Source organism: Streptococcus sp. P25B114 (genome assembly GCF_053010325.1).
Genome location: NZ_JBRKNW010000002.1, coordinates 57,672 through 143,525 on the forward strand (window position 1 = coordinate 57,672; position 85,854 = coordinate 143,525).

Genomic DNA, 85,854 nt, shown 5'->3' on the forward strand with positions numbered 1-85,854 from the left:
TGGCCATCGACCAAGGCACAACAAGCTCACGCGCCATCATCTTTAATAAAAAAGGTGAAAAAGTTGGTAGCTACCAAAAAGAATTCACACAAATCTTCCCTAAACCAGGTTGGGTAGAGCACAATGCCAATGAGATTTGGAATTCTGTACAGTCTGTTATTGCAGGTTCCTTTATTGAAAGTGGTGTTCGTCCAGACCAGATCGAAGGGATTGGTATCACTAACCAACGTGAAACGACAGTTGTTTGGGACAAAGAAACAGGACTTCCAATCTACAATGCCATTGTCTGGCAATCCCGTCAAACATCACACATTGCTGATCAGTTAAAGGCGGATGGACATGCTGATTTAATTCATAAAAAGACTGGTCTTGTAGTAGATGCCTATTTCTCAGCAACAAAAGTTCGTTGGATTTTGGACCAAGTTCCAGGTGCACAAGAACGTGCAGAAAAAGGTGAGATTCTCTTTGGAACTATCGATACTTGGTTGGTTTGGAAATTGACCAATGGTAAGTGCCACGTAACAGATTACTCAAACGCTGCCCGCACCATGCTTTACAATATCAAGGAACTCAAGTGGGATGATGAAATCCTTGAACTCCTCAATATTCCAAAAGCTATGTTGCCAGAAGTTCGTTCCAATTCAGAAATCTACGGAACAACAGCACCATTCCACTTCTACGGAGCAGAAGTTCCTATTTCTGGTATGGCAGGTGACCAACAAGCAGCCCTATTTGGACAATTGGCATTTGAGCCAGGTATGGTGAAAAACACCTATGGAACAGGTTCCTTCATCGTCATGAACACAGGTGAGGAAATGCAGCTATCTGAGAATAGCCTCCTGACCACTATCGGTTATGGCATTAACGGAAAAGTTTACTATGCACTAGAAGGTTCAATCTTTATCGCTGGCTCTGCAGTTCAATGGCTGCGTGATAGTATGCGAATGGTGGAAACATCGCCTGAGTCTGAAGAACTTGCTCGTAAGTCTACTAGCAACGATGAGGTCTATGTAGTACCAGCCTTTACGGGACTTGGAGCTCCATATTGGAATTCAGATGCACGTGGATCTGTCTTTGGCTTAACTCGTGGTACAAGCAAGGAAGATTTTGTGAAAGCTACTCTCCAATCTATTGCCTATCAAGTTCGTGATGTTATTGATACCATGCAATTGGATACAGGGATTGATATTTCTGTCTTGAAAGTAGACGGTGGGGCTGCTATGAATAGCCTACTCATGCAGTTCCAGGCAGATATTCTCGGTATCGAGATTGCCCGTGCTAAAAACTTGGAAACAACTGCACTTGGCGCAGCCTTCCTAGCAGGTCTTGCAGTTGGTTTCTGGAAAGATTTGGATGAATTGAAAGAATTGAACGCAGTTGGACAATCCTTCCAGCCAGCTATGAATGAAGCCCGTAAAGAACAGCTCTACAAGGGTTGGAAAAAAGCTGTTGCTGCAACGCAATTATTTGCACAATTGGACGAAGAGTAAAAAGTTAGAAAGTGTGAAAACATGGAATTTTCAAAAGAAACACGTCGCTTAGCGATTGAAAAAATGCAAGATAGACAGTTGGATCTCTTGATTATTGGTGGTGGTATTACGGGGGCGGGTGTTGCCCTCCAAGCCGCTGCTAGTGGTATGGAAACTGGCTTGATTGAAATGCAGGACTTTGCCGAAGGGACATCCAGTCGTTCAACCAAGTTGGTTCACGGTGGGCTTCGTTACCTCAAACAGTTTGATGTAGAAGTAGTATCTGATACAGTTTCAGAACGTGCAGTAGTGCAAAATATTGCACCCCACATTCCCAAACCAGACCCAATGTTGCTTCCAGTTTACGATGAAGAAGGATCTACCTTTAGCCTCTTCCGCTTGAAAGTAGCCATGGATCTCTATGATTTGTTGGCTGGCGTCAACAATACGGACCTTGCCAATAAGGTGTTGACAAGAGAAGAAGTGCTGGAACGAGCACCGCATTTGAAAAAAGAAGGCTTGCTTGGTGGTGGAGTTTATCTGGACTTCCGTAATAACGATGCCCGCTTGGTAATTGAAAATATCAAACGTGCTGCCAAAGACGGAGCCTTGATTGCCAGCCGTGTCAAAGCGGAAAAATTCATCAAGGATGAGGCTGGAAAAGTTGTCGGTATCGTCGCTCGTGATTTGCTGACAGACAGCACCTTTGAAATCCGTGCTCGTTTGGTCATCAATACAACAGGACCTTGGAGTGACGAAGTGCGTAATCTTGGTGGAGAAGGTTCAGGCGTCCTTCAAATGCGTCCAACCAAGGGTGTGCACCTAGTTGTCGATAGTTCTCGCTTGTCTGTGCCACAACCAACTTACTTTGACACTGGACACGCTGACGGCCGTATGGTCTTTGTCCTTCCGCGTGAAAACAAAACCTATTTTGGTACGACAGATACGGACTATACAGGTGATTTGGCGAATCCAACGATTACACAAGAAGATGTCGATTATCTATTGGATATTGTTAACAATCGTTTCCCAGAAGCAAACTTGACCTTGGATGATATTGAAAGTGGCTGGGCTGGTCTTCGTCCCCTCTTGTCAGGAAATGGTGCTTCTGACTACAACGGTGGTAACAATGGAAAACTCAGCGACGATAGTTTCAACAGCTTAATTGAAACAGTCAAAGCTTACTTGAACAATGAAAAGACCCGTGATGATGTGGAACACGATTTGACCCATCTGGAAGGTAGCGTTTCTGAAAAACACTTGGATCCGTCTGCAGTATCGCGTGGTTCTGCCCTTGACCGTGATGAGAATGGTTTGCTCACACTTGCCGGTGGTAAAATCACAGACTTCCGTAAGATGGCAGAAGGTGCATTGGAAAAAGTAGCAGACATCCTCAAAGAAGAACATGGGCGTAGCTTTAAACTCATCAATTCTAAGACCTATCCTGTTTCTGGTGGTGAATTGAACCCAGCTAATGTAGCAGAAGAAATCGAACACTTGGCTCAATTAGGTGTGAAAAAAGGTTTGGACTACGACGATGCCTTCTATCTTGCTAACTTGTACGGATCAAATGCTCCAAAAGTCTTTGCACTGAACCATAAAGTAGAGGCTGTGTCTGACCTTAATCAACGTGATTTGCTTTCTCTTCATTATGCCATGAAAGAAGAAATGACCTTGACAGTAGTGGATTATCTGCTTCGTAGAACAAACTATATGCTCTTCATGCGAGAACAATTGGATGCAGTAGCACCTGAAATCATCAAGGAAATGGCGGCTTATTACAATTGGTCAGAAGAAGAGGCTGCTAGTCAAGAAGCTCTGCTTATGGAAACTCTAAATAAAAACGATTTGACCTATCTGAAGAAGGTGTAATACAATTTATGAAAAGGATTACCAAGCTGAACAATAGAAAAGAACCCAAGGAGGCTTTATGAAATTTTTACGTTCTACCATCGGCTATATGATTGCCGGTATGATTGTTATGAGTGTCTGGGGGGCATTTGCGGATGCCTACGGCATTATTGGAGGCTACTTTGCTGCCTTTATTATCATCGGTCCAATGTGGTTTATGAACCATTATCTGGGGCTAATCAAACACGATGATGACTCAGCTTTTGTCGATATGGGGCTGGGAATCGGTCTGTGTGGTATTTTCCGTGATGCCTTTATTAATGGATTTGGTACTGTGGTTGAATCGCTTCCGACCATCGTCTTGGTTGTCATCGGCGCAACCATCGCTGGACTGGTTGCAGCCAAGATTGAAGAAGATATGGAAAAAGATTAAGGAGGGTATCACATGACAGTTCAACAAGCAATTGCTACTTTAGTTGGTGCGTTTCTCTTCCCCTTCATCATTCGGATGGCCTGGGGACAGATGGTTGAAAAATTTGGTCCGATTGGTGGTTGGATCGCTGCGTCAATGATTGTCGGGACGGCCTGGACCATTAACCACGGTGTGGGGCTTATCACCCAATCGGGTTCTGCCTGGGTTGATATGGGACTTGCTGCGGGTATCGGTGTATTTGTCGCATCAGTTGCGCGTGGTGGTAAGGCTGGCAAAGCCAAAACCAATCTCCTAGCAGCCCTGGTCGGAGGAATTTTAGGCGGTCTAATCCTATCATTTATCCTTTAAAAGCAAAGTTTCAAGTCGGGATGAAATGTCCCGACTTTTTATAATAGTGAATGAACCCCAGCAAGTCCTAGGCTTAACCAAGTGTAGAGTCTTTTCAAAGTGAATGATGCTTGTCGTGACAATATGATCTTTTAAGAATGTGAGCAAAATATTTTACACTATCACTAATTATTGATAAAATAATACCAAATCAGAAACGAGGTAGTTTACATGAACAATACAGGTATTCATCACATTTCGACTTTGGTGGGCAACATCCACCAGGCTTATCATTTTTATCACCATATTCTTGGCTTGAAGTTGACCCTGAAGACAGTGAATCAGGATGATTCGTCCATGTATCACCTCTTTTTCGGGGATGAAGATGGCCGGTTCGGTACAGAATTCACGATTTTTGACATGCCAAACTTCCAGATGGAACGCAAGGGAACCAATCGCCTAGAAAGAACGATTTTTCTAGTCAAGGATAAGGCAGCTCTGGAGTTCTGGGCACAACGTTTGACGGATTTTGAGGTCGAACATGGTGGAGTAGAAGTGATGGGAGACAGACATATTCTCAATTTCCAAGATGAGGATGGGCAAGATTTGGCCTTGACCTATCATGATACTATTGGTCCTATGTATCCAATGGAGACTGCCGAGATTCCTGAATCGGTTGCGATTTTAGGAATTGCTGGGATTCAGATGCGGGTGCGGGAGGAGAAAGCCCTGCTGGACATGCTGACAGAGAGATTTGGTTTTGAAGAGGAAAGCCGTTTTGATTATCAGGGACATCAGGTCATTTCGCTCAAATTCGACAATGATTTCCAGCATCGCGTGCAGGTTTTCGTCGATCAGATTTCAAAAATCTCCGTCATTGGGGTTGGTGCCATTCACCACGTAGCCTTTGGTGTCTTGGATACATTAGATTTAGAGGATATGGTTCATACACTTGACCTGCTCAACCGTCCGCACTCAGGCATTATCAATCGGGACTTTATGAACTCCCTCTATTTCCGCGCGCCGAACTACCTTATGTTTGAAGTGGCGACAATGGAAGGTCTGCACGAGGCCAAGAAAGCTGAGCAACAAGATAAACTCGATGATGTTGAACTCTTCTTGCCAAGCTTCTTTGAGGAGGACCGGGCTGAGATTGAAGAAGTTCTGAGAAATCGTTATTAGGAGACAGTCATGAACTATCATTTTGTGGAGGGAAATGCGCCCTGTCTCCTGGTCTTTTTTCACGGAACAGGTGGCGATGAGCAGTCCATGCTCTTTCTGAGGGAAAAATTGGATCCTGAAGCAGCTGTACTATCTTTTCGGGGTAATGTTGGTCAGGGGAAATCCCGTCGCTTTTTTGCTCCGCTGGTTGACGGGCAGCTGGATTTGCTTGATTTTGAGCAACGTTTGACCGATTTTATAGACCAGTGGCCACAAATTGCAGTAGCAGATTACCAGCAAATTATCTTTGTCGGCTTTTCAAATGGGGCTAATTTTATAGCAGGGCTCCTGACCAAGCGGGCTGATTTGGCTGACTGCTATCTTTTGCTCCATCCATCAGCTCTTGATTTTTCAGTGCCTTTGGAAAATAGCCGAGCGGACATTCTTGTGACAGTTGGCTTGCAGGACCAGTTGGTTGCCCCAGTCGCAGTTCAAGAACTCTACCAAAATTGGCAGGAAACTGCCTTTCCCAAACTTCAATTAGCCATTTTTGACAAGGGCCACTTTTTAACGATTGATGAAATTGACCGCATCATCAACTGGTATCAGACAAAATAAAGACCTGAACTCTTGTGTTCAAGTCTTTTTTGCTATTAGACCAATGATTCCAACTTGTCGACCAAGGAACCAACGTAAGCGATTGTTTCTTTAAGTGGTTGGTCTGTTGATACATCAACGCCTGCGTGTTTAGCCAGGTCTTGGGCAGACAGGCTAGCGCCCAGTGACAGGGTTTCCAACCATTTTTCAACGACTTCTTCTGGATTTTCTTCCAATTGCTTAGCCATAGCCGTACCGATGGTCAAGCCAGCTGAGTAGGTGTATGGATAGAGGCCAATGTAGTAGTGAGGCTGGCGCATCCAGATAAGACCAGCATCGTCGCCGATTTCAAAGTCTTCACCCCAGAATTCTTTGATGACATCCAGCTTGATTTGGCAGAGAATGTCGCCGTTGAGGTATTCGTCATTGTCCAGACGAGTGTAAACCTCACGCTGGAAGGCTGCCTCAAGCAGGTGAGTGACCATGTTGTGGAAGTAAGTACGACTGATTAACTCGCTAATCAAGTAAGCCTGGAAGCCAGGATCTTGGTTGTTTTTCAAAAGAGTGTTACAAGTCAAGACTTCATTAGCAGTAGATGGAGCTTCGATGAAGTAAAGTGAAGGTTCATAGCTGAGGACGCTTTGTTTCTTAGCCAATTGGAAATGCCCTGCATGCCCCAGTTCGTGAGCTAATACCAGGACTTCATTCATGAGACCAGTCCAAGAAAGCAGGATATAAGACGGTCCGTCATAGAGAGTCGCACAGAAACCACCAGTCGCCTTGCCCTCATTTTGCGCAAAGTCAATCCAGCGCTCATCGAAGGAACGTTCAATCATCTTGACATAATCGTCGCCAAGGATGCCCAAACAGTCAATCAAGAATTGTTTAGACTCTTCTGGCGTAATGCGTTGGTTAAATTCGGACGGTAGGCTGATTTTCAGGTCGGCGTGGGTAATTTTCTCCAAGCCATGAGCCTTGGCAACCAGCTTGACATAGCGACGCATGTGCGGTGCCAATTCTTTCATGATGACGTCAATCTGACGGTCGAAGAGGTCGCGGGAAACATTTTGGTGGTGGAGAAGATAGTCAATGGTCGTGTCAAAACCGCGGAGGCGCGCCTCAATCTGCTCATTTTTAATGTGTGATAGATAGGTTGCAGCTGTTGTGTTCTTGTATTTTTTCAAGGTATTGTAGAAACCAGCAGCGGAATTACGACGAATTTCGGTGTCGTGACTGATTTCGTAGTCATTTTCAAACAAAACATAGCTGTTTCCGTAGGTTTGGCCATTTGCTTCAAAGCTGTCAAAGGTCATATCCTCAAACTTGGTAACCCCGTAGTTGTTGTAAGGTTGGCCAAAGGTTGGTGCAAAATTGGCCAAGAGTTCTTCTTGAAGAGGGTTGAGTTGGTGAGGTTTTTGGCGAATGATTGCCTCGAAAAACGCCTTCCATTGAGGCTGTTCAGCAATCAAGTTGTTCAAGACTGCCTCGTCAAGTAAGCCCAGTTCGGTGTCCAGGAAGGACAATTTTGGAATGGCAAAGGCACGCACTAATTCGTATTCATTGGCGAGGCTAGCCAATTCTGTATTCATCTTGTCGACTTCAAGTGGCAAGAAGGCATAGTGGTCCAGCTTGCTAAGGAGGATAGACAGGTCTTCGTATTCTTTCAGTGCAGCGACAATACTTGCTTTTTCGGTCAATTGACCTTTATAGGTTTTCTCAAATTTCTCAACTTGTTCCTTGTAGCTAGCAAGGGCATCCTTGTAGGCCTGGTTGTCTGGGAAAATTAGGTTGGTATCCCAGGTGAGTTGCACGTCAATTTCATGGCGTTTTGGCATTGCTTGTGACATAGAATTCTCCTTTATTTTCAGAATTTTAAGTATATTATATCATAGAATGAAAATTATAACTTGACAAAACCATGAAAAACCTAGATAATAGAAGTATGAAAGGGTTTACTGAAAACCAGAAAGGAGCTTAATATGCAAGTCATTAAACGTAGTGGAGAGATTGTTGAATTTGACCCAGAAAAGATTTATCAAGCCATTTTAAAGGCTGCGCAGACAGTTTATGTGATTGATGATACCTGGCGGAAAAACCTTGCCCAGGTGACTAAGAAGGTCGTACTTGACTTGGAAGAGGCTCATACAGAACGCCCAACCATCAGCATGGTACAATCCCAGGTGGAGCACCGTTTGCTGGATGCCGGCTATATCTCAATCGCAGAGCATTATATTTCTTATCGCCTGCAGCGTGATTTGGAACGCAATGGCTACGCGGATAAGATTGTCGTTCATTTGCGATTTGAGCAAGTACGTTAAAAGCAGTTATAGTTTTTAACTATAAGTTCATATAGCTAAAAACTATTGGTAATTTATGACATAATAGGCTAGAATAAATGAAATCCATCCTTTTTGATAATCTGGATGTTATAACTAGTCATTCCCTAAGTTCGTGCCTTAGGGATTTTTTATTTCCTCTTATCTTTTTTGAAAATCCAGCCTAAAATTTTATTTTTAAATCGGTTTTAGCTGGACGAATTCTCCGAAATGTTTTATTATAATAACAGATAGAAAACTGAGAGGAGGTAAGGTAGAGAGGTTGGGAAGCTGACTCTATCCTATATCAAAATCGGAGGTTATCAAATGAATAGAGAATTTAAGGCTATGGTTGTTGAGCAAGCAGGCGACGAGATTGTATTTGCTCCAAAAACCATTACAGTGGATGATTTGCATGAAGGTCAAGTCCTTATCAAAGTTGCCTACAGTTCGGTCAACTACAAGGACATGCTGGCTGTGCAGAAAAATTCCGGTGTCATCCGGAATTATCCCATGATTCCAGGTATAGACTTGGCTGGTACTGTAGTTTCTTCGGAGACAGATGAATTTACTCTTGGTCAGGAAGTGCTGGTGACCGGCTATGAAATGGGCATGTCCCATACAGGCGGATTCTCTGAATATGCCCGCGTTCCAAAAGATTGGGTTGTGCCATTGCCAGAAGGGTTGACAATGAAAGATGCCATGATCCTTGGCACGGCGGGACTCACAGCTGGTTTGTCTGTCCTGGCGCTTGAGAAAGCTGGGATGACAGTGGACAAGCAACCACAGATTCTCGTGACAGGCGCTAGTGGTGGCGTAGGTTCGGTTGGGCTTGCCATTCTCAAATCTCAGGGCTATGAGCACATTAGCGCTCTAACCCGAAAGGACAATCAGGATGAGCTAGTTTGCCGGCTGGGTGCTAACAAGATTATCAAGCCAGAGCAAGTCTTTATCAAGGAGAATCCACTCCTGCTCAAAGGGATTTACAATTATGTGCTGGATACAGTAGGTGGTGATGTGGTCGCTCATCTGATTCCACAGATTGACTATGACGGTGCTGTTTCGCTTTGTGGAAATGCCGGAGGTGTCAAGATGTTGACCAATGTTCTGCCATTTATTCTCCGTGGTGTACAGGCTTTGGGAATTGATTCTGTCCAAATTAGCCATGAAAAACGGACAGCAGTCTGGGAAAAATTCGCCAAGGAATGGAAGATTGTAGACCAGCTGGCTTATGATGAAATCAGCTTGGAAGAACTGCCTGAGACCATGACTCTTTTGAAAGAAGGGCGGCATTTGGGTAGAACCATTGTCAAAATTGGATAAACTGGACTGTTGAGATTTGATGAACAATAAGATCTATCAGCGGCGGAAGTCTGTTGCACACCAAAGCACCTACAAACGATAAGATAATTTTGAATAGTATGAAACGGCTAGGGATTACTTTAGTCGTTTCTTTGGTATAATGATAAGTATGAATCTGATTGTGACAACGAGTTTGAGGATGGATAGTCAGCTAGTCTCTCTTGCAGAGTCCATTGCCAAAGAACTACCTGCTATTTATCTGCCGCGTAATAAGCAAGCCTTGAGCCGTTTTTTTACGGATGTGGACCGGGTTTTGGTAGTTTACAAAGACCGGCTGGTTTTGGAACAAGTGGGTGGGCAATCCCTCTTTTTTCACCCAGATACTGCTATGCTTCGTATCAAAGCTGGACGTGACCCTCTCCTAGAATTGATTGGCGACAAGCCAAAGACTATTTTAGATTGTACCATGGGTCTGGCTTCAGACAGTATTGTCATGGCAAGCAGAGGACACCAGGTGAGGGCATTGGAGAGTTCGCAGTTGACGCATTTTTTAGTGAGCCGTGGTCTGCAAACCTTCGACAGTGGCAAGGAAAATATCAACCAGGCCATGCGGTCCATTGAGGCCATCTGGACAGACAGTTTGCCCTATTTGAAAAATCAGGCAGATAAGTCGGTTGATGTGATTTATTTTGATCCTATGTTTTCTAAGGAGATTAAGGAATCGCAGAATTTGTCCGGATTAGCAGGGCTAGCAAATGCTGCCCCCTTGTCAGGGGAATTGTTGGCTCAGGCCAAGCGGGTGGCCAAGGAAAAGATTATCTTGAAAGCTCATTTTCGTGATGCGGTCTTTGAGCGATTTGGCTTTAAACGTCATGTAAGACCCAATCAAAAATTTCATTATGGAGAAATTCGTTTGAAGGAGTGAGAACAGAATGAAAATATTAGTAACTGGTTTTGACCCATTTGGAGGTGAGTCTATCAATCCAGCACTGGAGGTCATTAAATCATTACCAAAGCAGATTGCAGGCGCAGAGATTCTTCTTGAGGAGATTCCAACTGTTTTTTATCAAGCTGCAAGTGTTCTTGAAGAAGCCATGGCTAAGTATGCACCAGATATTGTGCTATGTATTGGACAGGCTGGTGGAAGGACGGAATTAACACCTGAGCGTGTTGCCATTAATCAAGACGATGCACGCATTCCAGATAATTTGGGACAACAACCAATTGACACTATGATTCGTGAAGATGGGCAACCTGCTTATTTTTCAACCTTACCCATCAAAGCAATGGTTGAAGCCATTCGTGCAGCAGGTTTTCCAGCCTCTGTTTCTAATACCGCAGGGACCTTTGTCTGCAACCATCTCATGTACCAAGCTCTTTACTTAGCTGATAAACAATTTCCAAAGACTAAGGCTGGTTTTCTTCATATTCCGTTTCTACCGGAACAGGTTCTTGACAAACCAGGCTTTGCCTCTATGTCTCTAGCCGATATTGTTAGAGGAGTTGAAGCAGCCATTGGAGCAATAGTTGCATATAAAGACAAAGAGGATGTGAAGAACGTTGGAGGTGCAACACATTGATGGGGGGATTGTATGGAAGCTAGGAAACGTGTCGAGGAGATGGAAAAAATATTTAATATGCATCTGGAGATGAACAAGTCCCTTGCTGATAGTGTTACCCAACTCAATCAGGCACAATCAAGTTATTTACGGTTGCTAGATTATTATCAGAGCCAGACCTATATGGAAGATCTTGATTTATCCAATAATGGTTATTTTGATGGTATTCCTTGCGGTGTATTGAGTGAAGATGGAGTCTATAATTTGCTTTTTGACCGCTCGAATTTAGCAAGTCAACTGAGAGAACTAGCAGATCTGCTTGAGCAATAAAAATGGCAATAAAATTTTTAAAAAGTGTCAAGTTTTTTTCTTGACACCTGCTTAGAATGTGTTATAATAGAACATGTGCTAAATAGCTCTGCTATTTCACCGAATAAAAAATTAAAGAAAAGAGAACATTTTAAAATGGCAGTAAAAATCCGTTTGACTCGTATGGGTTCTAAAAAGAAACCTTTCTACCGTATTAACGTTGCAGACTCACGCGCTCCACGCGATGGTCGTTTCATCGAAACAGTTGGTACTTACAACCCACTTTTGGCTGAAAACTCAGTAACTCTTAAAGAAGAGCGTGTACTTGAGTGGTTGGCAAAAGGTGCACAACCATCTGACACAGTTCGTGCCCTTCTTTCTAACGCTGGCGTTATGAAGAAATTCCACGAATCAAAATTCTCTAAATAAGAACAGTAAGCGAGACTACTTATGGACATGATTGAAAATCTCATTATTGCGATTGTGAAACCCTTGATTTCACAGCCTGACAGCTTGACGATTAAAATCGTTGATACACCTGAATTTTTGGAATATCATTTGGATTTGGATCAATCGGATATTGGCCGTGTTATCGGTAGAAAAGGACGCACGATTTCTGCAATTCGTACGATTGTCTATTCTGTCCCAACAAGTGGTAAAAAAGTTCGTTTAGTGATTGACGAGAAAGAATAAGAGGGTCACCATTTGGTGGCTTTTTACTTACTTCAAGATAAAAAACTAGAAAGGGAATTATGAAACTTATTTGGAACTATCTGAAACACTATCCAAAATGGTTGATATTAGATCTGTTTGCCGGAATTTTGTTCGTAGCGGTCAACCTTGGTTTGCCAACCTTCTTGGCTCGGATGATTGACCAGGGGCTCACGCAAAATAATCCTGACCAAGTCTATTTCTGGGCTTGGATGATGTTGATAATCGTTGTGTTGGGCATTGTCGGTCGTGTCCTTTTGGCCTATGCTGCTGGACAGTTGACGACCAATATTGTCAAGGATATCCGCAATGATTTGTATGAAAAAATCCAAGATTATTCCCATCATGAATACGAGCAGATTGGTGTTTCTTCTCTTGTAACACGGATTACCAATGATGCCTTTGTCCTCATGCAGTTTGCGGAGCAGGTTCTGCGACTGGGTGTTATCACGCCTATGATGATGATTGCCTCGGTCATCATGACCCTGGTGACCAGTCCTGGACTGGCTTGGACAGTAGCAGTGGCTATGCCTTTCTTGGTCTGGGTCGTCTATTATGTGGCCATCAAGACCCGTCCTTTGTCTGAAATGCAGCAGCAAAAGTTGGACACGATTAACCAGTACGTCCGTGAAAATCTCATGGGGTTGCGGGTCATCCGGGCTTTTGCGCGCGAAGAATTTCAAGAAGAACGATTTGAGCAGGTCAATGAGGATTACACCGGCATTTCTAAGAAACTCTTCATCTTGACAGGTTTGACGGAGCCACTTTTTGTACAAATCATTATTGCCATGATTGTGGCCATTGTCTGGTTTGCCCTTGCTCCGCTCAGAGAAGGTAGCTTGCAAATCGGTGACCTAGTTGCCTTTATTGAGTATGGTTTTCATGCCCTTTTCTCCTTCTTGCTTTTTGCCAATCTCTTTACCATGTATCCCCGGACGGCAGTTTCAGCCAAGCGGATTCAGGAAGTTCTGGACATGCCGATTTCGATTTCTAAAAATGAAGACGGGATTACAGAGACAGAAACCCGCGGTTACCTGGAATTTGACAATGTGACCTTTGCCTATCCAGGTGAGACCGAGTCGCCTGTTCTCCACAATATCTCCTTTAAGGCAGAACCTGGTCAGACCATTGCCTTTATTGGCTCAACGGGTTCTGGTAAGTCTACTTTGGTCCAGCTCATTCCACGATTTTTCGATGTGACCCTGGGCCGGATCTTGGTAGATGGTGTGGATGTCAGACGCTACAATCTGAAAGCCCTCCGCAGCAAGATTGGCTTTATTCCGCAGAAAGCTCTGCTATTTACCGGAACAATCGCCGAAAACCTCAAGTATGGAAAGCTGGATGCCAGCATGATGGAGCTGGATGCGGCGGCTGATGTGGCTCAGGCCAAGGATTTTATCGAAAGCAAGGAAGACCGGTTTGAGACCCATTTGGCAGAAGGCGGTAGCAATCTGTCTGGCGGGCAAAAACAGCGACTGTCTATCGCGCGTGCCATTGTCAAGGAACCAGAAATCTATATCTTTGATGATTCCTTCTCTGCCTTAGACTATCGGACAGATGCGATTTTACGCAAGCGCCTCAAGGAAGTGACGGAAAATGCGACTGTCCTTATCGTTGCCCAGCGTGTGGGAACCATTATGGATGCGGACCAGATTATTGTCCTCAACGAAGGGGAAATTGTCGGACGTGGTAAGCACGATGAGTTAATGGAAAGCAATGAATTCTACCGTGAAATTGCCAATTCTCAACTCAATCGTCAGTCCTTGACAGAAGAAGAATAGGAGGGTGATATGAAGAATACAAATGTTTTTAAGCGTGTTTGGACCTATTTGCGGACCTACAAAAGCTCTATCTTTATTGCCATCCTTATGAAGATTCTCAGTGCCATTATGAATACCTTAGAGCCCCTGGTGCTGGGTATGGTTATCACCGAGCTAACAGCAAACTTATTGGATATGGCCAAGGGTGTTGAAGGAGCCGGTATCAACGTGCCTTATGTCGCAACCCTCCTAGCAATTTACGCCTTCCGTGCCCTCATGTACGAAGTTGGAGCTTATTTTTCTAACTATTTCATGACCAAGGGTGTTCAACATGCTGTCCGTGATATGCGCCAGGACTTGAGCCAAAAAATCAATCGAATCCCGGTTTCCTATTTTGACAAGGAGCAGTATGGTGACCTCCTGGGCCGCTTTACCAATGACGTTGAGACGGTTTCCAATGCCCTACAGCAGAGTTTCCTGCAAATTGTCAATGCGGCCTTGATTTTGACCTTTGCGATTGGCATGACCTTCTACCTCAATGTTTCCCTGGCCTTGGTCGTTCTGCTCTTGGTACCCCTGACTTACTTTAGTTCCAGCTATATCATCAAGCGCTCCCAGCCTTATTTCAAGGAACAGGCTGCTATCCTGGGTCGCCTCAACGGCTTTATTCAGGAAAATCTGACCGGTTTCCATGTTTTGAAACTCTACGGACGGGAAGAGCAGTCTAAACTTGAATTTCGCCAAATTACAACGGACCTGCAGGAGGTTGGTTTCAAGGCTAGCTTTACCTCTGGCATGATGATGCCGGTGGTTCAGGGCTTGTCAAACCTGACCTATGTTATCATTGCCCTCTTGGCTGGTCTCCAGGTTTTGGCGGGGCGTCTGACAGTTGGTAATTTGCAGGCCTTCGTCCAATATGTCTTCCAAATTTCTCAGCCGGTGCAAACCCTTACCCAGCTAGCTCCCCAGTTGCAGTCTGCTAAATCTTCCCTGGAGCGCATTTTTTCAGTCCTAGATGAGGTGGATGAGGTCAACGCCAATGAGCAAGCCTTGACAGACAATCTGACCGGCCAAGTCAGCTTTGAAAATGTTGAATTTGGCTATTCTGAGGACAAGCCTCTCATTCGCAATTTCAATCTGGAAGTCAAGCCAGGTGAAATGGTGGCCATCGTTGGACCAACGGGTGCCGGAAAAACTACACTCATTAACCTGCTGATGCGATTTTACGATGTAACATCTGGAGCCATTAAGGTCGACGGTCACGATATTCGTCAATTATCACGCCAGTCCTACCGTAGTCAATTTGGTATGGTTCTGCAGGATGCCTGGCTTTATGAAGGAACTATCAAGGAAAACCTTCGTTTTGGTCGCCTGGATGCCACTGATGAGGAAATTGTTGAGGCAGCCAAGATTGCCAATGTGGACCACTTTATCCGTACCCTACCTGGTGGTTACAATATGGAGATGAACCAGGAATCCAGCAATATTTCGCAGGGGCAAAAACAGCTTTTGACCATTGCGCGTGCCTTGCTAGCTGATCCCTCCATTCTCATTCTTGATGAGGCGACCTCATCCGTTGATACCCGCTTGGAATTGCTGATTCAGAAGGCTATGAAACGGCTCATGCAGGGCAGAACCAGCTTTGTCATCGCCCATCGTCTGTCAACCATTCAAGAGGCGGATAAGATTCTGGTCCTCAAAGACGGCCAAATCATTGAACAGGGCAATCATGAAAGCCTGCTAGCCCAGGAAGGATTCTACTATAATCTCTATCAAAGCCAGTTTAGCAGCAGTCAGTAAGGTTTTCACAGTGATATTTTCCGAAATTGGCTAGATTTGTTATGCTAATACTTGAAATAACAGGGAGTATGAGTACATGAAAAAATCTCAACTGGTTTTAACAATCCTATCGCTCATCATCCTAGCTGTCTATCTAGGCTTTCGAAAGACAAGCATCGACCTTCCGGAGGCGGACAGAATTGTTATCTAAAACGCAGACTTTCAGCAAATTGCTGTTCTAGAAGGAAAGGACGCTGCGCGTCTTCATTCAGATGTGACATATATTCGCCCCTATTTCTTTGATAATCCTAGCAAGCAGGACGCCCCCGCAGGTAGATAAGTTCTACTTTTTAGAATTTTTGCCCAGCGGAAAGAACGCCTACCTCACAAATCCAAAGGAGCAACCTATCTGGAATTGCCCTATGAAAAAACGGTCAAAACCAAGAAAGATATCAAGGAGATTCTCCCAAGATAAGTCGGCGCTAGCCGGCTTTTTCAATCCCTTGAGAAATCTCTGCTCTCATGTTAAAATAGATGAATAGAAAAACAAACGGAGAACACATGAATTATTTTAACGTAGGAAAAATTGTCAATACCCAAGGCTTGCAAGGAGAAATGCGTGTCCTGTCTGTGACGGACTTCGCTGAGGAACGTTTTAAAAAAGGCGCAGTCTTGGCGCTTTTTGATGACAAGGATCAGTTTGTCATGGAAGTGGAAATTGCCTCCCACCGCAAGGCCAAGAACTTCGATATTATCAAGTTCAAAGGGCTCTATCATATCAACGACATTGAGAAATACAAGGGCTTTAGCCTCAAGATTGCGGAGGAAAATCTGACAGACTTGGAGGAAGGTGAGTTTTACTACCATGAAATCATCGGGCTGGATGTCTATGAAAATGACCAGTTCATCGGACAAATCAAGGAAATCCTGCAACCGGGTGCCAATGATGTTTGGGTGGTCAAACGAAAAGGCAAGAAAGATTTGCTTTTGCCCTATATTCCGCCAGTTGTTCTTAATATTGACATTGAAAACAAGCGCGTCGATGTAGAATTGCTCGAGGGGCTGGATGATGAAGATTGATATTTTGACTCTCTTTCCAGAAATGTTTGCGCCCTTGGAACATTCTATTGTCGGCAAGGCGCGGGACAAGGGGTTGCTTGAAATCAATTATCATAATTTCCGTGAAAAGGCAGAGAAGTCACGCCATGTGGATGATGAGCCCTACGGTGGTGGTCAAGGTATGCTCTTGCGGGCTCAACCGATTTTTGACACTATGGATGCCATTCACCAAACCAATCCGCGCGTGATTTTGCTGGACCCAGCCGGTCGGACTTTTAATCAAGCTTACGCTGAGGAATTGGCTCAGGAGGAGCAGTTGATTTTCATCTGTGGTCACTATGAAGGCTACGATGAGCGGATTAAGACCTTGGTGACAGACGAGATTTCTCTTGGTGATTATGTATTGACTGGTGGCGAGCTGGCTGCCATGACCATGATTGATGCGACGGTGCGCTTGATTCCAGAGGTGATTGGCAAGGAAGCTAGCCACACGGATGACAGTTTTTCATCTGGTTTGTTGGAATACCCCCAGTACACGCGCCCTTATGAATACCGTGGCATGGTCGTCCCAGATGTGCTTATGAGTGGTCACCATGAAAATATCCGGAAATGGCGCTTGGAGCAAAGCCTACGCAAGACTTATGAGCGTCGTCCTGACTTGTTAGAGAAATATGACATGACGGCAGAAGAGGAAGATATTTTCCAGAAAATCAAAGCAGAAGTATCACCAGAAGATTAGGGACAATCCTTGTTCCTTTTCTTTTTTATTAGATTGACAAAATTTTCTGAATTTTTCTTGAAATTCATCATCAAAAGTAGTAGAATAGTAAAAAATAAGGAGCTGTATCCAGTAATTTTGCTGGAACTTTGACCGTGTCTCAAGAAAACGAAGGCTGAGTGGCAGAAAACCAACCTTCGTTAGAGGCGTTGAGCTGTAAATCCAGCTTCTAACAAGGAGTGAACACTATGACTGTAAATCTTGATTGGGAAAATCTAGGCTTTTCCTATATGAAATTACCCTACCGTTTTATTGCGCATTTCAAAGATGGCCAATGGAGCAAGGGAGAGTTGACAGAAGATGCAAATTTGCACATTTCAGAAAGTTCTCCAGCCCTCCATTACGGCCAACAAGCTTTTGAAGGGCTAAAAGCTTATCGCACCAAGGAAGGAAAGCTCCAGCTCTTCCGTCCCGACCAAAATGCGGAGCGTTTGCAACGCACTGCTGACCGCCTTCTCATGGAACCCGTACCAACGGAACTCTTTGTCGAGGCTTGTAAGCAGGTCGTAAAAGCCAATGCCGACTATGTGCCACCTTACGGCACGGGAGGTACCCTCTACCTTCGACCTCTCCTTATCGGTGTGGGGGATGTCATCGGTGTTAAGTCAGCTGATGAGTATATCTTCACTGTATTTGCGATGCCAGTTGGTGCTTACTTCAAGGGTGGATTGGCGCCGACCAACTTCCTCATTCAGGACAAGTACGACCGCGCGGCACCAAATGGTACAGGTGCAGCCAAGGTTGGTGGTAACTATGCAGCTTCCCTCCTGCCTGGCCAATATGCTAAAAAGCAGGGCTTCTCAGATGTGATTTATCTGGACCCAGCTACCCACACCAAGATTGAAGAAGTCGGCTCAGCAAACTTTTTTGGGATTACAGCTGATAACGAGTTTGTTACGCCAATTTCACCGTCAATTTTGCCCTCTATTACCAAGTATTCTCTTTTGTACTTGGCAGAGCATCGTCTGGGTATGAAGGCTGTGGAGCGTGAAGTCCTTGTCGAAGAATTAGACCAGTTTGTCGAAGCAGGAGCCTGCGGAACAGCAGCCGTTATCTCTCCAATCGGCGGAGTGCAGCATGGCGATAAATTCCATGTCTTCTACAGTGAGACTGAGGTAGGACCTGTTACTCGTAAGCTCTATGAAGAATTAACAGGAATCCAATTCGGTAACGTTGAAGCACCTGCAGGCTGGATTGTTGAAGTGGAATAAAAATAATACTCTATTTTTGCATGTTCATGTGCAGAGGTAGGGTATTTTGTTTTTTTAGGCACCAAAATGCTTTTTTTTTTAAAGTGTTTATGCTTCCCAATTTGTAAAATTAAGCAAGACAGAAAAAGACATCTATGTTAGGCTCAGATAAACTATCACATTTGTCTGAAAGGAACTAACATAAATGACCTATACTCATGAACCACAAATGAACTCGTAATGATAGAGGCTTATTACAAAGGATGTCATTAAAGGAACTTATCCAGATAGGATTTCTTGTTCTATGAGAACTCACTATCGGCTAGCAGACCGTGGTGTTTTCAAGAAGGAAGACCTCTCTTGGAAAGGAAAACGAAAACCAAATGGTCATAGCGAAAAAAGAGGAAAACAAGCCTTTCGCAGAGATTTACGTGAAAGAGCTGAACTCTATCCTGATTTTCATACAGAGTTCGGACACTTAGAAGGAGATACCATTGTTGGCGAGAAACACAAAAGTGCGGTCATTACCTTAGTAGAACGCCTCTCAAAAGCTATCATTACACTGAAAACTAAGGGACGAAAAGCAAGTGATATCGAGGTTGCCATCAATCAATGGCTTTCTCAAGTTCCCAGTCATCTCTTTAAGTCAATTACTTTTGATTGTGGGAAAGAGTTTTCCAATTGGAAGTCTATTTCGAATGCACATGACATCGATATTTTCTTTGCCGATCCAGGTTGTCCTGGGCAACAAGGTCTCAATGAACACTCGAATGGTTTACTAAGACGAAACGGATTGCCTAACCAGAAGGATTTTGCCTATATTTTTTAGCAAGCTTTATCAGCTATAGCTGATAAGAGGAATAAGATTCCTATAAAGTCTTTGAATTATCAAACACCCTACCAAGTTTTTCTGAGTTTATTGAAAAAGTCTAGCTTAATTTGACAATTTAGAAAAAAAACGAAAAAGGGGAAAATAGTATGACATACCAAACGCAAACAACTTTGAAAGAAATCATGAAGAAGTTACCAGCAGATTACCAGTTTACAGATACCTATCAGCCAGCGGAAGAATGGTGGGACTATAAGGGGCATCGCCTGCATTTGGATACGTATAGAAATACAGAAGCCCCTGCTAAGATTATTGCCTTTAACGGCGTAGGTACCACTGGGAGACAGATTTCAATGATTTTGGGTGGCCCACAAGCTAAGAACGGTTACTCTTTTTATAGATGAAATATCTCAGGGCCATGCTTTTCTTGACTTTCTATCCTATTTTGAATACAATGTATTATAAAGGAGGTCGGGTGATGACTACTATGACGTTACGGATTAACGATGAGGATTCTAAACTGATTAAGAACTATATCCAGTTGCATGGGCTAACGATTTCAGAGTTTGCACGTCAGGCTATGTTGGAGAGGATAGAGGATGAATATGATTTGGCTGTTCTTCGTCAGGCTATGGCAGAGGATGACGGAGTTCGCATTTCGCATGAGGAGTTAATGGCGGAGTTTGGGCTATGACCTATAAGTTAACCTATACTTCAAGGGCCGTAAAACAACTGAAGAAATTAGATGCTTTTACTCGAAAATCAATCTTGACTTGGATTGATAATAACATTGCACATACCGACAACCCACGTCTGCATGGCAAGGGATTGACAGCTAATCGGTCAGGAGAATGGAGTTATCGTGTAGGAAATTATCGGATTTTGGCAAATATTTACGATAATGAAATTGTCATTGAAGTGTTCGCCATCGGTCACCGCAGAGATAGTTATTAGCATCCGAGTCAAAGGATATTTTTCTTGACTTCAAACCAATCAAGCCAAAACAAATTTAGGAGCAAGCATGACAGTATTTAGAGATGATTTACAAGATTTAGAACCCTATAAATTACCGGGACAGGCAGTTCACAATCTGGGCGACAATGAAAACCGCCTGATTGATTGGACTTTTTTGTTGGAGGAAAGTTTGGAGCAATTGAAAGCGGGCGAATTGACTTTTTACGGTGACAATCGCTACGCAGAATTGATTGAAATCTATGCCGATTATCTCGGTATCCAGCCTCAACAAGTGACAGCAGGAGTCGGGTCGGATTTTCTGGTGCATATGATTATTATCGGCGCCCTCAAGCACGATGAGGTCTTTTTGACCATCAATCCAGACTTTTTCATGTACGAGGTCTACAATCAGATACATGGCAGTCGGTTTGTCTCTTACGACCTGCCACAAGACAAGCAAACCTTTGTTCTCAAGGCGGATGATTTGCTGGAGTATGCCAAATCAGTCAAGGCCAAGATGATCATGTTTTCCAATCCTAACAATCCCTCTTCAGTCGCATTTGACTCAGTCCAAGTCGAGAAAATTATCGCCCAATTCGATGGTCTGGTCGTTATTGATGAGGCCTATATCGAGTTTGCGGACAGCAGTAGTTTTGTAGAGAAAATCAACCAGTATGACAATCTGATTGTCCTGCGCACCCTGTCCAAGGCCTTCGGACTAGCTGGCATCCGGCTCGGATTTGCGGTAGCTCAGGAGCAACTGATTGTTGAGCTGGACAAGATTATTCCGCCCTATAGTTTGTCCAATGTCACGGCGAAAATCGGCACACTAGCCTTAGCTCATAGGGATTTGGTTATTGAAAAAATAGCAGAGCTGAAATCTATACGCACTGCGTTTATCGAATTCTTACAGGCTATTCCTGATTGCCGTGTTTTACCTAGCCAAGCGAATTTTGTGACCTTTTCTGCGCCTTGGAGCAAGGATTTGTACGAATTCGCCCTTACCAAAGACTGGAATTTCAAATATTATTCCCAAGGCGTCCTTGCCAATCACATTCGTATGGCTATCGGACGACCAGAAGAAATGGATGCAATGAAGAAAATAATAAAAGAAGTGGCAGGAATTTAATTTCCTGCTGTTTTTTGATATTTTTTGAAAGAATTTGCTAGAAAATGATTGACAATGACAGTTTTTAGTGTATAATGGTTTTTGTAAACGATTGCAGGAGGTGTTGGACATTCTCAAATCAGAACGCAAGCAAGTCATATTAGAACGCATTCAAGCACAACAATTTGTCAGATTGGAAGAATTGATTGATATTCTAGAAACATCCGAATCTACTGTTCGTAGGGATTTGGATGAGTTAGAGAATGAAGGGAAACTTCGAAGAGTACATGGCGGTGCAGAAGCACCAGCTAAATTGCAACTGGAAGAATCCATTCTTGAAAAATCAGTCAAAAACGTTCAAGAAAAACGGATGATTGCTGAAAGAGCAGCTCAGTTGATTATGGACGGCGATGTGATTTTCCTTGATGCAGGAACAACGACTAGTTTACTGATTGATTATCTTCAACAGGAAAACCTGACAGTCGTAACCAATTCCATTAACCACGCTGTCAAGTTGGTTGAACGCAAGATAAAGACCATTATTATAGGTGGTTATGTCAAGCAATCGACAGATGCTTCAGTAGGTGCCATGGCTTTGGAACAAATTCGACAGCTCAATTTTGATAAGGCCTTTTTGGGAATGAATGGTATTGATAAAAACTATTTTACAACGCCAGATATTGAGGAAGCGACCATCAAACGCACTATCATAGACAATGCCAAAGAAAGCTATGTTCTTGTAGATGCGTCAAAAATTGGTCAATTCTCCTTTGTTAAAGTTGCGGCAATCGAAAAATCCAACATTATCTGCCAATCTTCAGAAAGCAGTTTGTTGGACATCTTAAAAGAAAAAACGAGGGTAATCGAGGTATGATTTATACAGTTACGCTCAATCCAGCGATTGACTATATCGTTCGTTTAGACCATGTCGAAACGGGCAGTGTCAATCGTATGGAGAGTGACGATAAGTATGCCGGCGGTAAGGGAATCAATGTCAGCCGTGTCTTGAAGCGATTGGGCTATCCAAACACAGCGACAGGGTTTCTAGGAGGTTTTACCGGTCAGTTCATCAAAGATGGATTGGTTGCTGAAGGCATTGATACCGATTTCGTTCAAGTTGACCAAGATACACGGATTAACGTGAAAATCAAGGCCGACCAAGAAACGGAAATCAACGGTTTAGGTCCAATTGTGACTGATACACAATTGGCAGAACTAGAAATGGTTTTAGCTGGATTGACTAAAGATGACACAGTTGTCTTTGCTGGTTCAGCACCTGCTAGCCTTGGTAATGAAGTCTATAACAGACTGATTCCAGTTGCGAAAAAAGCGGGTGCTCAGGTAGTTTGTGACTTTGAAGGGCAAACGCTTCTGGATTCACTTGCATACCAACCGCTTTTGGTTAAACCAAATAATCACGAGTTGGAAGCTATTTTCAATGTTGAACTGAAGGGGATAGCTGACATTGAAACCTATGCTAAGAAAATCTTAGACATGGGGGCTCAGAATGTTATCATTTCTATGGCAGGGAATGGGGCTTTGTTGGTTACTCCGACAGCAACCTACTTTGCCAAACCAATCAAGGGTACGGTGAAAAACTCTGTCGGAGCTGGAGATTCCATGGTGGCAGGTTTTACAGGTGAATACGTTTGCTCACAAGACCCAATCGAAGCCCTCAAATGGGGAGTTGCTTGCGGTACGGCAACAGCCTTTTCAGATGATTTGGCAAGTATCGAATTTATTAAGGAAACTTATGAAAAAGTTGAGGTAGAAACACTATGAAAATTCAAGACGTTTTGAGAAAAGATGTCATGTTGCTTGATTTGCAAGCGACAAGCAAGGAAGCTGTTATCGATGAAATGATCACTAGCTTGGTTGACAAAGGTTATGTAACGGATTTTGATGTATTCAAAACAGGTATTATGAACCGTGAAGCACAAACTACTACAGGTCTCGGTGATGGAATTGCTATGCCACATGCTAAGAATGCGGCTGTAAAAGAAGCGACTGTTCTCTTTGCAAAATCAAACAAGGGTGTTGACTATGCAAGTCTTGATGGTCAACCAACTGACTTGTTCTTCATGATTGCAGCTCCAGAAGGTGCCAACGACACGCACTTGGCTGCCCTTGCGGAATTGTCTAAATACTTGATGAAAGCTGGATTTGCTGATAGACTTCGTGCGGCAACAAATCCTGAAGAAGTGATTGCAGTCTTTGATACAGCTGAAGCCGCTGACAAGGCGATTGAAGAAGTTGCTACAGCTCCAAGTGGTGACCGTCCATTTATCGTTGCCGTTACAGCATGTACAACTGGTATTGCTCACACTTACATGGCAGAAGAAGCTCTTAAGAAGCAAGCTGCTGAGATGGGTGTTGACATCAAGGTTGAAACAAACGGTGCGTCTGGGGTTGGTAACAAACTAACTGCTGAAGACATCAAGAATGCAGCAGGTGTTATCATTGCAGCAGATAAGGCTGTTGACATGCCTCGTTTCAATGGCAAACCATTGGTATCTCGTCCAGTCGCAGCTGGTATCAAACAACCAGAAGAATTGATTAACACCATCTTGAACGGTAAAGCAGCAGCCTACACAGCGTCAGAAGGAGCAGCTACTGTGGAATCTTCAGAAAAACTTAGCCTTGGTAAAGCATTCTATAAACACTTGATGAGCGGTGTTTCTCAAATGTTGCCATTCGTTATTGGTGGCGGTATCTTGATTGCCCTTGCTTTCTTGTTTGATAACTTGCTCGGTGTACCAAGCGACAGTCTTGGTAGCCTGGGGTCATACAACGAAATCGCAGCTATGTTCATGAAGATTGGTGGAGCAGCTTTTGGCTTCATGTTGCCACTTCTTGCAGGTTACATTGCTTACTCAATCGCTGAAAAACCAGGTTTGGTTGCTGGTTTCGTAGCTGGTGCAATCGCTAGCAGCGGTCTTGCTTTCGGTAAAATCCCTTACGCAGCTGGTGGTGAAGAAACCCTTGCCCTTGCTGGTGTATCATCTGGTTTCTTGGGTGCCCTTGTTGGTGGTTTCCTTGCTGGTGGTGTAGTGCTCGTTCTTCGTAACGCTTTGCGTAACATGCCAAAATCACTCCAAGGTTTGAATGCAATCTTGCTCTTGCCACTTTTGGGTACAGCTATCACTGGTTTCTTGATGTTCTTTGTCAACATCCCAATGGCAGCTATCAACACTGGTATGAACAACTTCCTTGCAGGTCTTGAAGGTAGCTCTGCTATTCTCCTTGGGCTTGTCCTCGGTGGTATGATGGCAGTCGATATGGGTGGTCCAGTCAACAAGGCAGCTTATGTCTTCGGTACGGGTACCCTTGCAGCAACTGTTGCAGACGGTGGTTCTGTTGCCATGGCAGCGGTTATGGCAGGTGGTATGGTTCCACCGTTGGCAGTATTCGTTGCAACCCTTCTTTACAAAAATAAATTCACGCAAGAAGAGCGTAACTCAGGTTTGACAAACATTGTTATGGGTCTTTCATTCATCACTGAAGGTGCGATTCCATTTGGTGCTGCTGACCCAGCTCGTGCAATCCCAAGCTTTATCGCAGGTTCTGCCCTTGCAGGTGCCTTGGTAGGTTTGTCAGGCATTCAATTGATGGCGCCACACGGTGGTATCTTCGTTATCGCTTTGACCTCTAACCCACTACTTTACATCCTTTACGTATTGATTGGTGCGGTTGTGTCTGGTGTCCTTTACGGAGCTCTTCGCCAACCAAAATAATCAACTAAAACCTTGTCTCCTGGCAAGGTTTTTTAGCTATTTCACAAGGTTTATGGTATAATGTGAGTATTATTGTTTAAGGGGAGTCTTGAAAATGAAAATCATTCGCGATAAAGAATTTGTCAACCAGTATCACTTTGATGCTCGCAACAAAGAATGGGAAAAAGAGCATGGTGAGCCAAAAACTGGCTTGAAAGTTGATTTTCAATTGGTCAATAGGGACGAAGAAGCACAGCGGACAACCATGGTTGTTATCTTGCGCTTTATGATTGTCTTGAATCATCATGTGATTTCTGGTGCCTTTAGCCAAGGTGTCCATGTGGACGGTCGCATTATCAATGAACCAACCGAATTTACTGAAGATGAGAAAAAAGAGTTGGTATCTCCTCTCTTAGACATGCTGAAACGCATGACCTACGATGTTACTGAAATAGCCTACGATGCCCCAGGTATCAATTTGGAGTTCTAAATGAAATTAGCAGTTATTACGGATTCGTCGGCCGTCTTGCAGCCGACGACGCTTGCAAACAAAGATGTATTTGTTTTGCCTATTCCGGTCACCATTGATGAGGAATCCTTTGTCGAAGGACAAAATCTGACTGCCGAAGAATTTTATCAAAAGATGGCAGCCTCCGAGGATTTGCCAAAAACCAGCCAACCCAGTCTCTTAGAGTTGGAAGAAATTTTGACAGCCCTGCAAGCCAACGGCTACACGCATGCAGTCGGTCTCTTTCTCTCATCAGGGATTTCTGGATTTTACCAAAATATCCAATATCTGGCAGATGAATTTGAGGGGCTGACAATCGCCTTTCCAGATAGCAAAATCACGTCAGCTCCACTGGGTATGATGGTGGAAAATGTATTGAAATGGGCAGCAGCTGGTCAGTCTTTTGAGGAAATCTGTGCCAAACTGGATCAACAAATTGCCCAAACGTCCGCCTTTATCATGGTGGACGACCTGGATCATTTGGTCAAGGGTGGTCGCTTGTCCAACGCAGCAGCCATTCTCGGCAACCTTCTCAGTATCAAGCCGATTTTGTATTTTACGGATGAAGGGAAAATCGAAGTATACGAGAAAGTTCGGACGGAGAAAAAGGCTGTCAAACGTCTCTTGGAAATTCTTCAAGAAAAAACATCCGACGGCAATTACCAGCTGGCTATTATTCATGCCAACTGCCCAGAAAAGGCAGATAGTTTCAAAGAACAGTTGGAGCAGGCTGGTGTGACTAGTCAGTTGCCAATCGTGTCATTTGGTTCCGTTATCGGGACGCATTTGGGTGAAGGGGCCATTGCTTTCGGGATTTCGCCCATTATCGAATAGGAGTTTACATGACAATTAAGGTAATTATTGCAGGTTTTAAGGGAAAAATGGGCTCAACAGCGGTTGAGATGGTCAAGGGAGATGCAGACCTTAGTCTAGCTGCCTTGGTAGACCCATTTGCCACTGAGACAGAAGTGGATGGCGTGCCAGTTTTTAAGACAAAAGAAGAAGTTGCAGAGCTAGATGCTGATGTCTGGGTGGATTTCACCACGCCCAAATTTGCCTATGAAAACACACGCTTTGCTTTGGAGAATGGCTTTGCGCCAGTAGTTGGAACGACTGGATTTACACCGAAAGAAATCGACGAACTGACTGCACTTTCGGCTGAAAAAGGCTTGGGTGGCTTGATTGCGCCAAACTTTGCTATCGGAGCTATCTTGCTCATGCAATTCGCAGCACAGGCTGCCAAGTATTTCCCTAATCTGGAAATCATCGAATTGCATCATGACAAGAAAAAGGATGCTCCAAGTGGAACAGCTATTAAGACTGCTGAGTTGATTTCGCAAGTCCGTCAGGCGCAGCCACAGGGTGCAGCCGATGAAGAAGAGTTGATTGCCGGAGCTCGTGGTGCAGAATTTGATGGATTCCGTATTCATTCTGTTCGCTTGCCAGGTCTGGTGGCCCACCAAGAAGTAATTTTCGGTGCCCAGGGAGAAGGATTGACTATTCGTCATGATTCTTATGACCGTGTCTCCTTCATGAGCGGTGTCAATCTCGGTATAAAAGAGGTTGTCAAACGCCAGCAACTTGTATATGGTTTGGAACATTTACTATGAAATTAACACATCTGCCTTCTGAATTTCAGGAGGCTTTGCCGATTTTAGAGAAAATTAAGGCCGCAGGTTTTGAGGCCTATTTTGTGGGTGGATCGGTCCGCGATGCCATTTTGAGAAGAACCATTCACGATGTGGACATTGCAACATCCAGCTATCCGCAGGAGACCAAAGCAATCTTCCCACGGACCATTGATGTGGGGATTGAACATGGAACGGTCTTGGTTCTGGAAGGGCATAAGGAGTACGAAATTACGACCTTTCGGACGGAGGAGGATTACGTGGACTTCCGCCGGCCTAGCCAGGTTTCTTTTGTCCGTTCACTAGAAGAAGACCTCAGACGCCGTGATTTTACAGTCAATGCCTTTGCCTTGGATGAACATGCTCAGGTCATCGACTTGTTTTCTGGACTAGAAGATTTGGAGCAGAAGCGTTTGCGAGCAGTAGGAATCCCTGCAGAGCGATTCAATGAAGATGCCCTGCGAATCATGCGTGGCTTTCGATTTGCGGCTAGTCTGAACTTCGAGATTGAACAAGAAACATTTGAGGCCATGCAGGAAACAGCACCGCTTTTGGAAAAAATCTCTGTGGAACGCATTTTTATCGAATTTGATAAATTGCTGACGGCACCCCATTGGCGCAAGGGGCTGCAGGCTATGATTGATTCTAAAGCCTTTGATTTTTTACCAGATTTGGCTGGAAAAGGGCAGGAATTGGAGAAAATGCTATCTAGCTTGCAGGCAGATTTCATCTTTGAAACTTCTGAACAGGCCTGGGCCATGCTCTTTGTCTGTCTGAAAGTGGACAACATCAAGTCCTTCCTCAAAAAATGGAAAACCAGCAATGAATTTCAACGGACGGTCGTGCAATTGGTGGAAATTTATCAGCACCGCCAGACAGGACCAGTGACCAAGCAGATGGCTTACGAATACGGTAGGACAATGATTGAACTGGTCGAAAACCTGCGTCAGGCTCTGGGGCTCTCGGTTGATTTTGAAGAGATTGCTCAACTCGATAAGGACTTGATTATCCATGAACGACATGAGATTGTTGTGAATGGTGGCATGATTATGAAGAATCTAGCTGTCAAGCCTGGTCCTCTCTTGGGTCAGGTCCTAAATGCAGTGGAGTATGAGATTGTCGAGGGGAATTTGGCCAACTCAGAAGAGGACATCATGGCTTTTGTAAAGGAGTTTTTAAGTAATGAGTGATTTTATCGTTGAAAATTTGACCAAGTCTGTCGGCGACAAGACCGTCTTTTCAAAGATTTCCTTTATCATCCACCCAGGCGACCGCATTGGGATTATAGGGGTCAATGGCACTGGTAAAACAACGCTCTTGGATGTGATTTCAGGCAAGCTTGGTTTCGATGGAGATATTTCACCCTTTACCAGTAAGAATGATTTTCAGATGGCCTATCTGACCCAGGAGCCTGATTTTGATGAGAGCAATACCGTTCTGGACACGGTATTGTCATCCGATTTGCGAGAAATCCAGCTTATTCGCCAATACGAGCAGCTCATGGCAAATTATGACGATAAGAGTCAGGCTCAACTTGAAAAAGTCATGGCAGAGATGGATGCCCTCAATGCTTGGGAAATTGAAAGCCAAGTCAAGACGGTTCTGTCAAAATTAGGATTACAGGATGTGACCAGCAAGGTGGCGGATTTATCTGGCGGCCTGCGTCGCCGTGTACAGCTGGCTCAGGTTCTTCTGGGCAATGACGACCTCCTACTTTTGGATGAGCCGACCAACCACCTGGATATTGAGACCATTGAGTGGTTGACGACCTTTTTGAAAAACACCAAAAAGTCTGTCCTCTTTATCACCCATGACCGCTATTTCTTGGACAATATTGCCACACGCATCTTTGAATTGGACAAGGCCGGTTTGACCGAGTATCAGGGGAATTACCAGGACTATGTTCGATTAAAAGCGGAGCAGGACGAGCGGGATGCAGCTCTCCGTCACAAGAAAGAACAGCTCTACAAGCAGGAGTTGACCTGGATGCGGAGACAGCCCCAGGCTCGTGCCACCAAGCAACAAGCCCGTATCAATCGTTTCCATGACCTCAAGAACCAGGTTCATCAAACTATTGATGACTCAAGTCTTGAAATCAATTTTGAAACCAGCCGAATCGGTAAAAAGGTTATTCAGTTTGAGCAGGTCAGCTTTTCTTATCCTGGAAAGCCGATTTTACAGGATTTTAGCCTGCTAATCCAAAACAAGGACCGTATCGGCATCGTCGGTGATAATGGTAAGGGCAAATCCACCCTGCTCAATCTGATTGCAGGCGACTTGCAGGCTGATGCAGGCAAGGTAGACATCGGAGAAACGGTTCGTATCGGTTATTTTTCTCAAGATATTCGTGGATTAGACGAGAGCAAGCGGGTCATCAATTTCTTGCAGGAAGTGGCAGAAGAAGCCAAGACTACATCGGGCATGGTGTCTATTGCTGAACTTTTGGAGCAGTTCCTCTTTCCGCGTAATACCCATGGTACACTGATTGAAAAATTGTCGGGTGGGGAGAAAAAGCGGCTCTATCTGCTGAAAATCCTTCTGGAACGGCCTAATGTCTTGCTTCTGGACGAGCCGACAAACGACTTAGACATAGCGACTTTGACAGTCTTGGAGCATTTCTTGCAAGGTTTTGCTGGTCCTGTCATCACCGTCAGCCACGATCGTTATTTCTTGGACAAGGTTGCTAATAAAATCCTTGCTTTTGAAGACGGTGGTATCCAGACCTTCTTTGGAAACTACACGGACTATCTGGATGAAAAGGCCTTTTTGGCTTCCAGCTCTGCTATTTCTTTGGAAAAACCAAAGGAGAAAATCGAGAAGGTCAGAGAGAACAAGAAGCGGATGTCCTATTTTGAGAAGCAGGAGTGGGCAACCATTGAGGATGAGATTGCTGGTTTGGAGGAGCGGATCGAAGCCATTGAGGCGGAAATGTTGACCTGTGGCAGTGATTTTACCAAATTGTCGGACCTGCAGAAGGAGCTGGACCAGAAAAATGAGCAGCTCTTGGAGAAGTACGAGCGCTTTGAGTATTTGAGTGAGATGGAGGGCTAGGATGAAAACTCTTATCATAGGCTACATGGCCCTTTACCTACTGGTCACATTGGTTTCAGCCCTTTATAGCTTTCTGAAAACCAAAAAGATGAACCTGCTGCGGCTGAGTTTGACATTTTTGGCAATGCTTGTGCTGGCAGTAACCCTTTATTATTACAGTCAAAGCTACCATGCCTTCCAGATGATTGGTTTTGCCCTTGGTTTTACCTTTATTTCTACGCTTTTTCTCTTCAATGGGACCAAGGAAGGAACTAATTTTATAGCTGCTATGTTGCTGAGTGTTGGGCGCTTTGTTCTCCATATTCAATTTCTAGTTCTGATTTATCTTTTTAGATAAATTGTCCGTACAAGTTGTTTGAAAGGGCTTTACGAAAAGGTTTGCATTGTGGTATAATAGAGAAAATGAAGTGAGGTAATGATTATGTCAAAGAAAATTATCGGTATTGACCTTGGCGGTACATCTGTCAAATTGGCTATTTTAACGACTGCTGGCGAAATCCAGGAAAAATGGTCCATCAAGACCAACATTTTGGATGAGGGCAGCCATATCATTCCGGATATTATCGAGAGTATCAAAGATCATTTTGAGAGCCACAATCTGACCAAGGATGATTTCTTGGGAATTGGTATGGGTTCTCCTGGCGTGGTCGATAGCAAAGCTGGTACTGTGATTGGTGCCTATAACCTCAACTGGAAGACCTTGCAGCTGGTCCGTGAACAGTTTGAGACCGCACTTGGTTTGCCTTTCTTTATTGACAATGATGCCAACGTAGCAGCTCTGGGTGAGCAGTGGGTCGGTGCCGGCGAGAATAATCCTGACGTGGTCTTCATGACGCTGGGAACTGGTGTCGGTGGTGGTGTTGTTGCTGCTGGAAATCTGATTCGCGGATCACGCGGTGCAGGTGGCGAACTTGGCCATTTGACGGTTGATTTTGAAGACCCTATCATGTGTACATGTGGTAAGCCAGGTTGCCTGGAGACGGTTGCCTCAGCGACAGGTATTGTCAATTTGACTCGCCGTTATGCAGCCCAGTATGCTGGTGATTCTGAGTTGAAGAAACTCATTGATGATGGTCAAGATGTGACAGCTAAGGATGTCTTTGACTTAGCAAAAACAGGTGATGACCTAGCTCAGATTGTCTACCGCAACTTTGCTCGCTATCTAGGAACAGCTTGCTCCAACATTGCAGCGACGCTAAATCCAGCCTACATTGTCATCGGTGGTGGTGTATCAGCTGCAGGCGACTTCCTCTTGGACGGTGTTCGCCAGGTCTTTGAAGAGACAGTCTTCCCACCGATTAAGGAATCAACTAAGTTGGCTCTTGCAACACTTGGCAATGATGCCGGGGTTATTGGTGCAGCGTCATTGGTTTTGAAATAAGTAAATCAGGCAGAGGAAACTCTGTCTTTTTTAGAAGAAAGGTTCTAATATGGATTTTAAAGAAACAAGCTCAACAGCTAAAAAAAGATTTGCCAGCCCTATTTTTATCAATCAGGGACAGGGAGACCCCTCTTGTCGCTAAATTTTTTGCAGGCTTAACCTTAATCTACGCCTTGTCGCCCATTGATTTAGTGCCAGATTTTATCCCAGTTTTGGGCTGTTTGGATGACATTATTCTATTGCCCTTATTGGTGGCCTTGACCATTCGATTTATACCCAAGGAAATACTTGACAATCACCGATTGGCCGCTGAGGACCTTTGGAAAGATGGCAAACCCAAGAAGTGGTACTATGGTCTTCCAATCATTTTTCTATGGGCCTTGATTATCTACGTCCTAGTAAAAGTTTTTAAGTAGCCTATCCGCTGTCACAGTTTTTAATTGTTTTGTCTTTCAAAACAAATCAGAATCATATATAATGAAAATGTAGAAATATTGATATTGCAAATTATCGGAGAAGGCGTTCTTTATTCGTGGCTATAGATGGCTGAAAGGTTCGAGGAGGTCTATCATGTCAAAAGATCATATCGTCCGCTATCAAGGCTATGTGCTGGTTTTGGGATTTTTACTCTATGCGACAATCTTCTTTCCTGCCCTAAATTTTCAATGGTTTAATACATTTGGTGTGTTTTTTGTTGGAGCAGTAGTATTGCCTTGGGCCATCTACACCAAGCAGATTCCCCACATGCTTATCTGTCTCTTTCTGATCATTAGCCCATTTTTAACATTTTACATTGGATTGTTATCGATGCTCTTTGGTCCTTAAAAATTGGAGGTAAATCATGAAAAAATGGAATCTACACCAAGTTTCCCACTATCTACTTATAGCGGGGACCCTCTTTTGGTTATCAGGATTCTTTCTAGATAACTGGATTCGTCATTGGTTCTTCCCTTCTAGCTGGGGTTCTGTAGTTGTTTTTTACATCCTGCCACCGATTGGACTTGTAACGCTGATTTTGTCCTTCTTCACAAAGAAGGTGTGGCAGGCAGCTCTCTCCATTGCCTTTATCCTATCCTTTTTCATCACCATGTTCGTTGGTTACTTCTTGTTTGGTCCCTAAGAAAGGAGTAGCAGTATGCTAAAGAAAAGTTTGGATTTGTTTAGCTGTTTCATTATCGGCCTGGGATGTCTGATTTGGCTCAGTATATGGTTACCCATGGAAAATTGGTTTCATCTGGAAAAGTGGGCCTATACCGCATGTTTTAAAATTGTCCCCTTGCTGGGAATGGCTCTGCTACCAGTAGCTATCTATCATAAAAAGCCTAGACATACCATTATTGCCCTACTCTTCATCGTTTGCTATTTTCTGACCGCAACATTGGCCATGTATATGGGTAACACTTACCTCTTCACTCCATAGAACTCTAGCTTGCTTCTGGAATTTTTGGGTCAAAAAAAGTATAATAGTTGCATGACAAAAGCAGATATTATTTTTAAAGAAAACATTCGTAAGATTATGGAAGAGGGCGTTTTTTCGGAGAATGCTCGCCCTCGTTACAAGGATGGAAATGTAGCGAATTCCAAGTACATTACAGGTGCCTTTGCAGAGTATGACTTAGCCAAGGGCGAGTTCCCTATTACTACATTAAGACCTATCCCAATCAAGTCAGCCATTAAAGAAATTCTCTGGATTTACCAAGATCAGACTAATGACTTGTCTGTTTTACAAGAAAAGTATGGCGTCCAGTATTGGAATGACTGGGAAGTTGAGGGAACAGGGACCATCGGAGAACGTTATGGTGCTATTGTGAAAAAACACGACATCATTTCAAAAATTCTCAAGCAATTGGAAGAAAATCCATGGAATCGCCGCAATGTGATTTCCTTATGGGATTATGAAGCCTTTGACCAATCCGCTGGTCTCTTGCCATGTGCCTTTCAGACCATGTTTGATGTTCGTAGAGTGGATGGGGAGATTTATCTGGATGCAACTCTAACTCAACGGTCAAATGATATGTTGGTAGCCCACCATATCAATGCTATGCAGTATGTAGCCCTTCAGATGATGATTGCTAAACATTTTGGCTGGAAGGTTGGGAAGTTTTTCTATTTCATCAACAATCTTCACATCTATGACAATCAGTTTGAACAGGCTGAGGAATTGCTCCGTCGAACCCCGTCGGAAGTAGAACCACATTTAGTTCTCAATGTCCCAGACGGCACCAATTTCTTTGATATTAAGGCAGAAGATTTTGACTTGGTGGACTACAATCCAGTTAAACCGCAGTTAAAATTCGATTTAGCAATTTAACTGGATTAGCAGTGAAGAACTTCGTTCTTTTACCTCGCTTCTTTATTTTTAGGCTCGGGCTGAAACAGTTCCCCGAACTGTTTCACTTCCAACCTTCAACAGTCTATACTCAGACTTTCGAAGCCAGTTAAAACGCAACTCAAATTTGACTTAGCGATTTAAGATGAGGGGGGCTTTCCAGTACCAGCGAGATTCACATTCTACGAATCTCGGTATCTTCCCTATCTCTGAGGAAGGAGTCGGTGATAGTTTCAACATGATAAAAATTTGCGCTTGGCCTACTTGGTAAGTGCATTTTTCATGTTTTTTTGATAGAATGATAGGACGGAAAGTGAGAGAAAATGACAAAGAAGATAGTTGCAATTTGGGCACAAGATGAAAATGGATTGATTGGAAAAGGGGATAGACTTCCATGGTATTTACCTGCAGACTGGGCTCATTTTAAAGAAACGACCACTGGTCATACTATGGTAATGGGACGTATAACCTTCGACGGCATGGGTAAACGTGCTCTTCCCAATCGTCACACCATCGTTTTGACTACAGATAAAACCTATCAACTAGAGAATGAACATGTTACCATTTTACACAGTGTGGAAGATGTCCTAGATTGGTATAACAAACAGGAGCATACTCTATTTGTGCTTGGTGGGGGACAAATTTTTACTGCTTTTGCACCTTACATTGAAGCTTTAATAGTGACAGATATTCACGGTCAATTTAATGGCGATGTGTATTTTCCGAAAGCATTTCCTATGGAGAAATTTCAGCTACAAAGCGCCAATTTACGTCCAAAAGACGAGAAAAACCCGTATGATTTTACAATAAAAACCTATGAAAGAAGAGATGGTTAGGCATGGAGAGAAGTTTATTCGGTTTATTTACAGCATTTCTCTGTGGGATTTGTGTTCTTTGTGCGATTCAAGCCTTTCGGAAGAAACGTTTTGGTTTAGCAATTTTATTTTTACTGAATGCTTTTACCAATCTGGTCAATAGTATTCACGCCATTTATGGATTTTTATTTAGATAAGAGATATGAAAGAGGAAACACATGGCTGTTAAGCATACACATGAGCTAATCTATTGCTCATTTTGCGGAAAAAATCAAGAAGAAGTTAAAAAAATTATCGCAGGGAACAATGTCTTCATTTGTAATGAGTGCGTGGAACTAGCACAGGAAATCATTCGTGAGGAACTGGCAGAAGAAGTTTTGACAGACTTGGCCGATACGCCAAAGCCACAAGAATTACTCAATATCCTGAACAACTACGTCATCGGACAGGATCGTGCAAAACGTGCTTTAGCAGTAGCCGTTTACAACCACTACAAACGTATCAATTTCCAAGATAGCCGTGATGAGAACGATGTTGATTTGCAAAAATCAAATATCCTCATGATTGGCCCGACTGGTTCAGGAAAAACCTTCCTAGCTCAGACCTTGGCTAAAAGTTTGAATGTCCCGTTTGCTATTGCCGATGCGACCGCTCTTACTGAGGCGGGTTATGTTGGTGAAGACGTAGAAAATATCCTCCTCAAACTCTTGCAGGCGGCGGATTTCAATATTGACCGTGCAGAAAGAGGGATTATCTATGTGGATGAAATTGATAAAATTGCCAAAAAAGGTGAAAATGTGTCCATCACCCGCGATGTATCCGGCGAAGGGGTCCAGCAAGCTCTCCTGAAAATTATCGAGGGAACGGTTGCCAGCGTGCCACCTCAGGGCGGACGCAAACATCCAAACCAAGAGATGATTCACGTCGATACCAAGAACATTCTCTTTATCGTTGGCGGTGCCTTTGACGGTATTGAAGAAATTGTTAAACAGCGTCTGGGTGAGAAAATCATTGGTTTCGGTCAAAACAACCGTGCTATTGAAGAAAAAGATTCTTATATGCAGCACATTATCGCGGATGATATTCAGAAATTCGGTATCATTCCAGAATTGATTGGTCGCTTGCCTGTCTTTGCAGCTCTGGACCAATTGACTGAGGATGACCTAGTACGTATCCTGACAGAGCCTCGAAATGCTCTTGTTAAGCAGTACCAGACCTTGCTTTCTTATGATGATGTCGAGTTGGAATTTGAAGAAGATGCTTTGCAGGAAATTGCCAAAAAGGCCATCGAGCGTAAAACTGGTGCACGTGGACTTCGTTCTATCATCGAAGAGACCATGTTGGATGTGATGTTTGAAGTGCCGAGTCAAGACGATGTCAAGAAGGTTCGTGTGACAAAAGCAGCAGTAGACGGTGAAGGAAAACCTGAGCTAGAAACTGCCTAAAATTCATCAGGAGGTGTCAATTGACCGCCTCCTTTTTCAGAGAAAGGGGAAAATATGGAAATCAATACCCATAATGCAGAGATTTTACTGAGTGCAGTTTCAAAGACCCAGTACCCAGATGATGATATTCCAGAGATTGCCCTGGCTGGACGGTCCAATGTTGGAAAATCGTCCTTTATCAATACCTTGCTGGGGCGTAAAAACCTGGCTCGGACGTCAGGCAAACCTGGAAAAACCCAGCAACTGAATTTTTATAATATCGATGATAAAATCCGTTTTGTTGATGTGCCGGGCTACGGTTATGCCAAGGTTTCCAAGACTGAGCGCGAAAAGTGGGGCAAGATGATTGAGGAATATCTGACCAGTCGAGATAATCTCCGCGTGGTGGTTAGTCTGGTAGATATGCGTCATGAGCCATCTGCCGATGATGTTCAGATGTACGAATTTCTAAAATATTATGAAATCCCAGTCATTGTCGTTGCTACCAAAGCCGACAAAATTCCACGTGGCAAGTGGAACAAGCATGAATCCATTATCAAAAAGAAATTGGATTTTGATAAGAATGACCAGTTTGTCGTCTTTTCATCTGAAACTCGACATGGCTATGACCAGGCCTGGGATGCTATTCTGAGTGAAATCTAACAAAAATAAAAAAATAGAGATATTTTTCTTGCATTCTAAACTAGACTATGTTATCATAATTGAGGTTTGAAAAAACTGACCTAAGACAGTAGGGGAGCTAGACTCATAAACATCCTACCGAGGCACAAAACGATTATGGATATAAACGTGTTTGTACTTTCGTGTCTAGGTTTAGGTGCGATTTTTTTGTGCCTAGCCCAAAATAAAAACGGAGGTAAACGAAATGTCAGAAGCTATTATCGCTAAAAAAGCGGAATTAGTGAATGCCGTTGCTGAGCAAATGAAAGCTGCAACATCTATCGTTGTGGTTGATGCGCGTGGTTTGACAGTAGAACAAGATACAGTTCTCCGTCGTAACTTGCGTGGTGCAGAAGTTGAGTACAAAGTTATCAAAAACTCAATCTTGCGTCGTGCTGCTGAGCAAGCTGGTCTTGAAGGTCTTGCAGAATTGTTTGTAGGTCCATCTGCGGTTGCATTCTCAAATGATGCAGTTGCTCCAGCAAAAACAATTTACGATTTCGCGAAAACTGCTGATGCTCTTGAAATCAAAGGTGGAGCTGTAGAAGGTAAAGTTTCTTCTAAAGAAGAAATCGAAGCACTTGCTACATTGCCAAACCGCGAAGGCATGCTTTCTATGTTGCTTTCTGTACTTCAAGCGCCAGTTCGCAACGTTGCATACGCTGTCAAAGCTGTTGCAGAAAAAGAAGACGCAGCTTAATCAAATCGCGTCAGAGCGTAGCTGCTTAGTGCTACAAACTATTTAAAAACCTAAATTGGAGGAAAATCACAATGGCATTGAACATTGAAAACATTATTGCTGAAATTAAAGAAGCTACTATCCTTGAGCTTAACGATCTTGTAAAAGCTATCGAAGAAGAATTTGGTGTAACTGCGGCTGCTCCTGTAGCTGTTGCTGCAGCTGGTGGTGCTGCTGAAGAAGCTAAAGATTCATTCGACGTAGAATTGACATCTGCTGGCGACAAAAAAGTTGGCGTTATCAAAGTTGTACGTGAAATCACTGGTCTTGGTCTTAAAGAAGCTAAAGAGCTTGTTGACGGTGCACCAGCTATGGTTAAAGAAGGCGTTGCAACTGCAGAAGCTGAAGAAATCAAAGCTAAATTGGAAGAAGCTGGCGCTTCAGTTACTCTTAAATAATAGAGTATCGCAATTTGATTGCGGAAGCCTAGTAATTCAAGGTTTTAGAATTGCTTAGAGCGATAAAAAATTGGGAGAATGTTATTCCCCACCAAAACCCCACCAAGATTAAATCTTGGTGGGGTTTTATTTATGGTATAATATGTATATATATCGCTAAGGGTACCCTTAGTCTATTGCTTACACAATAGACTAATACTATCAGCTCTTAGATAAATCAGTTTAGGAGTCTATTTCATGGCAATAAAGGGAATTACATTAAAAGAGAGTATGAATCGCTCTGTTCAAGCAATTATGCCACTTGATGAAGAAAAAGAGGTATTTAATCAAAAATTGGTTAGTTATTTGACTCATTTAAAAGACAAAGAGGATGAGTCAGAGGAATACCAGAAAAATCTTCTCAAGGGATTTTTAGAAAGTGTATTGCCTTATAATTTTATTAATACTTCTAGTCGAATAGACCTTGCTATCTATAATGGTAAAGACGCCAATTCGTCACTAGGTATTCTTTTTGAATGCAAGAGTTTGACTAACAAGTCTGAAATGATGTCAACGGAAAAAATCAATTCCAAAGCACTTCAAGAAGTTGTTTATTATTACCTACAAGAACGCCTATTTAATAAAAATTTAGAAATCAAAAAGTGTATTATCACAAATGGCCTATCTTGGTTTGTGATAGAGGCTAAAGAATTTGAAAAATATTTTTTCAAAAATAAAAAGCTAGTTGACCTCGTGACAAAGTTCAGAAATAATCAACTTTCTAGCAATAAAACAGATTTCCTTTATAGTGAGGTTATTGCACCAGAAATTGACAAAGCAATTGAAAAGGGAATCGTTATTGCTCACTTTGATCTTAGTCAAGCTCTAGTTAAGACCAGTAAGTATATTGAAATCAAGAAAAATAATCTGACTCAGCTTTATCGATTCTTCACAGCAGAGAATCTTCTCAATAAAGAGATTTTTACTGATTCAAATAAACTCAATAAGAATTTCTATGATGAATTGCTTTATTTGATGGGGCTAGAAGAAACGAAGTCAGGGACTTCAAAAATTATTTCACGTTTGAAACCTGCTAAACGCCAACGGTATTCTTTTGTTGAGAATATCATTGATAAATTGGAGATGAAAGATGTTCCAAAAGAAATGCAGGAAGACATTGCTATTCAACTAACAGTTGTCTGGACAAATAGGATTCTATTTTTGAAACTGTTAGAATCTCAGCTGGTGTTGTTCAACAAAGATGAATCTTATAGGTTCTTGACCTATGAAAAACTGCCTAACTTTGAGGAGATTTATAGCTTATTCTTTGCTGTACTTGCTAAGAAAGTATCGGAAAGAAATGATCGAATGCAAGAAAAGTTCGGTTATGTCCCTTATCTGAACTCATCACTGTTTGAAGAAACAGAATTAGAAATTTCTAGAGATGGGATTGGTATTGATAGATTACCAGAGGGAGATATTGAAATTTTCTCCAAAACAGCTCTTAAAGGTGTAGATAAAAAACGTAAAAAAGGGAACATCAATTTTATTGATTATCTCTTTGAGTTTTTGGATTCTTATGACTTCTCGACCTCCATCAGCCACCATGAGAAATCTAAGAATGACCTTATCAATGCGTCAGTTCTGGGATTAATTTTTGAGAAAATCAACGGCTACCGTGAAGGCTCTTTTTATACGCCAGGCAATATTACCATGTATATGTCACGTAAAGCGATTCGTACAGCAGCAGTGGACAAAGTCAATGAGGCACTCGACTGGCAGTGTGAAACAATCGAAGATATAAAGTTTAACATATGTAATGCTCAGATTGCTAAAAAGGTATCAGATGCGATTGACAGTTTGAAGGTTTGTGACCCAGCGGTTGGATCCGGTCACTTCCTCGTATCAGTCCTGAATGAAATTATTGCTCTTAAAAGTGATTTAAATGTTTTGTTTGACGCTGATGGCAACTATATTGGAAACCTGATTCAATGTTATGTTATTAATGATGAGCTAGTCATTCAAGATATGTCTGGAAATAATTTTTTGTATCAGACAGGTAATCAGCAGTCAGAACAAATTCAAAAGGCAATTTTCAACCAGAAGAGGCATATTCTGGAAAATTCGCTCTTTGCAGTGGATATTAACCCAAGTTCGGTCAATATTTGCCGTTTGCGTCTCTGGATTGAACTCTTGAAGTCTTCTTATTACTATCAGGATACTGATACTAACCAACCTGTTTTGACGACTTTGCCAAATATCGATATCAATATTAAAGTAGGCGATAGTCTCTTACATAAGTTTGATTTTGACTATGAATTTGATATGAGAAAAACAGATTTCAAGGACTATCTATCTCTAGTTAAAGACTATAAGGAGACGAATAATAAACGAGTAAAAGCAGAAATCTGGGAGAAAATTGAAAGGCTCAAACATTCCTTTGATGATACGGCTTCAAGTCCTGAATTAAAGAAATTATCTCGGCTCATATCCGAACGAAATAAGGCTGGTGCCATTAGCTTATTTGAGGAAGAGAATAAAAACTCTAAAGAAGTAGCGGAATTAAATAAGCGACTAGCAAAAGCTGAAAAGGAATTGGAATACAGACTGAAAAATCCATTATTCGCTAAAGGTATGGAATGGCGAATGGAATTTCCTGAGATTTTGGGAGAAGCTGGCGAATTTATCGGCTTTGACCTTGTCATTGGGAATCCGCCTTATATCTTTGCTCGTAATCAGTCCTTTACTGATGAGATGAAAGCCTACTACTCAAGGACTTATCAAGTAAGTGAATACCAAGCCAATACCTATACTATATTTATGGAATTGGCTTATCAGCTCTTGCGTAAAGGTGGGACATTCTCCTATATCATTCCAAATAACTTTTTGACCATTCAGACCAATTCAAGGGTTCGTCAGTTTATCACGGAGCAGACAAGTGATGTTGTCTTGATAAATTCTCTGGACAAAATTTTTGCGGATGCTAGCGTGGATAACTGTATCATTTTCTTCAAGAAGAATGCGCCAAACTGGATTGAAGTAGCAGAATTGTATCACGGCGAGTTCAACACTGTCGGACGAGTTGCGTCAGATTTCTTTGGAGAAATTCCAACATTTTCAATCTCGATGGTCAAGTATAAGTCAGCAATTTCGGCATATGAACGAATTGATAAAATTAGGGGAATAAATGATTCTAAGTTAGCAAACATAGGAGTTGGCATAGAAGCATATAGAAAAGGGAGAGGTAATCCGAAGCAAACAGAAGAAGATGTAAAAGCTCGGATTTATCATTCATCTAAAAAAATTGATGATTCCTATGTAAAATATCTCGAGGGAAAAAATGTTTCTAGATATAAATTATCTTGGAACGGCGAGTATATTAAATACGGTGTACATCTTTCAGAACCAAGACCTTCAGTAAATTTTCAAAATCCTAGGTTAATTGTTAGGCAAATACCTTCCTACAAATCTTATTCAATTGAAGCAGCGTATACCGATGAACATTTAATCAACGATAGAAATTCCAATATCATTGGAGATATAGAAGTAAATCCTCTTTATTTGTTAGGTGTAATCAATTCAAAAGCAATTTCATTATGGTTTATGATGAAGTTTGACAAATTCCAACGAAGAGTATTCCCTCAATTTAAGGCAAATGAATTAGGTCAATTCCCAATTCCAGCTGCCACTGATTCCCAGCAAGAAGAATTAGCACAGCTTGTTGAACAACTGATGGAAGAAATGAAAAAAGATTCTCCTGAAACTGAAAAAGTCAATCAGCTTAATCAGGAAATTGATGAACTTGTCATGGATTTGTTTGAACTAACTGAAGAAGAGAAACAGACCGTTAGAGAATTTGAAGTATAGAAAGTAGGTATAAATGGCAAAAAGTTTGCAAAGTCAATTCAGAGATATTGAGAGAAATTTAGTCAGAGAAACGAATAAAATGGTGAAGAGAGCTAATAAGAAGATAAAGCCTGTTATCCTTCCAACACAACTAGATTCCTCTAAAACAGCACTAAACTTTAACGAATATCATCAAGATAATAGTACTCATGTTTCTGTTAATGGAGATTTGATAAACTCACAGATTGGTGGACAAAATAATGCGTTAAACATTACCTGTACTGATATGGAAATTGAGAGTGTATTTGAGAATATCAGAGAGTACTCTAGGACATTAGATGAAGAAGAACAGACAGAATTAGTGACAATTTTAAATGAGGTACAAGAAGTCGGAAAAGTTAATAACCATCAAACTTTCTTTGAAAAGCACCCGATACTTGCAATGGCTCTTAGTGCTAGTGTAAGCTGGGGAGTTGAGAATGGAATTGATAGATTAGTTAGTGTCATTTCAAATACATTTAAGTGAAAGTGAGATTTACTTGACTTAGAAAGAATCTTGAAAAAGATAATCACTTGTTCTTTAATACAACTTTCACTCGAAACATTTTTATAAGCTGATCAACCTTTTAAAATGTTAGATTTATTATTAGTAGATTCGTTATATAAAATATTTTTTATAATTCATTAAATGATGACGAAGTTCTTATTGCAAACGATTTCAGTTTTCGGTATAATAGTATATAATGATTGTTGGAGAAAGTTTCATGAAAAGATACAAGAATTATATTTTTGACTTTTATGGTACCTTGGTAGATATTATAACGGATGAAAACAAGTTAGAACTATGGGAAAAGTTAGCTGAAATTTACCATTCTTTTGGTTGTACTTATGGTGCACGTCAGTTAAGGAGTTCCTTTCAAGAAAAAGCCAGTGAGGCCGAGCTAGATTTGATTCGGATTAGTCCTTACGAAAACGTTGAAATTGACCTTGAGAAAGTCTTTATTCAATTACTAAAGGATGAAAAATACCGCCGGCCAACTAAGAATGAACCAGCAGATTTAAAAACCTTTGGTCAAATGGTAGCTTCCATATTTAGAATCCTGTCACGTGAGAAATTGACGACTTATGCCAATACCTTGTCAACACTTGCTTATCTAAAGGATAAGGGTAATCGTCTCTATATACTTTCCAATGCTCAACGTGTTTTTACGCAGGCTGAAATTGAAATGACTGGTTGTGCTGAATATATTGAAGGCATATACATTTCCTCTGATTATCGAATCAAAAAACCTGAACCAGAATTTTTACAAGGCGTCTTGAATGAGAACCAGCTGGATCCTACTGAAACGGTTCTAGTTGGAAATGATTTGACTACAGATATTGCAATCGCGCAAGAGCTAGGTATAGATGCTATACTTTTGAACACTTTCCCCTATTCTCCAGAGGAGATTCAAGCTTATCGAGATTTAGGATGGAAGTTTGAAGTAATTGAGGATATTTCAGAGCTAGTCTCACTTCAAGGATAAGCGTTATAGTTACTTCTATCAACTAATATTTATGTACATTTTATTATGTAAATACTATCAAACTACTTTCCTAGGATGAGAGTAGTTTTTGTCTTTTCCAGTCATTTTCTGATATACTGGTTAGGTATAAAAATTAGAAAGGTTCTGTTTTGGGTCATTCCCAAACAGTAGTCAGCTAGTCTGGCTAGAGGTATTAGTTTCATGTCTCAAACCCACATTAACGTTATCGGAGCTGGTTTGGCCGGCTCAGAAGCAGCTTATCAAATTGCCAAGCGTGGCATTCCCGTCAAACTCTACGAGATGCGTGGTGTCAAGCCGACGCCCCAGCACAAGACCGACAAGTTTGCGGAGTTGGTTTGTTCTAACTCTTTCCGTGGTGATAGTTTGACCAACGCTGTCGGTCTTCTCAAGGAAGAAATGCGTCGCTTGGATTCCATTATCATGCGGGCTGGTGAAGCTCACCGTGTGCCTGCTGGCGGTGCCATGGCCATGGACCGTGAGAATTTCTCCCAAGCGGTCACAGATGAGATTCACAATCACCCACTGATTGAGGTCATTCGTGGCGAGATTACGGACATTCCTGACGATGCTATTACAGTTATTGCGACGGGGCCTTTGACATCTGACGCCTTGGCGGAGAAGATTCACGCGCTTAATGGTGGCGACGGTTTTTACTTCTACGATGCGGCAGCACCGATTGTGGACAGCTCGACCATTAACATGGATTTAGTCTATCTCAAGTCTCGTTATGACAAGGGAGAGGCTGCCTATCTCAATGCTCCGATGAACAAGGAGCAGTTCACCGCTTTTTACGAAGCTTTGATTTCAGCTGAGGAAGCACCGCTTAATTCCTTTGAAAAAGAAAAATACTTTGAGGGCTGTATGCCTATTGAGGTCATGGCCAAACGTGGTATCAAAACCATGTTGTATGGTCCAATGAAGCCAGTTGGTCTGGAATATCCAGAAGACTACAAGGGGCCGCGTGATGGCGAATACAAGACACCTTACGCAGTTGTCCAACTCCGTCAGGACAACGCAGCTGGCAGCCTCTACAACATCGTAGGCTTCCAAACCCATCTCAAGTGGGGTGAGCAGAAGCGAGTCTTCCAGATGATTCCAGGACTTGAAAATGCGGAATTTGTCCGCTATGGTGTTATGCACCGCAATTCCTACATGGATTCGCCAAACTTATTGGAACAGACCTTTGCCACCAAGAAAAATCCCAATCTTTTCTTTGCAGGTCAAATGACAGGAGTAGAAGGCTATGTTGAGTCTGCCGCTTCTGGTTTAGTGGCCGGTATCAACGCTGTTCGCCGTTTCCGTGGCGAAGACCCAGTCATCTTCCCACAGACCACAGCCATCGGTGCTTTGCCATTCTACATCACCCACACCGAAAGCAAGCACTTCCAGCCTATGAATGTCAACTTTGGCATCATTAAGGAGCTGGACGGACCGCGGATCCGCGATAAGAAGGAGCGTTATGAGGCAATAGCAGAGCGTTCTCTCAAGGACTTGGAAGAGTTTTTGACTTACTAAGATAATCAGTTATCTCCAGACACCTCCGGGTGTCTTTTGTGTTATACTGGGGTTAGAAAACCGAAGGAGAAACACGATGAATCACGATACTTGGAAGGGGATTATCTTGCAGAAGCAGGGCTTATTGACACCCCAGTCTGCCCAGAGAATCTGCCAAAATCTCAATGGTTTACAGGCTCAGTTTCAACCCTATGTTCATGTCGGATTTCGTAACCGAATGACAGCGGAGGATTTTCACGAGGGTAGCTGGCAGGAGGAGCTGACTCGTCAGTGGTCCATTCGGCGAACGGTTCATGCCTATCTCAAGTCAGAAATTCCTCTCTATATCCACGAGGGGCGGATGGCTAGTACCGACTATCTTCAAACCGTCGGTCGCGATGATTTTTCACCTCAAACCAAGCAGAAGTATCATCGGATCATCCTAGAAGCCTTGGAACAAGCCCCTATGACCCGCGAGGAGCTGAAAATCCTCTGTCGTGCGGAAAAAATGACGCAGGTAGAGGAGAAGCAAGTTTTCAACGCTTGGGGCGGGCTTTTTCGCTACATGGTCGAGCGTGGGGAAGTCTATCAGGAGTACGGTGCCAAACGTTTTCATCGCCTGACAGACTTTCAGCCACTTTCACGGGAAAAAGCAGAGTTGGAAATCGCACGGCGGTATTTTTCAGGTTTTGGTCCTGTCAGCTTAGCGGATGCCCGTTACTACTTCAAGGAAAATAAATCTACGGTCCTAAATTGGATGAAACAATTGGATTTGAAAACTATAGAAGTAGCAGGGGAAGAACGCTTCTATCTAGGAAAATTAGAAGAAGCAGAAGTACCAGACTGCCTCTTCATTGCAGGTTTTGACCAACTTTTGCTAGGTTACGAAAAGAAAGCCAATCCCTTCTTTGATCCCAAGCATATTCGGCAGATTTATACGCTGACAGGCATTGTCAAACCAGTTGTTTTCTACAAAGGACGACTGGTTGCGACCTGGCGACGTGATAAGGACAGGATTGAATTGGCTATATTTGAAAATCTGACCAATCGTGAACTAAAAGACCTGGAACGTTACCGTCGAGTCTACGAGGAACGCTTGAAAACTGAGCAAAAATTGTTCGGATAATCCGAAAAATGACGTAATATAACTAAATTTTCTGAATATTTCAGAAAATCTGTGGTATAATACTAAAAACACTGTTTAGAAAGAGATAGCAATGAATAAGTCCTACTTTTATTTGGATATGAAAACGCATGAATTGGAAGTGCCATTTACTACTAGAAAACGCCGAGTCCGTGTCTTATTGCCAAAAGGATATGAGGAAGATGTGGATAAAACCTACCCAGTTGTCTATTTTCATGACGGACAAAATGTCTTGTATAGTAAAGAAGCCTTTTCAGGATATTCCTGGAAGGTGATTCCAACTATCAAACGAAATCCTGATATTGAAAAAATGATTATTGTGGCCATAGACAATGATGGTTTGGAGCGCATGCATGAATATGCTGCTTGGAAGTATAGCGAGATGGGCATTCCTGGTATTCAGTTTGGTGGGAAAGGGACCCTGTATGCTGAATTTGTCATGGATGTGGTCAAGCCCTTCATTGACCAAACCTATCGCACCAAGCCTGACAAGCCTCACACCGCCATGATTGGCTCATCACTTGGCGGTAATATCACTCAGTTTATGGGATTGGCCTATCAGGACCAAATTGGCTGTCTGGGAGTATTTTCATCAGCTAACTGGCTCCATCAAGAAGCCTTTGACCGCTATATTGAGCGACAAGCACTGGATAAAAATCAACGAGTTTATATCTACGTCGGAACAGAAGAAGCGGATGATACCGACAAGACCCTCATGGCAGGTAATATCAAACAGGCCTATATCAATTCCTCGCTGACCTACTATCGTCAATTGATAGCGGGAGGCGTTGATTTGGACAATATCGCCTTGGAAGTTGTTTCTGGTGCCGTCCATAATGAGGAAGCCTGGGCAGCTTATTTGCCAGATTGCTTGCGCTTTTTAAGCGAAAAGTGGTAATGTAAAGAATTAGTTAGGAGAATGAATATGCATGTAGAATTTTTAAGTCACTGGTCTGGCCATCTTGGTCGAGAAATGAATGTGAACAGATATGGTCACGCGGGTATTCCAGTAGTTGTTTTTGCCTCATCAGGCGGTTCGTACAATGAATTCGCAGATTTTGGAATGATTGAAGCTTGTCGTGGCTCTATCGAGGCTGGTCATGTTCAATTTTTCACCCTAACCAGTCACGATAAGGAAAGTTGGTTGGCAGACTGGAAGTCTATTCATGATAAAGCTGAAGCTCACCGTGCCTATGAGCGTTATGTGATTGAAGAAGCGATTCCATTTATTAAACATAAAACTGGCTGGTTTGATGGTATGATGACAACTGGTTGCTCAATGGGGGCCTACCACGCGCTGAATTTCTTCCTCCAGCATCCAGATGTATTTACAAAAGTCATCGCGCTTTCAGGTATCTATGATGCTCGTTTCTTTAACAACAATCAAGACTATGGCTATGATGGTGCTGTTTATCAAAATTCACCAGCAGACTACATCTGGAACCAAAACGATGGCTGGTTTATTGATAAATACCGCCAAGCAGATATCATTGTCTGCACAGGTTTGGGCGATTGGGAGCAAGATGGATTGGATTCATTCTACAAGCTCAAGCGTGCCTTTGAAGAGAAAAATATCCCAGCTTGGTTCGATACCTGGGGTACGGATGTGGCGCATGATTGGGTTTGGTGGAGAAAACAAATGCCATTCTTCCTCCATTCTATCGGACTTTAAGCTAGAAAGGACTACCTATGAATTATCTCGTTATTTCACCTTTTTATCCAGAAAATTTTCAACCGTTCACCATTGAATTGGCTAAAAAAGAAGGCGTTACGGTTCTAGGTATCGGGCAAGAACCCTACGACCAACTGCCTGAGGAGCTCCGCCATGCCCTTACAGAATACTTCCGTGTGGAAGATTTGGAAAATATTGATGAAGTCAAGCGTGCAGCTGCCTTCTTGATATACAAGCACGGCCCTATTGACCGTGTGGAATCCCACAATGAGCATTGGCTTGAAAATGATGCGGCTCTCCGTGAACAATTTAATATCTTTGGAGCTAAGCCAAAACACCTGAAAAAGACTAAATTTAAGTCTGAGATGAAAAAATATTTCAAAAAAGCAGGTGTTCCAGTCGTTCCTGGTGTTGTTGTCAAAACAGAACGTGATTTTGGTAGAGCCTTGAAGAATGTTGGTTTCCCCATGATTGCTAAGCCAGATAATGGTGTTGGTGCATCTGGTACCTTCAAAATCGAGAATAAAGAAGATTTTGATCGATTTATTGAAAACTGGGATAGAACCACTGTCTATTTCTTTGAAAAATTCGTCAATTCAAGTATTATCACTACTTATGATGGTTTGTTAGACCATGACGGCAATGTTATTTTTGAAACAGGCTTAACCTATGTTCATACTCCATTTGAATTGATGCAAACCAAGAAGGACAATGCCTACTTTATCGAAAAAGAACTAGATCCTAAGTTGGTGGAATATGGCAGAGCTATTATCAAGGCTTTTGGTATGAGAGAGCGTTTTTTCCATATTGAATTTTTCAAGGAAGGTGACGATTATATCGCCATTGAATACAATAACCGTATGGCAGGTGGTTTCACAGTTGAAGCCTATAACTACGCCCATTCCATTGATCTTTTCCGTGATTATGCCAATGTTGCAACAGGTGGTACAGTTGAGGAACGTAGATTTGAACCACAATACTGCTTGGTAGCAACTCGTCGTGATACAACTGACTATGTTCACTCTGCAGATGACATTCATCAGAAATTCGCTGGTAAGATTAAAACCGTCAAACGCATGCCAGATGCCTTTGCAGAATTGCAAGGAAATGATGCCTACCTCCTTGTGACAGAGAGCAAGGAAGAGTTGGATGAAATGATTGCCTACATTGGTTTAACAAAATAGAATGAATTGAAAGATGCCAGAAATGGTGTCTTTTTTCTTTTCTTACAATCTTGTAAGTTTTTGCGTCAGAACTGTAAGGGAACAAGGCAGAACTATTTTCTATAATAGACTCATAAGAAACAGAGAGAAGGAAAGTTTATGTCATTCAAATTTTTACAAGCAAAACACATTTTTGGTAAAACACAAGAAAGTAAACGACAAGAAAAACAGGAAAAACAAGCTGAATTACTATTCGAATTAGAACACGAACTCTTTCAACGTAACTGGATGTACTAGGAGGTTTAAGTGGTGAAATCGTACAATGCATATCAACTGAAACTCGCTATGGCTGGCTTGATGGTTCTGGATCATCTGGATATCATTCCAGGTTTTATCCCAAATCAACTTGGCATGGTCTTTCACATGATGACTCGCTGTGTCGCAGTTTTCTTTGCCTACATGTTGGTTGAAGGCTATCTTCATACGAGAAATGTCAAAAACTATCTTTTGCGACTATATGGTGCAGCAGGGCTGATGGCCACTGGAAATGTTTTGATAAACAGTCTTTACCAATCAAAAGATATTTACATCGGTAACAATATCTTTTTGACATTAGCTGTTGGTCTAACCATGTTGGTTTGTCTTAGAAATTTTGCTGAACACACTAGAAAGCAACAAATCCTTCAAGTCCTATCGGTTGGACTATTGACCATCTTAGGTGCCTTTTTAACAGAAGGTGGCTATGTGGTCTTGCCCTTCATCCTCATCACCTATTTAGGTCGTAAGTCACTATTCAAACGCAACTTGTTCTACGGGTTATTTGCCCTATTCTTGCTATTTTTGTCCTATCAGCCTTATGAAAGTATTGAAATGACTGTCCAGATGATGCTCTACAATGCTGACTGGTTATTTATCTTGGTCTTGCCAATTCTAAGTCATTATAATGGACAAGCAGGGCCCCGGACAGCATTTTCACGCTATTTCTTTTACATTTTCTATCCGCTACACTTGTGGCTACTGGCAACCATTGCCTATTTTATCTAACCTTACAAAGCTGTAAGTTTTCAGGTCAGAATTGTAAGAGAAGGTAATTAGAATATTTTCTAAAATAGACTCATAAGAAACAGAAAGAAGGAAATCTCATGTCATTCAAATTTTTACAAGCAAAGAGAATGGAAGAAAAGGCATTCTCAGAAAAAGAGAAAGCCGAACTCATGGAACAAACCTTATTCTTAGAAGAGCTCGCCCATGATTTGCAAAGTATGCGATTTATGGCATACTAGAGGGAGGAAACGATGAAAAAGAAAGTATTTAGCTTGCTGGCTTTGGGCAGTATAATGTTAGCTGCTTGTTCTTCCTCTTCAGCAGGCCTTAGCTTTGATGAGGGCTATCAAACTTTCCATTACAAAGGAAAAGACTATGCCGTTAGCAAACAGGAAGTTGCCGAAGATAGTATTCAAGGAACAGAAGTTCCGTTTATGGATTGGCCTGTTGTCAAAGAAGAAGGGGCAGTGAAAAAGACAGTATCCTTGAATAATCTCTATATAACCACTAACAAAGAATGGGCCATCGGTGTCCAGGATGGTTATTATAAGGTGGATTTAGAAGATAATATTGCTGAATCAGACCGAATCGACTATCAAGCATTACTTGATACAGTTGATTTATCCAAAGAAAACAATTAGGAGTTTGTATGTTATTAGAAATCAATCATTTAGAAAAAGTTTACCGCACACGTTTTTCAAAAGAGGAAACGCGTGCCCTTCAAGATGTGGACTTCAAAGTCGATAAGGGTGAATTCATTGCAATTATGGGCGAAAGTGGTTCTGGTAAAACGACCTTACTCAATATTCTAGCAACCTTGGACAAGCCGACGAGGGGATCTGTTCTCTTGAACAATCAAGACATCACCAGTATCAAGGAAAGCAAGCTGGCAGATTTCCGTTTGCGTAATCTAGGTTTTGTTTTCCAAGATTTTAATCTCTTGGATACCCTGTCCATCCAAGACAATATCTTTTTACCTCTGGTATTGGCACGTACTGGCTATGAGGAAATGGAAAAACGTTTGAAAGTTTTGGCGCCAAAACTGCGGATTCAAGATTTGCTGAAAAAACGTCCTTTTGAACTTTCTGGTGGACAAAAGCAGCGCGTGGCCATTGCTCGTAGTTTGATTACCCAGCCACAGATTGTCCTAGCGGACGAACCGACAGCTGCCCTAGATTACCGCAATTCGGAAGACTTGCTGAATTTGTTTGAAGACATCAACTTAGACGGACAAACTATTCTCATGGTGACTCACTCAGCCAACGCAGCCAGTCATGCCAAACGGGTTCTCTTTATCAAGGACGGTCGCATTTTCCATCAACTATACAAGGCAGGCAAGAGCAATCAAGACTTTGCCAAGGAAATTTCGCTCAATATGTCTGCACTTTTAGGGGGTGAGTAGATGTTTTACCTCAAACTTGCTGGGCAAAATATCCGAAAATCCATGGGTGTGTTTGCTCCCTTCGTTTTAGCCAGTCTTGTGCTATTTACTCTGATTTGTTCCATGTTCTTACTCATGCTGAGTCCAGTTATGAAGACCATGGGCTCTGGTGCCGTTTCTATCGGTCTTGGTGTTGTTGTTCTGACCATTTTCTCGGTCATTATGGAGATTTATAGTTTTAATTTCCTGATGAAACAACGGGCGAGGGAATTTGGTCTCTATAACATGCTGGGGATGAACAAGAAAAAAGTAGCCTTGATAGCCAGCCTAGAATTGATGATGATTTTCTTGCTAGTTGTGGTTCTTGGTTCTGTCTTAGCAGGTGTGTTTTCAAATGTTCTCTACTTGATTTTTGTCAATATAACGCATTATAGTGATTTGCATTTTGGAATAGACCCTCTGGCCTTTGTCATGACCGCCTTTCTCTTTGCTGGTATCTTCTTTCTCTTGGAATTGCTGGCCATTCGGACCATTGGCAAGACCAGTCCACTGATTTTGTTCCGTGCCAGCGAGAAGGGGGAGAAGGAGCCAAAAGGCAATGTCCTTCTGGCTGCCCTTGGTGTAGTGGGACTGGGTGTTGGATACTACCTATCACTTTCATCGAAAGCAGCAGGGTTAGTTGTCATCTATCGTTTCTTCATCGCAGTGCTCTTTGTCATTGCGGGTACCTATCTGTTCTACATCAGTTTTATGACTTGGTATTTGAAGGCTCGTCGGAAAAACAAACGGTATTTCTATACGCCAGAGCATTTCATTACGACTTCGCAGATGATTTTCCGGATGAAGCAGCACGCAACGGGTTTGGCCAATATTACGCTACTTGCGGTCATGGCCTTTGTGACCATTGCGACCACAACCTCCCTTTATACAGGTATGAGCAGTATGACAGGTGCACTATATCCCAAGGAAACATCTATTACCTATAAAGTTTCGGATAGAAGTCAAGGTGAAGCTGCCTATCAGCAATCGGTGCTCAGCCATTTTCCAGAAAAAGCTAATGACAGTCTTTCCTACCTGACCTATCAAGCTGGTCTAGTCTATGATGGTGGCGAAGAGATTGTCATTAGCCCAGAAACCATTGCCAATCCAGACTTTAGCAAAATGGCCTTTACCTACTTCATCACCCAAGTTGATTTCAGGAAATTGGGGAATGACCTGCCAGAGCTTGTTGCCAATCAAGTGGTCTTTATGCGTCCGAGTGAAAAGCCATCGCTTAAGAAGCTTGTTTTGGGCGAGCAAACCTTTGAGAATGTAGCCAATCTTGACCAGGCTATTTTCCCAGACAACTACAATACGCTAAATGCCGCCGTTATGGTAGTCAGTGATGACACTGTGTTGGATGCTGTTCGTGAGTATTACGAGTCCAATAATCCGCAAGGGTATACAGTCAGTCTGGACTACCGTGTCTTTACCGACTTGACTGATGAAGAGGTTGCTTCGATTGGTGAGCAAGCTGGGGACTCTTATAATATCAACGATGCAAACGGAGAATTCCTAGGATATGCTATGCAAAAATCAGATTTCAACAATTTACAGATGGGCTTTACAGGCGGTTTCCTCTTCACTGGTTTCTTGCTGGGAATTAGTTTCCTACTGGGTGCAGCCCTGATTATCTACTACAAGCAGTATTCGGAAGGGCATGAGGACAAGAAATCCTACAAGATTTTACAAGAAGTGGGCATGAGTGCAACAGCGGTCAAAAAGACCATTAACTCCCAAATACTTATTGTCTTCTTTATGCCTTTGGTCATGGCGACCTTGCATTTCGTGATTTCTCTTGTTATGCTTAAGCAAATGCTATTGACCTTTGGTGTCACCTCTTCGCTTATGATTTATACCGTCAGCGGAATTACCCTACTGGCAGTCGCTCTGATTTACTTTGTCATTTACAAGTGGACCAGCCGAACCTATTATCGTATTATTGAACGGTAGCAGAAGTCTCGCCTTGTGCGAGATTTCTTGCTTTTTCAGGGAAATGGTGTTACAATGGTAATACCAAAGGAATACTAAAAGAGGTAAGAAAAATGGCGGCTATCACATTGAAAGTTTCTGAGCAGGACAAACTCTTTATGCAAGCTATGGCAAAGTTTGAAGGTGTGAGTTTGTCAGAACTCATTCGGACTAAAACCCTTGAAGCCCTTGAAGACGAGTACGATGCGCGTGTGGCAGATATTGCTTGGGCAGAATACCAAGCAGACTTAGCAAAAGGAATTGAGCCAATAACACTAGAACAAATGGCTGAGGAGTTGGGCATTGAGTTATAAGGTTATTTTGTCCGCTAAGGCTCAAAAGCAAATTCGAAAGTTGGATAAAACTGCTGCAAGTTTGATTTTACGGTATCTTTATAAGCATATTGATGGGTGTGACAACCCCAGACAATACGGAAAAGCCTTGACTGCCAATCGTTCTGGCCAATGGCGGTACCGTATCGGTAATTACAGGGTCATTGTCAGCATTGAGGATGATAAATTGATCGTAACAGCCCTTGAAGTCGGGCATCGAAAAGAAGTATATAAATAAAAAGCCAAGACTTGTGTCCTGGCTTTTGCAGAATGAAGAAGATGAAAAAAGAGAAGATTTATATTGTTGAAGATGATGAGATGATTGTCCAACTCTTGAAGCAGCATTTGGGAAAATCTTATCAGGTAGAAAGCGTGCAGAATTTCCGAGCTGTCAGTCAGGAAGTGGCGGAAATCAAACCAGACTTGGTGCTGATGGACATTAGCCTACCCTATTACAACGGTTTTTACTGGACGACTGAAATTCGTAAAACCATGACCATGCCGATTATCTTTATCTCCTCTAGCGATGATGAGATGAATGCGGTCATGGCTATGAACATGGGTGGCGATGATTTTGTGTCTAAGCCGTTTTCTCTGGGGATTTTGGATGCCAAAATCGGTGCCTTTCTGCGTCGGGTCAATCAATTCAGCAAATCAACCGATTTGTCAATTGACCAGTTTCAACTTAGTTTAGATGGGCGATTTTCAAACAAATCGGACCAGGTTCAACTTTCACCTACGGAAACCAAGATTTTGTCTGCCTTGCTAGAAAGACAAGGGCAGATTGTTAGCAAGGAAATCTTGTTGGAAAGCTTGTGGGAGAACGAAGAATTTATCGACCAAAATACACTCAATGTCAATATGACCCGACTACGCAAGAAAACAGGTGAACTGGGTTTTGACCGCATTCATACGGTGCGGGGAGTGGGGTACTTGGTCAAATGATAGCAAAATTTATCCGTGAATTCCGTAGTTTTTACTTCTCCTACATTGTTCTATCTACTAGTTTTATCTTGCTCTTCTTTCTCTATCAACTGCCCACCGAATTCCTGCAAAACGCTCTGCTATTGTCCCTAACCCTCTTAATCCTACTGACTGTAGGCCTGTTCTGGAAGTTTCGCAACCGCATGAGAGCCTTGGAAGACTATGTTCATGAGGAAGCCTTGCCCCTGCTTAATAAGCCTGTTGACCTTGCCTATCTCAACTTGATTGAGGCAGAGAAGGAGGCGACACGTGAACAGCTTTTGGTCTATAAGTCACGAGAAGAAGACCTGCAAGCTATGGTCAAACTCTGGTCTCACCAAATGAAAGTGCCTCTGGCTGCCCTGTCCCTCATGAGCCAGACGGACAATTTACATCAGGCAGATGTTGACCAACAATTGCTGCGCTTGGACAATTACATGGCTAATTTACTCAATTATCTCAAGTTGTCCAATCAAGCTTCGGATTTTCGCTTTGAAATGGTCCAAGTGAGAGAAGTAGTGGTGGATTTGGTCAAGAAATACCGGCAACAATTTCTGCAACGCGAGATAAGTGTCGCTATAGATGGAGATTGGCAGCTGAAAACAGACCGCAAGTGGCTGAGTTTTGCCCTATCGCAAGTCTTAGACAATGCCCTGAAATATAACAAAATGGGTGGTTCAGTGACCATTGCCTTGGACAAGGGAATCACGATTTCTGATACAGGATTAGGCATTTTGCCCGAGGATATTCCGCGCCTTTTTGACGAAGGTTTTACGGGCTATAATGGACGTGAACACCAGAAAGCCACTGGTTTTGGGCTCTATCTCACCAAGCGCGTCTTGCACCAGCTAGAATTAGATATTGATGTGGACAGTCAGGTTGAAGTTGGGACAAATGTGCGGATATTTAAATCAGATTAAGAGTTTGCAACCGCCTCCAAAAGTGCTATACTAAGGATAGTATTTCATTGGAGGTTTTTTATGTCTCATCATGTTTTGCAAAATGGATCCGACATTCGCGGGATTGCCATTGCTACTGACGAATATGCTGTTAAATTGACGCCCCAAGCAACCAAGGAAATTGTTAGAGGGTTGATTCATTGGCTGACCCAAAATCAGGAATTGTCCACGCTCTATAAAGAAGGAAAATTGACCATTGGTATCGGTCGTGATAGCCGTCTGAGCGGTCCAGATTTGGCAGATGCTTTTATCGAAGAAGCTGTTGGTCTGGGGGTTCAGGTGATTGACTTTGGTATGGCCACAACGCCAGCTCTCTTCATGAGCACCCAGTATCCGCAGTTTGCCTGCCACGCAGGGGTGATGATTACTGCCAGCCATCTGCCTTATTATTTTAATGGTCTCAAGATTTTTTCGCAAAATGGCGGAGCGGAACACGAGGATATTGACTATATCTTGTCGCATACGGAGGCATTCCCAGCCTTAAGTCTGGGAAGTCTGACCCATGCGGATCTGATTACGCCTTATGCCCAAGATTTGGTTGATAAGATTCGTACAGCCTGCGATGGTCAAGACAAGCCGTTGACCGGACTCAATATCATCGTCGATGCTGGAAATGGTGCAGGCGGTTTCTTTGCGGAAAAAGTTTTGGCCGAGCTGGGAGCTGATACAACGGGTTCACAGTTTTTAGAACCGAACGGCACCTTCCCTAATCATGTCCCAAATCCCGACAACAAAGAGGCCATGGAAAGTATTCGTCAAGCAGTACTTAAACAAGGTGCCGACTTAGGCATTATATTTGATACAGATGTGGACCGCGCTGCCTTGGTTACCAAGTCAGGACAAATTCTCAACCGTAACAATCTAATTGCTGTCTTGGCTCAAATTACCTTGTCCGAGCATCCGGGTACGAGTATTGTGACCAATTCCCCAACCTCAGAACACCTAAAAGATTTTATCGAAAGTCTGGGTGGCAAGCAAATTCGCTATATTTCAGGTTATCGTAATGTGATCAATCGCGCCATTGCTGCCAACCAAGCTGGTGTAGATTGTCAATTGGCTATCGAGACGTCAGGTCATGCAGCCTTTAAGGAAAATTATTTCTTGGATGACGGTACCTATGTGGCTGCCAAAATTCTCATGCTTCTGCCTCAGTTGCAAAAGGATGGCAAGTCCCTGGATGATTTGATTGCACAGCTGAAACAACCTTTAGAAACGCAGGAAGTGCGCTTTAAGTTGGAAGTTGAGGATTATCGCGCTCTAGGTGAGCAAGTCATTGCCGACTTGCAAGCGACATCCATTGCCGGTTTTATTTTCAATCCAGAGAATGAAGAAGGAGTGCGATTTGATGTAACAGACCCTTATGGAGACGGCTGGTTCCTTCTCCGCATGAGTCTCCACGAACCGCTCCTGGTCCTTCAAATTGAAAACGACCAATCAGGTTATATGCCGAGCATTTTGAAACGTTTGTCTGAATTCTTGGACGGCTATCCAGCTGTTAATCAGACCAAATTAAAAGAATTAGCATAATTAGATGAAAGTCAGCCACTTGGTTGGCTTTTTGGTGTTTTTCTGGCTAGTTTTAAGCAGTTTTAGAAACATTTACAAGATTTTTTCTTAAATTTTTACACAAAATTCTTGACTTATCAATAATTAGTGATAAAATAGGATTACAGAAAGAAAGTGAGGTACTTAACATGACACTCGTTTCAAATCCTACTCAATTAATTAACGCTTTGGACAATAATGAAAAAGAAATTGTTATCACACGTACCATGACTTTTGCAAGTTCCATCTATCTTCCAGCTGGTATCGACATCAAAGGTCAAGCACAAGAAAATGGCGTTCTGCCAACTGTATTCTTTTCACATTCTGATGGTTTTATCTTGAAAGGCGATGCTAAGATTTCTGATTTAACAATCTCAGCTCTTCAAGATAAGAAAGCTATTTCACTTGTGCCACAACAAGTTCGTGACAACTTTGGTCAGATTTCACTTATAAACTTGATCGTGGACGGTCAAATTTCAATGATTTTCCGTGCACCAACCATGACTGCACATGTCGACACACACAACGTCTTGGTTCGCAAAGCAGATACGCGCACCTACCTTGAGCAACCACAAAAATATGGCGTAAACGTCCTGCAAGGTGCTTATACCCTTTACAATTTTAACCCCGATGCTAACAGTAAGATTACAGCAGCTATCAGTGAATTGAACGTCGGTCAAGACGGTCAACCTGTCATCGGATCTGGTGTCTTTGTTTCAGGTTTCAATGATGCTGGTGGTCAAGTTGTGATGGATAAAATGGTCTTGGGTTCAGTTTATTCTACTGGTCTCCTTCCTCAAGGTGCGGCAGATTTCATCACCGGTGGTGTCTTTGTTGTCTATGGTGCCCATGTTCACGAATTGTATCAGCTCGGTAAAACCGTTACTTACGGCGTCAATGACATGGTCTTGGATGCTTGGGGAACTGTTGACAAATGGGTCGTAGAAGATGAAGTTATTTCCTACGGTCAATCTGGTGTTGGTTTCGTAAACTTCGGTACTGTCAATGATTTCCAAGCAAAAAAAGCCATTTCTACCTACGGTGTCGGAGCTCGCGCCTACAATCAATACGATGGTACCTTGAAAGTCGGTCATTTTGCTGAAATCAATACCTACAATGACGGTGCTGTTGGTATTCAAATTTCCAAAGAAGTCGGTGAACTGTATATTGAAGGCGATATTACAACCCACGGTGGTGTTGGCCAATCTCTTGTAAAAGGTGTCAACGTGGATCTTCCAGCCTATGCCTTTTCTATCAAAGATGGCGGTTACCTTCATGAACTTCATGTCAAAGGCTCTATCCTTAGCCACGGTGATAATGTTACAACTGTCACTATGGAAGATGGCGGTCGTTTAGACCAAGTCGCAGTGGATGGTAAAGTCGCTGCACTGGGCAACAATAGCAAAACCTTCAGCGATGAAACTGTTGAAAAACGATTTTAAGAATGAAGCTAAACGATCCTAGGATTTCCTGGTCTTGTTTTTAGTAGTAAATTCCGATTAGAAAATTGGCATAGAAAAATGAGATTGGTAGTCCAACCTCATTTTTTTCTTCTGAAAGCAAGTTGTTGCAAGAGCGAGATAATTGGTCCAGTGAAGAGCATGGCAATAATTGTTCCTTCGCGAATTCCTAAAAATGGATTACCAAAGAGGAAAGAGAGAAGAAGCGCTGTTACAACCATTCCAATATCACAGGCCAATTTGACGCTAGAAAATGGTTTATTGGTCACTTGGGCAATTGTTTTGGGCAACCCTTCGCCCGGCATGACAATCGTATCCGCATTGACCTCAACAATGACACCGATTGCCAAGATAAAGACAGAGATAATCAAGACAATCAACTGGACTGGATAAGATTTACTGGACAAGATTGGAGCGAGCAGACCGTAGAAAAAGTTAATAAACAAGCCAAACAAGGTTCCGGGTATTAACTGAATGAGGTAAGGAATTGCCTCGCTCATCTTCTTTGGACTAGCCAAGACGAGCTGAATAACAACTAGCAGGGCTAAGAAGAGCGCCGTGTTCAGACCGATGGATGAACCCATAGATTCTGAGACGACGTTGGGCACAGCAGCAATCGGCGATGTGCCGAGCAGGGATATTTTTGACATGGCAACAGCAATGGCCATGATTGTGATTCCAATAACAAATTTTACGATTTTCATAATTATATTTTAATACAATATCGACAAAAATCAAGCATTAACTCACTAATTAGTAGATTTGTTATTTATGTTTGCATAAAATAAATTATGTAAATCACAGTTTATCCAATGCATTTTTTTGCTCATCATTGACAATATGGGTATACAAATCAGTAACTTGCGTATTGGCATGCCCCAGTTGATGGCTGACCAAGACCTGCGACTTGGTTGCATCATAGAGTCTGGTCGCAAGTGTGTGGCGGAGTTTGTGGGGCGTTACACGAATTTTGAAATCAGCCGAATACTTGGCAACCATTTTTTCAATAGAAGAGGCATCCATGCGATTGGGTATCCCACGATATTCGGAAAGAAAGAATGCGACGTCAGTCTTTTCTGCCTTGTAGCGTTGCTGCCGGATGGTCATATAGGCTTCCAGATAGGGCTTGGCAAAGCCAGCAATATTAACAGAATCCCGTTTACCACCTTTTCGAGTGACTTCGATAATCATCAATTTCAGATTAACATCCTTGAGGTCCAAATTGACGGCCTCAGACAGACGGACGCCAGAGGCCAAGAGCAGGGCAAGAATGGCTAAATCACGCTCCTTATTTTTTCGGAAAGAAGATTTTGCACGGTTGGAGAGTTTATTTTCGTATTCTGTGTCCACGTATTCCAGAAATTCCATGGTCTCGTCGCCCAAAAAGAGTTTCTGCTTGATATTTTCCGCCCGGGCAGCCAAGGTTTCTTTTTTCTTCTTGGTCGACACCTTTTTCATGACATTACGGTAGAAGTAGGGCTCACCCTGATCATTTTCCACTTCTTCGGTTAAATACTTGAAGAGACTAGAAAGTGCCGATAGAGTGCGGTTTATGGTGGTCTGCGACACACCATTCTGCGTGGTATTGGCGTTCAGTAAGGGACGCTCCCGCAGATAAAGAATGAAGGCTTCCATATCTTTTTTGGTCAAATGTTCCAGAATATCCAACGGAATATCAGCAATCCGTTCCACAGATACCAAATCTGAATCCTGTAACCACTCAAAAAAACGACGATATTCTTTGAGGTATTCATAAAGGGTTGTAAAACTATAGGGAACCGCCAACTTGGATTGGTAATAATCCAAGACATACCAAGGCATGATTTCTTTCAATTCCTCAATTTTTTCCAATAATAATTCACGACGCATGATGATTTCTCCGAGATATTTTATTTAAAATTAAGTATTGTATTTTGGAAGAATTTTCAGCCTTCACATTTATTTCGAAATTATAAAATACATTTTTTCGGCAAAAATTTTTTCTAGTTATCATACCAGTAGTATACCATAGTTTTATATAAGTTTCAAGAAAATTATAGTTTTTCGGAAAGATGTTATATAGATTTTCAACCAAATAACAAAAAAATTTTTTAGTGTACATTTTACCTCAAAAACCTGTATTTTACACGGTAAACTGACAATCGCCCATTTGTACATTTTTGCTCCTTTTCCTTGCATTTTACGTCTAAACTGGAAATTTTTCAAATGTACATTTTTCCCAATTTTTAAATCATAAAAACACGGCTCACCTTGATGCCGTGTATAACTTTATATAAACTTACTAAAAGGTACAAAATGCTCTCGTTTTCTTCGAAGGCCTTTGCAGATTATGCAAGGCTGTTTTGATCTTGTTTTGCATTTGATTCTATCTTGGATTGACATTTTATACCTGTGTTTATTATTTTCCTGACAAATCCACCAAACTCTAATTTTGCTATCAACTGTTAGGCTTTTGGGGTTTGGCATGAGGATATTGTTTAAGGCATCCCATTCGTTTTCTAGCTCAGGATGGTCTTTCAGAAAACTGTTAATTTTGCTGAATTCTTGAATTTCAGTGCAATTTGGACAGATATTTTCTAAATTTGGCTTCACCGAGCTCAGATAACGTTTTAAAACAACGTTTAATCGCTCTTCAAAATCATACTGGCAGGTATTACAATGCCATTGCATCATTCGTTTTTCTGTAACACTTGGGATGATTTGATTGGTCTTAAATTTGTTGTTTGAGTCCCACACTTTAGCCAATTCTGGATAAACATCCATTAAGGTATTATAGCCTTCTAACGGCTGTTCGTTGCTACAATATGGGCAACATAACTCTGTCTCTTTTCTAATTGGAATAGAGCATTGGTATTCACCTTGGCATTTTTTACATCTCCACCAATATTTCTGGGTTTCGATAAATGTCGTGGCTAACTGTACAGGTATTTGATTTCGGTCACTCCATTCTTCTAATAATGTCGGATAGTCTGAAAGAAAGTCGTTATTGAAAATTTCCTTTATCCAGTCACAGTTATTAGGGCAGGTTTGAAAGTTTTGATTTTCAATTGTCGTTCTAGAAACCATTTCTGAAGCACTACATTGAAAATCTATTTGGCAACAAGGACATCTCCAATTTAATAATCTTTTGTCATACTGCCAGTAGTCTTGTAATTCACCAGGATTATTTGAACTCCAAAAGTTAGCTAGATAAGGGTGTGTGACATTTAAGGAGTTAAAATCTTTTAGTAATTTGTAATCATTACAATATGGGCAAGAATGCTTATCTCTTTCATAGACACGGCAATAATAAACGCCCTTACAGGTTGAACAAGACCATTCAATTTCAAGGTCGGATAGTTTATCAACTTGGTAAACAGATATTGAGTTTTTATTTGACCATTCTTCTGCTAATTCAGGAGTAAGAAAAGTCAATGGTGCTACTTCTGTCTGTTTGTTAACCACATCTTTAAAAGTAGCATGACATGAATGACAATAAGAGCCAGAACGCATAATTCTTTTTAGCATTCCCTCTATAGGTAAATTATATTGATTGTTACACTTGTCACAACACCAATTTAATGGCACGGTGATATTATGGTTTAGTTTTAACTCCTCAAACGGAATTTCGTTTGTCTCATTGCAATATATTTTTGATAAGTTAGGATAAACCTCCTTGTAATAATAGCTACTTGAGAACTCATTACAATTCTTGTGATAGAGTTTTTTATCTTGATTTTGGAACAATCGAGAACTCATAGCATAATCACGCCAACTCCAGCGGCAGGTTGGACATGTGTAATTTAGTATCAATTTAGAAGCAAAAATTTCGCCTTGCAAACTTTCAAGTAATAGCTCTTTGTTTGCTCTAGAAAAATTTAGATAATTAACTATTTCAGGGAATACAGTTAAGATGCTGTTTTTATCTTTAACCAGAATTTTCCCCAATTGGCAGCACGGGCAAAAGTCTTTAGTTTTTTGACTTTGCAAATATGTCTGATACACACTTGCTTCCCAATTATGTTGACAATTAGGGCAAAGCCACCTAACTTGTTGCCGACTAGTTACTCTAGTTGTGGAGATATTCAAATAATTGTTGTAATCATAATCCCAAAAAACTAATAAGCTAGGCACATTTTTTATTACTTCAATCATATTATACTCCTAGTAATTTGTTCTATCATCTAGTAAACTTTTTATGCTGACTACTTTTTTGGCCATAGCAGGATTTTCTTCTTTACTTTTTACTTCCCCGCTAGAAAAGTCAATTATGCTGTCAGCAGTTAGAATATTTTCTTCAAGATAATCGGAAAAAATGATTCCTCCATCGTATTGCAGAAGCCCTTCTGCCTTTAATAATTCATTAGCTATTGCAGGGTAAACACTGGCTTGGATGAGGTCTCGAAGCGATTTATTTTCTTTTTGAAGCTCTTTTATATCACTTTTGATCTTCTCAATGGAGATTTTTTCTGAGTTTGAATTTTGAAACAATTTCCTTAACTCTTTAATCTGAGTTTTTAAACTTTCAACCTGATCTCTGTATGATAGGGCAGCTTCTGCAATCCTTTTGTAGTGTTGATTTAGCTCTATCAGAGCGGCTTTTATAGAGCTTGGAGTCCGATTAGTGCGCATGAAACTCTCGACATCTAAAGTCTTGTAGGTAATAACGGCTTGGTATTGTTCATCTACCTGCTCTTTTTTTCTAATATCTAAAGCTTTTCTAAATACTTTATTCCTTCTAATCGTTGTATCGGCAACTTGCGGAAAACCATTTTCTCTGATATAGTCTCCAAAATTTGGGATTTTAAAAAGTTTGATGTCATATAGACAGTGTTCAGCCAAGTATTGTTCGAAATACTCCACTAATTCCTCATCCATGATTGCCTTTAGTCGAGCCATAGATTACTCCTCGCTTTCCATCTGGTGTTTGTACATTAAATACTCTTGGTATGAGTAACTTACGTTTTTCAGGCGTAAAAGCGCCTCTCCCAAATCTTCAAAATGCCCCTTACCTTCTCTCACACGTTTAATAGCTTGGTCAACAATTAGAGCTTCTTGATCTACACTTTTCTTATGAGTTTTATCCATGGTGAAGTAGTCTTTTCCTGCTTTACGATAGAATGGACAGCTCGTGCAAGCTCCAAGTTCTGCATGACTACTTATGACTTTCAAACAGTCAGAATAGTCTCCTGAAGCAAATTTCGGGGAGTAACATCTTCCTTTATTATCTAACTGTACAAAGGTCTTACCCACGGTGTATTTATACTGTGTCTTGCTGATTTCGTAACAAGTTTGTGAGCTTGTCAATTTTCTGTATGCTTGATAGCTGCGGCACTCAATAAATTGACTGAGATTGGAAAAATAGTGAGAGGATGTTGCGACGTTATCATGGCCTGCAAGCATCATGGCCGTAACTGGGCTTGCACCTTCTGCAATGAGATTGATCATTGAGATATGTCTAGTATCTCCGATATGAATGAAGCCTATCTCTTTATCCTTTAACCTAGTCGGCGGGCTGATATGGTAGACTTGATACCCATATCTATCTGATATGACATCGTTAAAGAAATATCTTAGTATGGTGTTCAAATTTGTGTAGGTGAGAAAACGATTCCTAACTCCAGTTTTCTTATCCCATTTTTTGTAGTGTGGATCAGTTACAAAAAGTGTATCCAGTTTTGTTGAGGATGAATCCTTAGTGAGGTCAAGATAAGTTTGTATCTGTTGAGCGAGTCTGTCAGGTATTTCATAAGTTGTTAGGTAATAATCCTCAGAGATTTTGTGTGATACACTTTTTTCTTTCCCTTTGAGATTATTCCGTCTTAATGTTAGGAAATACTTACCGTTTTCTTCTGACAAGCAATTTCTTTGAGTCAATAGAAACTCTCTTGGCCTCAATGGCAATACCGCTGTAATCTGCCACCAGAGATACAATGGATAGTAAAATAGTCTGTCTTTATCAGAGATCCCGTCAGTCCAATACTGTTCAAGAATGTCGTTAAATATAAAATATGACTGAAATTGAGCAAGTTTTCTTTGTTGCTTGGGATTCGTTTGATAACTCACTGCCAAAACATTGTCTAACTGTTCAAGCAATAAACTAATGTTACTATCTTCCTCACAAGGCAAGCTAGAGAAGAAATCTATACAAAGTGATGGAGAGTGCAGTTTTATATCAAGCACATCAATTGTCACATCTTGTTTGGTTTCCTTGATAATTCGTTTAATATCACGTAAGAACTGCTGTAAAGTAGCTAGCACATGCTGTTCCATCGAAAGCACTATAAAGCATTTTAAATAATTTGTGAAATCGACTGAATCAATACCTAAAAGTGGTTCAAAGTAACGTCTGTACTGAAACGTATTAACGTTAAAAAAGAAACCAACATTGTCATACTCATTGGTTGTTTGCCATTTTAGTTCATAAAAATTCTCTGTCAGGATGATTCCTTGCTGAACATAGTCTTCAAAATATTCAATTGCTTGGTCTAATTTAATTTCGTCAAATGTAGTAAAATGGGTAACTGCCCGAAATAATTTAGCTTGATTGTTCATGCGATCAGCTCCTTAATAATTTCTTCGTAGTCATTCAATACATCCTCACCGTACTGTTCAGATATAGCCTGTAACATCTCGGTTAAACATGGTTTTAATTGTGACTCTAAAATAGCTTTGATTTTTCCTTTTTCTAAATCATTCTGCACCTCCAAATATTGCTTATTAAGTCGGTTAAATTCACCAATCAGTAATAGTAAGGTGGACTTGGTTTGGAGTTCAAAATCACATCCTACACAGTGTTGTCGCTCATCAAATGGGCAAATTCTACCAATAGCAGATAATAGACATAGACTCTCAGTCTGCTTAGAAAAGGCCTCATCGTTCCCAATACGATGGCAAACGGTAAGTAGTTGGTTCGCATTCAGATTATCTTTGACAACCGTTTGTAATGCTTTCTGGGCCTTGCTATCGGCACGGATACTTAGTTCTAGTGTTTTCTCTACTTCAGCAGGGGTTAAATCAAGCCCCTTAATCATCTGTGTCTGTTGACTGGGACTAAGTTCTTTGTACTTTCCTCTAGTTACAATGGTTAATAACATTGATGGTATCATAGATAGAACTCCTCTTTCAAAGAGTTCTTTAGCTACCATTTCTGGTTTCATCTGCCCTAGTTGGGCATCCTTCAAATAGCTAGAGGTGGTTTGAGCAAACTCGTCAAATGAACCTTTATGGCTTCTTGCTAATGCTGCCAATAAATATCCCTTGATGTTTAATTCACTTTTTTCTTTTAGTACATCATCTGCTAACATAGCCACTGCTTGTAAATAGGACTTGTTTGCAGATCTACTACTGAAATCTCTTTCTAAAAATAGATTGCCAATCTCTACTCCCATGTATCTAGTTATTTGCTCATAAGTATTGATTTTTCGAATCAAAGGGAGATTTTTCCCCTCTTTTTTAGAAAGTTGATAGTGGGCTTCGCAAATGGCAAGAAGGGTTCCAATAAGTACCTCGCAACTTTCAGGAACAATAAATTTAATTTGGCTAACATTTGACCTATTTTTCGTTTTATTGGGCGTAATATTGAGATAGGCTAGTCTTGTTGTGATGCTTAGAAGAGTTTTTCTGGCTTCGACACTACTCCATTTTCCTCTCTTTATTGCCTCAAGTACCTCTGCTGATGGTCTTGTAAGCTGAGGGTGGCCGAGCTGTTCCAAATCTGTTTGCCTTAATGCACAAATGTAGTGGAGAGCGAGGTAAAGCCAAGTGTCAGCAAAGTCTTTTGAGTGAGCAGCTTGTTGCCACATTTTATTTTCTTGAATGTACGTTTCGTTAAAGAGATAATACATCAGTTGTAAATAGTCATCGAGCTCATAGGCGCCGTTTTTATCATCCAGTGTGTAACGAGAAACCATCTCATACGATTTACGATATTTTGTTATTCGTTTTGAAAGTAACCAATTTGTGAAACGAATGATTTCATCGCCATGAGTTTTGATAAGTGCTTCAGTTGCTTTTTCTAACAGAGTTTCAAGTTGGCTATCACTGTATAGAAACAAGTCCCTCTTTAGATAATAGGCAAGAAAATCTTGAAGATAAAATAGGCTTGATTTATCAAGTTTATTCTCCTCTGAATATTTTATGAAGTATTCATGTGTAGTTGGAAATCGTTGCTCCAAGATGCTTGAGACCGCTCTAACGCCTGCTGGTTTTAGCAAATAATTCCGAACTCTCAATGTGATAAACTCTGCATCATTATCGGAGACCGAAAGATTACCCAAATCAACAGAAATGCCAAACCAATCATTATCAAGTAGGAATTGACTTACCTTTTCTCTAGCTTTATCATTATTACAGTTTAGTTCTGTAAGTAACTGTTCCAAATGTCTTCTGATATTTACCGCCACTACTCTCCTCCTCTTCCGAATAAATCATCGGCCCGCCAATTGAGATAGTCAAAGACGCCATTATTAACCTGGCCATACTGTTTGGCAATCTCACCCTTGTTTTGGAGATAAACCCAGGCACTTTCAGGGGACTTATCGCCCCTGGCTGACATGAGTTCACTAATCTCATTGACTCCAGACAAGACTAACTGCGTAGTGTACCAGTGTCTGAAAATATGAGGGGAAATATTGTGCTCCTGTAAGAGATGGCCAAAGAACACCACTTCTTCATCATCCGCATTCAAGAAAATTGGTATCATCTCTTCTCGAATAATCTTTCGGAAACGCTGATAATAGACATCATAAGTCAAAGCCTTCCCTTGCTTGTTCAAATTCAGTGGTCCGTAGTCCTTCTCATACTTCTGACCTTCTAGATACGCCATATAATCATTGTAGGTGTCCACAAATACTTCTAGAAAGATATATGGGACTGCTTGCATCCGCTCCTTCTTGATGCGTCCTGTGGGTTTTAAATCACTTCTAAGAGGGATTTCTTTTCTTAAGTCTATTTCTATTTTGAAAGTTTCGCCGTAGCTTTGGTGGAAGAGAATACCTGGTCCTAACGGACTATCTTCTCTTCTCACATTACAAGCCTCCGATGGTCGTAAACCAACAAACGCCCCTAGTGCAACTACCATGAGTATGTCTTTGTGATTTTTGGCGATATGAGCAAAGAGCATTTCAAAGGCAGCATTTGGCATGTCACGAAAGATCACTTGTTCAGTGTTGCTATCGTCATAAAACACCTCAAAACTCGGCTCCTTACGCTTGATTAACCTTCCTCGCTTATTTGTAAAGGATGTAGTCGTATAGAGCTCCTTAGATGTCAGCATAGCCTTCCCTTTTCGTTCATTAAGATAGAGTGTTAAAAAATCAAGTACGGTGTTTACACAAATCTCCACTGTACTTTTCTTTCTGTGCTTGCTATCGCCAGGCAAGGTTCCTAAGCCATAGTGCATCAGAAATTCCTGGACCATCTCTAGGGTTAATTGGTCTAAGTTACGAATACCACATACAGGAAAAACGTAATTGAGGAACTTGATGACATAGGTAAAGCGTTTGTTTCCATCGTCAGAGATTGATTTAATCTTGGCTGAGGATTTGACATATCGGTGGAAATTAGTAAACTGTAAGCTGCCATCATCTTGCTTTAGAGCAATAAACTGCTTTGTCACAATACGGTTATCGCCTAAGATAAGAGAGTGCGTATAACAGACAAATTTCATACGGTCTCCTTTCAAACTTTCCTAGACAATATACTAAAGAACTAGATTTAGTACTTTTATTTCTGCATCAACTTTCATCAATAAGAGCCTATCTATTGCCTGCATCACTTCTTTGTGTTTCTGATATGGGTGGATTCTCAACAACATTGTGACAATCCCTTGATTGTAGGCGATAATCTTAGCCCGATTCTCCTTGATAACGGTTATATCAAAGTGATAATTCGCTTTGGCGTGATAAATGACTTCTTCGAAATATTCTTTGGCGTGTTCTAAGACAATCTCACAAAACGTATCCACACTGAGTATTCCCGCCTGTGGCGTTACCTCCGAATGGGATTTATCATCCCTGGCATATTCGAGGCTCATCATTATATTGACAAAGTTATCTCGAAATTCTCGAATTCCTGAACTTGAAAATTCATATAATTCAGGGACTGAGAATTGGCTTAGCTCCCTCATAATCTCTCGAACCAGCTTCTTAGCTCTTAATTGGTCTTCCATGCTTGATTCGTAGTTGTGTAAGTCGTTCATATTTTCCATTGCATTCACTTCCCTTTCGTAGTATCTGCTTGGTATTTGTCACTCTTGTTATTTCCTACTGTATTTCAATGACATAAACACAAAAAAACGACCAGATGAACATGTCTTTCTCAATTGCAGAGCACTGCAATTAGAAAACATAGACACGTTCATACATTGATCGTTCTTGTATTATCTTTTGATTGAATAACAAAAGTAAACCTTATTCAAAGTAAACGTGAGCTATGTGATAGCTAGTAATAAAACGGCATCATAGTTTGGTTGAAACCAACTATGAATTGGTTAACCTCCCTCATTGCTTTATATACTTAGTTCTTTTACTTAGTTTTACTTTACTTTTGTTATTTTACTTATTTTTGGTATTATATCACATTTGTGGTAAAAATGCAATTTTAAAGAGTGAGTCGTTGAGTAGCTCTTGAAAACAGGTAACTGTTATCTCTAAAGTAATACATCTATTATAAACTGGTCCCACATTCGACGCAGAACATAGCTTCTTCAGGTAGTGTTGTTCCGCAATTTGTACAGAACTTTGCACTACTTAGCTGAACATTATTATCATCAAGTTGATTTTGTGGAATACTAAAAATGACTGTTTCGGTATCTACTGGTTCAGTGATACCTTCGCTATTTTGACTTTAAGATAGCTCAAAAGTTTCATTGATATAAATTCGCAATTCATTATTCATTAAAAGAAAGTGATTCAAAAATAACGGATCATTTCTTAGTCTAATCTATGTAAAGCAACTTCTCTCGAGGTCGCTTTTTTTCTTATTTTCATCTAATTCAGCCCCAAAATTAATAATTTTTGTTTGAATATCAGATCTTAATTTTGATAATGTATGTATAGATTGTATAAATTCATCAAAATGAGCTTCTAATAACAGTTGTCGCAGAACTGTAAGGATCGATTTTTCATATACAATAATTTTATCTATTTCTGATAACAAATCTTTAGACGTAATCTCATTATTTGTTTTTACTTGATAGTAAATATCATTGTAATATATTTCGGTAGCTTCAATAAATAATTCAATTAGACACTTCTTACTATCGCTTTCCTTACAATTTGTCTGTGAACTATAATATAACTTATCCCGCTCCTTTCTGTAATCAATCATTGCGTTAAAAAAATTGAGTTGAAATGGAAACTCGGCTAAATCAACCATTTTTTCCAATTCAGCAATTTGTAACGTATTGATAGAATGTATAATTTGATAAACATTGTCTTTTATTTCCTTTTGATATTTTTTCTGTTTCATACTCTGCATATTTCTTTCCATTCTTTTCCTCATTTCTTTCCAGAACTACAAAATCCTCGAATCCGAGATTTTGCAATCGCAATAGAAGTTTCATCAATCACGATTTTTACTAAATCTCTTACTTTTAATAAATGCTCTTCAGTATTCTTGTGCAATAGTGTCGATCAAGATTGAAAGCTCTTAAATTGAATTTTCAAGTAGCCACAAACGCAAAAAAAACGATCAACTGGCTTATACAAGCGTCAACATCTCCGCTAGCAGCATACTGCCACACGACTTCATTGACGGTTTCTTCCTTTGATCGTTCTGTTAATCTATCTTTTTCTGTAAACAAAAGTCCACCTCTTTCTAGTAAATGGAGCTACTATCTAAATAGCTCAAGCAATGTCGACTACATAGTTAGGTAATAACCAACTATGCATTGGTTAACCTCCCTCGTTGCGTATTTACTTAGTTCTTTTACTTAGTTTTATTGTACTTTTGTTAATTTTACTTTTTTTGTATTATACCATAGATTTTGATTTTGTATAGTAAAAATTTCATTTTATCTTGAAAAAACACATTTTTGTGATATAATTGTTGCATAATAAAGCAACAAGGAGATAAAATCTCATGTTTTCAGGAACACGACTTAAAGAGCGAAGGATTGAAAAAGGCTATTCTCAGACAGATTTAGCCAAACTATTAAAGATTAACAGGGCATCGTATAGTAAGTGGGAGTCTGGTAAATCAGTACCAAATCAGAAACATCTCACTGCTATCGCTAATATCCTAGATGTACCTGTTACTCACTTCGAGTCGGAGTATAAAATTGTTAACACTTACTTACAGCTAAACAACAACTATCGTTTAGCCCTTGAAGACTACGCAGATGACCTACTTCAATCTCAGATTAGAGAAGAAAATAAGGTTATCCGGCTTCACGCGGTTGATGTTCTCGAAGAGATTCAGCTTTCTGCTGGTCCTGGTCAAGGCATCTACGACGAGTACGCAACCGAGACAGTCTACGCTGATAGGGAATACTCGGGCTATGACGTTGCTGCTTGGGTTAGAGGTACCTCAATGGAGCCTCAGTACTTGGATGGCGAAGTAGCGCTAATTCGCGAGACAGGGTTTGACTACGACGGTGCAGTCTACGCTCTTGTTTGGGAGGGGCAAACTTATATCAAAAAACTTTATCGTGAGGAAGAGGGACTCCGCATGGTCTCTATTAACAAGCGGGGTAACCCTGACCGCTTCATTTCCTATGAAGATGATTTTCACGTTGTAGGAAAGGTTGTCGGTCACTTCATGCCAATTGAGGGAGTGTGATATGAAACTAAAAGATATTCTAGAAATCGGAACCTACGGATTCAATCCTGAGTGTAAGGTTGAAATCTTTGACATGGATCAATTTGAAGAACGGTTGGAAAATGAAGGCTTTGACCAAATCCTCATGCCGACCAATGAAGACGCAACGATCTACCCCTATGGATTCTTGTTAGAGGATTCTATCTTGATTGCTATGACAGAGGAAAGTGAGGAAGCGGATGAAAATTAGAACACTAGACTGTGGGTGTCAAAGACAATTAGAAGATGTTGTCGTCAATGGCGAGGTGCATGAAATTCAAGTGTTTGGACACACACCTGATGACCCTCCACTCAGCCAAGAAGATAAAGAAAAGATTGCACATATCATTGAAAACTTCCTAGCGAGTAAAGAGCAAAAGGAGGAAACCTATGATTGAACAACTTCCCTATCTCGAAGATAAGCGAATTTTGATTCAATTCTATGACGGTACCACTACTGATATAACCTCGTATATTCTAGAACTGGCTGCCCAATGGTTTAGGGACAACAACTTCCATGTGAACAAGAGTCTTTTGCCTGATGAAATACAGGCGCTCACATATATTGAAGATAAAGAACCCTTGGATTTTATTGAGCGGTTTTACAAGATTCAAAATGAAGACTATACTCCTACTGCTTCTGAAAAGGAAATGAATAATGGTTTATATAAAATCAGAACCCCCCAGCAAGACTAAGGAGGTACACTATGAAGACAAATGATATGATTAGTTTCAAGGACCAGCGTATTGTCTTTACTCCAGACAAGGTAGCATACGATATCACTGACTGCATTGCTGAACTTGTCGAAGAACTAGGAAAACTCAAAGCGAGGTAATACTATGGGTTATATTGACTATTCAAAGGAACCACAGTCAGATATCGCTTTTGTTGATATGAAATCTTTTTACGCCTCGATTGAGTGTGTAGAAAGGGGGTTACACCCACTTAATACTTCTCTATGTGTGATGAGTAGGGCGGATAATTCGTCAGGCTTGATTTTGGCATCATCTCCTATGTTTAAAAAGATTTTCGGAAAAGGTAACGTGGGACGTGCCTATGAATTACCATTTGATGTCAATACACGCAAGTTCAACTACTTCCGTGCTAAGGAGGCTGGATTGCCAACACATCCTAAATTTGTCTCCTACATTGAAAATTGGGCTAAGCGCACTTTCATAGTTCCGCCACGTATGTCCCTATACATTCAGAAAAATTTCGAGATTCAAAGAGTTTTTCAGGACTATGCTGCTGTCAATGATATACACCCTTACTCCATTGATGAGGCGTTTATTGATTTGACCCAGTCACTCAATTACTTCGTGCCAAACAAAACCTTGTCTAAGAAAGATAAGCTAGATATTATCTCAGCTAAACTTCAGCAGGATATTTGGCTAAAGACAGGTGTTTACTCAACAGTTGGCATGAGTAATTCGAATCCACTATTGGCAAAACTAGCTCTCGATAACGAAGCTAAAAAGTCAATCACTATGCGGGCTAACTGGTCCTACGAAGATGTTGAAACCAAAGTGTGGAACATTCCAAAGATGACGGATTTCTGGGGAATTGGGCACCAGACCGAAGGACGGATGAATAAGCTAGGCATCTACACTATCAAAGACTTAGCTAATTTTGACCCTACGATACTCAAAAAAGAGTTTGGCGTCATAGGAGTCCAGCATTGGTTTCATGCTAATGGCATTGACGAGTCTAATGTTCACGAACCCTACAAACCTAAGAAAACGGGAATTGGTAATTCCCAGGTACTACATAAGGACTATCTAAGGCAGAGCGATATTGAGCTTGTGCTACGTGAAATGGCTGAGCAGGTAGCTATTCGCCTGCGTAGAAAGCATAAAAAAGCAACTGTGGTCCACATCACAGTTGGCTACTCAAGATTTGAAAATAAGAGACCTATCAATGTGCAGCGTAAAATCAACCCAAACAGTCGGACAATTGTCTTCCAAGACCATGTCATCTCTCTTTTCCGTGCAAAGTACACGGGAGGCGCTGTTAGGAGTATAGCCGTGAGATACGATGGTCTGGTAGATGAAAACTTTGCTGTCCTCTCACTCTTTGATGATAACGAGGTGATTGAACTTGAGGAGAAGTTAGAAACGACTATTGACCAGCTAAGAGATAAATACGGATATATTTCCGTACAGAAGGCGTCAGCTTTACTAGATAACTCACGGGCCATTGCTCGAAGTAAACTTGTCGGCGGTCACTCTGCCGGCGGATTGGAGGGATTAAAATGATTGACAGAAGTTACCTGCCATTTCAAGTTGCTAGGGAATACCAAGACCGAAAGATGGCAAAATGGATGGGATTTTTTCTGTCCGAGCACACCGCAGGACTAGACAACGAACTAAACAAGGTTGACTACTCATCAGAGTTGACGCTGGCTGATAAGCTACTTCTGTTAAACCAACTCTATAGCAATCAGCTAAGCGGTATTATCGCTATTCCTGGACAATACTACACTGGAAAAGTGGACAATCTAACATTCCAGAATGTTTCTTTCAAAACGAGAACTAGCTTCGTCAGCATCCCTATAAAGGATATTCTATCAATTGACTTGGAGGTGGAATATGAATCGGCTTGAATTTGAACGAAATGAGCTACAGATCGACTATTTCAGCGAAAGCTACCAAAATTTTGAGAGGGACTTCTACCGCTACTCTGCGATGCACATTCCTCTAACATTCTTGACTGCTGATATTTTGACCTCGATGGCGCGCTCCCAATCAGCCTACTTTAAGCTGAATAAGGAAAATGCGCTTGATAATCGTGACCACTATTTCATCTTTGACGTTGTCCAATTTGAAGAAAGTAAGCGGGTTAGGAAGTTCGTCTACAAGAAAACAACCACTTATCTAGAACAAAAAAGGAGTAAGTCGTAGTGACTCGCTCCTATTTTGTTTAATACAATCATCTTTAAATGAAACTTAAGGTAATTAATCATATAAAGTTCCTAGCTTCACTTTGAACTATGATTACAAAAAGACTCTGTAACAGTTTGCCCTTTGGATGCAAGATGATTCCCTTGAACCTGAGATACCTATGGGTGAGGTTGTTCTACTTAAATTTGCAAATGAAGTTGAAGACGGTAAACTTTATTTAGTTGTGTTTAACGGACAACCTATGTTTAGAAGAGTATATAAGCATAGCACATACTACAAGTTTGTACCTATCAATAATAAATATGACACGATATTTGCTCCATTTGAAGAGAAACTTCAAGTAATCGGTGAGATTGTTAGACATTTTAAACCGATTGAGAATTAATAAAAACACAAATACTGTAGTCCAATTAAACGGATTACAGTATTTATTTTTTTACAGAAATATATTTATTCATATTGCAATACACTCTATCGAAAATACAAAATTTTACAAACAAATAAGACGCGGTAATTGACGCGTCTTATTTGAAATGTTATAATCTTTGTTATTGAGAAATTTTTGATGATAAAATATTGGTTTTCGTATCATCTGCTAATTCTTTACGAATTACATATTGAAGGTTAGGAGAATTCTCAAGGTTATTTAAATGGGATTTGTAAGATGTAACAAAGCTCTCCCCGTCATATCTTATAACTGAATTTTCTTGATTCCATATAGTTAACAGAAGCTCCTTGAAATTAGCTGAATCTCCTTGGTCTAGCCCCTGCAGAATATTGTGAATTTGATTACCTAATTTTGCAAACCTTTTGAATACAGCTGGAAACTTTGGTGGCTCATTATCTTGCTCCAAGCCTTTTTTGCCACCACTAGAAAATTTATCTCGCATAGATGGACTATATACAAAATATTCTTCAAGTAAGAAACGTGTAACGTCTTTGTAATCACTATCCATTTCACCCGTTGATTTCGCTTTAAATATCTCTGACGGAAAAAGAATGAAACACTTAGCCAAAATTTCATTTTGAACTTCTTTTTCAAGTTTTTCAAATAACATTGGCTCGGCTTGTTCCTCACCAACTGGTACATACCATAAATTTTGTCCCGCTTTTTTCTCTTTTAGAAAATCTTGTAACAATTTTGTTTTTTCATCTTTATCTTTTTGTTTGAAAGTAGCAAAAGCATCCCAACTTTCAAAAAAGTCAGTTTCTATTTCTGGATTGACGCTGATTTCAAAACGTGGGCTGTGAGTGACTTTTATGTCCTTAACAGCTTTCCAATATTCAGTAATTCTTACCTCGAAAGAATTGACATCTTCTTTATAGCTGCCAAAAAATACAAAGATATCTTCAAAATTGGTCGTTGGAGTATTTTCATATACTGAATTTCCTGGGATTGTCCAATTTCCTTTTTCACTAGACTTTATTTCAACGCCGTAAATGCTTCCATCTTTCTCGATGCTAAAATCTGGGAATTTATGCCCTCGAATATCATTTAAGATAAACTCATTGAACTCGCCTCGTTCAAGTACTGATTGACAATATTTTTGGAAGACTTTTTCAAAGTATTCTCCATCAATTTTTTTAAAATCTATGCCAAAAGTTTCAAGTTTTTTTCCTTCAATTAATTCTTTAACCTCATTTAAGATAGTTTTTATTTGTTCTCTCATTATTATTTTCTCCTATTTAGAAAGGGTTCTACATGGTTTCTGTTTTTCATGAACATACACAATTTATTGATACCAACAAAGCAAAAGGTATCATTCAAAATATTTTAAACACTCCTCTTCGTTATAATATTCTAAGCTTATTCTCTGGTGCGGGTGGCATGGATTTTGGATTTAAAGGAGGTTTTCAACTATTCAATTACGAATACACTGAAAACCCAATTAATTTGAAATATTCCAACGATATTTTCATTCAAGCTACACAGATCTACAGAGACAATTTTACACTAGCTCATGAGATTGATACTACGAACATTACTGAAATAGATTTAGAGCAACTGGATAAAAAATATGGATTGGTTCCAAATGTTAGAAATGAAATTCAAAAAAATCCCAATGGAATTGATATTCTTTTAGGAGGATTTCCATGTCAGACATTTAGCGTTGCTGGTAAAAGAGCTGGTTTAAACGATGAGCGTGGTCAACTTTATCTTCAAATGAGTCGTTTTATTCAACATTATCAACCAAAAATATTTGTAGCTGAGAATGTTGATGGCATTCGAAACTCTCGTAATAATAACTTAGAAAATGTAGATGCTACCGCATTAGAGGTCATTATGCAACATTTTAATGACATTGGTTATAATGTCCAGTATAATGTATTGGATGCGGCAGATTACGGGGTTCCTCAATCTCGAAGACGTGTAATTATTGTTGGAGTTAGAAGTGATTTAGGGGATAATACGAATATTTATTATCCAATACCCACCCACGCAAATAAACCACGTACAGCTTTTGATGGTTTAGAAGATATTTGGTCTTTGTTTAATACCAACATTATTCCTAATCATAATTGGAATAATGTTTCTCACGCAAAATTTTATAGTGATGGAAAAAAACGACAAGGAAATAATCAAATTCTTAGGGATGCTCCAGCTCCCACAATTCGTGCTGAACATCATGGTAATATCGAAGCTCACTATAATATGGACCCAAAATACATAAATAACCCAAATGATCCTAATGACAAAAAAGGGTGGAGACGATTAAGCGTTAGGGAATGTGCCAGATTACAATCTTTCCCCGATAATTTCATCTTTAACACCAGTACGTCGTCGGCCTACAAAGCCATTGGAAATGCGGTTCCCCCAATACTAGCCTGGCATATTGCCAACGCTATAATCTATTCTCTTTATAAAATAGAAAATTTTAAAGAATAACCTAACAATAGTTTAAACTAATGCTACAAAATTATCAATACAATGCCTAAAAAGTTCTTTATCTTCAAATTAAGAAAAAGGAGTAAGTCATAGTGACTCGCTCCTTTTTTCTTAAGTCAATTTTGTTATTTACACATATAATTCATCTTTGATTGATTCAATAAATTCAGTATAGAATCTTTTAATACTAGCAGAAACATAATCTTGGCTTTCTGACTTAGTATTTTGCAGAAGGGTTGTATAACTTGTTAACTGCTCTACTTCAGACAATTCCACATCAAATTTTTTCACTTTGCAAAGATTACTCAAATCATCAACAAAAGTTGATAATGTTTCGATGTTATCTGTTCCATAGACATTTTTACTTAGACGAATTTTTAAATTGCCAAGCTCACTATCTAAATTATCAAAAATATCCTCAAAATCCATATTATCCTCCTATTTTATTCAGCTAATTCCTCTAGATTTACATCTAGATACCTTGTAATATTAACCGCAGTTTTAAACGGCATATCTACTTGTTCTGCTTCCCACCTAGCGACAGTTCTACTTGTTGCTCCAATGGCTTTTCCCAGCTCAACCTGGGACACTCCTTTTGCTTTACGCAATTCCTTTAGTTTCATTTTTATTCTCCTATTCTTTATCCTCTAACTTTATTTATTCGAAAAAGAAATGAAGAAATGTAAAATTATTAATCAATTTTTTAAAAAAGATTCGGGTATAATTCTTTAGCTTCATGTATTGCTTGGTCAAACCTAGCTTTATCAATATAGTTTGATACTTTGCCTTCTGGCTCACTAAAAGCATCATCCAAACTTTCAATCATTTCATTCCAATAGGCATTTGACGTATCAGATTGATTAGCTTGCTGTTTAATCAATTGTTCTCTTACTTCTTTTAAGGCTATATCAAGTTGATTAACTGAGTAATCGAATAAGTATGGGCGAATAAGACCTCTCAGAGCGTCTTTACAAGCCTCGACATCATTGATTGTAGCATATTGATACAGAACCTCCAAAACGCCGTCAGAGAACGATTTAGGAAGGTCTGAGTGAGTGCTACTATTTATTATTGAATTCATTCCTTAATTCCTTGCTTTATGATTATGTTGGATTGATTTCTGATGCCCAAGTTTTAAATTTCAAGCTAATATATAGCATTACATTGAACAACTTTAAGAATTCTGTTTTTGAAATTTCACCTGCCCATCTCCCGTGGCCAATCATATGTCGGTTAGGTTTGTCTAACGTAAAACGTTTTGTATCTTTGAAAAATTGATACAACCACTCAAAGAAACCTAAATCTGCAAATGACTTACTTAGTAGTGATTTGTCTAATTTAGATACTGCACCCGTTCCAACAGGCATTTTAGGTGCATCACTTAATATTTCAGAGAATCTTGTTAGTGCCCCATCAATTGCTAGTGTGGCAAGAGAATATGCAGCGTAGTAATTATTTGATTTGTAACAATCTAGCATTGAATCTAGTAAAGTAGCTGGGTAACATCCAACTTCGTAAATCCCTTGAATTTCGCTCTCTTCAGAAAGAAATTCATCTAGAGCATTGATCCAATCTTTTTCCAGTTCAGCAAATTCTCTGTTCCTTAGCCTGTCATAAATTCCAATCTCATTAAAAAAAATTACCCATCCATTTTTTGCAAGTTGACGAACATTTATAACAATCTCGTCAATCTCTTCCTGACTATACTCAGTATTAAACTTCTTGAGTATTTTTGCTACATCAGAAAATACTTTTGAATAACTTAAATCTACATTTGCCAGCAGTCCTTTAACAGATTCAGTTATCGAATTCATGGCTGCCAGATACTCTTCGTTTACGATTGGGTAAATTTTAGGTATTGAGGAAGAGATAGCATTTATAAGCTTAGAATCAATAATCGAATTAAAATTTGATGGAAGATAAGTCTTTGCTACAAGATTTGCAGCGAGAGCTGATGAAGCTAAAGAAGACGCGTTTATTCGTTCTATAGAATCTTGAAGGGAGCTCACTGCTGATACCAATGCAGTATTATTTACAAGGTTAGAAATTGCTTTTTGGTTAATTGTTGGAAGATTTATTTCATCTTTAAGCTTTTCAGGTTCAATATTTGTCATAGATTACTCCTCCTCAAAATATAAATTCATTATATCATGAAAAAGTCATCTATAATTTGTTTTTGTTGAAAATGTATCCTCTAAACATAGGGTTCAAATAGCATTTTTTAAAAAATAGAAAAATAGCAATATCCCCCAAAATCCTTTACAATATAAAGTAACTGAAAAAATGTACTTTTGAAAGTGCAGAACTTTTTCAAATTGTGGATGATAAATGTACTTTTCAAAATGGATACAATGAATAAAATAAACGAATCATTATGTACAATAAATAACCCTATTCAAAAGTACAAAATAAAAATAAAGTACATTTTTTAATCAATGTACTTTATGCTTCTATCCCAGTATTATCAAGGGTTTAGACCATCTTAGGTCAATTGTTCATAAATTTTTAGTTTTTATTTTATAACCAAAAAAAATTTTTTTAGGAAAAATCAGCTAAAAATGTACTTAATTCAAGGCTAAACTGGAATTTCTAGATACCCTTATTTTTCCATAAAAATGTACTTTATTAACTAGAAAACTGGAAATTTTTTCAAAAGTACATTTTTCTAGTTTGATAATAGATATGTATAAATTCTGAGGTGGTTAAATTTATGCTAAATTTCATACCTATCAATCCTGACAACTGGCGAATTCCGCTTTCCATTTTTCCTTCACAGACAGGCTTTGTTGCTGATAAGATGACCACGCTGGCTCAAGCTTTTGCCTACCGTGAATTTAATAGCCAGGCTTATTTGATTTATGACCATCAATTGCCTGTCGGTTTAATCATGTATCACGATTCACCTCAAGTCAAAGCCTATCACCTATCAGAATTTTTCATTGATAAACATTACCAGGTTCAGGGCTATGATCGACAAGATATGAATCAATTTTTAGACAATATTCGTAGAGAAAAACGTTTTTCAGCCGTTGAATTATGTATCCTTGAAAACAATGATTTAGCAAGAAAACTATATGGATCCCTTGGATTTGTGGAAACGGGTGATGCTGACGGAGATGAAATAGTATTTCGTTTGAATTTATAAAACCCAACATTTGCATATTAAATATTATGTAAACTATTTTTTATTTATTTGATAACTGCATCATTAACTCCATAGCCGTTTCTTGATTACGGAGATAGACCTTGATGCCTGTTGATTTGACCCGTTTTGTAAAGGCACTTTGACTGAGTTTCAGTTTCTGAGCTAGGGATTTTTGCTTAAAATGTTCAGAATAAATGCCAGTCTCTACCAATCTTAGGATGAATTGCTTTTGCGAATGACTCCACCGATCTCGCATAAAATCGCTGGTCGCTAAAAGACTGTTAATGACCTTGTCAATATGGGGATAGTCGGAAGAAAATCCGTTGGCTCTACTTCCGTAATCGTCTTGTGTCTGGATCAAAGTTAGAGCTTTCTCAGCCTCACGCTGAGCTTGAGAATTGCTTGAGAAAATGCTGGTTTTCTGCACTGCATCATCCAGCTCACCCAAACCAATTCCTATTTGCAACTGATAACCTTCGGCCAGAGACAGATGTAAATAATCAAGAATTTGCAATAAATCCGCGTTGGGTTTGACTTGAGCCTCTAGCAGTCCACCTCTATGGAGAGTAAAATCAGTCAATAATTGACTAGCATAAACCTGATTTAGACGACTAATAATCGTAAGAATGTTTATTTCTGTTTGTGATTGTCTTGATAAAGGTGTAATCTGGCCAGTAATCATCATCATTTTATTCATAATTCCATTTTAAGGGAAAAATATAAAAATGTCCATTATAATGGAATTATGATTAAAATATTTGTTATGCAACTAGGTCATTACTAAACTTCTATTAAGACTGAAAGAAACTATTCTAGCACTTACCTGACTTTTTTACCTTTTACATATTAAAACCCAGCTAAATGGAATAATCAGTCTAGCTGGGTTTAGTTAGTTTATTGTTGTAAGGATAAATATAGATGAATGGAAGATTCTAGCGATTTGCCCAGGCGATATCAAGATTTAGAGTCTCTTGAGTTGTATATTGTGCGCGATATGGATTCCAAATTAAATTAGCTACTGACGAAACATTCTCATTAGTATAATATCCATCGTATTGTGTCAATCCATGAAGTTCAATGATATCATTAAGTTTTGCAGCGTAGGCTGTATCTGTTGCGTATGTACCAGTTAAAGCATTAGTAGCATCCAAGTAGCTACTGGTGTTGGAACGCCAAACACTGTTAAAATAAGGTTGGTGAACAATGTTTACGTAATCAGCTAAAGACTCATAATAACTTGGATAAGTACGAAAATAATCAACGATATCATAGGTATTTCCATATCCATCATCTTCCCATGTTTGAAGGGATACAGATTGTCCATTGTATGCTCCCTTGATACCAAATAAGTTATTGTACGGGGAAATTGATAACCCAGATTGTCCATAATTAGATTCATGTATAGCCTGTGCAATCATGACAGATGGATACAAATCATAGGCGTTGGCTAATTGCTGCGCAGATGGTGCAATTGTATTGATAAATTGTTGTCTATAATCTGCCACTACATATTCTGTAGCTTCAGCCAGTCGAATCGTCTTATTCCCAAATACAAATAAACTAATCGTTAAAAAGACAATACCACTGCCAGTAATATTGAGAGAGGATGTTTTTTCATTGATTGAAAATATTGACCTCTTGAATACTGCATAATACCTAAATCCTTTTTCATAGTTTAATGGTAATCATTATACAATTTTCAGACATTAATACTCAAGATAGTTTACTTTATAACTTATATTACAAAAAAAGTTTACATAACATTCGTTATGCAAACTTAATTGTTAGTTATTCTTCTACCCATACGGAAACCGAGCCTGGATTGACATAGAAACGCCCCCATCCATTTTCATCTAATTGAATGGTGTCTTGTCGATGACCGGTTGCATCTACAAATACTTTTCCAGCATTTAAAGTTCCCATATCCATGTCTTTGTATCCTTCATCTGCATTGCTGATAACGCAGGCTAGACCTTTAGGATGCTCATTATCCCCTTGGCAAACCCAACCAATACAATTTGGATGATCGAGATAATCAACCTGTGGACCGTAGGTATGATGTTGACGGATAGCAAGTAATTTATCCAAGATTTCATTGAAGGCAGCTTGTCCAAATTCACCTGAAATACCGTAATAATCACCGTAGAATAAGGTTGGCAATCCTTGTTGACGTAGCAAAATTAAGGCGTAAGCAGCTGGTTTGAACCAATCTGCGACTGTTGATTCTAGCGCCTGTCCACGTTGTGTATCATGGTTTTCGACAAATGTAACGGCAAAATCAGGCTTTGTTTTCACCAAGCTACCATCAAAAATGGTCCGTAAATCGAAAGATTGCCCTTCATTACCCGCCTGAAAGAAATTCATGTGGAGCGGAACGTCCACCAAGTCAAGTTGGTAATCTGTACCGTCGATATAACTTTGACTATCTGCTTCACTGTCTTTCCAATATTCTGCGAAAGCGTACAGGTCAGGCTTAATTTCTTGTCGGACAAATTCCATAAAGGAAGCGATATAATCTTCCCCAATATGCTTGGCAGCATCAATCCGAAAGCCATCAACCTGAGTTGTTTCGATAAACCATTTTACCCAATCTTTGAGATGCTCTACTACTTCTGGGTGCTTGAAATCAATGTCATTGAACATCAGGTAATCGTAGTTACCGTGCTCTCCGTCGACCTGATCCTGATTGGCCCAGCCCTTGTTCTCTCCTACGATTTGATAAATGCCCGTTTCATTGTGGGCAGCATCAAAATCAAGCCCTGTGAAATGATACCAATGCCACTTAAAATCATTGTAGACATCGTTACGACCTTGGAAATCATAACCAGTATAACCCTTGATTTCATAGGGCTCAGAAAGACTTTCTTGCCGATTATCAGGGTTCATCCGACGAACTTGGAAGCTTTCTTGGTAGTCTCCACCAGCCTTGTGGTTGAGGACAATATCCGCAATCACTGCTATCCCTTGTTCGTTGAGAGCATGAATAGCAGCCAGATACTCATCTTTTGTTCCGTATTTGGTTGGAATGGTGCCTTTTTGGTCGAATTCTCCCAAATCAAACAGATCATAAATCCCATAGCCGACGTCATCTGGTCCTGTCGCTTTAAAGGCAGGTGGCGTCCAAACATGGCTAATTCCTAATTCTTTCAGATGCGGAGCGTCATTTTTTAGCCGATTCCAATGGTCGTGATCAGCAGGCAGATACCATTCAAAATATTGCATTAATGTAGAACGTGTCATCAAATCTTCTTTCTATTTGTGGAGAACGAATTATTTACGCTTTTTCTTAGCTTTTTTCATCTTGTTGACTTGACGTTTCATGGCCTGCTCCATGGCAAATTTTCCAATCTTGCCTTTGAGCCCACCACCAAACATGGATGACATGTCAGGCATACCAGCCCCGCCCATCAGTTGGCTCATATCGGGCATTCCGCTACCACCCATCATATCTTCTAAGGCAGACATATCCATATTGTTTGGCATATTTTTCGGAATATTATTAGGGTTAATACCCATCTGTTTCATCATTTTGCTCATGTCACCAGACATCATGCCTTGCATGAGGGATTTTGCTTGGTTGAAATCCTTGATAAATTTATTGACTTCGACAAAGCTATTCCCTGAACCTTCCGCAATCCGACGGCGACGGCTCGGAGTTAATAAATCCGGATTTTCTCGTTCTTCAGGCGTCATTGAGGACACAATGGCACGCTTACGAGCAATCTGTTTTTGATCAACCTTTAGATTTGCCAGAGCTGGATTGGTTGACATACCAGGAAGCATTTTGAGCAAGTCTTCCATCGGTCCCATGCTTTGTACTTGGTCGAGCTGGTCAATGAAATCGTTGAAATCAAAGGTGTTCTCGCGCATTTTTTCCGCCAGTTCCAATGATTTCTTCTCGTCGTACTCCTTGCTGGCCTTTTCAATCAGTGTCAACATATCCCCCATACCGAGAATACGAGATGACATACGGTCTGGATGGAAGGTTTCGATGTCCGTGATCTTCTCACCAGTACCAGTGAATTTTATAGGTTGGCCAGTAATGTGACGAACAGAAAGCGCCGCACCACCACGCGTATCACCGTCAATCTTAGTCAAAATCACACCAGTGATCGACAACTGGTCATTAAATTCCTTGGCAACATTAGCGGCCTCTTGACCAATCATAGCATCGACTACCAAGAGGATTTCATTTGGTTGGACAAAGTCTTTAATATCGCGCAATTCCGCCATCAGGGCTTGGTCAATCTGCAAACGACCGGCCGTATCGATGAGGACATAGTCATTGTGGTTGGCTTTGGCTTGTTCCAAACCTTGGCGCACAATTTCAAGGGCAGGAACTTGGTTGCCCAATTCAAAGACAGGAACATCAATCTGTTGCCCTAACGTTTTCAACTGGTCAATGGCCGCTGGACGGTAAATATCCGCCGCAATCAAGAGAGGACGCGCATTCTCCTCTTGCTTGAGTTTGTTGGCCAATTTACCGGTAAAGGTCGTTTTACCAGCACCTTGGAGACCAGCCATCATGATAACGGTTGGAATTTTCGGTGATTTGATAATCTCAGCCGTTTCCGAACCCAGAACCGCCGTCAATTCTTCGTCGACAATCTTGATGATTTGTTGAGCTGGATTGAGGGTATCGATGACTTCGTGGCCAATGGCACGCTCACGCACCTTCTTGATAAAATCTTTGACGACTGGCAAGGCTACGTCCGCCTCAAGCAAGGCCAAACGGATTTCCTTGGTCGCTTCTTGAATGTCGCTCTCGCTGATTTTTCCTTTTCCACGCAGATTTTTAAATACGTTCTGCAAACGCTGGGTTAAATTTTCAAAAGCCATGTGTTCTCCTTTTAATCTCGATTATCAATGCTGGTTAGGACAGAGATTTTTTCATGCAAAAACGCATCTTCTGGATATTTTTCCAAAATCTCATCGAAAATTTGGCTGCGCACAACATAGTCCGAGTACATGTGCAACTTCATTTCGTAGTCCTCTAGCAATTTTTCGGTTCGTTTGATGTTATCATAAACCGCCTGACGGCTCACCTGAAATTCCTCAGCTATCTCTGCTAAACTATAATCATCCGCATAATATAGCTCGATATAGTTCATTTGCTTGTCCGTCAATAAGGCAGCGTAGAATTCAAATAAGGCATTCATTCGATTGGTTTTTTCAATTTCCATAAACTTTATTATATCAAAAATTCTAGCGTTAATAAATAAGAAAATCCGTTTCTAGTGGGAAAACGGATCATTTGTTTGCATAATTTTATTTACGTCTATTTAGAGAGTTTTAAGACGAGCGAAAATACTCAAAATGTACCTTTGTCAATGATGTGAGACCAAAAAGGTGATTTTGAAGTTATCCATTTGTTAAGCTTTACTAGGAGCTAGCTTCTAGTAAAGCTTTTCTGATATCGATAGGAGATTTCCAGCCTAAAGTTT

94 protein-coding genes, 1 pseudogene and 1 other annotated feature (1 of these 96 cut by a window edge) are annotated in these 85,854 nt (G+C 40.8%); of the genes and pseudogenes, 74 read left to right on the top strand and 21 right to left on the bottom strand.

Translation table 11 applies throughout. The features are described from left to right. The 6 genes from glpK to ACVC7T_RS01515 all read left to right on the top strand — a co-directional run. Positions 1-1,490 carry the 3' portion of a glycerol kinase GlpK gene (gene glpK, locus ACVC7T_RS01490; RefSeq protein WP_105122220.1) on the top strand. The gene continues 22 nt to the left of window position 1, outside the view, so the window shows 1,490 of its 1,512 coding nt (coding positions 23-1,512); its start codon lies off the left edge, out of view; the stop codon is at positions 1,488-1,490. A 21-nt stretch (positions 1,491-1,511) separates the two neighbouring features. Then, positions 1,512-3,341, top strand: coding sequence for a type 1 glycerol-3-phosphate oxidase (gene glpO / locus ACVC7T_RS01495; protein WP_447262346.1), 1,830 nt, complete (start codon positions 1,512-1,514; stop codon positions 3,339-3,341). Between the two features lie 58 nt (positions 3,342-3,399). Then, positions 3,400-3,753, top strand: coding sequence for a Lin0368 family putative glycerol transporter subunit (locus tag ACVC7T_RS01500; RefSeq protein ID WP_105111996.1), 354 nt, complete (start codon positions 3,400-3,402; stop codon positions 3,751-3,753). Positions 3,754-3,765: 12 nt separating this feature from the next. Continuing rightward, a complete protein-coding gene (locus ACVC7T_RS01505; protein ID WP_105137810.1) occupies positions 3,766-4,101 on the top strand; it encodes a Lin0368 family putative glycerol transporter subunit in 336 nt (111 codons plus the stop codon). A 210-nt stretch (positions 4,102-4,311) separates the two neighbouring features. After that, complete coding sequence (locus ACVC7T_RS01510) at positions 4,312-5,262, top strand: VOC family protein (RefSeq protein ID WP_105160959.1); 951 nt, start codon at positions 4,312-4,314, stop codon at positions 5,260-5,262. Positions 5,263-5,271: 9 nt separating this feature from the next. Then, positions 5,272-5,859 (top strand): alpha/beta hydrolase, encoded by a 588-nt coding sequence (locus ACVC7T_RS01515; RefSeq protein ID WP_105160958.1) that lies wholly within the window; start codon positions 5,272-5,274, stop codon positions 5,857-5,859. Between the two features lie 35 nt (positions 5,860-5,894). On the opposite strand, the gene pepF is transcribed toward ACVC7T_RS01515, so the two are convergent. After that, entirely contained in the window at positions 5,895-7,685 is a 1,791-nt protein-coding gene (pepF, locus tag ACVC7T_RS01520; protein ID WP_105160957.1) for an oligoendopeptidase F, read from the bottom strand. A gap of 132 nt (positions 7,686-7,817) precedes the next feature. Here pepF and ACVC7T_RS01525 point away from each other — a divergent pair, with 132 nt between their 5' ends. From ACVC7T_RS01525 to ACVC7T_RS01805, 57 genes and pseudogenes are all read left to right on the top strand, one after another. Further along, complete coding sequence (locus ACVC7T_RS01525) at positions 7,818-8,156, top strand: ATP cone domain-containing protein (RefSeq protein WP_105111991.1); 339 nt, start codon at positions 7,818-7,820, stop codon at positions 8,154-8,156. Between the two features lie 324 nt (positions 8,157-8,480). Beyond that, on the top strand, positions 8,481-9,476 hold the full coding sequence (locus ACVC7T_RS01530) for a YhdH/YhfP family quinone oxidoreductase (protein ID WP_447262347.1): 996 nt from the start codon (positions 8,481-8,483) through the stop codon (positions 9,474-9,476). A 148-nt stretch (positions 9,477-9,624) separates the two neighbouring features. Further along, the gene (locus ACVC7T_RS01535) at positions 9,625-10,380 is read left to right on the top strand and encodes a class I SAM-dependent methyltransferase (protein WP_105111989.1); all 756 of its coding nucleotides are present in this window, start codon (positions 9,625-9,627) and stop codon (positions 10,378-10,380) included. Between the two features lie 7 nt (positions 10,381-10,387). After that, positions 10,388-11,035: a pyroglutamyl-peptidase I gene (pcp, locus tag ACVC7T_RS01540; protein ID WP_447262348.1), complete on the top strand. Its 648-nt coding sequence runs from the start codon at positions 10,388-10,390 to the stop codon at positions 11,033-11,035. 12 nt (positions 11,036-11,047) lie between these two features. Further along, positions 11,048-11,344 carry a DUF4298 domain-containing protein gene (locus ACVC7T_RS01545; RefSeq protein ID WP_105123269.1) on the top strand — a complete coding sequence of 99 codons (297 nt, stop codon included), beginning with the start codon at positions 11,048-11,050 and terminating at the stop codon, positions 11,342-11,344. 135 nt (positions 11,345-11,479) lie between these two features. Beyond that, positions 11,480-11,752: a 30S ribosomal protein S16 gene (rpsP, locus tag ACVC7T_RS01550; RefSeq protein WP_105111987.1), complete on the top strand. Its 273-nt coding sequence runs from the start codon at positions 11,480-11,482 to the stop codon at positions 11,750-11,752. Positions 11,753-11,773: 21 nt separating this feature from the next. Continuing rightward, on the top strand, positions 11,774-12,016 hold the full coding sequence (locus ACVC7T_RS01555; RefSeq protein ID WP_105111986.1) for a KH domain-containing protein: 243 nt from the start codon (positions 11,774-11,776) through the stop codon (positions 12,014-12,016). Between the two features lie 59 nt (positions 12,017-12,075). Further along, positions 12,076-13,815 (top strand): ABC transporter ATP-binding protein, encoded by a 1,740-nt coding sequence (locus ACVC7T_RS01560; protein ID WP_172059238.1) that lies wholly within the window; start codon positions 12,076-12,078, stop codon positions 13,813-13,815. A gap of 9 nt (positions 13,816-13,824) precedes the next feature. After that, a complete protein-coding gene (locus ACVC7T_RS01565) occupies positions 13,825-15,594 on the top strand; it encodes an ABC transporter ATP-binding protein (RefSeq protein WP_105111984.1) in 1,770 nt (589 codons plus the stop codon). Between the two features lie 540 nt (positions 15,595-16,134). Continuing rightward, positions 16,135-16,653: a ribosome maturation factor RimM gene (gene rimM / locus ACVC7T_RS01570; protein WP_394731924.1), complete on the top strand. Its 519-nt coding sequence runs from the start codon at positions 16,135-16,137 to the stop codon at positions 16,651-16,653. Then, positions 16,643-17,371: a tRNA (guanosine(37)-N1)-methyltransferase TrmD gene (gene trmD / locus ACVC7T_RS01575; RefSeq protein ID WP_394731939.1), complete on the top strand. Its 729-nt coding sequence runs from the start codon at positions 16,643-16,645 to the stop codon at positions 17,369-17,371. Before rimM ends, trmD begins: the two co-directional genes overlap by 11 nt. Before the next feature lie 227 nt (positions 17,372-17,598). Next, on the top strand, positions 17,599-18,621 hold the full coding sequence (locus ACVC7T_RS01580; protein WP_447262349.1) for a branched-chain amino acid aminotransferase: 1,023 nt from the start codon (positions 17,599-17,601) through the stop codon (positions 18,619-18,621). Positions 18,622-18,856: 235 nt separating this feature from the next. Continuing rightward, a pseudogene (locus ACVC7T_RS01585) lies at positions 18,857-19,543 on the top strand (IS30 family transposase); the annotation flags it as partial. Between the two features lie 35 nt (positions 19,544-19,578). Then, entirely contained in the window at positions 19,579-19,833 is a 255-nt protein-coding gene (locus ACVC7T_RS01590) for a hypothetical protein (protein ID WP_193433871.1), read from the top strand. A gap of 74 nt (positions 19,834-19,907) precedes the next feature. After that, positions 19,908-20,123, top strand: coding sequence for a type II toxin-antitoxin system RelB family antitoxin (gene relB, locus ACVC7T_RS01595; RefSeq protein WP_105111980.1), 216 nt, complete (start codon positions 19,908-19,910; stop codon positions 20,121-20,123). After that, positions 20,120-20,383, top strand: a complete 264-nt coding sequence (locus ACVC7T_RS01600; protein WP_394731922.1) for a type II toxin-antitoxin system RelE family toxin — start codon at positions 20,120-20,122, stop codon at positions 20,381-20,383. Before relB (ACVC7T_RS01595) ends, ACVC7T_RS01600 begins: the two co-directional genes overlap by 4 nt. Positions 20,384-20,450: 67 nt before the next feature. Continuing rightward, positions 20,451-21,512 carry an aminotransferase class I/II-fold pyridoxal phosphate-dependent enzyme gene (locus ACVC7T_RS01605; RefSeq protein ID WP_447262350.1) on the top strand — a complete coding sequence of 354 codons (1,062 nt, stop codon included), beginning with the start codon at positions 20,451-20,453 and terminating at the stop codon, positions 21,510-21,512. Between the two features lie 103 nt (positions 21,513-21,615). Next, a complete protein-coding gene (locus ACVC7T_RS01610; protein WP_447262351.1) occupies positions 21,616-22,365 on the top strand; it encodes a DeoR/GlpR family DNA-binding transcription regulator in 750 nt (249 codons plus the stop codon). Beyond that, on the top strand, positions 22,362-23,273 hold the full coding sequence (gene pfkB / locus ACVC7T_RS01615; RefSeq protein ID WP_447262352.1) for a 1-phosphofructokinase: 912 nt from the start codon (positions 22,362-22,364) through the stop codon (positions 23,271-23,273). Before ACVC7T_RS01610 ends, pfkB begins: the two co-directional genes overlap by 4 nt. After that, positions 23,270-25,225, top strand: a complete 1,956-nt coding sequence (locus tag ACVC7T_RS01620; protein ID WP_447262353.1) for a PTS fructose transporter subunit IIABC — start codon at positions 23,270-23,272, stop codon at positions 25,223-25,225. The genes pfkB and ACVC7T_RS01620 overlap by 4 nt, the downstream gene beginning before the upstream one ends. 94 nt (positions 25,226-25,319) lie before the next feature. Then, positions 25,320-25,694 (top strand): DUF1149 family protein, encoded by a 375-nt coding sequence (locus ACVC7T_RS01625; protein ID WP_105111974.1) that lies wholly within the window; start codon positions 25,320-25,322, stop codon positions 25,692-25,694. Continuing rightward, positions 25,695-26,546, top strand: a complete 852-nt coding sequence (locus ACVC7T_RS01630) for a DegV family protein (RefSeq protein WP_105111973.1) — start codon at positions 25,695-25,697, stop codon at positions 26,544-26,546. 8 nt (positions 26,547-26,554) lie between these two features. Then, entirely contained in the window at positions 26,555-27,322 is a 768-nt protein-coding gene (dapB, locus tag ACVC7T_RS01635; protein ID WP_125265474.1) for a 4-hydroxy-tetrahydrodipicolinate reductase, read from the top strand. Next, positions 27,319-28,530 carry a CCA tRNA nucleotidyltransferase gene (locus ACVC7T_RS01640; protein ID WP_447262354.1) on the top strand — a complete coding sequence of 404 codons (1,212 nt, stop codon included), beginning with the start codon at positions 27,319-27,321 and terminating at the stop codon, positions 28,528-28,530. The genes dapB and ACVC7T_RS01640 overlap by 4 nt, the downstream gene beginning before the upstream one ends. Further along, the gene (locus ACVC7T_RS01645) at positions 28,523-30,391 is read left to right on the top strand and encodes an ABC-F family ATP-binding cassette domain-containing protein (RefSeq protein WP_394731915.1); all 1,869 of its coding nucleotides are present in this window, start codon (positions 28,523-28,525) and stop codon (positions 30,389-30,391) included. The genes ACVC7T_RS01640 and ACVC7T_RS01645 overlap by 8 nt, the downstream gene beginning before the upstream one ends. A 1-nt stretch (position 30,392) precedes the next feature. Continuing rightward, positions 30,393-30,728, top strand: coding sequence for a hypothetical protein (locus ACVC7T_RS01650; RefSeq protein WP_170239277.1), 336 nt, complete (start codon positions 30,393-30,395; stop codon positions 30,726-30,728). Between the two features lie 84 nt (positions 30,729-30,812). After that, entirely contained in the window at positions 30,813-31,772 is a 960-nt protein-coding gene (locus tag ACVC7T_RS01655; RefSeq protein ID WP_447262355.1) for an ROK family glucokinase, read from the top strand. An 89-nt stretch (positions 31,773-31,861) separates the two neighbouring features. Next, positions 31,862-32,188: a YkvA family protein gene (locus ACVC7T_RS01660; protein WP_238140778.1), complete on the top strand. Its 327-nt coding sequence runs from the start codon at positions 31,862-31,864 to the stop codon at positions 32,186-32,188. A gap of 154 nt (positions 32,189-32,342) precedes the next feature. Next, positions 32,343-32,597, top strand: a complete 255-nt coding sequence (locus ACVC7T_RS01665) for a hypothetical protein (RefSeq protein WP_105123283.1) — start codon at positions 32,343-32,345, stop codon at positions 32,595-32,597. A 16-nt stretch (positions 32,598-32,613) separates the two neighbouring features. Next, the gene (locus ACVC7T_RS01670) at positions 32,614-32,892 is read left to right on the top strand and encodes a hypothetical protein (protein ID WP_105123284.1); all 279 of its coding nucleotides are present in this window, start codon (positions 32,614-32,616) and stop codon (positions 32,890-32,892) included. Between the two features lie 15 nt (positions 32,893-32,907). After that, positions 32,908-33,192 carry a hypothetical protein gene (locus tag ACVC7T_RS01675; RefSeq protein WP_394731913.1) on the top strand — a complete coding sequence of 95 codons (285 nt, stop codon included), beginning with the start codon at positions 32,908-32,910 and terminating at the stop codon, positions 33,190-33,192. Positions 33,193-33,243: 51 nt separating this feature from the next. Continuing rightward, positions 33,244-34,083 carry a thymidylate synthase gene (locus ACVC7T_RS01680; RefSeq protein ID WP_447262356.1) on the top strand — a complete coding sequence of 280 codons (840 nt, stop codon included), beginning with the start codon at positions 33,244-33,246 and terminating at the stop codon, positions 34,081-34,083. Positions 34,084-34,424: 341 nt separating this feature from the next. Then, complete coding sequence (locus tag ACVC7T_RS01685) at positions 34,425-34,937, top strand: dihydrofolate reductase (protein ID WP_044992870.1); 513 nt, start codon at positions 34,425-34,427, stop codon at positions 34,935-34,937. Between the two features lie 197 nt (positions 34,938-35,134). Further along, entirely contained in the window at positions 35,135-36,361 is a 1,227-nt protein-coding gene (clpX, locus tag ACVC7T_RS01690) for an ATP-dependent Clp protease ATP-binding subunit ClpX (protein WP_105123286.1), read from the top strand. A gap of 54 nt (positions 36,362-36,415) precedes the next feature. Continuing rightward, complete coding sequence (yihA, locus tag ACVC7T_RS01695) at positions 36,416-37,003, top strand: ribosome biogenesis GTP-binding protein YihA/YsxC (RefSeq protein WP_172061880.1); 588 nt, start codon at positions 36,416-36,418, stop codon at positions 37,001-37,003. A 61-nt stretch (positions 37,004-37,064) separates the two neighbouring features. After that, positions 37,065-37,199, top strand: a sequence feature (ribosomal protein L10 leader region). Positions 37,200-37,226: 27 nt separating this feature from the next. Further along, positions 37,227-37,721, top strand: a complete 495-nt coding sequence (gene rplJ / locus ACVC7T_RS01700) for a 50S ribosomal protein L10 (RefSeq protein ID WP_002936486.1) — start codon at positions 37,227-37,229, stop codon at positions 37,719-37,721. Positions 37,722-37,792: 71 nt separating this feature from the next. Further along, on the top strand, positions 37,793-38,158 hold the full coding sequence (rplL, locus tag ACVC7T_RS01705; protein ID WP_002936483.1) for a 50S ribosomal protein L7/L12: 366 nt from the start codon (positions 37,793-37,795) through the stop codon (positions 38,156-38,158). Positions 38,159-38,395: 237 nt separating this feature from the next. Further along, positions 38,396-42,004 (top strand): type IIG restriction enzyme/methyltransferase, encoded by a 3,609-nt coding sequence (locus ACVC7T_RS01710; RefSeq protein WP_447262357.1) that lies wholly within the window; start codon positions 38,396-38,398, stop codon positions 42,002-42,004. 13 nt (positions 42,005-42,017) lie between these two features. Next, positions 42,018-42,509 (top strand): hypothetical protein, encoded by a 492-nt coding sequence (locus tag ACVC7T_RS01715; RefSeq protein ID WP_105111800.1) that lies wholly within the window; start codon positions 42,018-42,020, stop codon positions 42,507-42,509. 217 nt (positions 42,510-42,726) lie between these two features. Next, positions 42,727-43,509: an HAD family hydrolase gene (locus ACVC7T_RS01720; protein ID WP_447262358.1), complete on the top strand. Its 783-nt coding sequence runs from the start codon at positions 42,727-42,729 to the stop codon at positions 43,507-43,509. A gap of 201 nt (positions 43,510-43,710) precedes the next feature. Then, positions 43,711-45,045: a methylenetetrahydrofolate--tRNA-(uracil(54)-C(5))-methyltransferase (FADH(2)-oxidizing) TrmFO gene (trmFO, locus tag ACVC7T_RS01725; RefSeq protein WP_257056944.1), complete on the top strand. Its 1,335-nt coding sequence runs from the start codon at positions 43,711-43,713 to the stop codon at positions 45,043-45,045. A gap of 76 nt (positions 45,046-45,121) precedes the next feature. Beyond that, positions 45,122-46,150, top strand: a complete 1,029-nt coding sequence (locus tag ACVC7T_RS01730) for a DNA glycosylase AlkZ-like family protein (RefSeq protein WP_447262359.1) — start codon at positions 45,122-45,124, stop codon at positions 46,148-46,150. Positions 46,151-46,241: 91 nt separating this feature from the next. Beyond that, entirely contained in the window at positions 46,242-47,066 is an 825-nt protein-coding gene (locus ACVC7T_RS01735; RefSeq protein ID WP_447262360.1) for an alpha/beta hydrolase, read from the top strand. Positions 47,067-47,093: 27 nt separating this feature from the next. Then, positions 47,094-47,840 carry an esterase family protein gene (locus ACVC7T_RS01740; RefSeq protein WP_447262361.1) on the top strand — a complete coding sequence of 249 codons (747 nt, stop codon included), beginning with the start codon at positions 47,094-47,096 and terminating at the stop codon, positions 47,838-47,840. A 17-nt stretch (positions 47,841-47,857) separates the two neighbouring features. Next, on the top strand, positions 47,858-49,024 hold the full coding sequence (locus ACVC7T_RS01745; RefSeq protein ID WP_447262362.1) for an ATP-grasp domain-containing protein: 1,167 nt from the start codon (positions 47,858-47,860) through the stop codon (positions 49,022-49,024). 138 nt (positions 49,025-49,162) lie between these two features. Next, complete coding sequence (locus tag ACVC7T_RS01750) at positions 49,163-49,300, top strand: hypothetical protein (protein ID WP_172015819.1); 138 nt, start codon at positions 49,163-49,165, stop codon at positions 49,298-49,300. A 12-nt stretch (positions 49,301-49,312) separates the two neighbouring features. After that, positions 49,313-50,047: a TraX family protein gene (locus tag ACVC7T_RS01755; RefSeq protein ID WP_447262363.1), complete on the top strand. Its 735-nt coding sequence runs from the start codon at positions 49,313-49,315 to the stop codon at positions 50,045-50,047. Between the two features lie 98 nt (positions 50,048-50,145). Further along, positions 50,146-50,286 (top strand): hypothetical protein, encoded by a 141-nt coding sequence (locus ACVC7T_RS01760; protein ID WP_032535054.1) that lies wholly within the window; start codon positions 50,146-50,148, stop codon positions 50,284-50,286. Between the two features lie 12 nt (positions 50,287-50,298). Continuing rightward, positions 50,299-50,688: a NisI/SpaI family lantibiotic immunity lipoprotein gene (locus ACVC7T_RS01765; RefSeq protein WP_105160935.1), complete on the top strand. Its 390-nt coding sequence runs from the start codon at positions 50,299-50,301 to the stop codon at positions 50,686-50,688. 8 nt (positions 50,689-50,696) lie between these two features. Beyond that, complete coding sequence (locus ACVC7T_RS01770) at positions 50,697-51,449, top strand: ABC transporter ATP-binding protein (protein ID WP_172074648.1); 753 nt, start codon at positions 50,697-50,699, stop codon at positions 51,447-51,449. Next, on the top strand, positions 51,450-53,420 hold the full coding sequence (locus ACVC7T_RS01775) for an FtsX-like permease family protein (RefSeq protein ID WP_447262364.1): 1,971 nt from the start codon (positions 51,450-51,452) through the stop codon (positions 53,418-53,420). Positions 53,421-53,512: 92 nt separating this feature from the next. Further along, positions 53,513-53,752, top strand: a complete 240-nt coding sequence (gene relB / locus ACVC7T_RS01780) for a type II toxin-antitoxin system RelB family antitoxin (protein WP_024418295.1) — start codon at positions 53,513-53,515, stop codon at positions 53,750-53,752. Then, entirely contained in the window at positions 53,742-54,008 is a 267-nt protein-coding gene (locus tag ACVC7T_RS01785; protein WP_024418294.1) for a type II toxin-antitoxin system RelE family toxin, read from the top strand. Before relB (ACVC7T_RS01780) ends, ACVC7T_RS01785 begins: the two co-directional genes overlap by 11 nt. A gap of 41 nt (positions 54,009-54,049) precedes the next feature. After that, the gene (locus tag ACVC7T_RS01790; RefSeq protein WP_447262365.1) at positions 54,050-54,715 is read left to right on the top strand and encodes a DNA-binding response regulator; all 666 of its coding nucleotides are present in this window, start codon (positions 54,050-54,052) and stop codon (positions 54,713-54,715) included. Continuing rightward, entirely contained in the window at positions 54,712-55,653 is a 942-nt protein-coding gene (locus ACVC7T_RS01795; RefSeq protein ID WP_447262366.1) for a sensor histidine kinase, read from the top strand. The genes ACVC7T_RS01790 and ACVC7T_RS01795 overlap by 4 nt, the downstream gene beginning before the upstream one ends. Before the next feature lie 60 nt (positions 55,654-55,713). Next, positions 55,714-57,219, top strand: a complete 1,506-nt coding sequence (locus ACVC7T_RS01800) for a phosphomannomutase/phosphoglucomutase (RefSeq protein ID WP_105123299.1) — start codon at positions 55,714-55,716, stop codon at positions 57,217-57,219. Between the two features lie 167 nt (positions 57,220-57,386). Further along, positions 57,387-58,679, top strand: coding sequence for a hypothetical protein (locus ACVC7T_RS01805; protein ID WP_447262367.1), 1,293 nt, complete (start codon positions 57,387-57,389; stop codon positions 58,677-58,679). Positions 58,680-58,777: 98 nt separating this feature from the next. Here ACVC7T_RS01805 and ACVC7T_RS01810 read toward each other — a convergent pair whose 3' ends face one another. The 10 genes from ACVC7T_RS01810 to ACVC7T_RS01855 all read right to left on the bottom strand — a co-directional run bounded on the left by ACVC7T_RS01810 (position 58,778) and on the right by ACVC7T_RS01855 (position 70,169). Further along, a complete protein-coding gene (locus ACVC7T_RS01810; protein WP_105123301.1) occupies positions 58,778-59,401 on the bottom strand; it encodes a YczE/YyaS/YitT family protein in 624 nt (207 codons plus the stop codon). Between the two features lie 94 nt (positions 59,402-59,495). Beyond that, the gene (xerS, locus tag ACVC7T_RS01815) at positions 59,496-60,566 is read right to left on the bottom strand and encodes a tyrosine recombinase XerS (RefSeq protein ID WP_105110182.1); all 1,071 of its coding nucleotides are present in this window, start codon (positions 60,564-60,566) and stop codon (positions 59,496-59,498) included. Between the two features lie 399 nt (positions 60,567-60,965). Further along, complete coding sequence (locus ACVC7T_RS01820; protein ID WP_394733407.1) at positions 60,966-62,831, bottom strand: zinc-ribbon domain-containing protein; 1,866 nt, start codon at positions 62,829-62,831, stop codon at positions 60,966-60,968. Positions 62,832-62,840: 9 nt separating this feature from the next. Then, entirely contained in the window at positions 62,841-63,575 is a 735-nt protein-coding gene (locus ACVC7T_RS01825) for a hypothetical protein (RefSeq protein WP_394733406.1), read from the bottom strand. Between the two features lie 3 nt (positions 63,576-63,578). Then, a complete protein-coding gene (locus ACVC7T_RS01830; RefSeq protein WP_394733405.1) occupies positions 63,579-65,231 on the bottom strand; it encodes a hypothetical protein in 1,653 nt (550 codons plus the stop codon). Then, positions 65,228-67,081, bottom strand: a complete 1,854-nt coding sequence (locus ACVC7T_RS01835; protein ID WP_394733404.1) for a hypothetical protein — start codon at positions 67,079-67,081, stop codon at positions 65,228-65,230. Before ACVC7T_RS01835 ends, ACVC7T_RS01830 begins: the two co-directional genes overlap by 4 nt. Then, positions 67,081-68,346 (bottom strand): site-specific integrase, encoded by a 1,266-nt coding sequence (locus ACVC7T_RS01840; protein WP_447262368.1) that lies wholly within the window; start codon positions 68,344-68,346, stop codon positions 67,081-67,083. Before ACVC7T_RS01840 ends, ACVC7T_RS01835 begins: the two co-directional genes overlap by 1 nt. Before the next feature lie 33 nt (positions 68,347-68,379). After that, the gene (locus ACVC7T_RS01845) at positions 68,380-68,886 is read right to left on the bottom strand and encodes a hypothetical protein (RefSeq protein WP_105123306.1); all 507 of its coding nucleotides are present in this window, start codon (positions 68,884-68,886) and stop codon (positions 68,380-68,382) included. 458 nt (positions 68,887-69,344) lie between these two features. After that, the gene (locus ACVC7T_RS01850; protein WP_447262383.1) at positions 69,345-69,506 is read right to left on the bottom strand and encodes a zinc-ribbon domain-containing protein; all 162 of its coding nucleotides are present in this window, start codon (positions 69,504-69,506) and stop codon (positions 69,345-69,347) included. A gap of 114 nt (positions 69,507-69,620) precedes the next feature. After that, positions 69,621-70,169 carry a hypothetical protein gene (locus ACVC7T_RS01855; RefSeq protein WP_447262369.1) on the bottom strand — a complete coding sequence of 183 codons (549 nt, stop codon included), beginning with the start codon at positions 70,167-70,169 and terminating at the stop codon, positions 69,621-69,623. Between the two features lie 591 nt (positions 70,170-70,760). Here ACVC7T_RS01855 and ACVC7T_RS01860 point away from each other — a divergent pair. From ACVC7T_RS01860 to ACVC7T_RS01900, 9 genes are all read left to right on the top strand, one after another. Continuing rightward, positions 70,761-71,459, top strand: coding sequence for an XRE family transcriptional regulator (locus ACVC7T_RS01860; protein WP_447262370.1), 699 nt, complete (start codon positions 70,761-70,763; stop codon positions 71,457-71,459). A 1-nt stretch (position 71,460) separates the two neighbouring features. Then, complete coding sequence (locus tag ACVC7T_RS01865; protein ID WP_172061903.1) at positions 71,461-71,688, top strand: hypothetical protein; 228 nt, start codon at positions 71,461-71,463, stop codon at positions 71,686-71,688. Then, positions 71,678-71,875: a hypothetical protein gene (locus ACVC7T_RS01870; protein ID WP_105123310.1), complete on the top strand. Its 198-nt coding sequence runs from the start codon at positions 71,678-71,680 to the stop codon at positions 71,873-71,875. The genes ACVC7T_RS01865 and ACVC7T_RS01870 overlap by 11 nt, the downstream gene beginning before the upstream one ends. Beyond that, on the top strand, positions 71,868-72,173 hold the full coding sequence (locus ACVC7T_RS01875; protein ID WP_447262371.1) for a hypothetical protein: 306 nt from the start codon (positions 71,868-71,870) through the stop codon (positions 72,171-72,173). The genes ACVC7T_RS01870 and ACVC7T_RS01875 overlap by 8 nt, the downstream gene beginning before the upstream one ends. 11 nt (positions 72,174-72,184) lie before the next feature. After that, positions 72,185-72,313: a hypothetical protein gene (locus ACVC7T_RS01880; protein WP_269088510.1), complete on the top strand. Its 129-nt coding sequence runs from the start codon at positions 72,185-72,187 to the stop codon at positions 72,311-72,313. A 4-nt stretch (positions 72,314-72,317) separates the two neighbouring features. Then, positions 72,318-73,733 (top strand): Y-family DNA polymerase, encoded by a 1,416-nt coding sequence (locus tag ACVC7T_RS01885; RefSeq protein ID WP_447262372.1) that lies wholly within the window; start codon positions 72,318-72,320, stop codon positions 73,731-73,733. Next, the gene (locus ACVC7T_RS01890) at positions 73,730-74,080 is read left to right on the top strand and encodes a hypothetical protein (RefSeq protein WP_172009038.1); all 351 of its coding nucleotides are present in this window, start codon (positions 73,730-73,732) and stop codon (positions 74,078-74,080) included. Before ACVC7T_RS01885 ends, ACVC7T_RS01890 begins: the two co-directional genes overlap by 4 nt. Further along, positions 74,067-74,378: a DUF5960 family protein gene (locus ACVC7T_RS01895; RefSeq protein ID WP_447262373.1), complete on the top strand. Its 312-nt coding sequence runs from the start codon at positions 74,067-74,069 to the stop codon at positions 74,376-74,378. The genes ACVC7T_RS01890 and ACVC7T_RS01895 overlap by 14 nt, the downstream gene beginning before the upstream one ends. Before the next feature lie 127 nt (positions 74,379-74,505). Beyond that, a complete protein-coding gene (locus tag ACVC7T_RS01900; RefSeq protein WP_447262374.1) occupies positions 74,506-74,763 on the top strand; it encodes a S24 family peptidase in 258 nt (85 codons plus the stop codon). A 163-nt stretch (positions 74,764-74,926) separates the two neighbouring features. Here the strand turns inward: ACVC7T_RS01900 and ACVC7T_RS01905 are convergent, their stop codons facing one another. Beyond that, the gene (locus tag ACVC7T_RS01905) at positions 74,927-76,048 is read right to left on the bottom strand and encodes a hypothetical protein (RefSeq protein WP_447262375.1); all 1,122 of its coding nucleotides are present in this window, start codon (positions 76,046-76,048) and stop codon (positions 74,927-74,929) included. Positions 76,049-76,080: 32 nt separating this feature from the next. On the opposite strand from ACVC7T_RS01905, the gene ACVC7T_RS01910 reads away from it, so the two are divergent. After that, on the top strand, positions 76,081-77,265 hold the full coding sequence (locus ACVC7T_RS01910) for a DNA cytosine methyltransferase (protein ID WP_447262376.1): 1,185 nt from the start codon (positions 76,081-76,083) through the stop codon (positions 77,263-77,265). Positions 77,266-77,394: 129 nt separating this feature from the next. On the opposite strand, the gene ACVC7T_RS01915 is transcribed toward ACVC7T_RS01910, so the two are convergent. From ACVC7T_RS01915 to ACVC7T_RS01930, 4 genes are all read right to left on the bottom strand, one after another. Beyond that, positions 77,395-77,694, bottom strand: a complete 300-nt coding sequence (locus ACVC7T_RS01915; protein ID WP_447262377.1) for a hypothetical protein — start codon at positions 77,692-77,694, stop codon at positions 77,395-77,397. Positions 77,695-77,708: 14 nt separating this feature from the next. Then, positions 77,709-77,888, bottom strand: coding sequence for a helix-turn-helix domain-containing protein (locus ACVC7T_RS01920; RefSeq protein ID WP_172061915.1), 180 nt, complete (start codon positions 77,886-77,888; stop codon positions 77,709-77,711). A gap of 80 nt (positions 77,889-77,968) precedes the next feature. Next, positions 77,969-78,346, bottom strand: a complete 378-nt coding sequence (locus ACVC7T_RS01925; RefSeq protein ID WP_447262378.1) for a hypothetical protein — start codon at positions 78,344-78,346, stop codon at positions 77,969-77,971. Positions 78,347-78,368: 22 nt separating this feature from the next. Continuing rightward, positions 78,369-79,379 carry a hypothetical protein gene (locus tag ACVC7T_RS01930; RefSeq protein WP_447262379.1) on the bottom strand — a complete coding sequence of 337 codons (1,011 nt, stop codon included), beginning with the start codon at positions 79,377-79,379 and terminating at the stop codon, positions 78,369-78,371. Positions 79,380-79,975: 596 nt separating this feature from the next. Between ACVC7T_RS01930 and ACVC7T_RS01935 the strand changes: the two genes are divergently transcribed. Next, positions 79,976-80,410: a GNAT family N-acetyltransferase gene (locus tag ACVC7T_RS01935; protein WP_447262380.1), complete on the top strand. Its 435-nt coding sequence runs from the start codon at positions 79,976-79,978 to the stop codon at positions 80,408-80,410. A 40-nt stretch (positions 80,411-80,450) separates the two neighbouring features. On the opposite strand, the gene ACVC7T_RS01940 is transcribed toward ACVC7T_RS01935, so the two are convergent. The 5 genes from ACVC7T_RS01940 to ACVC7T_RS01960 form a co-directional block, all read right to left on the bottom strand. Next, on the bottom strand, positions 80,451-81,107 hold the full coding sequence (locus ACVC7T_RS01940; protein WP_105110181.1) for a SatD family protein: 657 nt from the start codon (positions 81,105-81,107) through the stop codon (positions 80,451-80,453). Between the two features lie 235 nt (positions 81,108-81,342). Beyond that, a complete protein-coding gene (locus tag ACVC7T_RS01945; protein ID WP_394733970.1) occupies positions 81,343-81,945 on the bottom strand; it encodes a glucosaminidase domain-containing protein in 603 nt (200 codons plus the stop codon). Between the two features lie 253 nt (positions 81,946-82,198). Next, a complete protein-coding gene (locus ACVC7T_RS01950) occupies positions 82,199-83,650 on the bottom strand; it encodes an alpha-amylase (protein WP_447262381.1) in 1,452 nt (483 codons plus the stop codon). Positions 83,651-83,680: 30 nt separating this feature from the next. Beyond that, positions 83,681-85,249, bottom strand: coding sequence for a signal recognition particle protein (ffh, locus tag ACVC7T_RS01955; protein ID WP_105123326.1), 1,569 nt, complete (start codon positions 85,247-85,249; stop codon positions 83,681-83,683). A gap of 11 nt (positions 85,250-85,260) precedes the next feature. Further along, entirely contained in the window at positions 85,261-85,593 is a 333-nt protein-coding gene (locus ACVC7T_RS01960) for a putative DNA-binding protein (RefSeq protein ID WP_105110178.1), read from the bottom strand. Between the last annotated feature and the right edge of the window lie 261 nt (positions 85,594-85,854).

Excerpts from the sequence above, each read along its gene's own strand:
- ACVC7T_RS01900 (WP_447262374.1), top strand. The coding sequence starts at position 74,506 with ATGCAAGATGATTCCCTTGAACCTGAGATACCTATGGGTGAGGTTGTT.
- ACVC7T_RS01935 (WP_447262380.1), top strand. The coding sequence starts at position 79,976 with ATGCTAAATTTCATACCTATCAATCCTGACAACTGGCGAATTCCGCTT.
- ACVC7T_RS01555 (WP_105111986.1), top strand. The coding sequence starts at position 11,774 with ATGGACATGATTGAAAATCTCATTATTGCGATTGTGAAACCCTTGATT.
- ACVC7T_RS01630 (WP_105111973.1), top strand. The coding sequence starts at position 25,695 with ATGAAATTAGCAGTTATTACGGATTCGTCGGCCGTCTTGCAGCCGACG.
- ACVC7T_RS01950 (WP_447262381.1), bottom strand. The coding sequence starts at position 83,650 with ATGACACGTTCTACATTAATGCAATATTTTGAATGGTATCTGCCTGCT.
- ACVC7T_RS01715 (WP_105111800.1), top strand. The coding sequence starts at position 42,018 with ATGGCAAAAAGTTTGCAAAGTCAATTCAGAGATATTGAGAGAAATTTA.
- ACVC7T_RS01865 (WP_172061903.1), top strand. The coding sequence starts at position 71,461 with ATGAAACTAAAAGATATTCTAGAAATCGGAACCTACGGATTCAATCCT.
- ACVC7T_RS01655 (WP_447262355.1), top strand. The coding sequence starts at position 30,813 with ATGTCAAAGAAAATTATCGGTATTGACCTTGGCGGTACATCTGTCAAA.
- dapB (WP_125265474.1), top strand. The coding sequence starts at position 26,555 with ATGACAATTAAGGTAATTATTGCAGGTTTTAAGGGAAAAATGGGCTCA.
- rplL (WP_002936483.1), top strand. The coding sequence starts at position 37,793 with ATGGCATTGAACATTGAAAACATTATTGCTGAAATTAAAGAAGCTACT.
- ACVC7T_RS01925 (WP_447262378.1), bottom strand. The coding sequence starts at position 78,346 with ATGAATTCAATAATAAATAGTAGCACTCACTCAGACCTTCCTAAATCG.
- pfkB (WP_447262352.1), top strand. The coding sequence starts at position 22,362 with ATGATTTATACAGTTACGCTCAATCCAGCGATTGACTATATCGTTCGT.
- ACVC7T_RS01510 (WP_105160959.1), top strand. The coding sequence starts at position 4,312 with ATGAACAATACAGGTATTCATCACATTTCGACTTTGGTGGGCAACATC.
- relB (WP_105111980.1), top strand. The coding sequence starts at position 19,908 with ATGACTACTATGACGTTACGGATTAACGATGAGGATTCTAAACTGATT.
- rpsP (WP_105111987.1), top strand. The coding sequence starts at position 11,480 with ATGGCAGTAAAAATCCGTTTGACTCGTATGGGTTCTAAAAAGAAACCT.
- rplJ (WP_002936486.1), top strand. The coding sequence starts at position 37,227 with ATGTCAGAAGCTATTATCGCTAAAAAAGCGGAATTAGTGAATGCCGTT.
- ACVC7T_RS01765 (WP_105160935.1), top strand. The coding sequence starts at position 50,299 with ATGAAAAAGAAAGTATTTAGCTTGCTGGCTTTGGGCAGTATAATGTTA.
- ACVC7T_RS01515 (WP_105160958.1), top strand. The coding sequence starts at position 5,272 with ATGAACTATCATTTTGTGGAGGGAAATGCGCCCTGTCTCCTGGTCTTT.
- ACVC7T_RS01605 (WP_447262350.1), top strand. The coding sequence starts at position 20,451 with ATGACAGTATTTAGAGATGATTTACAAGATTTAGAACCCTATAAATTA.
- ACVC7T_RS01590 (WP_193433871.1), top strand. The coding sequence starts at position 19,579 with ATGACATACCAAACGCAAACAACTTTGAAAGAAATCATGAAGAAGTTA.
- ACVC7T_RS01645 (WP_394731915.1), top strand. The coding sequence starts at position 28,523 with ATGAGTGATTTTATCGTTGAAAATTTGACCAAGTCTGTCGGCGACAAG.
- ACVC7T_RS01885 (WP_447262372.1), top strand. The coding sequence starts at position 72,318 with ATGGGTTATATTGACTATTCAAAGGAACCACAGTCAGATATCGCTTTT.
- ACVC7T_RS01960 (WP_105110178.1), bottom strand. The coding sequence starts at position 85,593 with ATGGAAATTGAAAAAACCAATCGAATGAATGCCTTATTTGAATTCTAC.
- ACVC7T_RS01620 (WP_447262353.1), top strand. The coding sequence starts at position 23,270 with ATGAAAATTCAAGACGTTTTGAGAAAAGATGTCATGTTGCTTGATTTG.
- ACVC7T_RS01845 (WP_105123306.1), bottom strand. The coding sequence starts at position 68,886 with ATGGAAAATATGAACGACTTACACAACTACGAATCAAGCATGGAAGAC.
- ACVC7T_RS01920 (WP_172061915.1), bottom strand. The coding sequence starts at position 77,888 with ATGAAACTAAAGGAATTGCGTAAAGCAAAAGGAGTGTCCCAGGTTGAG.
- ffh (WP_105123326.1), bottom strand. The coding sequence starts at position 85,249 with ATGGCTTTTGAAAATTTAACCCAGCGTTTGCAGAACGTATTTAAAAAT.
- ACVC7T_RS01625 (WP_105111974.1), top strand. The coding sequence starts at position 25,320 with ATGAAAATCATTCGCGATAAAGAATTTGTCAACCAGTATCACTTTGAT.
- ACVC7T_RS01710 (WP_447262357.1), top strand. The coding sequence starts at position 38,396 with ATGGCAATAAAGGGAATTACATTAAAAGAGAGTATGAATCGCTCTGTT.
- ACVC7T_RS01775 (WP_447262364.1), top strand. The coding sequence starts at position 51,450 with ATGTTTTACCTCAAACTTGCTGGGCAAAATATCCGAAAATCCATGGGT.
- ACVC7T_RS01805 (WP_447262367.1), top strand. The coding sequence starts at position 57,387 with ATGACACTCGTTTCAAATCCTACTCAATTAATTAACGCTTTGGACAAT.
- ACVC7T_RS01600 (WP_394731922.1), top strand. The coding sequence starts at position 20,120 with ATGACCTATAAGTTAACCTATACTTCAAGGGCCGTAAAACAACTGAAG.
- ACVC7T_RS01825 (WP_394733406.1), bottom strand. The coding sequence starts at position 63,575 with ATGGCTCGACTAAAGGCAATCATGGATGAGGAATTAGTGGAGTATTTC.
- ACVC7T_RS01915 (WP_447262377.1), bottom strand. The coding sequence starts at position 77,694 with ATGGATTTTGAGGATATTTTTGATAATTTAGATAGTGAGCTTGGCAAT.
- pepF (WP_105160957.1), bottom strand. The coding sequence starts at position 7,685 with ATGTCACAAGCAATGCCAAAACGCCATGAAATTGACGTGCAACTCACC.
- clpX (WP_105123286.1), top strand. The coding sequence starts at position 35,135 with ATGGCTGTTAAGCATACACATGAGCTAATCTATTGCTCATTTTGCGGA.
- ACVC7T_RS01880 (WP_269088510.1), top strand. The coding sequence starts at position 72,185 with ATGAAGACAAATGATATGATTAGTTTCAAGGACCAGCGTATTGTCTTT.
- ACVC7T_RS01795 (WP_447262366.1), top strand. The coding sequence starts at position 54,712 with ATGATAGCAAAATTTATCCGTGAATTCCGTAGTTTTTACTTCTCCTAC.
- ACVC7T_RS01905 (WP_447262375.1), bottom strand. The coding sequence starts at position 76,048 with ATGAGAGAACAAATAAAAACTATCTTAAATGAGGTTAAAGAATTAATT.
- ACVC7T_RS01670 (WP_105123284.1), top strand. The coding sequence starts at position 32,614 with ATGAAAAAATGGAATCTACACCAAGTTTCCCACTATCTACTTATAGCG.
- ACVC7T_RS01685 (WP_044992870.1), top strand. The coding sequence starts at position 34,425 with ATGACAAAGAAGATAGTTGCAATTTGGGCACAAGATGAAAATGGATTG.
- xerS (WP_105110182.1), bottom strand. The coding sequence starts at position 60,566 with ATGCGTCGTGAATTATTATTGGAAAAAATTGAGGAATTGAAAGAAATC.
- ACVC7T_RS01530 (WP_447262347.1), top strand. The coding sequence starts at position 8,481 with ATGAATAGAGAATTTAAGGCTATGGTTGTTGAGCAAGCAGGCGACGAG.
- glpO (WP_447262346.1), top strand. The coding sequence starts at position 1,512 with ATGGAATTTTCAAAAGAAACACGTCGCTTAGCGATTGAAAAAATGCAA.
- relB (WP_024418295.1), top strand. The coding sequence starts at position 53,513 with ATGGCGGCTATCACATTGAAAGTTTCTGAGCAGGACAAACTCTTTATG.
- ACVC7T_RS01860 (WP_447262370.1), top strand. The coding sequence starts at position 70,761 with ATGTTTTCAGGAACACGACTTAAAGAGCGAAGGATTGAAAAAGGCTAT.
- ACVC7T_RS01750 (WP_172015819.1), top strand. The coding sequence starts at position 49,163 with ATGTCATTCAAATTTTTACAAGCAAAACACATTTTTGGTAAAACACAA.
- ACVC7T_RS01500 (WP_105111996.1), top strand. The coding sequence starts at position 3,400 with ATGAAATTTTTACGTTCTACCATCGGCTATATGATTGCCGGTATGATT.
- ACVC7T_RS01790 (WP_447262365.1), top strand. The coding sequence starts at position 54,050 with ATGAAAAAAGAGAAGATTTATATTGTTGAAGATGATGAGATGATTGTC.
- trmD (WP_394731939.1), top strand. The coding sequence starts at position 16,643 with ATGAAGATTGATATTTTGACTCTCTTTCCAGAAATGTTTGCGCCCTTG.
- yihA (WP_172061880.1), top strand. The coding sequence starts at position 36,416 with ATGGAAATCAATACCCATAATGCAGAGATTTTACTGAGTGCAGTTTCA.
- ACVC7T_RS01830 (WP_394733405.1), bottom strand. The coding sequence starts at position 65,231 with ATGAACAATCAAGCTAAATTATTTCGGGCAGTTACCCATTTTACTACA.
- ACVC7T_RS01745 (WP_447262362.1), top strand. The coding sequence starts at position 47,858 with ATGAATTATCTCGTTATTTCACCTTTTTATCCAGAAAATTTTCAACCG.
- ACVC7T_RS01810 (WP_105123301.1), bottom strand. The coding sequence starts at position 59,401 with ATGAAAATCGTAAAATTTGTTATTGGAATCACAATCATGGCCATTGCT.
- ACVC7T_RS01730 (WP_447262359.1), top strand. The coding sequence starts at position 45,122 with ATGAATCACGATACTTGGAAGGGGATTATCTTGCAGAAGCAGGGCTTA.
- ACVC7T_RS01740 (WP_447262361.1), top strand. The coding sequence starts at position 47,094 with ATGCATGTAGAATTTTTAAGTCACTGGTCTGGCCATCTTGGTCGAGAA.
- ACVC7T_RS01890 (WP_172009038.1), top strand. The coding sequence starts at position 73,730 with ATGATTGACAGAAGTTACCTGCCATTTCAAGTTGCTAGGGAATACCAA.
- ACVC7T_RS01665 (WP_105123283.1), top strand. The coding sequence starts at position 32,343 with ATGTCAAAAGATCATATCGTCCGCTATCAAGGCTATGTGCTGGTTTTG.
- ACVC7T_RS01930 (WP_447262379.1), bottom strand. The coding sequence starts at position 79,379 with ATGACAAATATTGAACCTGAAAAGCTTAAAGATGAAATAAATCTTCCA.
- ACVC7T_RS01565 (WP_105111984.1), top strand. The coding sequence starts at position 13,825 with ATGAAGAATACAAATGTTTTTAAGCGTGTTTGGACCTATTTGCGGACC.
- ACVC7T_RS01650 (WP_170239277.1), top strand. The coding sequence starts at position 30,393 with ATGAAAACTCTTATCATAGGCTACATGGCCCTTTACCTACTGGTCACA.
- ACVC7T_RS01855 (WP_447262369.1), bottom strand. The coding sequence starts at position 70,169 with ATGGAAAGAAATATGCAGAGTATGAAACAGAAAAAATATCAAAAGGAA.
- ACVC7T_RS01760 (WP_032535054.1), top strand. The coding sequence starts at position 50,146 with ATGTCATTCAAATTTTTACAAGCAAAGAGAATGGAAGAAAAGGCATTC.
- ACVC7T_RS01640 (WP_447262354.1), top strand. The coding sequence starts at position 27,319 with ATGAAATTAACACATCTGCCTTCTGAATTTCAGGAGGCTTTGCCGATT.
- ACVC7T_RS01840 (WP_447262368.1), bottom strand. The coding sequence starts at position 68,346 with ATGAAATTTGTCTGTTATACGCACTCTCTTATCTTAGGCGATAACCGT.
- pcp (WP_447262348.1), top strand. The coding sequence starts at position 10,388 with ATGAAAATATTAGTAACTGGTTTTGACCCATTTGGAGGTGAGTCTATC.
- ACVC7T_RS01535 (WP_105111989.1), top strand. The coding sequence starts at position 9,625 with ATGAATCTGATTGTGACAACGAGTTTGAGGATGGATAGTCAGCTAGTC.
- ACVC7T_RS01505 (WP_105137810.1), top strand. The coding sequence starts at position 3,766 with ATGACAGTTCAACAAGCAATTGCTACTTTAGTTGGTGCGTTTCTCTTC.
- ACVC7T_RS01895 (WP_447262373.1), top strand. The coding sequence starts at position 74,067 with ATGAATCGGCTTGAATTTGAACGAAATGAGCTACAGATCGACTATTTC.
- ACVC7T_RS01875 (WP_447262371.1), top strand. The coding sequence starts at position 71,868 with ATGATTGAACAACTTCCCTATCTCGAAGATAAGCGAATTTTGATTCAA.
- ACVC7T_RS01820 (WP_394733407.1), bottom strand. The coding sequence starts at position 62,831 with ATGATTGAAGTAATAAAAAATGTGCCTAGCTTATTAGTTTTTTGGGAT.
- ACVC7T_RS01735 (WP_447262360.1), top strand. The coding sequence starts at position 46,242 with ATGAATAAGTCCTACTTTTATTTGGATATGAAAACGCATGAATTGGAA.
- ACVC7T_RS01720 (WP_447262358.1), top strand. The coding sequence starts at position 42,727 with ATGATTGTTGGAGAAAGTTTCATGAAAAGATACAAGAATTATATTTTT.
- ACVC7T_RS01770 (WP_172074648.1), top strand. The coding sequence starts at position 50,697 with ATGTTATTAGAAATCAATCATTTAGAAAAAGTTTACCGCACACGTTTT.
- ACVC7T_RS01560 (WP_172059238.1), top strand. The coding sequence starts at position 12,076 with ATGAAACTTATTTGGAACTATCTGAAACACTATCCAAAATGGTTGATA.
- ACVC7T_RS01525 (WP_105111991.1), top strand. The coding sequence starts at position 7,818 with ATGCAAGTCATTAAACGTAGTGGAGAGATTGTTGAATTTGACCCAGAA.
- rimM (WP_394731924.1), top strand. The coding sequence starts at position 16,135 with ATGAATTATTTTAACGTAGGAAAAATTGTCAATACCCAAGGCTTGCAA.
- ACVC7T_RS01680 (WP_447262356.1), top strand. The coding sequence starts at position 33,244 with ATGACAAAAGCAGATATTATTTTTAAAGAAAACATTCGTAAGATTATG.
- ACVC7T_RS01940 (WP_105110181.1), bottom strand. The coding sequence starts at position 81,107 with ATGAATAAAATGATGATGATTACTGGCCAGATTACACCTTTATCAAGA.
- ACVC7T_RS01870 (WP_105123310.1), top strand. The coding sequence starts at position 71,678 with ATGAAAATTAGAACACTAGACTGTGGGTGTCAAAGACAATTAGAAGAT.
- trmFO (WP_257056944.1), top strand. The coding sequence starts at position 43,711 with ATGTCTCAAACCCACATTAACGTTATCGGAGCTGGTTTGGCCGGCTCA.
- ACVC7T_RS01800 (WP_105123299.1), top strand. The coding sequence starts at position 55,714 with ATGTCTCATCATGTTTTGCAAAATGGATCCGACATTCGCGGGATTGCC.
- ACVC7T_RS01580 (WP_447262349.1), top strand. The coding sequence starts at position 17,599 with ATGACTGTAAATCTTGATTGGGAAAATCTAGGCTTTTCCTATATGAAA.
- ACVC7T_RS01675 (WP_394731913.1), top strand. The coding sequence starts at position 32,908 with ATGCTAAAGAAAAGTTTGGATTTGTTTAGCTGTTTCATTATCGGCCTG.
- ACVC7T_RS01910 (WP_447262376.1), top strand. The coding sequence starts at position 76,081 with ATGGTTTCTGTTTTTCATGAACATACACAATTTATTGATACCAACAAA.
- ACVC7T_RS01545 (WP_105123269.1), top strand. The coding sequence starts at position 11,048 with ATGGAAGCTAGGAAACGTGTCGAGGAGATGGAAAAAATATTTAATATG.